The organism is Rhodospirillaceae bacterium, from assembly GCA_002728255.1.
Taxonomy (GTDB): domain Bacteria; phylum Pseudomonadota; class Alphaproteobacteria; order UBA7887; family UBA7887.
In genome coordinates this window covers 57,672-173,014 of the sequence record PBWV01000019.1, presented here as the reverse complement: position 1 = coordinate 173,014, position 115,343 = coordinate 57,672, and the positions used below count along the sequence as shown (strand labels likewise).

The following is a 115,343-nucleotide window of genomic DNA, read 5'->3' as shown; positions in this document are numbered from 1 at the left end:
ACTGTCTACCTCAGGGAACTTCTCGGAAGCGCTGATTTTGAGAATGCTGCCCACCAATTACCATTGGCCCTAGGTAAAGATATTGGAGGAACACCAATCATCGAGGACCTAACAAGGATGCCGCACGTGTTGGTCGCCGGCACCACTGGGTCCGGTAAGTCTGTCGCTATAAATAGTATGATACTGTCCCTGGTGTATCGTCTGCCGCCTGAGTCTTGTCGGTTGATAATGATTGACCCAAAAATGCTGGAGTTATCGGTCTATGATGGAATACCTCATCTTCTTCATCCAGTTGTTACAGAACCAAAGAAAGCTGTTGTAGCACTCAAATGGGCGGTGAAGGAAATGAATGAACGATATCGCCTAATGTCAAATTTAAACGTCCGAAACATCGCGGGCTACAACAAACGGGTAAAAGACGCAGATCTAAAAGGCCAACAGTTAACCCGAACAGTGCAGACAGGCTTTGACCACGAGACTGGTGTTCCAGTCTACGAGGAACAATTGCTAGACATGGAGCCATTGCCACTATTGGTAGTGGTGGTCGACGAAATGGCCGATCTTATGTTAGTGGCGGGGAAAGAGATAGAAATCGCTGTACAGTCTTTGGCACAGAAAGCCCGTGCCGCTGGTATTCACCTCATTATAGCAACACAACGCCCGTCAGTTGACGTTATAACGGGGACCATTAAAGCAAATCTACCGACAAGGATTAGTTTCCAAGTTACCTCCAAGATCGATAGCCGCACCATTCTGGGAGAACAAGGAGCAGAACAATTGTTAGGTATGGGTGATATGTTGTATATGGCGGGCGGGGCCCAACTGAAACGAGTGCACGGGCCTTTTGTCAGTGAAGACGAGGTAGAGCTTGTGGCCAATTTCCTGCGTGAACAAGGCGCCCCCGAATACCTTGCTGAGGTCACAGAGGATCCTGCAGAGGACACTGAGGCGGGACCTGGTGAAAATATCATGCGAGACGATTTGTATGATAAAGCCCTGCAGCTTGTACTATCTCAAAGGAAAGCGTCGACAAGCTTTATTCAGCGGCATTTACAAATCGGCTACAATAGGGCTGCACGCCTTATAGAACGAATGGAGTCGGAAGGAGTAGTAAGCTCCGCAAACCACGTTGGAAAAAGGGATATCCTAGTTCCCTCATCCGATGTCTAATGTTTCTCAGAATTTAACTACAGCCATGCCCAAATTGTTGACAGCAACACTCTANATCCAAAGGGATGCACATGACCAGCTTTATTGTCTTCGCTCTATTTTGTGCTCTTACCCTTAATATCCCTTCAAACACTTACGCACTTGAGTGGTCAGAAGGAGAACAGGCCGACATAGACTCTGTCGAGAATTTCTTAAATGAACTAGACACATACCAGGCCCAGTTCATCCAAGTGTCACCCGATGGACATTATTCTGAGGGCTGGATTTGGGTTCAACGTCCCAGGCATCTTCGCGTAGAATACGCATCCCCGAACAACCTGTTACTCGTGGCCGATGGAACTTATTTAATTTTCGTAGATCGCGACATAGATCAAATATCAAAATATTCCTATGAGTCAGGTCCCTTTCGTTTTCTGCTGAAAAAAGATGTGGATTTAACAGAAGACATGATAGTAAATGCCGTTGGTCGGGACTCCGATTTGCTCCACATCACTCTCGTTGATGAAGACGACTTTAAGGCAGGATCGGTTACTTTATCGTTCACAGAAAACCCTATGGAGTTATCCGGCTGGATCGTCACAGACCCGAATGGGCACCAAACGAAGGTCGCTCTTCATAACTACTCGTACGGGCTCAGCCTTCACAAAAAGCTTTTCCGATTTACTGAATTCGATAAACTTCGAAAGGACTATCGTTACGGGGTATACGATTAAGATATTAGTGAACGACCTAATCTAGTTTTAGTCGATAGCCTTGAGCGGTTTTAACCAAAATATCACCAGATCCATTTGCCTCCTGCAGTTTTTTTCGCAGCCTATAAATATGGGTTTCTAGGGTATGTGTCGGAATAGAAGCTCGATAGCCCCATCCTTGCTTTAATAAAGTTTCCCTGGGCACAGGCCGTTTACCTGCTTGATACAGCATTTCCAGTATAACTCTTTCCTTCTCGGTCAGCCTGATAGACGCCCCTGTGGACCTATTACTCAACGTACTTTTGAGAGGAGTAAAGATTACCGCATCTATCTCGTACGATACGTGGCTAGTCGCAGGGTCATGAGCCAGCAAGGCATTNACCCGGTCTAACAGGGTGCCAAGGCGAAACGGCTTAACGAGATATTCGTTGGGAAGAAAACCCACCTGAATAGTTAAAACCGGGCTGACAGCGGGGTCAATCAACACCACCACGGGAATGTTTTCTCCCAATAGAAACCCAAAATTAGCACAGGCAGAACTGCAAAGATCGGAAGTGGGAAGATCAAGCAGAGCCAGTGAGAATTGTGCCTCAGACAGGCAGCGCGCCGCCGCATCCAAAGAGCTCNATTCAACGACCTCACATTCCCTGTATCGCCCTATAGCCTCAGCAACGCTGGCAGAAAAGGAGATATCATGTCCCACTAAAAGCAACCGATCCATTTTCAGTTTTTCCGCAAAACCCTCATCTCAAAGCATGTATCGCAGACATATATCACCCACTTTGGTGCTCATTTCGAATCTCTGTGCTATTCGCGAAGGCTGACCAACCCCCAACATCGCTGGCTTAGGCCTTGGTTTTTGAGATAGTACCATGCTCCACTCAGATTCTCTGCCTTGACAACGACGACATCATAATAACCTACCACACCTTTCCAAGTGCACTCGGCGTGCGTCTCGCTACCCATAAAACTGTTTTCTGAAGGTTCCGGGANGAAATACTACATGCCTTCTACCATTTTGCAATTCTCTGACCGGACAATTACCTTGCCGACCCACCACGCTAGCAACCTCTAAATATACTCCCAACAGAGAAACCGAAAAGTAGTTATGCAACCGACAAGTGACCACGTCTAAGTGTCATCCTTACTCAGCTCTTCCCTAGGGCCAAATATAGCACTTCCCACACGTACACTCGTCGCCCCAAAAGCAAGTGCAACTTCAAAGTCCTTACTCATACCCATACTAAGTGAGGCTAACTCATGCCGTAGCGCTATGGCCCTGACCAAACCAAAATGAAGGGACGGCTCCGCATCCACAGGTGGAATGCACATTAACCCCTTAACCGGCAGGGCTAACTTAGACACACAAAATTGAATGAACTTATCAGCCTCCGCTGGATCTGTACCTCCCTTCTGCGGCTCACATCCCGTATTTACCTGGACCAGCAAAGCCGGGCAAAATCCATTTCGATCTCTAAATCTGGCCAATTCTTCCGCAAGTTTTGGTCGATCAACGGTCTCTATAACATCAAAAAGTTTCGCAGCCTCTTTAACCTTATTGGTCTGTAATTGACCAATAAGGTGAAGCTTAGCTTCCGGATATTTATCTTTTAATACAGGCCACTTGCTCAAAGCCTCTTGCACCCTATTCTCACCAAAAGATGTATGTCCCCACCTCAACAAGGTTTCAATCGGATGCTGACCGATTGTCTTGGAAACGGCAACCAGAGTAGGATGTGCGGTAGCCANGCTCGAATGTGTTATTGCTGTTCGTATGCGAGCTTTAACATTTTCCAATCTTATAGCAATATCTTCACCCTCACTCGTAGGAGCCTTTGTGCGCATGTTACTATCTAAACCCTATTTGCGATGGCCAATCGGCAGGATTGCCAAAATAAACAGCCAAGGAGCTACTACCAAAGTGATGGGACAGCGGCTACGTGTCCCCTTGCCTTCCCTCATATTTATTACCGACCGAACGCGACAACCTCATCCAGAAGTAATTGTGTCTGACCTCCCCAGAGGTTCCGCCGTGTTGTTTCGTGATTATGGACTGCTTAACCGAAAGCTACTAGGCAAAAAACTAGGGGTGTTATGTAAAAAGAAGCGGTTGACCTTTCTAGTGGCAGGCGACGGAGACTTAGCCCACAACCTTGCTGCAAATGGCATTCATCTAAGCGAAGTACACCTCCAAAAGGTACCCTACTGGCGATCTAAACATCCTAATTGGCTCATTACCGTTGCGGCCCACTCGGAGGCAGCAGTTCGCAAAGCTGCCCGGGCAGGAGCCGACGCTGCTTTGGTGTCCCCAGTTTTTAGCACTCAGAGCCACCCTGAAGCAAAGGCCCTGGGCGCCATGCGCCTACGCCGTCTCGTTGCATCCTGTCCAATTCCCGTGTATGCCCTCGGAGGCGTTAACATTACAACTCAACGGCTCCTTAAGAACATCCGTTTGTGTGGATTGGCCGGAATATCTTCGTTTGACCAAGAATAGGCAATATACTTTATTGGTTTTCAATGAAAGTGGCTGATCTACCTCTCGACAGCAATCGTTCGGGCATCTATGGTTGCCAAATTNTTGGAGGTTTTATAGCTCGGAAAAACCAAATCCGAGCCGGCCCTACTACAGAATGGATTTTTGGGCTAAAATACATGAGATACATAACTGGAACTGCGATCATTGGCATTATGCTGTCTACAACAGGATGCAGCACGCTNCCGTTTTCTGACAGTGGGAATTATACGACCAGCGAGATTCAAACTATTTCGTCAAGCTCGGCAGGTCGATCTGAAACACCACCTTCCCTTACCAAAAGTCAAACAACGGGCACAATTAGTGCTGGCCAAGGGGTAGGGGTAAATGGTTATCTTTGGAGAGCCTGCCTAGACATTCTATCCTTTATGCCATTGAGTTCAGCGGACCCGTTTGGGGGAGTGGTGATCACAGACTGGTATTCGCCCCCGAACACACCACTAACTCGCTTTAAGGCGACAGCATATATTCTCAGTAGCTCACTTCAATCAGACGCGGTAAAAATTGTCGTATTTCGACAAGTACGCGGCGAGGACGGAGACTGGATTGAGTCTGAGGTAAACAAAAATGTTGGCATCGATCTGGAAAATACTGTGTTGGCACGGGCCCGCGAGCTCAAAGTAAGGGTAAATCCGCGATAATGGCTAAGAGTGATATGACTAAACAGGATGCTAAGGCCGAAACGTGATGGCGCGCTACAATCCCGCAAAAATAGAAAAGAAGTGGCAGGATTATTGGAGCGAGAATGAGGTTTTTGTCACCTCTCGGGACAACACGAAGGAAAAATATTACGTGCTCGAGATGTTTCCCTACCCCTCGGGTCGTATCCACATGGGCCATGTGCGAGTCTATACTCTGGGAGATGTTATAGCACGCTATAAAAAATCCAGAGGCTTTGATGTTCTTCACCCCATGGGATGGGACGCATTTGGCATGCCNGCTGAGAATGCGGCTGTGGAACANGGCATACCGGCCGCCGAATGGACCTGGTCGAATATTGAGACTATGCGCCACCAACTTAAGAGCATGGGCTTCTCGTATGATTGGAAGCGGGAGATTGCAACATGCTCCCCAGACTACTACCGCCAGGAACAAGCTATGTTCATAGACCTACTCGCAAAAGATCTAGCCTATAAAAAAGAAACATGGGTGAATTGGGACCCCATTGATAAAACCGTATTGGCAAACGAGCAGGTCATAGATGGACGCGGTTGGCGCTCCGGAGCCTTGATCGAAAGACGTCTACTTTCACAGTGGATGTTTCGAATTACTGCATACGCCCAAGACCTACTAGACTCTCTTGATAAACTAGAAGAATGGCCTGAATCGGTTCGGACCATGCANGCAAACTGGATCGGGCGATCAGAGGGACTTAATATTGAATTTGAGTTAGCGAACCATGATGACACCATCTCAGTTTTTACCACTCGACCAGACACCCTTTATGGAGCAAGTTTTATAGCTATAGCGCCTAACCATCCACTCGCTTGCCAGCTCGCGGGAAACAATCCAAAAATGCTGGGTTTTATTGAAACGTGCAACCGCTTAGGCACAAGCGAAGTTGAGTTAGAGAAAGCTGAAAAGTTAGGTTTTGATACTGGGCTAACGGCCAAACACCCCTTCAGTGACCAGAAGGAACTTCCCGTCTTCATAGCCAATTTTGTATTAATGAGTTACGGAACTGGGGCGATTTTCGGGTGCCCAGCACATGATCAAAGAGACATTGAGTTTGCAACCAAATATAAACTACCTATCAAAACAGTCGTGAAGCCCCCTGCGGACTTCCCCGACCCCGCCCTACCGCCTCATACAGCCTTTACGGGGGAGGGGTTAATGATCAACTCTGGTTTCTTGGATGGGATGACTATCGACCAAGCTAAGGCAGCCGTAGCANAGAAATTAGGGGACACAAATAAGGGGAAGCGCCAGGTTACCTATCGGCTCCGTGATTGGGGCGTATCGCGACAGAGATACTGGGGTTGCCCCATACCAGTCGTCCACTGTGACCAATGCGGCATAGTTCCAATTCCAAAAGATTCCCTGCCCGTGCTGCTTCCCGATGACGTAGCCTTTGATCAGCCAGGAAATCCCCTTGACCAGCATCCAACATGGAAACACACTACATGCCCAAATTGCGGCGGAAACGCTGAACGTGAAACGGATACCTTCGACACTTTTGTCGACTCATCATGGTATTTCTGCCGATATGCCTGCCCGGAATATAACCTGCCACTCGATCCAAAGGCTATGAAATCATGGTTGCCGGTGGATCAGTATGTTGGAGGTATAGAGCATGCAATCCTTCACTTACTTTATTCTCGTTTCTTCATGAGAGCGCTGGAAGACTGTGGATATGTTAGCTTTAAGGAACCCTTCACTGGCTTGTTAGCCCAGGGCATGGTGTGTCATGCAACTTATAAAGACGATTCTGGGTGGCTTTATCCCGAAGAAGTGGAGCAAACTGGAACGGGGAGCTGGCAACGCCGCGACAATGGTCGGGCTGTCCAGAGTGGCCGCTCCGAAAGTATGAGTAAATCTAAAAAGAACGTTGTTGACCCGGGGTCCATCCTAAAAACATATGGTGCAGATACAGCCCGCCTCTTTATGTTATCGGACAGTCCACCGGAGAGGGATATAGAATGGACAGAAAGTGGGATTGAAGGTGCTTGGAAGTTTGTTCAAAAATTATGGCGTATTGTTGAAAGTTGTGAACCTATTGGAACGCNGTCATCAAAACAACATCCTGAGGACCCTTGTAGACAAGCCCTACAATTACGAAAGCAGACCCACCAAACGATAACCACAGTTACCAAAGACATCGAAAGTTTCCGCTTTAATAGAGCGGTAGCTGGCATACGACAACTTACTAATTCAATAGTGGCATTTCAAGAAAATGGCCGTGGAGCCCAACAAGCGAAATATGAGGCTGTTGAAACACTCATTAAGCTTATAGGCCCTATGCTGCCCCACTTAGCCGAGGAAATGTGGGAGCGGTTAGGCTTGAGCCCTAGCCTAGTTCAAGAAAGCTGGCCTTTGCCCGACACGAGCCTGCTATCCTCCCAAACGGTGACAATGGCAGTACAAATAAATGGGCGGCTCCGAACAACAGTAACCATAGCCACAGATGTTACCCCAGACCTGGCCCAGGAAAAGGCGCTAGCAGATCCAATCATAAAATCACACATTGGAAACCGAGAAATCAAAAGGGTCGTGGTGGTGCCTAACCGTGTGATTAATGTGGTTCTGTAGACTAACCTTCGCTTTATTAGCCCTAGCGCTATTTTCTGGCTGCGGGTTCCAACCCCTCTACGGCGGCCGCCTAGGTGGATCAGTGCTAGCTGATTTGTCTTCGATAGAACTTGGCCCCCTAGAAGGGGTTATAGGCGTCCAGCTGCAAAACACTTTGCAGGATAACTTGCAACTCAATAACCGCAAAGCAAAGGCTCATACTCTTGCCCTAACCTACGACACAGCAAGTTATCCGATGATAACGGCCCGGGACAGTCAGATAAGTCGCTATACTATGATCCTGACCGTACACTACAAGCTTTTCGAAGTCTCTTCGGGCTCCATGGTCATGGCGGGTCACACTAGCGCCCATGCCAGCTACAACGTTATTTCAGATAATGTTTACGCGACCTTTGTCGCTGAGGAAGAAGCTTCTCTCCGCGCCGCAAAACAAATAGGTAGCCAAATTGCTAGTGTCTTGTCCCTTCACTTCGCCCGGGAGAAGCAACTGTCACGGGTCGGACGATGAAAGTACCCCCGCGAAATATCGACCAATTTTTAGGACAAGCCCAAACAGACTTCGGTGCAATATTACTGCATGGACCCGACAGAGGCCTAGTAAGAGAGCGGAGCGAGACTATAATAAAAAATATACTTGGGAGCCCAGTAGACCCCTTTCAACTTGCTGAAATCCCAGCGGAAAACCTAAGGAAGAACCCTGAGAATCTTGCACAAGAAGCCGCCACGTTACCCCTAACCGGCAACAATAAGGTCATCCGCGTCACTGATGCAGGGGATAAAGATCACAAAACCTTCAGGGATTTCCTATCCCGCGGCGACCCCAATTCACTTGTGATTGTCCTAGCCGGTGAGTTAAGGGGAACCTCCAGCTTGAAACGCCTATTTGAAAACACTACAAATTTGGCTTCCATCGGATGCTACCCTGATGAGGCCCATGATATACGCCGCTTGGTGCGCGAGTTTTGCGAGCGACATAATATTCGTTTGACCTCCGAAGCCCTAGAGTATTTAGCGTTACATCTAGGTTCAGATCGTATGGTCACCCGCCAGGAACTAGAAAANCTCGTGGTGTATTTGGGACCGGCAGAAGAAATTACGGAGGCCGACGCGATGGCTGTCATTGGCGATAGCGCGGCACATTCCCTGAATGTTTTTGCCATGCTTATGGCAGATGGTGACCAGCAGCAATTAATGAGAACATGGGCAAGCCTCAGGTTAGAAGGAATAAGCCCTATTCAGATGCTGCGCGCGACTTTACGGCACTTTCAGCGGCTTCATCAAGTTGTCACCAATGTGGCAGGCGGCGGGTCCCCCTCTGCCTGTATAAAAGCTCTTCGCCCGCCAGTACATTTTTCGGTCAGGAATTCCTTTGAGCGCCAAGTGCGAGCCTGGCCTACCGACAAATTAAGCCGAGCTATGTCGATTCTAGCCGAGGCAGAAGAGTATTGTAAAAAAACAGGCGGGATCGGCGATATTTTCAGCAGCATGGCATTTTTGAGGATTCTTAGCGCGGCCCGGAAGATTGCCATTACAAAACCACCTGGTCGTTACCACTGACCTCTTACTTTGGCTTCGATCTGCCTGAGCTCAGCAGGATTTGAGTAACGAATGCGTACTTCTCCACTTTGTCCTGAACCTTTTATCGAAACCTTCATGCCAAAAACTGTTGTCAGCGCACGTTCCAGGCTCTCAGTATCTGCACTGTTATCACCACCCGTCTGGCCACTGGCTTTAACGGCCCACCCTTTAGCTAATCGTTCGGCTTGCCGGACGCTTAGCCCCTTCTTCTTTACCATCCTCGCTACCGATAGCGGGTCATCCGCCGAAAGAATGGCCCTAGCGTGGCCTGCCTGCAACTCACCCAGCTCTACCCACTCCTGAACTTCATCTGGAAGATGCAGTAACCTCAAAGTGTTAGCCAAGTGGCTCCGGCTCTTACCAATCCTTTCAGCGACCGATGCCTGTGTGCCAGCAAAGTCCTCTATGAGCTTATGATAGGCACGGGCCTCTTCCATGGGGTTCAGGTCGTGCCTTTGAAGGTTTTCGACAAGAGCTATTTCCAGTGTTTCTCTATCTGTAAGTTGCCGAATAATTACCGGAACCTCATGGTATCCAGCCAGTTGGGCCGCTCTCCACCTCCGTTCACCTGCTACGATTTGGTACCTACCAGATAGCCGGGGGTCAGGCCGTGCTAAAATTGGCTGTAGCATACCATTGGCTGATATTGAATCCGCCAACTGCCTTAACTCAGCATCATCGAACGTCGACCGCGGTTGGCCTGGATTGGGCACCAATTGGTCGAGGTTAAGCTGGTCGGTGCCTGCCCTGCCTGCTTTAGGCACTGGCTCCGAGGAGACAGCATTTCCCAAAAGCGCGTCCAAGCCTTTCCCTAGCCCGCCACCACCTTTAATACTCATGACTTCACCCCACTACGTCTCGTTTACAAATTTCATTGACTAAGCGCATGTACGCCCTGGCTCCACTTGAGCGGTGGTCGTACAGTAAAATAGGTTTACCATGTGAAGGTGCTTCCGAGACACGGACGTTTCTTGGTATTATCGTATCATACACCTTAGATCCAAAGTGGGCTCGCACATCCTCTTCCACTTCCTTCGACAGCCTGTTCCTCTGATCATACATTGTTAAAAGTAANCCCTGGATTTGCAAACCTGGGTTAAAATTCTCCCTAACCCTCTGTACTGTAGTCATTAATTGGGACAGTCCCTCTAGGGCAAAGAATTCGCACTGCATAGGTATCAGAAGATTATTCACCGCTGTCATGGCGTTAAGAGTGAGCAAACCCAGGGATGGAGGACAATCAATAAGTAGCTCCTCATAATCAGCAAATACCGTCTCAAGGGCGGCCCTAAGACGNAAGGCTCGGTCGGGTTTATCTACCANCTCTAATTCCGCGCCTGTGAGGTGAATATCTGATGGAACTACCGACAACCCCGGCACCTCGGTTTCGATGGCAACCTGCCCTATGGTAGCCTCTCCCATCAGCACATCGTACATGGTCTGGGGTCTCTGGGAGGGCGGAATACCGAGCCCTGTGCTAGCGTTTCCCTGTGGGTCCAAATCTAATACCAAGACCCGCCGCTTTATAGCAGCTAACCCAGTGGCTAAGTTGATGGTCGTCGTCGTCTTTCCAACCCCTCCTTTTTGGTTGGCTACGACAGTGCCTACACCAAAACCAGGTGTAACCATTTGATTTACTTCAGACATTTATCTCCCTTATCTGAGATATTTCCAATATAGCTCCCGTTGGATTAGTTACGCTAGGATGCCGTACGACCTCAAACTCCCAAAACCTTGAGGCTTCCGCCAGCTCTCTTTCGAACCGACTGCCCCTCTGCAGCAACGCGACTCCTCCGGGCTTTACCCACCGGCCCGCGTCCCTCAACAGCTTGTTTAGTGGCGCAACCGCTCTCGCGGTCACTACATCCGCCTGATTTGGGCGCCCTACCTTATCAAACCGAGCCCTGGTAATCTCCACCCGTGTGTTAGTAGACATTGACACGCGCTCCAAGAACAAGCACTTCTTTCCATTACTTTCTATTAATTCTACGCCAGTTTGGCCCAAAATAGCGAGCACCATTCCTGGAAAGCCAGCACCGCTACCCAAATCTACCAGCCTAGAACATTCAGGCCCACAGATTTTTCTCAATTGTGCCGAATCAAGAAAATGCCGGTGCCATATATCGTGTATGGTACCAGGACCGATCAAATTAAATCGCTGTTGCCATTCCATGAGCAGGGAAACATAGGCCTTTAATCTCTCAAGAGTTTCACGTGAAACACCTGTAGCCGCCTGAAAGTCACTTGATCCAAAATCGGTTTGCGACACAAAATCCGCCTATTTCACTGAAAAGCCAACTAGGCAGCTGCCCCACCATGCCGACGGAGATGCACCATCAGTGCCGTAATTGCTGCCGGCGTAACGCCGGGCAACCGGGCAGCACCAGCTAAATTTTCAGGGCGGGCGAGCTGCAAGCTTTCTCTAGCTTCGTTAGAAAGGCTCCCCACCTTATGGTAGTTGAGCGTTGGTGGTATGGTTAACTCTCGGTCACGTTTATATGCCTCTACCTCAGCCCGTTGCCTAGAAAGATAAATTTTGTATTTAGCCTCTATTTCTATCTGATCAGCGGCACACCCGTCCCATCGTGCAACCTCCGGCCAGAGACGTTTAATTTCCTCCCATCCTAAATCCCTATAACCCAGCAGCTCCATTCCGTTCCTTTTCCGGCCATCCGCCCGAATTTTTAAGCCCTTCTTCCGCGCGCTCTCGGGGCTCAAAGTGAGAGATTCCAGAAAGCTGATAGCCTCCGCCAGCTGTTTCTCCCTTTCAGCAAACTTGCGAGCGCGGCCACTACCAACACAACCTTTATCAATCCCGGTTCCTGTCAACCGAAGATCTGCATTATCCGGGCGCAGAGCCAGCCGGTACTCCGCTCGAGAAGTAAACATCCGATAAGGCTCCGAAGCACCCAAGGTCACCAAATCATCAATCATTACGCCCAGCAAGGCATCCGCTCGATCAATAATCAACGGGTCCAAGCCCGAAGAGGCTCTAGCGGCATTTACTCCTGCCACTAACCCTTGCCCCGCTGCCTCCTCATACCCTGTTGTGCCGTTAATTTGACCAGCGAGGAAAAGCCCCGGGATTTTTTTTGTTTCCAGTGAAGAAAATAACTCCCGAGGATCCACGTAATCGTACTCTATAGCATAACCTGGCTGAACTATTTCTGCGTTTTCAAGTCCAGGTATTGTGGAAAGCATCGCCTTCTGGATCACCTCCGGAAGAGAGGTCGAAATCCCGTTAGGATAGACCCTATTACTCTTAAACCCTTCTGGCTCAAGAAATATCTGATGCCGTGATCGGTCAGCAAAGCGGACTACTTTATCCTCTATTGACGGGCAGTACCGGGGCCCGCGGCTTTCGATTGCGCCCGAATAGATAGGGGACCGATGTAAATTAGATTGGATTAGCTCATGGGTTGCAGGGGTAGTGCCCGTAATATGACACGAAATTTGTTGAAGACGCAGTGGAGGCCCAATAAACGAAAACCGCTTAGGGGGAATATCGCCACTCTGGGCTGGCAGCTTAGAATAATTGATCGAACCTTTTAACAAACGAGGGGGCGTTCCCGTTTTGAGCCGTCCCATTCTAAACCCTTGTTCCATAAGGGTTTTTGAGAGACCCTCAGACGGTTTCTCACCTAGCCTACCCGCAGAAACCGTTTTTTCCCCAACATGCAGCACCCCCCGTAAGAATGTCCCCGTGGTAATTACTACCTTGGAAGCGCCTACCTGATTGCCGTTATCCAAGACAACCCCACCCAACACTCCTCTCGCGTCAAAATATAAATCGTGGACCCCGACACCCCGAATAGCGAGATTCTCCTCGCAACGCAGCATCTCCTGCATGGCGCTCTTATAAAGCCCACGATCCATTTGAGCCCTCGGCCCCCGAACGGCAGGCCCCTTACTAGCGTTAAGTACCCTGAATTGTATACCGGCTTGGTCAGCGACCCGCCCCATAAACCCATCTAGCGCATCAATTTCCCGGACCAAGGTCCCCTTCCCAACACCGCCTATGGCAGGATTACAAGACATCTCACCAATATTTTCTGGTTTGTGGGTAACCAAAAGAGTCTTTGCCCCAACCCGAGCCGACCCAGCGGCCGCCTCGCAACCCGCGTGGCCACCACCGATTACGATTACATCGAAAAACTCTGATATCAAAGCTGGACACCCCTTTTTCTATCCTTATTACCTAACAAACTTAGGTGCCCCATTACAAGCCTTACCCCCACACTGACCAAGGTTAACGCGAAACCTATGGGAGGCCTAAAAGCGGTGGGCAATCCAAAGTTTAGGCAATTCTATAATAAATAGTTATCGCATTGAGCGCGTTATTTCCCAATGCAAAATTCAGAAAAAATCAAATCTAAAACATCCTCAACACCCACTCTTCCGGTTATCCGGCCTAGTGCAGAGCTGGCACTCCTTAATTCTTCTGCAACTAATTCTGGGTCATCGAGCCTACTTGCCCTATCTATGCTGGCGGCACAGGAGGTCAGGGCTTCCCTGTGTCGGGCCCGAGTTAGGACTGGAGCTTCGGTGTGGTCTGTAAGCACTTTCACTCGCCGGCTTAAGAAAGTCATGAATTCTTGTATCCCCTCCCCATTAGCACATGATACGAGGTGTGCGGCATGACCTTCGATTGATGCTGGCAATCTGTCTGATTTGACGGAATCCGCTTTGTTGAACACAACACAGCTGTTGTCCTGCAGCAAGGACAAGGTTGCTTGATCGAGTGCCGGATAAGTGGTCGCGTCAAAGACCAAGATTAGTATATCGGCCTTCTCCGCCGCCAGGTTCGCCCTTCGAATGCCTTCTCTCTCTACTGGGTTTCTAGCATCTCTGATCCCCGCCGTATCAGATATAGTCACGGGCAATCCTTCAAAATATAGCTGTGCCTCTATCACGTCTCTCGTCGTGCCCAACGATGGGTATACAATCGACACCTCCCTCCTGCAAAGGCGGTTGATCAGGCTAGACTTACCGACATTGGGAGCGCCAACTATGACTAGCCTAAGCCCCCGACGAACTATTTCTCCACGGCGCCCATCATCAAGGTGGCTGCTTAATTGCCTTAACAACACACCAAGGTTTGCGCGAACCTCCACAAGTAAATTAATCGGAACATCTTCCTCAACAAAATCTAGTGATGCCTCTACCCGGGCCTGCGATTGAACGAGTTCCGTTCTCCATCGCTCATACAGCTCTCCGAGTTCCCCGGATAATTGCCTCAGAGCCTGGCGACGTTGGGCATCTGTCTCAGAAGCCACTAAATCAGCCAGGCCCTCCGCAGCCGTCAGGTCAAGCTTACCATTTATAAATGCCCTCCGAGAAAATTCCCCCGGCTCCGCCAGCCTGACCGATGAATAGTGCCTGATAGCCTTGAGCAGGGCTTCGACTACGGCGCGCCCACCATGAAGGTGGAATTCAACCACATCCTCACCCGTAAAACTGTGCGGCTGTGGAAACCAAAGAACTAGCCCCCGGTCAATCAGGTCTCCATCCAAAGGAGAAAACACCGAACGATGGCTGGCTCTTCTCGGACTGGGGAGCGAGCCCACTAACCCCTCAAGAATATGCGAAGCACTCGGCCCAGAAAGCCTTATCACGGCCACGCCTGCCACCCCACCCCCGGTCGCCTCAGCGTAGATTGTTTCTCCCAGCCCAGTCGTCGGCAAGTCAGTGCCCCAAAACTCTCAAATCTAACACTTGGTTGGACTTAACAATAGTACTAGTCATTTTCGATAAGCAGGCGACCTACACGGCCGCCTTCTACCAAGTGAACTCGTAAAATCTCTTCTATATCCTCTTTACTTTCACAGCGATACCACACTCCCTCTGGATATATCACGAGCACAGGGCCACGTTCGCACCGATCTAGGCATTGGCTTGCATTAATACGGATGTCATTTAGTCCCAACTCTTTTGCGCGGTTTTTCATATATGCCCTCAACTCGAGGGAGCCTTTTTCCGTGCAGCATCCGCGGGGATGTCCTGCCGGCCTCACATTGACACACATAAACACATGGCTAAGGTAAAAATACGGCAGGTCTTCTTCTAACCTCGGCAAATCAACCACCTCTCACGAAGTTCCTACAAAAACACACAGGCCCAAGATAGGCTATAGAATCACCAAGGGCAACGAGACACGAGAAAGCACGTAGAAGATTAAAGAAGCCCGCCCGGTGATACAGGCCTCATAAGCAGATATACACGGAACCGAAAGGCGATACCATGTCTTGTTGCTTAACCATCCCAACACGGGTCGGCCTAATAGCCATATACGGGGCCTTATCTATAACAAAAATTAGGTGGACCAACCGGCCTAGGGTCAGCGATGCCGCTGAATTGCAAAAAGCCCGTGATCAGATCACAGATTACTTTAGGGGTACCCTCCGAAACTTTGACCTATCTCTCAACCCTTCAGGCACTGAATTCCAGCTGGCAGTGTGGGAGCGAATTCTATTAATACCCTACGGCACTACTTCAACCTATGGCGAGCTAGCCGATGAACTCCGGACAAGCGCTCGAGCCGTAGGCCGCGCATGTGCCACCAACCCAATTCCTTTGCTGATCCCATGCCATCGGGTCATATCTAAAAAAGGCGCACTAACAGGCTATAGCGGTGGTGGTGGACTCCAGACAAAGCGACTTCTCCTGTCATTTGAGAAAAATCAGGCCAGAGACCCCTCCTAACTTTTCTCGAACACTTACTTAAACCTTTGGACCCAATGAATGCGATCATGTAAATATGCGCCTATGTAAGTTGATGGAGGAATAGAATGAAGTGCAATGCGGTAGTGGCTCACGAGACTGGAGGCCCCGAAGTACTAAAGTGGGAGGTAGTAGACGTGGCAACCCCTTCTTCGGGCGAGGCTCTTATTCGGCACACTGGCGTGGGTCTAAATTTTATAGACGTTTATTTTAGGACAGGCCTGTATCCTTCGCCGTCTATGCCTATTTGTCCCGGTATGGAGGGAGCCGGTATAGTTGAAGCGGTTGGGGAAAACGTTGACGAGGTTTCGGTGGGAGACCGGGTCGCGTATGCTGGTATGCCAGTAGGGGCATATTCAGAATATCGGACTATCCCTTCCCATAGACTGATGGTAATTCCAGACGAGATTAGCGACGAAACTGCCGCCGCAATGATGCTTAAAGGAATGACCGTTGAGTACCTAATGGATAGGACCTACAAGGTGTCCCCCGGCGATACAATATTGCTACATGCGGCGGCAGGTGGTGTAGGACTGATAGCCTCCCAATGGGCAAAGGCCCGGGGAGCTACGGTGATTGGAACTGTCGGTTCTCGAGAAAAAGCCACTCTTGCAAAAGCCCATGGCTGTGACCATACAATCATCTACACTGAAGAAAACTTTGTGGATCGTGTTAAAGACATTACCCAGGGGATCGGTGTACCAGTGGTATACGACTCGGTCGGAAAAGACACTCTATTAGACTCCATAGAGTGCCTTAAACCGAGAGGCATACTAGTGAATTTTGGCCAATCATCGGGCAAGCTGGAGAATTTTGACCTAGCTGCACTAGCCAAAGGATCTTTTTATGTCACCCGTCCGTCACTAATGACATACACAACTTCACGGGCAGATCTTGAAACCAGCGCCAACACATTGTTCGACTTGGTAAACAATAACAAAGTCACCATACCTATTAACAACAGATATGAGCTAAAGGATGCTGCTCAGGCGCACTCAGATCTCGAGGGACGGCGGACCACCGGAACCACAGTATTTACCGTATAACAAAGGGAGTGGGCCCGAGGGCCGTTAGGGCGAGGTTAGTGGCCTGCCTAGGCTGTATAACTATGTGTTCATCGACTCAAAAAAATCGTCGTTAGACTTAGTATCTTTCAATTTATCCAGTAAAAACTCCATGGATTCCGTAACACCCATAGGCGTCAAAATACGACGCAAAACATACATCTTTGACAGCTCTCCCTTCGATACCAAAAGCTCTTCCTTGCGAGTGCCAGACTTGCCGATATCTATGGAAGGAAACGTCCTCTTATCAGCAAGCTTTCTATCCAACACTATTTCACTATTCCCGGTACCCTTAAATTCTTCAAAAATCACCTCGTCCATTCGCGACCCCGTATCTATGAGAGCTGTGGCTATAATGGTCAACGACCCGCCCTGTTCTATATTTCGGGCTGCCCCAAAAAACCTTTTAGGCCTTTGCAGGGCATTAGCATCTACTCCCCCAGTTAGCACTTTCCCTGAAGAGGGGATAACAGTGTTATAGGCCCGACCTAGGCGTGTGATTGAATCAAGCAAAATTACTACATCTCGCCCGTGTTCTGTGAGGCGCTTTGCCTTCTCGATCACCATCTCAGCCACTTGCACGTGGCGTCCCGCGGGCTCATCAAAAGTAGAACTTACGACCTCTCCGTCCACAGACCTCTGCATGTCCGTAACTTCCTCAGGGCGCTCATCGATAAGGAGCACCAACAGATAAACCTCGGGGTGATTAGCAGTTATAGAGTGAGCAATATTCTGCAAGACAACCGTTTTACCTGTTCGAGGCTGTGCAACAATTAGCGCACGCTGCCCCTTACCTAATGGGGCCACCAGATCTATAACCCGAGCAGTCATATCCTTCTCTTCCGAGTTTTCTACCTCAAGCCGCAACCACTTATCTGGATATAGCGGGGTTAAATTATCAAAATGAACTTTGTGCCTCGCGTTTTCCGGTTTCTCAAAATTAATCTCGCTGATTTTACGCAAAGCAAAATACCGTTCCCCATCCTTCGGTTGCCGGATTTCCCCGTCAACCGTATCGCCTGTTCTGAGGGCGAATCGTCGGATTTGATTAGGCGATACGTAAATATCATCTGGCCCTGGCAGGTAATTCGACTCAGGCGATCGTAGAAAACCAAATCCGTCCTGGAGGATTTCAAGAACCCCACCAGCCGAAATAACTATATCACTTTCTGCAAGCTGCTTTAGTATAGCAAACATCAAGTCCTGTTTGCGCAGCGTGCTAGCATTCTCTACCCCACACTCCTCGGCGTACGCCAATAATTCGGTTGGGGTTTTTTCTTTCAGCTCCTGCAGGTTCATATTTAACTCTTAAATGTTAAGTTTTATGGAGGTATTACAAGCCAACCACTTGTCTAGCAAATCACTTAGATTCCGCCCGCTCGAATGTCTTTCTTGGAAATTGCCACCAATCGGCAAAGAGAAAAAGGGAAAGTATGGCCTGTGCTGGTGCCTAGAGCGGTTTAGCACTCAATGGCGACACAGCACATTGTAACTAGAGTTTGGTGCATTCGTCAAATAGGCAGATTCTCTGGTAGATCAGTCGCCAGCGTCAGACTTAAAATGGTTTAACAACGACCATCAGAATAATGACAATCAAGAGGACCGTTGGCACCTCATTCAGCATGCGGTAAAATGCTTGCCCCCGCCTGTTCTCGTTGGTCTCAAAAGCTTTTTGCCAAACGGCCATGGCTGCGTGCATGCCACTCATTGCAACAACTGCCAGCATCTTTGTGTAGAACCAGGTCTCCGCCCAAACTGCAAATGGAGAAAGTGCCGTCAAAGCTAACCCCAACACCCAACTAACTGCCATTGCAGGACCCATGATAAAATTCAATAATCGTCTTTCCATTATTCGTAACGTAAGATCTAAGTCGGAATCGGGTTCCACACCAACATGATAGACGAAAAGACGAGGCAAATATAGCAGGCCCGCCATCCACGCTATTACGGCGATTAGATGAAAAGCCTTTATCCACACATAGAGTCCGGCAGTCTCATTCATGGTTTGTTCCCAGACGACACGGATGCATGGGCACCATATTTACCGCCAAGGCTTTTACAACATAGTTGTAGCTGTGGTGGACACCAGCTCGCTTCTTGAGGTTGAGGCTGACCACTATCACGACTAGCTGATTTTACCATATTTCCCAATGCCAACACAAAATCCTCCGATACACTAAGCGCTGGAACTCTTTGATAACTCTGCACGCCTACCCGTCGCGCCAAATCAGCATATTCTATATCAAGCTCGACCAGTGTTTCAGAATGTTCGGAAACAAAAGCTATCGGGACAATAACTAAAGATTTCCCCAAAGCACCAGCTTCAGCGATTAATTCTTCGGTGGATGGACCAATCCACCGAAGGGGGCCAACCCTACTCTGGTAACAAACCTCCCAATCCAAATGTGGGCACGCCAATTGTTTAACAATCGCCTTGGCTGTACATTCCACCTGATATTGGTATGGATCTCCCTTAGCAATTATCTTTTTGGGTAATCCGTGGGCAGAAAACAAAACCTTTTGAGAATTTTTAGGCGTGGTAGGTTCTAGAAACGGCCTAATCAGCTTAACATGGGCAGAAATAAAATGGGGGTTAGTCGCATAACACCCAACGATAAAGGTTGGCTTATCCAATCCGAGCTCAGCTGCTGCCTTGTTCCAATCTCCAACAGAAGACCCTGTGGTAGTTGTCGAATATTGGGGATAGAGGGGCACTAACACTATCTTTTCGGGATCATAACTCAGAACAGCTTTAACAGCTTCATAGCTTCGTGGATGCCAGTACCGCATCGATAAAAATACACGATAGTTAGCCCCTAAACTATCCCCTAGAGCCTGCCCCTGCACTTGTGACTCTTTTAAGAGCGGTGAACTACCCCCTAGTTTATCATAGATCAAACGTGCCACCGGAGCCCTTTTCCTGGATATGAGTTTTGCTAAGAACCATCGCAAGGGTCGTGGCACAGAAATAATCGCCGGATCATTAAATAGGTTAAAAAGAAATGGTTGAACCGATTCCTGCTTATCCGGTCCACCCAAATTCATCAAAACTACAGCACATTTACCCATACCGCCTTATCCTACGCAGCCCTCACTAGCTCTACCAAATCTCCTACATTTGATGGATCTGTATCCGGTAAAATTCCGTGCCCCAAATTAAATACGAATGGTCTGTGACCCATAGCATCTTTGATTTCCTGGACCGCCCTAACCATAGCAGCGCCCCCTCGACGTAAAATATGTGGATCTAGATTTCCCTGCACGACCGTCCCCGGCTGCAATGCTTTGTCTATCCAATCCAATGGAACCGTGTAATCTACCGATACACAATCAACCCCTGTTTTCTCGGGATAGTGCTTGTAATTTAAGCCACTCCCTTTCGGAAAGCCAATAATTGGAATATCTGTATATTTATCTTTAATGCGTTTCGTGATTTCTCTGACGGGCTTTATGCACCATCTCTCAAACTCACTAGGAGATAAAACACCCGCCCAGCTATCAAACAACTGTATGACCTCTGCTCCCGCTTCGACTTGACCCATTATGTGTAGAGTGATTGCTTCGATTAAATGTTTCATTAATTCATCAAAACCTCCTGAATCATCCATGGCCCAAGCTTTCACATTATTAAAACTCTTACTTGACCCACCCTCTACCATATAAGTCGCTACAGTCCAGGGAGCTCCCGCAAATCCTATCAAAGAAACATCAGGGCTTAACCTTGCCCGTACCTGCGCTATAGCCTCATACACTGGGCTTAAAGTTTCTCCGAGATTGCAATAGTTTAATTCTATTATTTGTTTTTCTGTTCTGATTGGTTTTAGTACTGGTCCTACACCGCGACTAAACTCAACCTTCTGGCCCAAGGCATCTGGTATGACTAAGATATCTGAGAATATAATTGCTGCATCAAAGCCATACCTATTAATAGGTTGTAAAGTGACTTCAGTAGCCAAGTCCGGGTTGTAACAAAGATCAAGAAAGTCGCCTGCCAATCCTCTTGTTCTCACATATTCAGGTAAATAACGGCCTGCCTGCCGCATTAACCAGATTGGGGGCGGGTTTAAATTCTCACCTTTCAAGGTTCGAACTAACAACTTTTCGGTCTCTTTAGGTTCTTTTAGAGTATTGATGACATAAGCCCCTTAATAAATAATATATAATATAGATATAAGATGATTGTTGATGTTGTTGTGAAAAGAATATCAAGGATTTAATTTTTTCCACTTTAAGAAATTTATCATCCCGCGTAGCTAACGAAATTCTCTTAAAGGCCTTGCCTGTTAATAACTAAAATATTGTAAATAACCCAGTAATTTACACGTGGGAACCTTGTTGAAAGACTAGATAAGAAATCAGGATAGATTTGTTATACCCGTTGTTACCACAATTTGGTTATCATGGTCTATGATAGAGAAACGAGTGGATATCCAGTTAAATAATATTGGATTAACAAGCTTTGCTTAAAAAGTAGTATAATGTCCACAATTATTCCTGATGGCATCCTATGAGTTACTAAGAGTTGGCTGGTATGAGCTCATTTCATCTTCATCTAATTTCGGACTCTACCGGTGAGACGGTTAGCGCGATAGCGCGGGCCGCGTTGGCTCAGTTTGATGAGATAGAAGTAGTGGAACACAATTGGTCGCTGGTACGAACCAAGGGGCAAATTGAGAAAATTTTAAGGATTATAGAGGAATGGCGTGGGGTTGTACTATATACCTTGGTTAAGACCGATTTAGCTGAGGTGTTGCAGAGAAGGTGTCGAACCCTGTCTGTTCCATGTGTCCCGGTTATGGAAGGGGTAATGGGGGCATTTAGCGGGTTTTTGAGCAGGAGTGTACAACAAAGGCCAGGGTATCAACATGAGCTGGATGACGAATACTTTGAGCGCATTGACGCAATGCAATTTGCCCTAAGGCATGATGACGGCCAATCACTGTACGATGTAGATACGGCTGACGTGATTTTGACCGGGGTATCACGGACGTCGAAAACACCAACCTGTGTGTATTTGGCAAACCGTGGGCTTAGGGCGGCCAATATACCTTTCATCTTAGGCCAGGAACTACCTTCAGCGCTGCTGAATGCGAAGAAGTCGTTGATAGTTGGGCTCACGACCAGTCCCGAACGGTTAGTTCAAATCCGCAGAAATCGGCTTCGCCAAATGAAGGAAGAAAGATTAGAGAATTATGTCGACTTGGAAGCCGTGCGCGCAGAGTTGAATAAAGCCCGGCGATTGTTTCAGGGACGGGGCTGGCCAATAATTGATGTTACACGGCGCTCTATAGAAGAAACGGCGGCAGCTGTGTTATCCCTCTACAGGGAAACGCAGTAAATTGGGTCCTTTGGTATGAGCAGCCACCCAGGCCGTTTGCGGAAGGTTGTATTGGCGTCCAGCAGTTCCGCTAGACAAAATGTCCTCAGGAATGCCGGTTTGGCGTTCGAGGTTTTGCCAGCAGACATAGATGAAGATGCCGTGAAAAAGAAGATGAGAGCAGAGGGCTGTTCCACGAAAGACACAGCACAAAGGTTGTCAGATCTGAAGGCACAAAAAGTCTCAGAACAAACAAGGCAGGCCTTTGTTGTTGGCGCAGACCAGATGCTTGATTCAGATGGTTGTTGGTTTGATAAACCAAAAAGTGTGCAGGATGCCCGGGATCAGCTGATGAAGTTAAGGGGTGGCAAACATAGGCTTTTCAGTAGCGTAAGCGTTGCATTGAATGGAGAGGTGCTGTTCCGACACAGTGAATGTTCGTCCATGACAATGCGGTATTTTTCAGATCGGTTTATTGGTTCATACGTTGAGTCAGAAAGAGACGACATTTGCCAATCTGTTGGTGGGTACAAGCTTGAGGGACTCGGTATCCAGCTGTTTGCCAAAGTGGAGGGCGGTTACTTTGATATCCTTGGTATACCTCTATTGCCATTGCTGGCTTTTTTGAGGACGCATGGGATTGTGGGAGACTGAGCATGGTAGCTAGTACCCGACTGGCAGGGGTTATGGGGTGGCCTGTGGAGCACTCCTTGTCGCCGAAATTGCACGGCTTTTGGTTGCGGGAAATGGGTATAAAGGGGCACTACATTCCCCTATCCGTGCAGCCAACAGATTTAGCCCGGGCACTTTGGTCTCTGCCAGCGCTAGGTTTCCGTGGGGTAAATATTACAATTCCCCATAAGGAACACGCGATCAATCTAGTGGATCACGTGACGCCTATAGCTCACCAGATCGGTGCTATTAACACTATAACCGTGAGGGAAGACGGATCACTGCACGGAACGAATACAGATGCCTTTGGTTTTGTCGAAAATCTAAAGGTGCACGCTCCTGAATGGGAAGTTGGACGGCCTGTACTTGTAATAGGAGCGGGAGGAGCCGCCCGCGCTGTTTGTGTGGGGTTGTTGGAGGCGGGGAGCACCGAAATTCGAATCTGTAACAGAACCCGCTCCCGGAGTGAAAGTTTGACGCGTGAGATCCAGGGGAACTGTATTGGGGTGGACTGGTCTGATAGGATGGAGGCATGCGAGGAAATTGGGTTGCTGGTTAACACAAGCAGTTTGGGTATGCATGGAGGCGAGCCTCTCAGCCTTGATTTGGATCGGTTACCTCACGAGGCTGTGGTTTCAGATATCGTGTATGTTCCTCTGGAAACCCCGCTTCTTGCGGCGGCCAAGCTTCGTGGCAATACGGTGGTAGATGGGTTGGGTATGCTGCTCTACCAAGCACAACCGGGCTTTTATTCGTGGTTCGGACAGAATCCCGCGGTTACTAGTAGGCTTAGAGCCCACATTATGAGCGAGTAGACGCTTGATAAAAGGCCCGATAATTCTTGGTTTGACTGGCTCAATAGCGATGGGAAAGAGTGAGACTTCAAAAATCTTCAGTCGATTGGGAATTCCGATCTTTGATGCTGACGCATCTGTCCACCAAATGTTAGACGAGGGCGGAGAGGCAGTGACGGCTGTGTCCGAGATCTTTCCGGGTGTCGTGCAGGGGCATGCAGTTGATAGGCGGATGCTTGGCGACCTGGTTTTTGGTAATGCGTGCAAGCTAAGAAAGTTAGAAGCTATATTGCATCCTTTAGTGGCTAAGGCGCGCAAGCGCTTTTTGCGATTGGCTGGGGCAGCACGGGCCCGGGTCGTGGTGATGGATGTACCACTGCTGTATGAGACTGGTGGCAAGGATGCATGTCATGCTGTAGTGGTCGTATCAGCTCCGAAGTTTGTCCAGCGTAGTAGGGCCTTGAGACGACCCGGTATGAGTGAAAAAAAGTTAGAAAATATTTTGGATAACCAGACACCGGATTACCTAAAACGTAAGCAGGCTGATTTTGTAGTGCCATCAGGTCTTGGGAAGCGAGCAGCTCTAATAAGGGTATCCAGTGTACTACGGAAAGTCCACTCGGGACATATTTCTGGGAAGAAATTAGTTATGCCAGTTGGAGGAGGCCATGGTGCGTGAAGTCGTGTTGGATACGGAGACAACCGGGCTAAACCATGAGGAAGGCCATCGAATAATCGAGATTGCTTGTGCAGAGCTGACGAACCACCTGCCAAGCGGGCGCACTTTTCATAGTTTTTTCAATCCTGAGCGGGGCGTAGACCTTTCGGCGACAGAAATCCACGGCTTGAGAACGGAGGACTTGGTCGACAAGCCGGTTTTTGAGCAACGAGCCTCTGAATTTTTAGCCTTTATTGGGGAAGACCCACTAATTATTCACAACGCCCAATTCGATATTAACTTCTTGAACGCCGAACTTGCTCGACTGCAGCTACCAATGCTTGATCTCGCTCGAACAATTGACACCTTAACCTTGGCTCGCAAGAAGTTTCCTGGTGCTCCAGCGAGCCTTGATGCTTTGTGCAGAAAATTTTCAATCGACAACTCAGCTAGGGAAAAACACAATGCGCTCCTTGATGTCGAACTACTAGCCCAAGTTTATATTGAGCTTATAGGTGGTAGACAAACTGACCTCCGCTTGACCAGTGTCACTGACGAGGGGTCACAGGCACCTTCGCCAGCGAAGCCAAGAGAGCGGAATTGGCCTAAACATACACCAAGCGCCGAGGAGCGCGCAGCGCATGTGAAGTTTTTAGAAAAACTTACTAACCCGCTTTGGACGTCTTAGGCGGAGGAACCAGATATCATCGGCCGATAATTATTTCTTTGGGCTACCGGCGGATGCGCTTTGCTCGCGTTTTCTGTTCATGTACATTTGCGCGAAGTCTATGGGTTCCAGCATAAGAGGCGGATAACCACCATCCCTGCAGCAGTCCGCTATGATCCGTCTGGCGAATGGAAATAGGAGACGAGGACACTCTATCAGAAGAGCCGGCTCAATTTGTTCTGCTGGCAGGCCAGTAATGGAAAAGCGGCCACTGTAAGTTAGTTCAACCACAAACACAGGCTTATCATCTAGCGCAGCTTTTGCAGTAATGCTTAGTTCTGCTTCTTGTTGGTTCTCCGCTATGTTGCGGCCTGTTACGTTCACTGCTATGTCGATTTTTGGAGGATTTCCCGTGGTAAATTGTTCGCCTGCACCCGGATTCTCAAATGAAAGGTCTTTTATGTGTTGGCTGTGCGAAATTATTCGTCGTCTCTGTGTGGTTTGGGTGGTCGCTTGTGCTGATTGATCCGCGTCTGCAGTTGGCTGTGTTTTGTCTGACAAAATATGCCTCCCCGGGACTAGTTTATTGGCACCACCCACCACTCGCTATCATGGATTGGCGTCAGTGACAACTCATCCAATAGGATATGGCTGCGCTTCTTCTCGTCTGGGCCCTTGTTTGTCACCCTGTTTGTCCTTATGTCAATACTACGCATTGTGGCGATGTCACGTGGCGCTGGACCAAACGCATGCAAGAGACTAGAGTCCTTGTTGGGATCGACGTTAGCTATACCAAGGATAAGGGATTTAAATCTAATAAAGTTATGAACAGCGATTTACAACTTTTAGACATACTTATATTTGCCATGGTCGCGGGCTTTCTCTTTTTGCGGTTACATCGTGTCTTGGGCAAACGGACTGGAAATGAGAGACCCNCGGGTAGGCTGACCGAGGAAGAGATGCCGGGTGTGGACGTTGTGCCCCTCCATCCTAATCAAACTGAGCCTGATGAGGCGTCGAACACCGAATCCACGGAAGATCCAATTCCGGGCATGGAAGACCTTAAGACCGCGGACCCCCTTTTTCGGGCCGATGAGTTTGTGACTGGGGTTGAGATTGCTTTTGAGATGATAGTGGAGGCGTTTGGCCGTGGTGATACGGAAGTGTTAAAAGGCTTGTTAGATAAACAAACCCTTCAGGGTTTTGAGGCCGAGATAGAGCGGCGATCCAAGGCCAACGAAGAGGTCGATGTGAGCCTTATTTCCATAGATTCTTGTCAGGTTGTTGAGGTGCAGATGAAAGCCAGCATTGCTCGTGTGACGGTGAATATCGTTAGTAAACAGATACATATGGTNCGAAACGGGCAAACTGGAGAGATCGTCGAGGGAGATAATGAGAAAGTGGGCACTGTCAATGATCTTTGGACGTTTGCGCGGGATGTTCAGTCACAGGACCCTAATTGGCGGTTGGTGGAAACTCGGCTCGGCAGTTAATCGAGCTAACGGAGAAAAACGTCTTGGCTAAAGCGCCCCGCTTCAAGCGGTGGTCCGGCATTTTCAGCCTCTTGGTTATGGCGGGTCTAATTGGCCCTATTTGGACAGCTATCTATCTGGTGCCTAGGGGGGGGACAGATTTGGTAAGCCTAGTCAGGGTGGACTACGCTGACCTTGCAGGATGGAGCCTAGACAAGCACGGGGAGGCAATACCGGCACTCAGAAAATCTTGCAACCTTTTTTTGCTCAGAGATTCTGGAGAAAAGGTTGGGCCCAATGGCATCGGTGGCTACGTCAAAGACTGGCAGGAGCCGTGCTCAGATATTGGAGGGATTGATGAGCATGATCANCATCAAGCCAAAGCTTTCTTTGAGCGATGGTTTACCCCTTTTTTGGTTGGGTCAGGGGGTCGCGAAATAGGGCTTTTTACAGGCTATTATGAGCCGGAAATCCAAGGCTCTTTGGACCGAGACGATGAGTTTTCCGTGCCTATTTATGCGAAGCCACCTGGCCTCTTTTCGATAAACCTTGGCGAATTCCAAGATAGTCTTGTAGGAGAAAGAATATCCGGGCACCTGGTTGGTGGAAGGTTTAAGCCATTTGCGACCCGTGGCGAGATAGAGGCAGGGGCGCTGGACGGGAGAGACCTAGAGTTGCTCTGGGCTAAGGACCCGATAGCTGTGTTTTTTCTCCATGTACAGGGTTCGGGAAGGGTGACCTTACCAGACGGAAGGTCCGTTAGGCTAGGGTATCATGCCCAAAATGGCCATCCGTATCGGTCCATTGGACGAGAGTTGGTCTTACGTGGGCACCTGGCCCGTGAAGAAGTGACAATGCAGTCAATTCGGAGATGGTTGCAGGAGAACCCGAACCAACAATCGGATATTTTGAANCAAAATAAATCTTTTATATTTTTTAGAGTGGTAAGNGGNGATGGTCCTGTAGGTGCTCAAAATGTTTCGTTAACTCCGCGGAGGTCGTTGGCTATTGATTTAAGGCATATGCCTCTTGGGGCCCCTCTTTGGATTGATACCGACGCGCCTCTGGCGCCGGGAAGTGACACAAAATGGCAAAGACTAATGGTTGCCCAGGATACTGGAGGGGCCATTCGGGGGGTTGTTAGGGGCGATATTTTCTGGGGGGGAGGCAGCGAGGCCGCTCAAATTGCAGGCCGAATGAAACATCGTGGCCGTTATTACCTCTTGCTTCCAACCGGAAGTATATATGAGGATAGCCAATAATAAACCCGGGAGACACCCGTTTTATGGACCAAGGCATGGGAATATGGTGAAGGCAAGGGATGGGAAGTGTCGTGTCCCAGGCAAACTAACCGACGAAGATATCATGCTCTGGCAGCGAGTAACCCAGGGGGATCGAGTTTTGTCGGGAAGGAATTATTCGAAAAGGGCTAATAGAGTGCAGGCTTCCCCAGGTCCGTCTCCCAAAAAACCATATAAAGAAGCAATCCCCCCAGGCGCCCAGCCGAAATTGGTCCACGTAAGTCGGGTGCGCCAGGGGAGNGGGCTAGATAAGCGTACTAGCACNAGGTTAAAGCGGGGGCAGATCCCTATAGATTCTCGTTTGGATCTCCATGGCCTAACTCAAGGAGAGGCCAGGGCATTTTTGGCACAGGCTCTAGCAACAGCCCAGGGAAAAGGAGAAAGGTGTGTATTGGTGATTACTGGTAAGGGCCTACGTCGAGAGGGGGGAGGTATATTAAGGGCCAAGCTGCCCCAGTGGCTGGCGGACCCAAAGATCCGACCCCTTATTCTTGCTAGTGAGCGAGCACGGCCTCAACATGGTGGCGATGGCGCTACCTATGTATTGCTCCGGAGATTGCGTTAGGGGTTGCTTAAGGCGCCCGTGTTTGCGGAANATTGCACACCAAAGATTACAAAATGAATTTACTGAGATCTGCGCTACTCACGAGGTCTCCTATGTTGGCTTGGACAAAACTGTCATCAACCACTAGGTCCGTACCCGCTTTGTCGGTGGCAGTGAAACTAATATCCTCTAACAGCTTTTCCATAACAGTGTGCAATCTTCTCGCTCCAATGTTTTCCACGCCGTGATTTATTTCGTTAGCGAGAGTGGCAATGGCGTCGATGCCAGTATCAGTAAACGAGAGTGTCACATCCTCTGTTGCCATTAATGCGGTGTATTGGCGGGGCAGACTATTTTCGGGTTCGTTTAGTATTTGAATCAGGTCCTGTCTTTCTAGCGATTTTAATTCAACCCGAATAGGAAGCCTGCCCTGAAGTTCCGGCAGTAAATCCGAAGGTTTTGCAGTGTGGAAAGCACCTGATGCAACAAACAAAATATGGTCTGTGCGCACTTGTCCATGTTTGGTTGCGACAACTGTGCCTTCAATTAAGGGAAGAAGATCTCGTTGTACTCCTTCGCGACTAACGTCGGCACCCATCTTATCGGAGCGGGCACATATTTTGTCCAGTTCGTCTAGGAATACGATACCATTGTTTTCTGTTGCCTCTACAGCAGCCCGAGTTAATTTTTCATCATCCAGAAGTTTGTCGCTTTCCTCCGCTATAAGGAGCTCGTAGCTCTCCGCTACCGTCAGTTTGCGCTCTTGCATCCGACTGCCGAGAGTTTTTCCCAGGATCTCATTCAGATTAATCATGCCCATTTGGGCCCCAGGCATGCCCGGGATATCAAAAGTGGGCATTCCTGATGCATGACCTTCTTGNAATTCCAGAGTGATTTCTCGTTCATCCAGCTCACCATTTCGGAGCATTTTNCTGAATTTTGTCCGCGTGTCATTGCTAGCATTTTCACCCACTAGCGCTGCCAAGACTCGTTCCTCGGCGGCTCCGTGGGCTCGGGCCTCTACCTCTTTACGCAATTTCTCCCGGGTCATGTTTATTGAGATTTCCACTAAATCACGAATAATGGAGTCCACGTCACGACCCACATAGCCTACCTCGGTAAACTTAGTTGCTTCCACCTTTATGAAGGGCGCCTCCGACAATCGAGCAACTCGCCTCGCAATTTCAGTTTTTCCGACACCGGTTGGTCCTATCATTAGGATGTTTTTGGGCAGGACCTCCTCCTTGAGGTCATCCTCTAATTGCTGTCTTCTCCATCTGTTCCGAAGCGCAATGGCCACCGCACGCTTGGCATCATGTTGGCCTACGATGAATCGATCAAGTTCAGACACAATCTCGCGGGGGGTGAAGGACGTCATGCTGTTCTCCCCGTCGCATCTAAGGATTCAACTATGATGTTGTTATTTGTGTAAATACAGATCTCTGCCGCAATCGACATCGATCTAGTTGCTATAGTATTTGCGTCGAGGCCATCTACTGTGGAGAGTGCTCGGGCCGCTGCAAGGGCGTAAGGGCCGCCGGAACCTAGGCCTATCAAACCATCCTCCGGTTCTAGAACATCGCCGTTACCCGATAACAAGAGGGAGGTTTTGGAGTCCGCGACGGCCATCATCGCCTCTAATTTTCTGAGATATCGATCTGTTCGCCAGTCTTTTGCAAGCTCGACACACGCCCGGGTGAGTTGACCTGGATGCTGTTCTAGTTTTCCTTCTAGCCGTTCAAAAAGTGTGAAGGCATCTGCAGTGGCACCAGCGAAGCCCGCTAGTATTTTCCCATTTCCCAACCGCCGCACTTTGCTGGCATTAGATTTAATGATGGTTTGTCCAAAGGACACCTGTCCGTCCCCGGCCAGGACTACGGAATTGCCCCGTCGAACTGAAAGTATCGTGGTAGCGTGCATACTGATTTCTTGATGCTGCGACATTAAAGCAGTCCTTTTAGAAAGAGCCAGTCTGGTCGACATAGTAAGAGGTTGGGTCTCAATTGGGCAATTGCAAGGGGGCCTTGCGGGTGGTTGATTTTAGTCCTTTTACCTGAAGACCTGGTCTAGAAGGCTGGTTCTTGCTACAACTTACCAACTGTTTAGGCAAACTAGGGTTGCGAATATGAGAGAAGCCTCAGTNGAGCGTACGACCAAGGAGACGGAAATAAAGGTGAAGCTGACCCTAGAGGGTCGGGGACTTTATGACGTGAAGACCGGNATTGGTTTTTTAGATCATATGTTGGAACAGTTGTCCCGGCACAGTTTGATGGATTTGGTAGTTAGAGCTAAGGGCGATTTGCATATCGATTATCATCACACTACGGAGGATACCGGGCTTGCCATCGGGCAGGCTGTTTCCCAAGCTCTGGGTAATCGGTCAGGGATTACCCGGTTTGGGTCAGCCTTGATCCCCATGGATGAGACCTTAACCAGGGTGGCGATAGATCTGTCTGACAGGCCCTATTTAGTCTGGAAAGTTGATGTTCCTAGGCCCAAGTTGGGTGAGATGGATACCGAACTATTCAAGGAATGGTTTCAAGCCTTTGCCCAAACTGCTGGTGCCACCCTCCATGTACAGAATCTCTACGGAGAAAACACCCACCATATTGTGGAGTCCTGTTTCAAGGGGTTGGCAAGAAGTCTCGGTGCCGCTGTAGCCATAGATCCACGACAAGGGCAGACGGTTCCTTCCACCAAGGGCAAGCTGTCCGGAAAACCTTAAAGTAGTTAGAAGGCTAAATGTAGTGCAACCCTATATTGTCTACCGAAGACCCGGGCAAGCTCGAGGCCATGAAGTTTTCGTCAAGCAGACCTTTTCCTGGTGGGCTTTCTGCTTCAGTATCTGTTGGGCGTTGTATCATCGTGCATGGGGTGTGCTCCTTGTGGCTTTGATAATTTTTTCTGTGCTTTATATCGTTTGGAGTGCCAATTTTTTTTCAGCCCCTTTTTGTCTGGCAATGGCATTAGCCTTGAGTGCATTGTTGGGCTTCCATGCGAGCGATTGCAGGTGCCATGTGCTGGAGAAAAAAGGCTTTACGCTGGCTGCAATAATTATAGAGAGAAGTCATGAAGCCGCCGAGGCTGTTTTTTTCTCTCGCGAGACACCGGTTTAATAGGGTGGCGCGGTGCTAGCAGTAATTGATTACGGCTCGGGAAACCTGAAGTCCGTTTCGCAAGCCCTCTCGAAGGCCGTTAGCCAGGCTGGGCTTCGCGAAGAGGTGATTGTTACAAGAAATCCAGCGGACATATATGCTGCAGAAAGATTAGTGCTGCCAGGGGTTGGAGCTTTTGGTGACTGCATGTTGGGCCTTCGAGGAGTTCCAGGAATGATTGCCGCGATCCAGGAAGTCACCCTAAAGCTGGGGAGGCCTTTTCTCGGCATATGTGTTGGCATGCAACTGATGGCGGATCTTGGTACTGAGAATGGCACGCACGAGGGGTTGTCATGGATAGGGGGTGAGGTAAGTCCCCTTCCTAAGGGAGATTGGAAGGTTCCCCACATGGGGTGGAATAACTTAAGGATTTTGAGACACCACAATGTGTTTAAGGATATTCCACAAAACACAGACTTTTATTTTGTCCATAGCTACCATTTCAGGTGCGAGAGCGAGAGCCATTGTCTTGCGACCACCGATTACCATGTGCCCATTTGCTCCACTGTTGGGAGGGATAATGTGTTAGGTGTTCAGTTTCATCCGGAAAAAAGTCAGTCTCAAGGAATCCGGTTTTTGACAAATTTTTTATTGTGGCGGCCGTGATGTCCANACTGACTGTTGACCTAGTTGAAAAATTTCGGCGTATTGATCTCATAGATTTAGCTGAGGCTACCCATGAGGCTATTAACGACGGCATAGGCTTTAGTTGGGTGAGGCCGCCCTCCAACCAGCGCTTGGAGGCCTATTGGAAGGGTGTTTTAGTGGTGCCAGAAAGGGACCTCTTTATTGGTCGTTTGGATGGGTCGGTGGCAGGGTCCATTCAGCTTTTGCGTCCGCCCCCAAATTTTGAGGCTGGTGTGTTTTCCGCTTCAATAGACACTCATTTCGTTGCCCCCTGGGCGAGGGGGCATGGGCTAGCTAAGATGTTGCTGGAAGCGGCAGAGGAGGCCGCGCTAAAATCCGGTCTAACGGTCATGCGGTTGGAGGTCCGAGCTTCCCAAGAAAGGGCTGTAGCCTTATATCAGACCTGCGGTTACAGACGATGGGGGACACTTCAGAAATATCACCTAGTGGATGGGGGGTTTGTGCCCGGGTATTTTTATGTGAAGGATTTGGCATAAGATATCATGATTATTTATCCCGCTATTGACTTAAAGGATGGAAAGTGTGTGAGGCTTCTCAGAGGGGACATGAAAGCGGCTACAGTATTTTCAGAAGATCCAATTGCTCAAGTGTGCAATTTTTCTGAACAGGGCTTTTCATGGCTACACATTGTAGATCTCAATGGGGCCTTTGAGGGGCGTGCTTTTCACGGACATCTGATTAAAGAAATGGTGAAGGTTACAGATCTCAAAGTGCAGCTAGGCGGTGGCATTCGAAGCGCAGAAGCGCTTGAATCTTGGATAGGCGCTGGCGTTTCAAGAGTAATTCTGGGAACGGCAGCATTGCATAACCCGTACTTCGTTAAGAGTGCGTGCAAAAACTTTCCAGGCAAAATAGTCGTGGGGATAGATGGTCGGAACGGAATGGTTGCTGTCAACGGGTGGGTGGAACAGTCCGAGACCCCGGTCATAGAGTTAGGTAAAAGATTTGAAGACGAAGGGGTTTCTGCCATTATTTATACCGATATCGAACGGGATGGAGCTATGTCTGGTGTTAACTTGGAGGCAACGGCAGCTTTTGCTAATTCCTTGTCTATACCTGTGATTGCCTCAGGGGGCGTTGCCTCGATGGAAGATTTGCGGGCTCTGAAAAAGTTAGAGCGGAGAAACGTTGAAGGTGTAATTGTTGGCCGGGCCTTGTACCAGGGGGGGATTGATCCCCAGGAGGCCTTGGCGCTCATGGCTGCGAAATGCTGAAAACGAGACTGATCCCATGTTTGGATGTTGATGNCGGAAGAGTTGTAAAGGGTGTCAACTTTGTAAACTTGGTAGATGCGGGCGATCCCGTGGAACAAGCCGCTGTATACGATGCGGCAGGNGCAGATGAGCTCTGTTTTTTGGATATCACCGCCTCCAGTCACCGCAGAGATATCATGTTGGATGTTGTTGCCCGCACGGCTACTCAATGTTTTATGCCTTTAACGGTTGGTGGGGGAGTGCGGGAAACAGAAGATATTAGGAGACTTTTGATTTCTGGAGCGGATAAGGTTTCCATAAATACAGCTGCGGTGGCAAGGCCAGAGCTGGTTTCTGAGGCCTCGGAAAAATTTGGACGGCAATGCATAGTGGTAGCGGTGGATGCGAAAGCCAATACTGATAATAGTTGGGAGGTGTTCACCCATGGTGGAAGACATGGAACCGGTTTAGACGTTGTCGACTGGGCCAGGCGTCTTGAGGACTTAGGGGCCGGGGAGATACTGCTCACCTCAATGGATCGAGATGGGACTAAGGTGGGCTTTGACGTGGCGCTGACTAAAGCCGTATCTGGCGCAGTTGGCATACCTGTAATAGCTTCAGGTGGTGCTGGTGACTTGAACCACCTAGTAGAGGTTGTTCGAGATGGACATGCCAATGCTGTTTTGGCTGCTTCGATATTTCATTTTGGTGAGTGTTCTGTTGGGGGAGCTAAAGAATTTATGGCGAAAGCTGGAATTTCGGTGCGCCCGGTTATCCCTGTGGATTGGAAAGAGTCTTAGCAACGATAAAAGGGGAGGAACCCAAAATGAAGGCCGATGCCTCTGAAAGGATTCGATTCGATAAAGCTGGACTGATCCCCGTGGTGGCTCAACAATATAATACAGGAGAAGTGCTAATGGTCGCCTGGATGGATCTTGAGGCATTCAATGCAACACTTAGCACGGGGTGGATGCATTATTTTTCCCGTAGCCGTCAGCAACTTTGGCAGAAAGGGGAGCAATCAGGCCAACGGCAATCTCTCGTTGAGCTTCTCTTGGATTGCGATGGGGATACCTTGCTAGCGTTAGTCGACCAGACAGGGGTAGCTTGTCATACTGGGCGAAGGAGCTGTTTTTTTACTCGGCTGTCCGAGATGGAGCCGAGGGAAATTAGGAACGTCTTAAAAAGCCGGGAGCAGTTGTATGGCTGATAATTCAGGGATCATTTTGGCGGAGTTATTTGACGTTATCAGGGCGCGTCGTTCGGCCGATCCAAAGGTTTCGTATGTGGCTGGACAGTTTTCAGGTGGCAAAGAACGGATTGGCCAAAAAGTAGGTGAAGAGGCTGTGGAGGCCGTAATAGCTGGGGTAATGGATAATAAGGAAGGACTGGTTTCTGAAAGTGCTGACCTGTTATTTCATCTGATGATGTTTTGGGAGATTAATGAAGTAACGCCATCAGATGTTTATAGGGAATTGAAGAGGCGTCAGGGAATTTCCGGCTTAGACTCGCGCAAGGCGGGCAAACATCCTTCGTCCCGATAAAATAAGCTGAGGGTGTGGGAGCGATAATATGGTTTACAACAAAGAAAATGTGTTTGCTCAAATTTTGAGGGGGCAATTGGAGGCAAACAAGGTTTATGAGGACGAGCATGTTTTAGCTTTTCATGATATTGCCCAACTAACTCCTGTCCACGTTTTAGTGATACCCAAGGGAGAGTATGTATCTCTCGATGATTTTGTTGCCCAGGCTAGCGACGCAGAGCTGGCTTCCTACATGAGGGCCCTAGGGAAGGTTGCTAGGATGATGGGGGTGGCGGAGTCGGGTTTCCGAGTGGTTAGTAACAACGGCAACGACGCAAATCAGGAGGTAATGCATTTTCATAGCCATGTTTTCGGTGGCAAACGGCTGGGCAGTGGTGCCGAAAGACGAAATTAGGAGATCTTGTTTTATGAGGATACAATACTAGNGACTACNGCGGTTACAAATAGGCTATGTTTTTANTCGTTTCTCTATCACATCCCAAAACTGATGTGATAAGTCGACACCTGTAAATCTTTCGTACTCCTGAATGCCCGTTGGCGAAGTTACATTGATCTCTGTTAGATAGTTCCCAATAACATCTATCCCAACGAATAATAGACCCTCTCTCTGAAGTTTGGGCCCGATTAGTTGGCAAATATCATGATCTCGTGACGTAAGGTCAGTCGGTTTAGGTGTGGCGCCGACGTGCATATTTGCCCTGACTTCCCCGTCACGGGGCACGCGATTTATAGCGCCCACTGGTGCTCCATCAATCAATAATATGCGTTTGTCTCCGCGTCGGACTTCAGGCAAGTAACGTTGAATAATCAAAGGTTCACGTGACAAGCCAAGCAGTGTTTCTAAAAGCACATTGAAGTTTTCGTCTCCCCGCCGAATGTGAAAAACACTTGCTCCACCGTTGCCGAAGAGGGGCTTAACAATTACATCTTCATGTTCAGCACGGAAAGCTCTCGCAGCTNCGGGATCCGANGTGATTAGGGTGGGCGGCATTACGTCCGGGAAATGTGTCACCAAGAGTTTTTCAGGAGAGTTTCGNACCGCTTCTGGGTTATTAACTATCAGGGTTTGCGGCTGGAGATGTTCTAGAATGTGGGTTGCGGTAATATATGCCATATCGAAAGGTGGGTCTTGGCGCATCAAAATGACATCCATCATTTTGAGGGACGATAACGTCTCATCCCCTACTCTATAAAAGGGGTCTTTATTCGTATCGATTTNGAAAGATCTAGTCCGGGCTANCACCTCCGTCATGTTTAACGTTAGGGACGTGGATAGGTAATGAAATAGCTTGTGGCCGCGCTGCTGGGCTGCACGAGCGAGCGCAAGGGTGGAATCGGCCGACGGGTCAATGGTNTCCAGTGGATCCATCTGGACTCCGATAGTTAGCGTCATAAATTTATCTCCAGTTCTCCGATCTAGCCAAATATATTTATCTTGAACGCGACGGATTATCAGCAAGCCAGATATAGTTCACAAATCGTTTCACGTAACGAATGGCTCGTGCATGGGCCACAACTTTCTCAAGCTCATCCTGGCTCTGGGCAACTCCTATAATATATAGAACGTTATTATGGGCGACCATTTTATAGTTGATGTCAGAAACAATTTTATCACCCAGCAATCTGGCTTGGAGAGATGTTTTTATAAATTTGTCGCGGGCAATTTGGGTCACATTATTGGTTTCCTGAATTTCTATTTCGTTTAAGACTTCCCGCACTCCCTTTACTCCCCAAACTATTTGGTTCACCTGATCTCTTAAGGTGGTGTTCTTCACATTGCCAGTGATCAGGACCCTTCCCTCGAAGATGGTGGTGTTAAGGGACCAAAACGTTTCGCGGAAAGAACTTTCGAGAAGCTTTTTGTTGATTGTAACCTTGAGCAGGGTGTCTCCCCATATTTCTTCTACCGGGCGATCTTCAGCAAGCGCGAGACCTGTCCGGGCGCCTGCTCCCAGAACTGTGCCAGTTGGACTACACCCTTGGAGAAAATGGGCCAGGACACCCAAAATAAAGGCTGTAGTTAGGGTCTTGAGTATTGAAGGTGATAGCATACGATTTTGTCTTAGCTTTTGGTGGGAACCACTTTATTTTATGGGTTTCGTATTATGAATCTGCGTATAAATATAAGCTGTTTGCCTCTGATATGTAACCTGACCTTAGTCTTAAAATAATCTGGCCTGCCCCTACTCCTTAATTTTTTTTAGCTCCAGGGCTCTTTTATACAGCACACGTTTACTCAACCCTGTCGAGTTAGCCATGTATTGCACAGCGCTTTTTGTATTCATGTGTTCCAAGGCCAGGCGCAAGGGCTCGGTGACTTCTTCTAATTGGGCTCTCAGAAGAGATTCAAGCTGTTGCGTGGTGGGTGGGCCAATAACGATTGCGAGCTCTCCCCTCGGGTTTTCAGATTTGCTTTGATATCTTTCCGCCAATTGGGCTAGACCTCCCCGCTCTATGTGCTCATGTAGTTTTGTTAACTCGCGGGCTAGCGTAGCCTTGCGGTCGCCGAGAGCCGAATACAAGTCCTTCAGGGTGGCGCCAAGTTTTCTAGGGGATTCTAAGACGATAATCGTTACGGAAATTGTGGTCAGTTCATTCAAGGCGCGCTTCCGATTCGCGCCCCCACTGGGCAAAAAACCGCCAAAAAAATATTTGTCGGGCGGCAACCCAGAAGACATTAAAGCGGCCGTTGGCGCTGAGGGACCGGGCAAGGGCACTACAGGCACATTCTCCTCTAATGCCTCAACCACTAGTTTATACCCAGGGTCGGATATCAAAGGGGTGNCCGCATCGNAGACCAAGGCAACAGAGGCGCCTCCTGCCAAAAGGCTGAGTAGTCTTCTCCTAGCCTTGGCCCCATTGTGATCATGATATGCTACGCGTCGGGTGCGTATTCCATATCGAGACAAGAGGTTTCCGGTGTGCCTAGTATCTTCGCAAGCAATTATATCGACACTGTCTAGTGTTTTCAGTGCCCTTAAAGTGATATCCTCGGCGTTACCTATAGGGGTGGGGACTATATAGAGGCCAGTTTCAGGTGGTGCCGTATAACTTTCGCGTAGGTTGTCAACCAGTGCAGCAAAATCAGGGCTTTTACTTTTATCAATTCTGGGGCGAGCTACAGATTTTTTCAATGCGCTTATATCTCCAGCGTTTTTGTCGGCTAGCAACCTTTTTGTGTTTGTGCTTAACTAGCGCCTGTGCCCCCCCGATGGGCCATGGAATATTTTTGGAGGACCAGCNAGAGGCGGTGGTTCTAGCAGAAAAGCAAAAGCCATCAACCAGTATAGCAGTTTCCAATCCTAGTGGTCNTAACAATAATCTATCAGAAGATTCAGCGGTGCCGGGCTCAAGTGAGATGGTTGAGCCCCAAGGAGCCACTTCGACAGCCAAGATGCTGGAATTAATGGAAGAATCAAACCGCGAAGCGGCGCTAGCTGTTGTTATCCAGGCAGAAGTGCCTTCTCCAAGGCTATCGCCCACCCAATCAGGGTCCGAGGTTCATGCTACTCATCAGAGTCAGGAACCTTCTGAGATTTCGAGTAACAAGTTGATAGGGTTCTTGGTGCCATTGTCCGGGCGGGGTTCGGCGTTGGGAGAAGCAATGCTGAACGCCGCTCAGATGGCGCTGTTTGAGAGATTCGATCCANAAACGGAACTGATCATAAGAGATACAAAAGGAACTCCAGAGGGCGCGTACGCTGCTGCAATGTCTCTTATTTCTGTGGGCGCAGATGTCATTGTTGGTCCATTGTTCAACACGTCTGTGCGGTCCGTAGCTCCTTTGATCAGTTCTGCCAATATTCCGACAATTGTGTTTTCAAATGATATTACTGTTGCAGGTGAGGGAATCCATGTTTTTGGATTTACTCCAGAACAGGAAGTAGGGCGCATTCTCTCGTTTGCGACACGCGAAGGAAATCTTTGTGGGCTGGCTATAGTCCCGGATAGTGCATATGGTGAAGCGGTGTCCGAGGCCTTTGTGAGAAGCGATGGTCGGGCCGCGGTCAGCGAAAGTGTTGCGGTATTTTCTTCTGATGGTAGTGATATAACTGCCGTCGTTAAGGAGTTGGCTGCTGGGCACGCGGCGGAGGGGTCCGGCATACCTCTGGAGTGTATTTTGATCGCTGCTGGCGGCGATCAGCTCCGTGCTATCGCAACCCGCCTGCCCTATTATGATGTAGATATGGCCTCTGTGCAGTTATTGGGGACCGCACTGTGGAGGTCCCAAGGACTAGGTCAGGAGCCAGCGTTAAGAGGAGGGTGGTTTGCCGGCCCGGCCCCCGGGGACTTTGAGCAGTTTAATCAGGACTATCAAACTGCTTTCGGCTCGCCGCCGCCCTTTCGGGCAGCTTTAGCTTATGACGCTATTTCATTAGTTGGAAAATTGTTGGCCGGTACACAGAGTGGTTATGACATTAACGATTTGCTGTTAGATGACGCCGGCTTTCATGGTATCCAGGGCATATTCCGTTTTCGAAAAAGTGGTCGGACGGACCGGCCTCTTGCGGTATATGAGGTAACCAGACGGGGATCTAAAGTAATTGATCCCGCCTTGCAACGGTTTTCGTACTAGTTAGGTTGAAGGCCTTGCTATGGTAGCAGTCGCTCAATGATAGCATTCAGGAGCGGGCGGCCGCGAGTGGTAAGTTGAAGTTTTTCCGTGTTATTTATGATGAAATTATTTACGGAGAGATTCCTGAGGACACTGAAATCCAACATTTCATCTAGGAGATGACCCGTACGTTTCTCAAACCATTNTTTGCTAATGCCCTGGTGAAGGCGTAATCCCATGATTACTATTTCTCTTGTGCTCTGCAATAGGCTTAGGCTGTCCCGGCAGTTTTCCAAAAAGTTCCCCATCTTACTTTCTCTAAACCATTTTGCGGGGGACCGTAGTTGAGAAAGTGCGTAAATTCGACCATCTAAAGTTANGCGGCTGTGAGCGCCTGGTCCCACGCCGAGGTAGTCCTTGTAAAGCCAATACGCCAGGTTGTGCTGGCTCTCGCTGCCCGGGTGGGCGTGGTTGGAGATTTCGTATGCAGGTAGCCCCAAATCGCATAGTAATGACTGAGTTTGTCGATATAGCTGAACAGCCGTGTCATCATTGGGTATCAAAAGANCGCCACTTTTCTGTCTGGCATAGAATGCTGTCCCCCTTTCGATTGTTAGTTGATATACGGAAATGTGGTCGCCCACTAGCCCAATAGCCTCTCTTAGTTCCTTCTCCCACTGGTCCATGGTCTGGGCTGGACGGGAGTAAATGAGGTCAATGGAGGAATGAGTAAAGGTATCACGAGCGATCTCAGCGGCCGCCCTTGCTTCTCTCGCAGTGTGTTCACGGCCTAGAAACTTAAGATCCCTATCAACCAGAGACTGGACGCCTAAAGACAGGCGATTAACACCAGCGTTCCGAAGGTCTGCAAATTTCTCTGCTTCGGAAGAATTTGGATTAGCCTCAAGGGTAATCTCAACACTGTCCTGAAGGTGCCACTGCTGTCCGATTTGATCGATAATTTCTCCGACTATTTTTGGCTCCATTAGCGAGGGTGTACCACCCCCAAAAAATATGCTGGTTATTTTTCTAGGTCCTAGTAACTTTGCTCCCTCCTTAATTTGCTTCCTAATGGCGGCGCTCCAATCGCTAGGGGGCACACTCTGTTCAACGTGACTATTAAAGTCACAATATGGACATTTGGAGAGGCAATACGGCCAATGCACATAGATAGCGAGGTCTGCCTGCTCTTGCGATTGGCATCTTAGGGCATGATTAATGTTGGGTATCGTGGTGGGCATATCTTTGATGCAATTCCATGACTTACAGTAGCTCCTCGCGCAATTGGTTGAATGCCTGGGAGCGGTGGCTTATTGCATGTTTAGTGTTTTGGTCCATCTCGCCAAATGTTTCGGAGTAGCCGTCTGGTATAAAGATTGGATCGTAGCCGAAGCCTTTTGTTCCCCGGGACGGGAACGTTAGCCGTCCAAACACTTGCCCTATAAAGGTTTGGCATATACCAGAGGGAANTGAGACAGTGAGGGCGCATGTAAAGTGAGCATTTTTACTCAGGTTACCTAATCGTGTTTTTATTAGGTTAATGGCCTTTGTGTAATTTTTTTCAGGCCCGGCCCAGCGAGCTGAATAAATCCCCGGGCAGCCGTTGAGGGCAGGCACTACCAGGCCCGAGTCATCTGCAATGGCGGGTAATCCTGTCGATCGGCTTGCGCTGGTTGCCTTAATTTCGGCGTTGGCGGCAAAGGTGTCGCCATCTTCGACAGGCTCTTTCAGTTGCATATCCGACGCTGCTATGACCTTCAAATTAAGGGGAGCAAGAATAGCCCGCATCTCTCTGACTTTGCCAGGGTTATGGCTTGCTATGATTACTTGTTGGCCACTTAGTAATGCCAATGAATGGCTCCTTGCTATAGGTTGATGGTTGTCATGTTGGAAACCCAGGCCTATTCGAGAGAACTGCTGATTTATTCTCGACTTAAGAGGTGATCTCTCTGATGCACGAACAATTCCTGGCAGCTGATTTCTGCCAATGCTAACATTTTATTAAATTGTTCTTTTGTAAACGGCCCCCCTTCCCCGCTGGCCTGCACTTCTATAAGGCCCCCTCCTGAACAAAGAACGAAGTTCGCGTCAACCTCAGCGTTGCTGTCTTCATCATAGTCAAGATCGACAACAATTTGTCCTTTTACAACCCCGCAAGAAATTGCCGCTACCTGATCGAACAGTGGATTGACCTCAATTAGCTGCTCAAGTCGAAGACGCTCGAAAGCTTGGTTCAAGGCCACATAAGCACCGGTGATAGATGCAGTTCTCGTGCCCCCATCCGCCTGCAGCACATCGCAATCCAAGCGCACTTGTCTCTCGCCAAATTTATCAAGATTGGCAACAGACCGAAGGCTTCTNCCTATCAGGCGCTGTATTTCTAAAGTACGNCCAGATTGCTTTCCACGGGAGGCTTCACGGTCGGTTCTCGTATGGGTNGATCTGGGCAACATCCCATATTCTGCAGTAATCCATCCGGATCCAGTATTGCGCAAAAACGGCGGCACTCGGCCGTCCACACTCGCCGTGCACAGGACGTGTGTATGGCCAAATTTTATCAGANAAGAGCCCTCAGCGTGTTTGCTAACATTTGTTTCAATCGAAATCGGACGCAGGTCGGTGAGGGAACGTTTTGATGGTCGCATGCTAGACACCCNTTGATCGCACGTTATAAATTACCAAGTTAACTTGATTGGGAAACTAGGTCGAGTCTTGAAGTAACGGGCTTAGAAGCCGAAAACTTTGGATGAATGATGTGATAAGTGAGTTAAGTAGTAGGTCTAGGGAGATTTTCCGGGGCGTGGTAGAAGCTTTTTTCGAGACTGGTGAGCCAGTGGGTTCTAGAACATTGTCGAGGACCCTTCGGTTGGATTTGTCCCCCGCAACAATTCGTAATGTGATGGCCGATCTGGAAGAGGCAGGGTTGTTATATGCTCCCCATAAATCGGCTGGACGTTTACCCACTGATCGTGGAGTGCGGCTTTTTGTGGATGGCTTATTACAGGTTGGTGAGTTAACAAATGATGAGAGGGAAAACATAGAAAGTCGATGTGCGGGCAATGGGAGAAGCTTATCTGCAGTCTTGAATGAAACCACCGAGTTTTTATCGGGTTTGACCAAGACAGCGGGAATAGTGATAGCACCGAAATCGGATGCCGCGATAAATCATGTCGATTTTGTTTTACTCTCTTCGGGTAACGCNCTGGCTATCATGGTTACCAAAACCGGGTTAGTGGAGAATAGGTTAATAGAACTGCCAATGGGTTCCACACCTTCTAGTCTGGTACAGGCTGCAAATTATTTGAACGCCCAACTTGCTGGTCGGACGTTATTGGAAGCGCACAAGGTGATTTCTCAGGATCTAGATACCCACTCCACCCAGCTGGATGTGTTAGCAGAGCGCGTTGTTGAGGCGGGATTAGCCACATGGTCNACTGATGGTGAGAAACAAACCCTGATTCTGAGAGGGAAGGCAAACTTATTTGATGAAGTTGATGCAGTTGTGGACTTAGAACGTCTCAGGCAGTTGCTAGATACTTTAGAGCAGAAGAAGGGNTTCCTTAAAGTGATAGAGCAAACTGAGGCTGGTGAGGGAGTACATGTGTTTATCGGTTCCGAGAACCGTCTGTTTAATTTGGCTGGGTGTTCCATGATTGTCGCTCCCCTTGCAGGCGGGGCGAATAGTGAGGTTGGAGCAGGGCGACCGCTGGGAGCGATTGGAGTAATTGGTCCCACCCGGTTAAATTATGCTCGAATAATTCCTATGGTGGATTTTACCGCACGAGCAGTAAGTCGTTTGATGGGTTAGGAAAGGCATTTTAGTGATGAGTAATCAGAAGAAGAAGCCGGGTAAATCAGAAGAGGTGGAGGGTCAGGCAGAGAAATCTCATGTAGATGATCCCGCTCAGCCGGACAATGGCGCTCAAGACGCCAAGGCTGGGTCTCAGGCAGAGCAGCCGGCACCCCAGGAAGCCGGTCCCGAGACAGCAGAGGCGTTGAAGGATCAATTGTTGCGGGCACTAGCTGAGACAGAAAATTTAAGGAAACGGGCAGGCCGAGAGCGTGAGGACGCCGTAAAATATGGTATCACCGGTTTTGCCAGGGATATAGTTGGAATAGTTGATAATCTCCGTCGAGCAATGGATAGCGTTGAAGATCAGCCAGCGGAGGGCGGAGAGGTAATCAAGAGCCTGCAGGCGGGTATAGCAATAATCCAACAGGAGTTTGATGCTGTGTTATCCCGGCATGGCATAGAGGCTATTAGTCCCCTAGGTGAGGCTTTTGACCATAATTTTCACCAGGCCATGTATGAGGTTGAAGAAGGGGACCATCCTCCCGGTACGGTGGTTCAGGTTATGCAGCAGGGGTATAAAATCCACGACCGACTATTACGCCCGGCGATGGTGGGGGTGCAAAAGAAGCCTAATTCGGCTGTTTCTGCGCCAAAACAAGAGGCCGAACCCGAAAAATAGGGTTTTTGTGNCTTGCGGCGCTTGTACGGGGCGCCTGTGAGCCCCATATAAAACTTTACTCTAGTTGGCAGCGTGTGGTTTGACTACCCAGCCTGGGGCAGGCCAATTCAAAATTTAGAACATTCTGACAAGGGTTAATTGGAATCTTGGGGTGTTGAGTATGACGAGGAAGGTATGAGCAAGATTATAGGTATCGATTTGGGCACTACCAATTCCTGTGTGTCCGTGATGGAGGGCAAGGAGGCGCGTGTCATTGAGAATGCCGAGGGGGCACGAACTACCCCGTCCATTGTGGCATTTACGGATGATGGTGACAGGCTGGTTGGGCAGCCAGCTAAGCGGCAGATGGTGACGAATCCCGATGGCAGTCTATTTGCAATCAAACGCTTAATCGGGCGTTCATATGATGACCCATTAGTACAAAAAGATGCGGCAGTGGTTCCGTACTCGGTGGTGAAGGCCGACAATGGTGATGCCTGGATTGAGGCCAAAGACAAGAAGTATGCGCCCAGCCAATTAAGTGCTTTTGTTCTCCAAAAGATGAAAGAAACTGCTGAAAGTCACCTGGGCGCTAAAGTTGATAAGGCGGTGATAACAGTGCCGGCCTATTTTAATGACGCCCAGCGACAAGCGACAAAAGATGCCGGCCAAATAGCGGGGTTAGAGGTGCTGCGCATTATCAATGAGCCCACGGCGGCAGCGTTCGGTTATGGCTTGGATAAGAAAGAAGGCGGCGTGATTGCCGTGTATGATCTTGGCGGCGGTACGTTTGACGTCTCAGTGTTAGAAATAGGTGATGGGGTATTTGAAGTTAAGGCAACGAATGGTGATACGTTTTTGGGTGGCGAGGACTTTGACCTGCGTATAGTGAATTACCTTGCCGACGAGTTTAAGAAAGAGAATGGCATAGATCTGAGGGCTGATAAGCTGGCATTGCAGCGTCTTAAAGAGGCTGCGGAGAAAGCTAAAGTAGAGTTGTCCAGCACAACTCAAACGGAAATCAATCTTCCATTTATAAGCGCGGATCAGTCGGGCCCAAAACATCTTGCTATCAAGTTAACCCGGGCGAAATTAGAAGCTTTGGTAGGGGACTTGGTTGAGAAGACGATAGAACCGTGTAGGCAGGCTCTTAAGGATGCTGGTCTGAATGCGGGAGACATTGATGAGGTTGTTCTCGTGGGTGGTATGACCCGAATGCCTAAAGTTGTGGAGACGGTAAAGAATTTTTTTGGTAGAGAACCTCACAAAGGAGTTAACCCGGACGAAGTGGTGGCGGCTGGAGCTGCAATTCAAGGCGCTGTCTTAAGCGGCGACGTCAAAGACGTTTTGCTCTTGGATGTAACCCCCTTGTCTCTGGGGATTGAGACCCTGGGTGGTGTCTTTACGCGGTTGATCGAGAAAAACACCACCATTCCAACAAAGAAGAGCCAGACATTCTCCACGGCTGAGGATAATCAAACTGCGGTAACCATTCGCGTGTCCCAGGGTGAAAGAGAAATGGCGCATGACAACAAGTCGCTCGGTGAATTTAATTTGGAGGGCATAGCGCCAGCACCGCGGGGTATGCCCCAGATTGAAGTTAGTTTTGATATTGATGCTAATGGAATAGTAAATGTTTCTGCTAAGGACAAAGGTACAGGGAAAGAACAACAGATACGGATAGAGGCTTCCGGTGGTTTGGAACAAGAAGAAATTGACCGGATGGTGGCGGAGGCGGAGCAACACGCTGAGGAGGATAAAAAGAGGCGGGAGTTGGTAGACAAGAGGAATCAAGCTGATGGCCTGCTCCACGCCACAGAAAAATCCTTAGCTGAGTATGGTGAAAAGATAGAGAGTGCTGAAAAGGCTGTTATAGAGGAAGCTATTGTGGCGCTCCGTGAAGCAATAGGTGGTGAGGACTTGGTAGCCATAGAGGCGGCGAGTAGTAAATTGCAAGAAGTTGCCATGAAACTTGGCGAAGCCATGTACAAGGAACAGGCGGAGGCGGCAGGTACGGAGCCCGAGGCGGGAGGAAGCGGCGGAGAGGCGAAATCGGGGGATGCAGACGCGACAGTGGTTGACGCCGACTTTGAAGAAGTAAAGGAAGATGATCGACCAGGTCAGTGATGACCTNATGTAACGCTTCGCTATACTGGCAGGGAGCGCGCAAGTGTTGGCCTTAGAGGGATAGTTCCAAGAACCTTTTGATTAAGTGAAGAAGCGGAGCCGTAAGAATGGCCAAGCGAGATTACTATGAGACGCTGGGCCTGCAGAGGGATGCGGGTGAGGGTGAGATAAAAAAAGCCTATAGAAGGCTCGCAATGGAGTGTCACCCGGATCGAAATCCTGGCGATGAGGCGGCCGAACGCCGTTTTAAGGAGTTATCGGAAGCTTACAGCATTCTAAAGGACGATGAAAAACGTGCTGCCTATGATCAGTTTGGACATGCTGCTGTAGATGGCAGTGGCGGCCAGCATCNAGGTGCTGGTTTTGGTGGTTTTAGTGCCTNAGGCTTTGCAGATGTATTTGAAGATTTGTTTGGCGATTTTGTTGGTAGACGCAATGAAGGAGGGGCGCGTCAGGGAGCCGACTTGCGCTACAACATGGAGATTTCGCTGGAGGACGCATACCACGGAAAAACCACTAATATTAGAACAACTGCTGCGGCCACGTGCGACGAGTGTGGTGGCAACGGCGCTGAAAAAGGCACTACTCCCGTCGCCTGTTCTTCTTGTCAGGGTATGGGTAAAGTAAGGGCTCAACAGGGGTTTTTCACCATAGAACGGACTTGCCCAACGTGCCAGGGTGCCGGACGTGTAGTAAAGAGCGTTTGTAGAAATTGTGGGGGAGGTGGCAGAGTTTCTAAGGAAAAGAAGCTACAGGTGAATATCCCTAAGGGCGTCGAGGATGAAATGCGAATTCGATTAACGGGAGAAGGAGAAGCCGGCATCAGGGGAGGACCGCCTGGAGATCTCTATATTTTTCTGCGTTTGGCTCCACATAGTTTGTTTGAGCGTATAGGTGCGGAATTGCATTGCCAGGTGCCCTTGCCAATGACACAAGCAGTCCTTGGCGGTACTCTGGAGGTGCCTACTATTGGTGGAGGCCGGGCTAGGGTCACTATTCCTGAGGGCACCCAAAGTGGCCAACAGTTTAGGCTTCGGGGCAAGGGCATGCCTGTGATGCGAGGAAGCGGAACCGGTGATATGATTGTCCAGACCAAGGTGGAAACCCCTATTAACCTTAGCGACGAACAAAAAGAGTTAATCAAAGAGTTTGCTAATAATGAAGGCACCTCAAATAGTCCTGAGGCAGAGGGTTTTTTTGCTAAGGTGAAAGAGCTTTGGGATGATATTAAAGATTAAGCCTGACTGAGATAGCCGCTACGATTTGTCTGTGACCCGTGAATGAAGATTGAGGTGGGTCAACTGATAGGGGGGTGGCGAGGAAACTGTAAATGGCGGAAATAAAGGTTGGAATAGTTGGATCGGCTGGCCGCATGGGCAGTGCGTTGGTCAGGGAGATTACAAAGTCGGAAGGTGTCAAGTTGGTGGCTGCCATCGAAACTTCTGCTCATCCCAGTTTAGGCAAGGATGCTGGTTTGATAGCTGGCATAGGCGAACTTGGCGTTGAAATAGGCCACAGTGCAGAAGAGTTATTCTCGGCGGTTGATTGTGTAATTGAATTCTCTGGGCCGGGGCCTACGGTGGAACACGCTGCCTACGCAGCTCGACGGCAAGTAAAACACATTATTGGCACTACTGGTTTAGATGGAGACCAGGAGGCGGCCTTACTTAGGGCTGCGGGGGAAACCCAAATTTTCTGGGCCCCTAACATGAGTATGGGTGTCAATGTTCTTCTAGCTTTGGTCGAGAAGGCATCGGCTGCATTGAATGAAGATTTTGATGCTGAAGTTGTAGAGATGCACCATCGGAGAAAAGTTGATGCGCCATCTGGTACAGCACTAGCGTTGGGCCGGGCAATTGCTCAGGGCCGCGGGGTCGAACTAAAAGACGTAAGTCGGAGGGTCAGAGACGGAATTACTGGTGAACGTGTCCGTGGGGAGATTGGCTTTGCTGTTCTTCGCGGTGGTGATGTGGTTGGAGACCACAGNGTGATATATGCCAGTGATNACGAAACGGTCGAGTTAGTTCATAGCGCTTCCTCACGGCAAATCTTTGCCGCGGGAGCTGTCAGGGCAGCATTCTGGTTGCAAGACAAACCTCCGGGGTTGTATGGCATGAGGGATATGCTTGGACTGCACGACATTTCATAATGATGTTGTCGTTGGTGGCTCGGCATATTGGACGGGTAACCTAGATCCTTCTGAGAGCTTCTTGGAGTGCTGCAGCGAGCGAGATTTGGTCGTTTTTGGATAAAAACGAGCCTACCTGCACAGACTGGCCTCCTGATGAAAAAACGAGTTGTCCCTGGTTACTATTTTGGTTTCTTAAAGTAATGCGCAGCCAATACGGTTGGAAATGCCAGCTGCTTTTGGTTCCATTCGCTGTTATTCTCTCTATAGTCAAATTGTGGGGGCGTAGTGAAATTATTTCTTTGCGCTGCAGTTTTTTGGAGCATGCGCGGAAAGCAAGATATAGAACAATAAATTCTATACAGAAAAATCCCGAAATAGGCCACGCCCCTGCCAAAGAGAATATAGTGGAGCCCAAAAAGAAAATAACGCCGGCGGTACCCAGCAGAACTTTTGCAGCGGGCTTTTTTAGAGATTGGTTTGGGGTGAGAACTGCGCCAAATAACAGAGGACCCGTTTGTAAGGGTGGTTTGATGGGATCCAAAAGAAGTGTCTTTCCGGTTGGGTTAGCATGTTGTGTTGATAACACGTAGTGGCTTAGGCTGTTGTGTAGTAAAAGAGGTGAGATACCAAGAATGGGCAATATATAAGCCGAGATAGTAACTGGGAATGAAAAAAAAACAGATTGTTGAAATGTTCCAGCGTTTATCGAGTGAGCTCCCTGAGCCGAAAGGCGAGCTGTACTATACAAATCCCTTTACTTTGTTAGTTGCGGTGGTGTTGTCCGCGCAAGCAACTGATGCCGGCGTAAACAAGGCTACTGCGGCCTTATTTGATGCGGCAGATAGTCCAGCAGAGATGGTGGCCTTAGGGGAGGGACGCGTCCGGGAGCTAGTGAAAAGCATAGGCTTATATCGGAACAAGGCAAAAAACGTAGTCCTTTTGAGTCAGAAGCTAATGGATGAGTTTGATTCCGAGGTGCCTCAGACTCGGGAAGAATTGGAGAGTCTACCTGGGGTAGGGCGGAAAACGGCAAACGTGGTCTTAAACATCGCCTTCGACTTGCCAACTATAGCTGTGGATACACACTTGTTTAGAGTAGGTAACAGAACAGGGCTTGGGGTAGGAAAGACGCCTCTCGAAGTAGAGAAGGCTTTGGATAAGGCTATTCCGGACGAGTACAAGCTTCACGCCCATCATTGGTTAATTCTACATGGACGCTATATTTGTAAAGCGAGGGCCCCCGAATGTCCCAATTGTCTAATACGGGATCTTTGTGACTACCGTGAAAAACGGGTGGAGGTGTAATGATCAAATTTAATGATGATCGTTGGTATAATAACGGCAAAGAATCTGGAGATTGTATCGGTGACAAAAGTTCAAATTGATGTTGTAGGAATTGGCAATGCCATAGTAGATGTGTTTGCGAGCTGCGACGATGATTTCTTGGCGAGAAATAGTATGGCTAAGGGTGTCATGACCTTGGTTGATCAAGAGGCGGCATCGGCGCTTTACACGAGAATGGATGGAACAACGGAGAGTTCAGGGGGGTCTGCGGCAAACACTGTAGCCGGTATAGCGGCTCTTGGGGGCCAAACATCCTTTATTGGTAAGACCCGCGATGATAAGNTAGGGGAGATTTTTCGGAATGATATACAATCTCTAGGCGTTCATTTCGACACCCCTCCAACTACCGATGGTGCGGGCACGGCCAGATGTCTGGTGTTCGTGACAGATGACGCCCAAAGAACCATGGCCACTTATTTAGGGGCGTGTATCTCTCTCGTCCCGGATGATATAGCTCCTGATCTTATTTTGGGGGCTAAGGTTACCTATCTGGAGGGTTATCTTTGGGATCCACCGGAGGCCAAGCTCGCCTTTCGCAAGGCCGCCAAGCTTGCTAATGACAATGGCAGGAAAATAGCATTGTCTCTTTCTGATCCATTTTGTGTAGAGCGCTATCGCAAGGAGTTTATGGAGTTTATCAGAACTCAGGTGGATATTGTTTTTGCCAATGAGGATGAAATAACTTCCCTGTATATGGCTAAAGAGTTGCAGGAGGCTGTTACAGCCATCAAAAATGATTGTGAGCTTGCGGTTATTACTCTGGGGGCGAAAGGGTCACTCATCGTTACTAATGATGCAGAATATGAAATTGAGGCTGCGCCGGTAGAGACTGTTGTCGACACTACTGGTGCTGGTGATCTTTATGCGGCGGGATTCTTATATGGTTATACAGCAGGTCGTGATAATGCAACGTGTGGCTTGTATGGTTCCCGAGCTGCTGCAGAGGTCATTAGTCATTTTGGTGCAAGGCCTGAGAGGCCATTGAAAGAAGTTGTAGTTGGATAGCCCAGAACACACGGGGCCCCGTACTTGGCGGGACGCGCTTCTGGCCTATCGTGATCCTCGGGTNATTACGATGATACTTCTGGGGTTTTCCGCGGGCCTTCCTTTTTTGCTTGTTTTTTCTACTTTGTCGGCCTGGTTNCGGGACGCGGAGGTGAGCCGGGCGGCAATCGGTTTTTTTAGTTGGGTGGGCATAACCTACTCAATAAAGGTAATTTGGGCTCCGGTGATCGATAGGTTGCCTGTTTATTTCATCACCAGGCGTCTCGGGCGGCGACGAAGCTGGATGNTAATTGCCATGATAGGTATTGCCGTAGGCCTTTTGGGGCTTTCCAGTGTGGANCCTGCTNGCGAACTACGGGCTGTTGCAATGCTGGCNCTTCTTGTGGCGTTCTCCTCTGCTACCCAGGATGTTGCNATTGATGCTTATCGTATAGAGATAGTGGAAGAGCGTCTCCAGGGAGCGATGGCTGCTACCTATCAGTTTGGTTACCGACTGGCACTATTAGTAGCTGGCGGGGGGGCTTTACTAATGGCGGATTATACAAGTTGGTCGTCCACATATATAGCCTTATCTGGTTTGATGTTAGTTGGTGTAGTAACGGTCCTTTTTATCCCTGAACCGAAAAGCGCATATGTCATGCCGGATGAGGGTGCCAATTTTTTCGGGTGGTTTCTTTCTGCTGTGTACAAACCCTTCGCCGATTTTTTTTCGCGAAATGGGTCGCTTGCCCTATTGATATTGGCATTTGTGGGAATTTTTAGAATTAGTGACTTACTTATGGGGGTAATGGCTAATCCGTTTTATATCGACATGGGCTTTACCCTGACCGAGATTGGGGTGGTAACAAAGTTTTATGGCACCCTAGCAACTATAATCGGGGCCTTTTCTGGGGGGCTNCTGGTCGTAAAATTTGGTATTTTACGCCCTCTNCTTNTAGCAGCGGCCCTACTTGCTTTGACAAATTTNCCTTTTGCTATTCTAGCTAGTCTTGGTGCGAATTTATGGCTTCTGGCCGGAACTATAACGGCCGATAATTTTTCGGCAGGCCTCGGTGGGGCAGTATTCATCGCCTACCTGTCCAGTCTGACTAATCGGCTGTACACGGCGACCCAATATGCTTTGTTCACATCTCTAATGACTTTGCCAGGAAAGTTTTTAGGGGGTTTTAGTGGCATCTTAGTGGACGGGTATGGCTACACGAAATTTTTTATACTAGCGACATTAGCTGGCATACCCGCCATTTGTTTAGTGTTGCTTCTCATGCGAAGTCAGGCAAGACGTTTGGCGTAAAGTCGGATGCCTGGCTTCCAGGCCCAACGGACTTTAATAATATCAAATCCGTGTGAAANAAGGAGCTTGGCTAGATTTGAAGGGTTGAAATAGAGGCAGTGCGAAGGTGGGCAGAATGCATCCCACTCGTATATGTTCTTTGGTCTCCGCCAGTGCCCAATGTCGGGTGTCGTCAAATATAAAAGGGCGTTTGGCTTCATGAGTTGCGCTATAGCAGACAAAAAAGAATTTACATCAGAGACATGTTCAATTACTTCAGAACAGTACACCACATCAAACTGCATCGTTGTTTGATACTGCTGAACAGTGCCTTGAAAATAGTCGTTTCCAGGAAAATTTTTCCGTGCGTAGTCAAGAGAAGCCCCATCCAACTCAATACCATGTGCTTCAAAACCGGTTTCTCTGGCAGCTTCCATGGTAAAGCCCCCATTACAGCCTATATCCAAAAACTTGTTTCCAGACGCCTTGTTCCTTATTTTTTTCAGGAGTCTTCGGGCACGACGGAGCTTTTTATCTGCTTTTGCAAAATATCCAGTTGTGGTTCCGCAGTACGCGTCGCTATAGAGGCTTGATACGCTTTCTAATGAAAGCATCGGATCAAGGTAGACGAGTCCGCAGTTTTCACACTTGTAAAGGCACAGCCTATCTTGAGTGGCATACAGTGGGGCGTTTGGACTATTACATATTTGGCAGGGGGTCGTCGCTGTTTTAGTCGAATCCGTCATGGCGTTTTAATCATACGACAAGTCACAACAAGGCGCGACCTAGGATTATGGTGTTTCTTTGCTCAATTACTGGCTACGGAATTAGCTCAGTGGCTTTTCCAAAGCATATCCCGCTGAGCGGACTGTTCGTATCAGATCAGCTCCGTTTTCGCTGTTAAGTGCCTTTCTTAAACGCCGTATATGAACATCCACAGTGCGAGCCTCCACCACTATATCGCGGCCCCACACCGCGTCCAGCAACTGCTCGCGAGAGTAGACCCTTTTTGGGTTTTCAAGAAAGTGNCGAAGAAGCCTATATTCCGTTGGTCCGAGGGANATGTAGCGNCCAGAGCGCTTTACTCTGAAGGTGGNGAGGTCCATTTCAATATCCGCGTANATAAGGACTTCTTGNGATGTTANCGGCTTAGANCGACGCAGAACGGANGCCACTCGNGCGACNAGCTCAGCAGGTGAAAACGGCTTGGAGATGTAGTCATCAGCACCGCTTTCAAGACCCTGAACTCGATCTAGCTCTTCCCCGCGGGCTGTTAACATAATGATGCCTATATCTCGGGTATCCTTCTGACGTCTTAGGGCTCTACAAATTTCCAACCCAGAAACGGAGGGAAGCATCCAATCTAGAATGAGGACATCTGGCTTTTCCTCTTTTATCATTATCAGCCCTTCTTCTCCGTCTAGTGTGTTACGAACACGATAACCAGCGCGCGAAAGGTTATAACGAATAACTTCAGCGATATCGGGTTCATCCTCGACGATAAGTACAGATGCTTTGCTAATTTGTATGCTCATTGGTCCCTATTCTGACCTTCTGCAGGAGTATGTAGGGAAGTAGTGTCGGCCTTAGGTCTATCACCCATGGTTCTCTCGCCGGTACTGTGATAATGGATGATTTCGCAGATGTTCGTTACGTGGTCACCTATCCTTTCCATGTTTTTTGCAACGAATAGGAGGTGGGTACAGGTCGTAAGAAGTTTTGGATCCTCAAACATATAGGTTAACAATTCGCGAAACATACTGTTGTAGAGTTCGTCGACTTTTTCATCTTCGCGCCAAGTGCTCATGGCTTTCTCGCGATCGTTATCGATAAAGGCGTCCAGGGAGTTCTTCACCATTGTTTGCACTATGAGGGCCATGGCCCTTAGGCTAGAAAGTGCAGGAAATTGATCAACACTGGATAAAGCAATTGTACGTTTGGCAATATTGGCGGCGAGGTCTCCCATTCGTTCCAAATCTGATGAGATTCGCAGCGCACCAATGACAGCACGAAGGTCATCTGCCATCGGTTGCCGCAGAGCTAGCATTGAAACAACCTGCCGCTCAACTGCAACCTCCAGCTCATCAATTTCTCTGTCATTTTCGATGATCTGTTCAGCTGCCGCGCTATCCCGATTCGTGATAGCCGACACAGTGGCTGTAATTTGACTTTCAACTAAACCGCCCATTTGCAATATGGCGTTTGTCAGATTGGCTAACTCGTCATCGTAGGATTGGACTATGTGCTCTGTCGACATTTGTTAGACTCCATACTTACTCAATTAACCAAAGCGTCCCGTTATGTAATCTTGCGTTTTTTTCTCTGAAGGNTTGGTGAAAANTTTTTCAGTAGGACCAAATTCCACCAAATCCCCTAGGTGAAAGAAGGCAGTTTTTTGTGATACTCGCGCCGCCTGTTGCATGTTGTGCGTAACAATAATAATGGTGAAATCCTTACGAAGTTCATCCATTAACTCCTCGATTCTAGCTGTTGCGATGGGATCGAGGGCTGAGCATGGTTCGTCCATAAGAATAATCTCAGGGTTTATGGCAATGGCTCTCGCTATACACAACCTTTGCTGTTGCCCACCCGATATTCCTGTCCCGGGTTCATCGAGGCGATCTTTAACCTCTTCCCAGAGACCTGCCTTGGTCAGGCTGTTCTGAACTATATCATCTAGGGCAACACGGTTTTCTGCTAGACCGTGTATTCGAGGCCCATAAGCAACATTTTCATAAATCGATTTTGGAAATGGGTTGGGCTTTTGGAATACCATGCCAACACGTGTTCGGAGTTGGACCACATCTACCGAGGAGTGGTTAATATTATTACCATCGATCAGTATGTCGCCGGTGACCCTGCACCCTTCTATAGTATCATTCATGCGGTTGAGGCATCGTAAAAAGGTCGATTTACCGCATCCCGACGGGCCAATACAGGCGGTAACCTCGTTGCCAGATACCGAGATGGAAATGCTGTTAAGGGCTGGGTTCTCACCATAGAATACATTGACATCCTTTGTGATGACCTTTGGAGATCCGATGAAAGCCACTTCTTTGTTCTTGTCGGGTGATGGGGCCNCAGCCATTACCATCTCCGCTCAAATTTACGTCTTAGATACACAGCTGCTCCATTCATTGTAATTAAGAAGGCAAGTAATACCATTATGGCCGCGGAGGTTTTTTCTATAAAGGCTCGTTCAGGGTTGTCGGACCACAAATAGACTTGTACTGGCAATGCAGTGGACGCATCTAGCGGCCCACTTGGCACATCTACGATGAATGCGACCATGCCTATCATTAAAAGCGGGGCGCTTTCCCCTAANGCGCGTGCCATTCCTATGATTGTNCCAGTTAAAATNCCTGGNACGGCNAGNGGCAGGACATGGTGGAGCACTGTCTGCATTTGAGATGCNCCAATNCCCAGGGCNCCNTCNCTTATNGATGGGGGAACGGCNTTGAGNGAGGCGCGNGCNGCTATTATAACCGTTGGNANNGTCATTANNGCCAGGACCATACCTCCCACTAAGGGTGCAGATCTGGGAAGGCCAAAGAGGCTCAGGAACATGGCTAGCCCCAGCAGGCCGAATATAATGGATGGCACGGCAGCTAGATTGTTGATGTTGACTTCGATTAGATCTGTAAACTTATTAGAAGGCGCAAATTCTTCTAGGTAGATAGCTGTCATAACCCCGAAGGGAACAGAGAGAGCGATACACACCGCCATCATCCAAAATGATCCGACCATTGCACCCCAAATGCCGGCCAGTTCAGGTTCGCGGGAATCGCCGGTAGTGAGAAACATGGTATTAAAAACCGTTCGAATTTGGTCAGCCGATTCTAAGGTTTCCAACCATGATAGTTGTTGGTCACTCAACCTGCGCTGGGTCTCTGGGACGTCGCGAGGCATTTTNCCCTTTACTGCCATGTCGACGTCATCAGAGGCGGTAAACCATATCCTCTGACTAGTTCCAATTAGCGACGGGTCAGCCAAGATTATTTTCCTGAGCTCCAGTCCCATGCTTGACCCAATTAGCTTGTAGAGTGCGCGCTTTTGTTGACGGGTTTCTGCGTCCGGGAATTGCTTATAAAGCGCCGTCTTTATGAGGCCTGTATAATTAGCACGCTTTAATACAGCGCTGTCTCTATTGCCGTCGGGGTCAATCTTTAACTCATCAAAAAATATAGTTGTGGCTATCTCCGTTTGAACGAAGGCGGTATANCCTCGGCTACAAATNGCGAACAGCAGAACGACTAAAGCGCTTAAAGCAAGCAGAATTGCAANTCTTGTGTACCAAATAAAACGCCGCTCGGATGCATACCGTTTGGCCAGGTGTCTGGACGTGTTGCGACCTTTGTTCTCTAGAGCACTATGAGATTGAGTTTTTTTACTCATATTTCTCACGATATTTTTGTACTACTCGGAGCGCGATAAAATTCAAAATCAGAGTTGCGATAAATAGCGTGAGCCCAAGTGCAAAAGCAGCCAGAGTTTTTGGGCTGTCAAACTCCTGGTCCCCGACCAAAAGTGTAACGATTTGCACGGTAACTGTTGTGACCGCCTCAAAAGGATTGGCAGTGAGTTTTGCCGCGAGACCCGCCGCCATAACAACGATCATGGTTTCCCCGATTGCCCGTGATACTCCGAGGAGCACTCCACCTACAATGCCCGGCAAAGCCGCTGGAAGGACAACCCTTTTGATGGTTTCCGATTGAGTGGCACCCAGCCCGTAGGATCCATCTCTTAAAGATTGGGGCACTGCGTTGATAATATCATCAGAGAGTGATGAAACGAAGGGTATGATCATTACTCCCATGACAACCCCAGCAGCCAGGGCACTCTCTGACGCGATGTCCAGGCCAAGCACAGCGCCCAAGCTCCTCATAGCAGGAGCAAGGCTAATGGCGGCAAAAAAGCCATAAGCGACGGTGGGAACTCCAGCAAGTATTTCNAGTGTTGGTTTGACNGTTGCTCGAACTGAAGGTGGAGCGTACTCAGATAGGTAAATAGCGGAGAACAGGCCAACCGGAACTGCCATCGCCATCGCTATTAGAGTGATTAAAATTGTACCTGTAAATAGGGGGATGGCTCCGAAGGCGCCGGAGGCTCCCACTTGGTCNTCCCGGATTGCCGTTTGGGGACTCCACTCTAACCCAAACAAGAAATCTGAAACGGAAACCGCGTTAAAAAANCGCATGGCNTCAAATAACAATGACAGAATTATTCCTATGGTTGTGATGATAGCTACCGTGGAGCTNATAAAAAGGGCNGCTGACAAAACCCGCTCTACCGCTTGACGCGACCTCAGTGTGGGGACAATTTTAGAGCGCCCCCATGCCATCCCACCTACAGCGATTGTTAGGACTACGACTAACATTGAGGCGTTTCCTATACTTCTAAATTTTTGAAGTTGGTCGGCCGCTAGTGCAATAACCGGGTCTGGCTCGCTGACAACAAATATGCCTTCAGCCATATTTTTAATATCTGCCATCAACAAATTTGTTTGTGCTGGAGACAGTCTCTGAAATTCTTCCGGTAGAGAGCTCAGAAGCAATTGTTCAAAAAATACTGGTTGCACAATTAGCCAGGCGGACCCCACAAGTATGGCTGGTAACGCGCACCAGAGAGCCACATAGANTCCATATTGATGTGGGCGGGAGTGAAGTTTCTCTGAGTCTCCGGAGACTACGGTCAATGAACGGTTGCGACCATAAAAAAACCCTACCCAAGTGAGTAGCGCCAGAATAATTAGTAACAGTAGAGTTGTCATTAAGTGGCCACTCACCTTTATGGTTTAACAAGAAAGATAGTGGGCCCAAATGGGCCCACTATGTAACAGTCAGTTACCGCTCCAGTTGGGCAAGTTCTTGTCCATCCTTTTGAAACTTAGCTCTCTCTTCATCGGNCATCGAAATCANNCCCTTTTCTGAGAGGTAACCATCGGGCCCCCAAGCTTGATCACTTGTAAACTCCGCCAAATATTCCATGACGCCCGGGATAACCGTTGCGTGGGCGTGTTTAACGTAGAAATACATGGAGCGTGAAACGGGGTAGTCGGAGTTGGCAATGCTGTCAAAGTTTGGCCCCACTCCATCAATTAAATTGCCTTGGATTTTGTCTATGTTTTGATCTAGNAAACTGAAGCCAAAGATCCCAAACGCATTTGGGTTGGCAACCAGTTTCTGAATGATTAATACATCGTTTTCCCCCGCCTCAATGAAGGCTCCGTCCTCGCGGATTGCATGGCAAAAAGCCTTGTACTTTTTCTTGTCTTGTTTTTTCATTGCTTTAAGAGCAGGAAATTTTTTACAACCGCCTTCCATAGCGAGCTCGACAAAGGCATCCCGGGTTCCTGAGGTCGGGGGTGGGCCCATGACCTCAATGGGAGATTTTGGCAGAGACGGATCTATGTCACTCCAATTTTTGTAGGGATTAGGAACTAATTNTTCTCCTGANCCNTCCGTCGGAACGTCCTTGGCTAAGGCCATGAAAAGTTGCTTCAAAGTAATAGACATTTGGGCNGATGCNCGGGAGTTGGACAATACAATCCCATCATAACCAATCTTGATTTCGGTTATGTCGGTAACGCCGTTTTTTGCACACCGCTCCACTTCGTTTTGTTTAATGCGACGGGACGCATTGGTGATGTCTGGATGCTCCACACCGAGGCCCGCACAGAAAAGCTTCAGTCCACCACCAGAGCCAGTGCTCTCTACCACAGGTGTTTTGAAACTTGTGGTCTTACCAAATTGCTCAGCCACTGCCGTNGCAAATGGAAAGACCGTAGAAGATCCTACTATACGTATTTGATCGCGCGCTTCTGATTCTCCCGAGGCAGCCAAGACTAGGCCCGCAGCCAGGATAATATTTCGAAAGCTCACTTTCTTTCTCCTTTTCTTGCTAACATAAGATTCGAGACTTGAGAGCCCTCTTTGTCATCACAAAGGTCAGGTCTCTATCGCGGATCTCTTTTGCGTACAGGATCAGAGCGCACATTATATTACGTTTACGTTACAGTTTTATTTCACTGGCAACAGTAAGGTGATTTTATTGGATCTCTAGGACAGGGATAGTTATCGAGGCGGCGGTTCCTTTCCCTCCTTTACTTGTAATAGAGAGTTGGCCTCGGTGGCGATTAACAATATGTTTGACAATGGCCAGGCCTAAGCCCGTACCCCCGAGCCCTCGCGACCTGGCTTTATCCACTCTGTAAAATCGCTCCGTCAGCCTGCCAAGGTGTTTCTCTGGAATTCCCGCGCCATTGTCTAAAATACTGACAGTCACCGTCTGAGACTTTTCAGGGGACCCTGTCAGTCTAATTTTTACCGAGACTTCTGAGCCCCCATATTTGATGGCATTATCAAGAAGGTTCTGAAAGGCGCGCCTTAAGGAGTGAGGGTCGGCGGCAACTTCAATGTCTTGAGCGCGGTCTTCAAGGTTTATGGTAACCCTTGTTTGTCGGGCCCGCCACTCAATATCTTCTATGGCTCCTTTAATTATGGACATAAGGTTCGTCCGTTCCGAAGGGGAATTGTGTTCCATCATCTCAATTTGCGACAAGGATAATANGTCTTCGATAAGCCGATTAATCCGTNCAGCATGATCTTGAATGATATCCAAAAACCGTTCTTGCGCCTCTATATCATCTTTTGCAGGGCCCCGGAGTGTTTCTAGAGCCCCAGAGATAGCTGCCAAGGGTGTCCGAATTTCGTGACTNGCATTCGCGACAAAGTCTGCCCGTGTTTGATCTATGTCTTTTAAGGTTGTGATATCGTAGAACCCTATCAGNGTGGCCCGTGTTTGCTGGCNCTCGAGTTTCACGGGAAAGGCGCGGCATAAAAAAGTTCTGGCAGGCTCCGGNAGTGGAATTGTGAATTCTCGCTGGGNTGAAGAACCCTTCTCCAACACCTCCGANCAAGCGGTCAAAACTTCTGGGGCTCTAAATATAGTAGCTAAATTGCGTCCAAGTATGTCNTCGCCAAANGCACTTCTGGCCGCTTTATTAGCACGGGAAANCGCCCTGTCAGNATCTAGGATGATNANGGGNTCTGGAAGGAGTTCAATGATATTGTTNCTNGTGCGAACTGAGAGCGAGAGCTCTTCTATCTGTGCGTTCCACGCGCGCTGCAATGCCCGGAGTGCGGTGGTGGTTTCTCGCCCGAGGTTCGACCTGCCAAAGTCTGGTGGCTGCGCCCGATGTTTGGAGGCTAGACTTTCACTAAAGCCTGGCAGGAGGGTAAGCCCTGCAACGATTGGCATAGCCATTATTATAGTGGCTGCGGCCGCTAAGGTCCAAGCCGCAATCGCCTGGGGGGNGGAAAGCTGGGTGAACTGGCTTACAATAAGTAATGCCATCCCAGCAGGTAGGGACAGATAAAAAGCTATACGAAACAATCTGAAAAGACGCGAATGTCTCTTAAAGAGCAACATATATCCTCTTAGGAGGGCGCCTTAANTATTTGGGNCTCCAGGTNTAAGNGNTGCCNTGGCACATNGCAGAAGATCANGCACTTTTCCGACGCCNNTTTTTTCNGNNTGAAGNCTNTAGGNCGGGNNTCTTNTGNCGCCGCAAGGCNTCGTGNGCNGCAAANGCNGCNTGGTTAATTATAGNGGANACNGTAGATCCCATNGGCACTATCTGGGCGGGCTTGCTGAGNCCCATAAGCAGNGGNCCTATGACGGCTTTATTCCCTATTTCGTGNANTAGTTTGGCAGAGATATTGGCGCTATGNAGNGCNGGCATNATNAAGACGTTGGCCGGNCCAGANAATCGNCAGAATGGATAAAGNTTTAGTANTTCCGAGTTAAGAGCAACATCNGCNGCTANCTCTCCGTCNTATTCNAAATCAACNNNCCTTTTATCAAGNNCCCCTACNGCNTCTCTGATCCGCTCNGCCTGTTCCCANTTNGGATTGCCAAANTTNGAATTAGATAACAGNGCNACCCNNGGNTCATANCCCATNGANCTNGNTTTNGCTGCTGTTTGNCAAGCTATATCTGCNANCTCNTCTGGNGTTGGNANCTCATGNACNGTGGTNTCNGNAATAAANACNGTTCTGTCTTCNGAGATCACCATNGAAAGCCCAAACATGCGCTCGNNCTGCCTNGGATCAAGNACCAGNCTTATNTCTTCNAGAGCGACGTAGTANCCNCGGGTTAATCCAGTGACCATAGCTTCAGCATGGTCCATNGCGACCATGCANGCTCCAAAAACATTNCGNTTTTGGTTNACTAANCGNTGGCAGTCTCGGTAAAGCATNCCGTTNCTCTGCTGACGAGAGTANAGGAAATCNGTATAGANTTTGTTGTCTTTGCTTAGNGCGGCNTTNTGTATTTCCAGGCTTTCTGGNCCGCCAAGNCCCATTTTNGACATAGTTTCNAGGATNACNTTTTCCCGNCCTATTAGAACTGGNGTNCCNAAACCCAACCCACGCCANTGNAGNGCNGCACGAATTACAGGTTCTTCNTCGCCTTCTGCAAAAACCATGCGTACTGGTTTGCNACGGACTTCCTCTTGNATCATTTGGANATTGCTNGCGGCGGGATCNAGNCTGACGCCCAGANTNCGCCTATANTCGTTTTCGTCTGCAAAAGGTTTCTGCGCNACGCCGCTNGCGATNGCNGCNTGNGCNACNGCCATAGGGACNGCGCTNATTAGGCGGGGATCNAAGGGNGCTGGNATTATNTATTCNGGTCCGTAACGNAAGTTACCCGCAGAATANGCNGCNGCAACCTCGTCNGGNACNTCCTCCCGNGCGAGCGCCGCGATGGCTTCTGCTGCNGCAATCTTCATAGCGTCGTTAATTGTAGNTGCNCGNACGTCGAGGGCNCCCCTAAAAATATACGGAAANCCCAANACATTNTTAACCTGGTTGGGATAGTCAGACCTCCCNGTTGCCATAATGGCATCANCNCGGATTGCNGCCACNTCTTCNGGNGTAATNTCTGGGTCAGGGTTNGCCATTGCAAAAATNATNGGNTGNGNNGCCATGCNTTTCACCATNTCNGNCGTCATGACNCCCTTCTTTGAGAGCCCAAAAAATACGTCAGCACCNTNNACTGCCTCAGCNAANGTTCTTAGTTCAGTAGGNTTGGCGTGNGCNGACTTCCATTGGTTCATTCCGGCCTCTCGGCCTGTAAAAATNACCCCCCGAGTNTCGCATAAAANAANGTTTTTCGGAGGNACTCCCATACCTTTTAATAGCTCCGNGCAGGCNACTCCGGCGGCNCCNGCCCCATTGATGACNACACGTGNNTCNNTAATTTNNCTNCCNGTNAGNTGTAGAGCNTTGATAAAGCCNGCNGCNGCAATTATNGCNGTTCCATGCTGGTCATCGTGGAATACGGGAATATCCATTGCTTCCCTGAGNCGTTGCTCAATTATAAAGCATTCNGGNGCNCGGATATCCTCCAGNTTTATTCCCCCCCAGGTCTTTCCTAGATGGCGCACACAATTTACGAATTCGTCTACGTCTTCTGTGTCAATCTCTAGATCTATNCTGTCTATGTCGGCAAACCTCTTAAATAAGACAGCTTTACCTTCCATTACCGGTTTGGCACCCAGCGCACCTAAATTGCCCAGGCCGAGGACTGCAGTGCCGTTTGAAATCACGGCGACCATGTTTCCNTTTGAAGTGTAATCGTACGCCAAATCTGGGTTTTTATGTATTTGAAGACAGGGCTCGGCCACCCCTGGTGAATAAGCAAGGGAAAGCTCCCTGGCTGTGGTCAAGGGCTTTGTTGGCCTTACTTCTAACTTGCCTGGCTTCCCCATGGTGTGAAAGGCAAGCGCTTCGTCCCGCAGAACTTTTGACGTTTTGTTAGATGGCGGCATGACCCTTCTTTCTGGGGTTNGTATACAAATGTATTGTAGCTATATCAGTGATGAGATTCTAGTACTGTCAACCGAGATCGTAAAGGAACTCTCTTTACAAGGGTTGTGTTATTATTTTGGTGGAGAGGACGAACCCATTACAATCTTTTGGTTCATACCTAGAGGAGTATCGCTATTAGAGGTAACGCCAAACACCAACCAACCCCGATGATGGCCCAATATTGGGCCATTAAACAGGAACATGAGGACTGCCTTTTGTTTTATCGGATGGGAGATTTTTATGAATTGTTTTTTGAAGATGCCGTGTTGGCAGCGTCTGCCCTTGATATAGCTTTGACAAAACGGGGTCGGCACGAGGGTGTGGACGTCCCCATGTGTGGGGTCCCAGTCCATAGCCACGAGACCTATCTACAAAAGTTAATTAAAGGCGGTCATCGGGTTGCGATCTGCGAACAGTTGGAAAGCCCTATGGAAGCGCGAAAACGCGGTTACAAGGCTTTGGTAAAAAGGGATGTGGTGCGGATTATTACTCCGGGCACCTTGACGGAGGAAGGTCTTTTGGATGCGCGCTCAAATAATCACCTGGCGGCTGTTGCCGCTGTCGGGTCAAACATCGGATTGGCCTGGATTGATATTTCGACAGGGAGCTTTGTTTGCTCTGCTCCAGCGTTGGAAGATCTAGGCTCTGCAATAGCCCAAATAGCGCCTGGGGAATTGTTGGTCCCGGAGGATGCTAGTCAGAAGGGAGTGCTTGTTAAGGTTTTAGCAGAGTGGAAATCTATCTTGACGTTTCTGCCACAATCTCGTTTTACCAGCCACGGCGGTGAGAACCGTCTAAAGGAAGCGTTTGCTGTCCTGGCTCTCGAGGGATTTGGAATTTTTGGGCGGGCGGAGTTGGGTGCTTGTGGGGCTCTTCTTGAATATGTGCGGCTGACCCAGAAAGGTCAATTGCCTCACCTAGCTCCTCCCAGGAGGCAAAATACAGACGCCGTTATGGCAATAGACTCCGCGACCAGACGGAGCTTGGAGATCGTAGTATCCCTTGATGGTAGCCGGGAAAAGAGCTTGCTCGGGGCAATTGACTTCACCTGTAGCGCTTCTGGAGCCAGGCTACTCGCCGCTCGATTGATGGCACCTGTCACTGATCCGAACCTAATAGCCGAACGATTGGATGAAGTTGCTTGGTTGGTCGACGATGGTTCTGTCCGTTCCGAACTTCGCAAATTGCTACGGAGTTGCCCAGATTTGGAGCGAGCCTTAGCACGGCTTACCCTGGATCGGGGAGGCCCTCGCGATTTATCCGTAGTCAAGGATGCCATTGCCGTAGGTAAACAAATTCACGCGCTTCTTTCTGAGGGGGAGGCAGCTAAGACAGGGGGGTTAATGGCGCGCTATGGGAGATTTTTTGATGCGCACAAAGAGATTTTAGATGTGTTATCGGCCGCCCTTTCTTCTGACTTGCCACTCTTAGCGAGGACGGGTGGCTTTATAGAAGAAGGCTTCTCTGAACGCTTAGATAAGCTCCGCTTAGGGCGTGATGAGAGCAGACGCTTAATTAGGGATCTAGAAAATAGCTACCGTTTGGACACGGGATTTCCGGCGCTTAAAATAAAACAGAATAATATTTTAGGTTACTTTATCGAAGTGAGAGCGGCACAGGCAGATAAAGTTCCTTCAAGTTTTATACATCGGCAAACACTCGCAAATTCGGTCCGCTTTACTACTTTGGAACTGGGTGGATTGGAGAAAATGATTTCGTCGTCGGCTTCAGATGCACTGGTATTGGAGTTAGATCTATTTCAAAAACTCGTTGAAAAGGTTTGTGATGAGAGGCTTCCGCTTACTGAAACCGCTGGGGCCCTGGCAGCGTTGGATGTGTCCGTCGGTTTTGCGCAGTTGGCNGCAGAACGAAACTATGTACGTCCGGNAGTAGATAATAGTCTACAATTTAACATCGACGGCGGGAGACATCCTGTTGTTGAGGCTAAGTCGGACGTGTCTCAAGGGGATGTGGCCTTCATTCCCAATAGTTGTAATTTAGACCCAGAATGTAGGCTTTGGCTTATTACTGGGCCAAACATGGCAGGTAAGAGCACCTTTTTGCGACAAAACGCTCTTATCACGGTGTTAGCCCAGACGGGGAGTTTCATCCCGGCAAAGGCCGGACATATTGGTATCGTAGATAGATTGTTTAGTAGGGTGGGCGCTGCAGATGATCTTGCCCGCGGGCGATCTACTTTTATGGTGGAGATGATAGAGACAGCGGCTATACTAAATCAATCTAGTGAGCGGTCGTTGGTCGTGTTGGACGAAATAGGGCGGGGTACCGCCACGTATGATGGCCTGTCTATAGCCTGGGCGGCAGTTGAATACCTCCACACTCACAACAGATGTCGCGCTCTTTTTGCTACACATTTCCACGAGCTTACGGCTTTATCTTCCAGACTAAATTCCCTTGTCTGTTATTATATGCGAGTAAAGGAATGGAAGGATACAGTCGTTTTCATGTATGAGGTGGCACCTGGGTCAGCAGATCGCTCTTACGGCATACAAGTTGCCCGCTTGGCGGGACTGCCATCACGGGTATTAAAGCGCGCTCAGGAGGTGCTGGCCGTGCTCGAGCATGAAGAGCGAGGTTCAGATCTGACCCTATCCGCTGAAGACCTGCCCCTATTTTCTATTACTAATGAAGATCCAGATCTTAATTCAGTTGATTCTGTCCGGGCACAATTGCGGCAGATTGAGCCAGATAATTTAACCCCCCTAGAGGCATTGGATGCGTTGTACAACCTTCGCAGAATAATGGAAGCCGATGAGTAGACTGCCATTTAACCAAAGGGAGGTCATCGATAGGCGGCACCTAACATCGGAGCTTTCCGCCCAACTAAAAGGTTTGTCTGGATCGACAGAGTATCGAGCAGTTCTGCTGCGGCAACTAAGAGAAAGTTTGGATGCTGGCCGGANTGTTGTTAGAAAGATTTTCGTGGATAAATCTGATGGGACTGTGGCGGCGTTAGCTAATAGCTTTTTGATGGACCAAATTATTCGCGTCGCCTTTGAACGTGTTGACGGGGACATCTTTCCAGCAATAAACCCAACGATAGCTGACCGCCTATCACTCGTCGCCGTTGGCGGGTATGGGCGAGAAGAGATGGCTCCATGTTCTGACGTCGATCTATGTTTTGTGCATCCCTGGAAGTTGACGCCGAGGGGTGAGCAAGTAGTCGAGTACCTATTATATTTACTTTGGGACTTAGGTCTAACAGTAGGTCACGCGACCAGATCCTTGGATGAGAGTGTGGCGAGGGCTAGCAAAGATGTGACAATTTGCACCAGTCTCCTTGAAGCACGGCATGTATGCGGAGATCAGCCTCTGTTTACAGAATTTATGCGGCGATTCAGGAAAGAGGTGTTGACGAAAGGCGGGGATGAGTTTCTAGCTGCCAAGATGTCTGAACGGACTGATCGACACACTCAGATGGGCAAATCTCGCTACGTGCTGGAGCCTAATATAAAAGATGGTAAGGGTGGTTTGCGCGATCTTCATACTCTGCTTTGGATTGCAAGATACTTGTACCCAATACATGAAATAGAGGATCTAGTTTCTCAGGGTGTCCTTAAGCAGGATGAAAAAAAACTTTTTGATAAATCAAATAAATTTCTATGGACTGTTCGCTTCCATCTGCACTATCTNGCTTCNCGAAAGGAGGATAGGCTCACTTTCGACCAGCAGGCGCCTGTTGCNGACCTGATGCAGTTTGGGTCCCGTCGCAATGCGACTGGCGCGGAACGTTTTATGAAGTACTATTATAGGGTTGCCAAAGATGTGGGGAATCTAACCCGAACGTTCTGTTCGGCGCTAGAGGCTGAACACAGGAACTCAACTCGGAAAACAGGCTTCAAAAGCTTTCGGAAGTATAGTGGCGTCTCAGGGTTTAGGATATCCAACGGGCGGTTGGATGTGGCTAATGATTGTGAATTTGAGCGAAGCCCAATTAAGATATTGGAACTTTTCCGGGAAGCCCAAAAGAATGGGCTGGATGTCCATCCAAACGCACTGCGTCTTCTGGGACGCAGCTTAAAGAGGGTGGATGCCAAGTTGCGTGCTGATGACCGGGCCAACAAGATTTTTTTTGAAATCCTTACATCGACGTCGGAGCCCGCCATTGCCCTCCGACGGATGAACGAGAGCGGGGTTTTGGGAAAATTCATACTGGATTTTGGTAGGGTGGTGGCCCAAATGCAGCACGATATGTACCATGTGTACACGGTTGACGAACATACGATATTTGCCATTGGGATCTTGTGGAGTCTGGAGAAGGGTGAACTGTCCGAGCAGCTGCCGCTTGTAACAGACATCGCCGGCGATTTGTTGTCGAGAAATGTTTTGTATCTAGCGCTCTTCCTTCACGATATAGGAAAGGGCAGGGGCGGTAATCACTCCACAATTGGCGCCAAAATTGCCTCAAAGCTGGGGCCGAGATTTGGACTAAATCATGAAGATACGGAGACCGTTTCCTGGTTGGTAGCGAATCATTTGCTGCTTTCCAGCACGGCATTCAAGCGGGATATTGGAGATCCACGTACGGTGAGTGACTTTGTGAGAGAAGTACAATCTCTTGAAAGGCTCCGGCTCTTACTAGTGCTGACGGTGGCTGACATCCGAGCTGTCGGACCTAAGGTATGGAATGGATGGAAGGCGCAACTGATAGAAGGCCTATATAGTGAAGCAGCTGCGGAGCTTAGCGCAGGCAGAACTCGACTTGATCGTAGCGAACGGGTTGCCGCGGCACAGGAAACTTTGTGCGGAAACCTTAGCGATTGGAATCCAAATGAAGTAGCTGAGTATCTTAAGCGGGGATATCCGAGTTACTGGCTGTCGTTTGATACAGAAATCCACACACGGCACGCTAAGTTTATAAAAGAGGCGGATGGCCATGGTAAGCAGTTTGCACTCGATTCATTGGTAGACCCGTTAAGGTCTGCCACGGAGGTGACAATATATTGTCCNGACCACCATGGATTATTTTCTGGTATTGCTGGNGCGATGGCAGCTAGCGGCGCTACTATAGCGGANGCGAGGGTTTTTTCGACCACAGATGGAATGGCCCTGGATGTATTTTGGATTCANGNNGTNGATGGCCGGCCGTATGAACAGGTGTCAAAGCTTTCTCATACGATAGAGGAGACGCTTCGCAACGATTTCAAGCCGCAAGCCNTGATNGAGAGTAAANGCGNNTTGCGTGACAGGACNAGGGTATTTTCTGTGGCGCCTAGGGTTTTGGTGGACAANAATGCNAGCTCTACTTACACNGTTATTGAGGTGAANGCNCGAGATCGAGGGGGNNTATTATATGANGTTACACGAACCCTCAGGNAGCTGCGGCTTTCTATTGGATCGGCGCGNATAACAACGTACGGTGTTAGGGCTGTGGATATATTNTATGTTAAGGATATGTTNGGAATGAAGGTNGTTGGAGACGAGCATATAAAGAAAATCAGAGATACTTTGCTGGAAGTATTNNTTCCTGAGAAGGTTGGNGGAGANAAACAGGGGCGTGCGGAANAGGGTTCGCTTGCAGCGTGTTGACTATTGAAAGAGGGAGGTCGANATGAAGATAACGGGNATTGAAGANCTACACTGTGATGCNGGATGGCGAAATTTTTCCTTCCTGAAAATTATGACAGATGAAGGTGTNGTAGGNTATTCGGAGTACAATGANGGCTANGGATCTAAAGGCCTGACCGGTGTGATCAGACCGCTTGCTGAAAGTTTGATTGGAACGGACCCTCGAGCAGTAGGGAGAATTAGTGCGAGCCTTTATGGNCAGACCCGGCAGGCGCCTGGCGGGCTGATCTCCCAAGCCATTGCGGCGATAGAAAATGCGTTGGTAGATATCAAGGCAAAGGCGCTCGGTATCCCGGTTTATGAGATGTTGGGAGGGGCTGTTAGGGATGAGATCGAGTTATATTGGTCGCATTGTGGCACTTACCGACTACACCACCATGAAATTTTGGGCGTCAAACAGCTTAACTCCCTAGAGGGTTGCCGGGAGATGGGGAGAGAGGTTGCCGACGCAGGGTTTCGCGCCCTGAAGACCAACATGTTCTTGTTTGAAGAGGAGGGTGCTCAGCGCGTTCGCGGACCAGAGGTGTATATGGCAGGATTTGCAGCTGGCGGACCCTCGAATACTCTTCGGCATACCGGGTCATATGATCTCGCGTTAAATCCAAGCGATAGGGTAAAAAAAGCGGTGAGAAATCAGATCATGGCTTTGCAAGAGGGAGCAGGCCCGGACGTTAAGGTCCATTTGGACATTAATTTCAACTTTAAGACCGAAGGTTTTCTTGGGATGGTCCACGAGCTTGATGATCTTGGTCTTCAATGGTTTGAGATTGATACCTATAATCCCACAGCTCTTAGGGATATTCGAAGATCGTGCAAGACACCAATAGCGTCCTGTGAATCTTTGTACGGACGTCGCCAGTACAGGCCGTTCTTTGAACAACATTCGGTAGATGTTGCTATCATTGATGTGCCATGGAATGGCATTCTCGAGTCTGTAAAAATTGCGGCTATGGCTGAACCCTATGAGATTAATGTTGCGCCACACAATTTTTATGGACACTTATCGACACTGATGAGCGCCCATTTTTGTGCAGTTCTTCCGCACTTGCGAATAATGGAGATAGACCCGGACGACGTGCCTTGGAAGGATGACCTGGTTACAGTCCCTCCTGTGATTGAGAATGGCGTTTTGAAATTGCCAACCGGGCCCGGGTGGGGTGCGGATCCTAATGAAGATGTTATTCGGGCCCATCCGCCTAAAGAGGGGTCGCGTGGATAAAGGTTATTTTGATTTTTATTTAGGGTAAGCAATGCATGATATTGTAATACGGACCGGCACGGTAGTGGATGGGACAGGAAACCCCAGGTACGTGGCGGATCTGGGTGTCGACAACGGGCTAATTAGTGCAGTCGGGAATGAAATATCTGCTGGTAGACGGGAAATTGATGCCGATGGTCTCATGGTCCTGCCTGGTTGGGTAGATATTCATACGCATTATGACGGGCAAGCGACTTGGGATCCCTATATGACCCCCTCTTCCTGGCACGGGGTCACAACGACAGTATTCGGTAACTGTGGCGTGGGTTTTGCCCCGGTCAGGCCAGGTTCGCAGAATTACCTAATCAACCTAATGGAAGGTGTAGAAGATATCCCTGGCACCGTCTTGGCAGATGGGATCGACTTCAACTGGGAGAGTTTCCCCGAGTACTTGGATGTGCTGGGGTCGACAAAAAGGGTCATGAACGTGGGGGCGCAGGTGCCGCATGGTGCGTTGCGCTTTTATGTGATGGGAGATAGGGGGGCGGATCATGATGAAGTTCCAACGGAAGATGAAATAGCGGAAATGGCTCGCTTGCTCGAAGAGAGCCTGAGGGCAGGGGCCCTAGGTTTTTCCACATCCCGTACCGTAAAGCACAAGGCTGCGGATGGAAGTCCCACTCCCAGCTTGAGTGCTGAGGATATAGAGCTTGCTGGTCTGGCCCAAGCCATGCGGCGCGCGGGGACAGGTGTATTTGAGTGTAATTCGGATTTAGGTCCGGGAGAATTTCTGGCACTACGGAAATTTGCCGAACTATCGGGGCGCCCACTCTCTGTCTTGTTGCTCCAGGTGGACGCTCAACCAGAGCTCTGGCGTCAAACACTGAAGCAAATTCAGGAAGCTAATGCTGATGGTCTGAGTGTGAATGGCCAGGTTGGGTGTAGGCCCATAGGAATTTTGATGGGCTTGGAGACGAGCATACATCCATTTTCTAGTCACCCAAGCTGGCGGGCCTTAGCGTCTCTATCACCGAAGGAACGGGTAATTAAAATAAAGGAAGATGCCAGCTTGCGCCGTTCCTTGGTGGAGGTTCGTCCAAACGATGGGCACACTAAGTGGATGGCCGAGGCGTTAGATAAATCGTTTGAACTATCAGACCCCCCTGATTACGAACCACACCCCTCGCAGACCATAACACGTCGGGCAGAACGCATGGGCCAGGATAGGTGGGATCTCGCATTAGAAATTCTTTTGCAGGAAGATGGGAAAGGTTTTTTACTCTTTCCCTTTGAGAATTATTCGGGTGGCAGCCTAGAGGTGGTCCGGGAAATGCTGGTGGATGAAAATACGATATGTGGGTTAGGGGATGCGGGTGCTCACGTGGCTACAATATGTGATGCGAGCTATCCCACTTTTCTGCTTACCCACTGGGCACGAGATCGAAAGCGTGGAAAAGGCGTGAGTTTAGAAGCCCTGGTGGCAAAACAAACGGGAAAGACGGCCGCATCTTATGGATTATTGGATAGGGGGATCTTGGCTCCCGGATTTAGGGCCGACATCAATCTTGTTGATTTTGCATCTTTAAGCGTGACTAGGCCGGAGCTGGCTTATGACCTGCCTTCTGGTGGCAAAAGGTTTATTCAACGGGCCGTTGGTTACGAACGGACGTTTGTTAGTGGAATAGAGGTGATGTGTGCTGGCGAGCATACTGGAGAATTTCCCGGGCGGCTCGTGCGAGGTGAACAACGACGGCCTAAGCTTTAGGGAAAGCGAAGAGGTAAACCATAGCGCAGAGATTTTTGCCGTATGGTTGCTGCGTGGACTTCGCCTACGAAGACTTTTAGAAGTGCCTTACAAAATCTGAGGATACGGATGCTAATAAAATCTGCGGCAGTGGTAGGAATGTTTACCCTCGCCTCTCGCTGTCTTGGTTTTATTCGCGATATTCTGATCGCATTCTATCTGGGGGCGGGCGCAGCTGGAGATGCGTTCTTTATTGCGTTCAAGCTGCCCAATCTTTTTAGGAGGTTGTTTGCTGAGGGTGCGTTTAACCTCGCGTTTGTGCCACTTTTTTCCGCAAAACTCACTTCTGAAGGGAAAAGAGGAGCGTTTCAATTTGCTGAGGAGGCGCTTTCTATTCTGCTAGTAGTGCTCGTGATTTTTGTTGGGTTGTCCCAGTTGGCCATGCCGTGGCTAGTAATGCTGATTGCTCCTGGTTTTGCCGATGACCCCGAGCGATTTGATTTAACTGTGTATCTTTCTCGGCTTACATTTCCTTATCTTTTGTTCATTTCCTTGGTATCCCTCCTTTCTGGCTTACTAAATAGTTTTCAGCGCTTTGCAAGTGCAGCCTTCGCCCCGGTCTTATTGAATCTTTGTTTGATCGGCTCCCTACTAGCAATGGGCGGGTCAGGTGCAGGTTCTGCTATCGCTTTGGCGTGGGGAGTGGCGTTGGCAGGGGTGATCCAACTCCTGTGGATCGCTCTGAATTGCTGGCGCCTGCGGCTGTTGCCGAGTTTACGCTACCCAAAATTGACAGCCTCTGTGAGACAACTACTTAAATTAATGCTGCCAGCTGTCGCAGGGGCAGGCGTGGTGCAGTTAAATCTTGTTGTTGATATGGTAATAGCTTCCTTACTTCCTGGAGGGTCCGTTTCTCATTTGTATTATGCTGATCGAGTCGCCCAGTTACCCCTGGGTGTTATCGGCGTGGCTATGGGAACGGCTCTATTACCAACTATCTCCCGTCAAGTTGCCGAAGGCGATGAAGGCTCGGCCCTAGCAACGCAAAATCAAGCTGTTGAACTTTCTCTTACCTTTGCTATTCCAGCCGCTCTGGCTCTGCTAGTGATTTCGGAGCCTATTATTTCGGTTTTATTCGAAAGAGGCGCCTTTACTGTAGCTGATAGTTTTGTAACTGCGGCTGTTCTTTCTGCATATGCCCTAGGCTTGCCAGCCTTCATACTTATTAAAGTTTTAGCGCCTGGTTATTTTGCTCGGAAAGATACAAAAACCCCTGTTCAAATAGCTATTATCGCACTGTTGGTTAATGTCTTCCTTAATCTCATTCTCATGCAGTTCCTAGGGGTAGTAGGCATCGCTTTAGCCAGCACAATTTCATCTTGGGTAAATGTTATATTGCTTGTCTGGGGTCTCAAGCGAAGAAGGTTGTTTCGGCCCAGCCCGAGTATGTTGTGGCGAATTGGGAAACTTTTGGCAGCGGGCGTTGTGATGGCCGCGTATCTTTGGATTGTTCAGCGATATGGGTTGTTTGGTTCTTCCCTTGGCCTATGGGCGCAAGTGTTGACGGTATTGGTTCTAGTTATAACGGGTGCGGGAGTGTATTTTATGGTCTCCGTTGCATCAGGGGGGCTGTCTTTGCAGTACTTGAGAACTATTAGCAGGGGTGGCAAGCTCGACGCACCTTGATTCGTATTTGCTTTTTTATATGTAACTGTAAGGTTGAAAACTTCTCCTGACATCGTAGTGTGGTCTGACGCCTAGGCTTGGGCATATTAGTAAATATTCTGGGGGATACATGGAGCGGATTTTTTCGGGCGTCCAACCGACGGGAAATTTGCACTTGGGAAATTACCTCGGCGCAATCCGGAATTGGGTAAAGTTGCAGTCGAAGTTTGAGTGCTTGTACTGTGTTGTTGATTTGCACGCTATTACTGTTCCGCAAGATCCGGCGGAGCTCCGTGCTAATACCCGGGAGGTCACGGCCGGCCTTCTGGCAGCAGGTTTAGATCCCGCTAAAAATATTATTTTTAATCAGAGTAAAATATCGGGTCATGCGGAGCTAGCGTGGATTTTTAACTGTGTTTCCCGACTAGGTTGGCTAAACAGGATGACTCAGTTTAAGGAAAAAGCAGGGAAGCGCAGAGATAATGCAACTGTGGGTTTATATGCTTACCCAAACCTTATGGCGGCTGATATACTCCTCTATAAAGCTACCCACGTGCCTGTCGGGGCTGATCAAAAACAGCACCTGGAGCTGACCCGGGATATAGCCCAAGCTTTTAATAGCATGTTTGATGTTGATTTTTTCCCCGAGCCGGAACCCGTGATCATGGATGACGCTGCTCGTGTTATGAGTTTGAGGAGCGGTGCCAACAAGATGAGCAAGTCGGATGAGTCTGATTATTCGCGAATCAATCTGACTGATGATGAAGATACGATTGCATTAAAAATTCAGAAGGCCCGCACTGATCCAGAACCTCTCCCTGTTAGTGGGGAGCAATTTGATGGTCGGCCGGAAGCCGAAAACTTGATCGGAATATACGCAGCCCTCAGCGATACATCCGTTGAAGAAGTATGCGCAGAATTTGGAGGGAAAAATTTTTCTGAGTTTAAGCCCCGCTTGACGGAGATAGCAGTGGCTAAGCTAGTTCCTATCGGAGAAGAGATAAAGCGCCTTTCCCAAGACTTGTCGCATATAGATGCAGTGCTATCTAACGGGGCCAAGCGAGCACAAAATATCGCACGTCCGGTTCTTTCTGAAGTTCGCGAAATAATAGGCCTTATTTGAGGAGGATTTCTGGGGTGGACTTGCCGTGGGGCCGATAGACCCTGGGTCGTTTTGCCTGAGTTTATAATATAAAAAACTTGCCTTGTTGGGTTTGTAGGCGCAAAANGNTNTNGTCTGCNTTCCATTTTAGATATCGATGGAAATTTATTTACCAATTGCTGAAATATCTATGAACATAGTCCTGCTGCTAGGCTTGGGCCTTGTCGTGGGGTTTTTGTCGGGCATGTTCGGTACTGGCGGGGGCTTTCTTATGACGCCACTGCTCATTTTCATCGGTGTACCACCTCCAGTAGCTGTGGCGACGGAAGCAAACCAGATCACGGCGGCTTCCGTCTCCGGTTTTCTGGCCCATTGGCGAAGAGGCAATGTTGACCTGAGGATGGGCGCTGTTCTTGTAGTCAGCGGTATTGTTGGCTCGGGAATGGGAGTGTTACTTTTTCGAAAGCTCCGCCAGATCGGGCAAATAGACGAATTTATTTCGATTTTGTTTGTCGTATTTCTGGGTGCGGTAGGTATTTTGATGGCAGTGGAGAGCGGCAGGTCTATTATTCGAAGGTGGAAGGGCCGGTCACCTGGACGCATGCATACNCATTACTGGGTGCATGGCCTTCCATTTAAGATGCGGTTCAGAAAATCGAAACTGTATATCAGTGTTCTGGTTCCAGCAGGTATCGGGCTATTTGTCGGAGTACTGTCGGCTGTCATGGGAGTAGGGGGTGGTTTTATTATGATCCCTGCCATGATTTACATTCTCGGTATGCCTACATCTATAGTGGTAGGAACTTCACTTTTTCAGATTATTTTTGTCACGGCTAATAGCACCCTTCTCCATGCAGGTACCAACCAAACTGTAGATATCGTACTTGCCTTGGTTTTGTTGCTAGGCGCTGTGGTAGGGGCCCAATTTGGCAGTCGTTTGGGTGCTCGCCTCAGAGGGGAGGAATTAAGAATTTTGTTAGCCATTCTGGTCCTTTTGGTGTGCGCGAAGTTGGCCCATGATTTGCTTGTAGCACCCTTAGACCCTTATTCAACTTCTTTGGTGTTTGGATGACTAGCTACTGGAATAGTAAAAATCAAAAGTTAGCCATTTGTGTTTTAATCCAGCTTTTGATAGCTGGGCGGTGTTTGTCATCAGAGTTACCTGTTGATCTGAGCAAACATAATATAGCTATTCATTCTAGTTTTACGGGGTCTAATGTCGTCCTATTCGGCGTCCAAACTGCTCCTGAAGATGAAGGAAGTAATATAATTGCAGTGCTGAGTGGACCCACCCAAAATGTGGTGGTCAGGAAAAAAAGAAAAACGATTGGCATTTGGCTTAATCGCTCTGAAGCAGTATTTCAAAATATTCCTGGTTATTATGCAGTTGCGTCAACCGGACCTATAAATAAGCTTTTGGAGTTGGAGGTGCTGCTACAGCACCAAATCGGCGTGAATAATGTTGTGCTGAGTTTAGCAGGCGCCATTGAGGGAAGGGATTATGGACCCTACAAGAAGGCTCTAGTAAGACATAAGGTTCAACAAGGTCTGTACTTTGCTGAACCGGCCGCGGTTGATTTGGTGCAGGGGGGGCTATTTAGGATACACTTCACTTTTCCATCAAATGTGCCTCCTGGGACCTACAGGGCGAAGGTATACGAGGTTAAGAAGGGAAAAATTATTTCTGAAGGAGGCACGCAGCTGTCGATAAGAAAAGCAGGTTTGGAGGCGAGAATATACCAAACTGCTCAGGATAGCCCCTGGATTTATGGTATTCTCGCCGTTGTCTTGGCATTGTTATCCGGTTGGTTGGCCGGTGCTGTTTTTAGAAGAGCATAAAAGATNAAAAAGAAGCCAACACATATCCCTGGACGGATTACTTATTTAGTTTGTGTTGATGATTCGGACGAGTGCCGGGTTGCGATGCGCCTAGCTGCTCTTCGCGCTCATCACACTGGAGGGCAAATAGTCTTACTCTACGTGATTGAGCCGGCAGCGTTTCAGCACTGGGCTGTTGTTGGTGAAAGAATGGCAGAGGAAGGTCGGGCAGACGCTGAGTGCCGGCTGCAGGCTTTGGCTGCTGAGGTCCATGATTATGCGGGTGTAACTCCTGTGCTGTTTGTTAAGGAAGGGTCAAAGGCCGAGCAAATTCTTCGACTAATTGACGAGGAGCCATACATAAGCGCTATGGTTTTGGGCTGTGCCCCTGAGGGTAAGGGTGACAACGAGTTGGTCCATCAACTTAGTAGCGAATTGACAAAGAGGTTGAGCGTTCCTCTGATAATTGTGCCGGGCAACCTAAGTGATCAAGAGCTGCGGGACTTAACTTAAAGCGCTAAATGGAAGATCCTCGATTTATGGTTTAGGGAACTAAAAGTTGCATTCCGAACCAATGCCATCGGCCACCCGGGCCCGGTAGAGTGCAGTTGACTCTGCTGCGTCCTTTCTCCAGTGGCTCTAGGAATCGGACTTCTATGCGGCTTGGCCCGAGCCGCTCGATATCTAATCGACCGGATCGAGCAAGGTAACAAGCTAATTGGCCAAGGGGCCCTAGNTTTTTAGAGACTGTGAACCCAAGGAGGGGGGGGTTTTCATTGATTAAGGCATCTGGNGGGACTANATCAGTGACCGGCAGGGGTAGGCTATCTACAACTGTGCGAAATCGGTCCAGGTGCGCAAAACTTGCGACCAAGGGGTATCTTGGGAGAGCCAAGAAATTCTCTTTGGGATGCAGAACTCCCGAATGTTGCCCAAAGGCAGCAGCATGGCCGTATCTTGCAACAAGAGCCTGTAAGGCTCTGCTATGTTCGCCAAATGGATAGCCAAAGAGCTCTGGTACTCCGCCCAGCTCTTGAAGGAACCTTTGTTGTGCGTAACCAATGTCATTTGCTGCGGCTTCAGGGTCATGGTCAGTAACTAGGTGACCGTATGTTCGGCCAAGAGAGCCTATGGTAACCCCAGCAGAAGATAGCTCTCGCAGTTGATCCCAGCTCATGTAGTTGTCCCCTCCCGAATCTATAAGGTCGGTAGCCACAAAAACAGTAAAGGGNAGGGATAAGGCTTTTAATCTTGGCCAGGCTTCCTTGTATATTGAGATGTGGGCGCCATCGAATGTAACTGCGACGGTATATTCAGGTAGGGCACTATCGCTCCGAAGGGAGTTCACAACCTGAGGTAATGAAAGGACTTCATATTTTGGTGAGGCGAGGAGAGACAAATGGCTCTCAAAGTCACTCAAACTTGTTGTTGCTCCTTTGACATCCCCAAGTCCGTGATACACTACAGCGACAGCTGATTCCTGCGTGAAACTTTCATACGGAGTTAGACATAGAAGGCACACCAACAAACATATAACAGAGCGTACCAACTTTATGTTTTCGGCAACATGCATTAAAAAGTGTTCTCTGGGTTTCTACGAGTTTAGTCAATAACTGTTATCACGGCNGGTTGGGTTTTCCTGCTTCTTGACACACAGTATATATATTCGAGTATCGCATCTGAAGGTTTACTGAGATCCGTCGATCCCAGGCGAGTTAGTAATTTGATAGTACGTATCTATCAGGAGTTTTTCAACGGAGCTGTTAAAACATGTCTTCTACCATCCTTTCACTGGCCACCGTAACAGAGATGTGTTCCGTAGCTGTTTGCTGCGAGGGTCGGGTTTTGGCAAATGACCAGCGCGCACTGGGAACCAAACATGCCGAGGAGTTGCTCCCGATGATTTCTGGTGTAATGAGACTATCGGGATGCGAATTTGAGGATTTGGACGGGATAGCAGTTGCTAAAGGACCGGGGAGTTTTACAGGAATTCGTATTGGCATTGCGGCTGCGCGCGGTTTGGCGTTGGCAGCATCGACGCGTTTGCTAGGTGTAAATAGTTTGGAGGCTATAGCTCAGGGGATTTGTTCCAACGGACGGCCAATATTGGCGACGCTTGACGCCAAACGGGGGCAAGTCTATGTCCAAATTTTCACTTCCTGCGGTTTACCATTAAATGAAGCCAGCGTTATAAATCCCTCAGAAGCTGNAGACCTGTTATACGAAAATAAATATACGATTGGTGGCACCGGGCTAGGTTTAATACGACCATACCTCTTAAACTCAAACCTTAACCAGCTAGATTTGATATTTGATGAGACAGCGGGGTTGCCGTGTGCGACGGATGTTGCCCTTGCGGCGAATTGCCAACTTTCTACTTCCCGGCCTGTTGAGGAGGTAGCTCCTATTTATTTGCGTCCAACCGACGCGTCCCCATCGACCTAACCAGAGGAGGGGAGATGCAGTCTTGCGATAATCNCTACACAGCACGTTCTAGGGAGGACGCTGAGGATATTCTTTCCATTTACTCTTCCTGTTTTGACAGCTCTCTGAAGTTGGGGTCTGTGCAAGAAATGCTGAGTGTAGAGAATAACTTCGCCTTTCTGAGTGGTTGCGATGAGGCCGGATCTCCAAGGGCGTTTATTTTCTGTCGCGTTATAGGAAGCGAATCGGAGCTCTTGTGGCTTGGGGTGATGCCAAGCATACGGAGACGAGGTAGTGCCTCTGCGCTTACGGCGGCGGCTATTAAAGAAGCATGTGCCCGCGGATCTCAGGCCATGCTGTTGGAAGTTTCGGAGTCAAATGAAGCGGCCCTTTCTCTCTATAAAAAGTTGGGATTCTTAAAGGTAGGCAAACGGTACCGCTATTATAGAACAGCTTCGGGAGAGAAGGTAGATGCGTGGCTGATGCGGCTGCCTTTAGAAGTTTGATGAGGTTCTCTAAGAAATAAGAATACGAAGCCGGTATATGCCTTTTTCATTTTCGCGAACGACTGGTGTCAGCGAGAGTATTTTATGTCCGAGCTCCGCCGCAGATCGCGGAACGTTTTCGAGGGCTTCGCCNTCCCTAAGCAGTATAGAGAGAATTCTACCGGGGCTCATTTCGTCAATAGCTAATCGTGTGTGAACAAATGTTAAGGGACAAATTTTGTCTGTTACATCGATTTCTTGGTCAAAGTATTCGCGGAGCATTTGAAGGCCACAAAGATTGTTCCTAGTTAGGGTAGAGTCTACCATGGTTTTTTCTACTACGCATTGGTTGTGTTGTGGGGCGCTCCTAAAGTATGCTTGGTGAGCATATGGCGTATGTGGCCGTGATTTTTAGACAGGAGAAGGGGTCATGACTTCGCGGATTGAAATAAAGTGTAAAGAACGGGGCTTGAAGATGACGGGGCAGCGGCGCACCATAGCTGCTGTTTTGTCGGATTCGACGGATCATCCGGATGCGGCTGCTGTGTACCGCCGGGCTGTCGTATTAGACCCAAGAATTAGTATGGCTACAGTATACAGGACTATCAGGCTTTTTGAGGATTGCGATGTTCTGGAGAAGCACGATTTTGGCGATGGTAGATCCAGGTATGAGGAGGTATCCGANGAGCATCACGATCACCTGATTGATGTATCTACAGGGGCTGTTATTGAATTTCAAAATGATGATATTGAAGTGATCCAGAGAGAGGTAGCTAAGAAGCTTGGTTACGAGCTAGTTGACCATCGCCTGGAGTTATATGGAACTCCACTGCCCCAGGGGGATGAGGAGTCCGACTAAGGCCTCATTAGCGAAGGCGAGTTAGTTTTNCGACAGGGGGGCTGGGGGCGATCAAGAATTATGGCAGCTGCGGAACAATTCGATGATTTGTACGAAGGTATCCGGTCGGGAGACCTCGAAGTTCGCCTAGCATCATCGCCAAATGATATCGATGCTTTGCAGGCGCTGCGGTATCGAGTGTTCTACAATGAAATGGGTGCGGTACCAGATAACCAAATGCGTGACCTAGAGCGCGATTTTGACCAATTTGATCCCGTCTGTGATCATCTCATGGTGACAGACGGCTCGCGCGTGGGGTCGAGCGGAGCGGTGGTGGGAACGTATCGTCTAAGTAGGCGGGCAAATGCGGAAAAATCTGGTGGATTTTATACAGCGGGAGAGTACGATATATCTGCGATTTTAGAACAACGCGGTGAAGTTTTGGAGCTCGGACGTTCCTGTGTCGCGGCTGATTATCGAAATGGACACACAATGGCTCTCCTCTGGCGTGGCATCGCCGCCTACGTGTTTAATTATGATGTGGCGTGGATGTTTGGATGTGCGAGCTTAAATGGTGTGGACATAAAGAAGCTCGCTATACCATTGTCCTATCTTCATCATTATCACATGGCTCCTTTGCGCATTAGGCCGCGAGCACTAGCAGAGCGTTACAATTCGATGGACCAAGTCTCCCAATCGAAGNTTGAAAGGCGCAGTGCCCGCTCTTTGCTACCTCCTCTTGTAAAGGGTTACCTTCGCGTTGGATGTTTTGTTGGCGATGGAGCCGTGCTCGACTTTCAATTTCAAACTACAGATGTTTGCATTATTGTGAAGACAGATAGAGTGGCTGAAAAATACCGCCAACATTATGAACATGGTCGACATTCAACGTAATCCTGGATAGAGCCTATTCAAGGTGACCTTCTCGNCAAACGTTTTAGCAATCGTGCGTCTTTTAGCCTTTTTGGCCTGGACCTTTCTGTTACTGCCACTACAGGTGTGCGCTTTATTGGTGGGATCACGTCTAAGTTGGCGCATTCCCCGCCTATACCATCAGGGTAATTGTTTTCTTCTTGGCTTAAGGGTTATTGAGCATGGGGCTCCTGATAAATCACCGGCTGTTCTCTTTGTTTCTAACCATAGTTCCTACCTCGACATTATTGTTTTGGCGGCGTTAACAGAAGCTTGCTTTGTNTCAAAATCTGAGGTGGCCGGTTGGCCGTTATTTGGGGTGTTGGCTAGGCTGAATCATACAGTTTTTGTTAAGCGTAGGATGAGAGAAAGTGGTGAAAAGTTAGGAGAGATTAAAGCCAGATTAAGACAAGGCCAACGGCTGATCCTTTTTCCCGAGGGCACGAGCAGTGATGGGAACCGTGTTCTGCCATTTAACAGCACTTTCTTTGCTGCAGGAAACGCAAAGTGGGATGGCTTTCCAGTTAAAGTCCAACCTGTTGCTATCGGTTATACAAAGGTGTTGGGTCTTCCATTAGGGCGTGGGGATCGTCCTGCTCGTGCATGGTATGGCGATATGACTCTGGCCGGACACCTCTGGTCAGTATTTAAGTCGGGGCCAACTGATGTTGAAGTAGCTTTTCTGCCCTGTCTTACTTTATGTGATTTTGCTTCTCGAAAAGAGTTAGCAAAATCTTGTGAAAATAATGTTGCATTTGCGTTATCCGAGATTCTTAGAGGAACCTTTCGTGAAGGATAAACCGCCCCCGGTTGACACTCGGCGCCGCAGTGCTAGAGTTTTCATCTCAGTTAGGTGCTGAAGTCTACAGGGAAGGCCGGTGGGCCAGGGCCGGGAGTTGGTGTGAAATATTTAGCGAGTTCAAACTGGTAAGGGCTTGGGTACCTTAGGGGCTTGATGCTAAGTTAATAAGAAATGTCAATAAAACAACAAGCGCAATCCATAAAATCAAGTGCTACCAGATCGTTGTACATAAAAACATTTGGATGCCAAATGAATGTTTACGATTCTGATAGGATGTCGGAACTACTCGGAGAAGTCGGATTTGCTGAAAAATCGTCCGTGAATGACGCTGACATGGTTATTCTGAACACGTGCCATATTCGGGAAAAGGCGAGCGAAAAGTTGTTTTCTGAGTTGGGTCGGCTGCGATTAATTAAAGAAGCTAGAGGGCGTTTGGGAGAGCAGTTTATTGTGGCTGTGGCTGGTTGTGTTGCNCAAGGTATTGGTAAAGAAATAACTCGCCGTTTCCCAGAAGTGGATATTGTTGTAGGCCCCCAGAGTTACCAAGAACTTCCAGACTTGGTCACCCGAGTGTTGGAGGCTGGGCAGTCGCGCTTAGTACAGACAGAGTTTCCGGTAGAATCAAAATTTGACTCCCTGCCAGGCACTAGAAGTCATGAGGGGGTTACAGCATTTTTGTCGATCCAAGAAGGCTGTGATAAATTTTGCACATTCTGTGTGGTCCCCTATACACGGGGAGCAGAATATTCCCGCCCCGTTTCTGAGATAATTTTCGAGGCTCGCTCTTTGGTGGAGTGCGGAGTAAAAGACATCACGTTACTGGGTCAAAACGTTAACGCTTATCATGGGCTTCGTGGAGATAACCAGAAGGCTTCTTTAGCAACTTTAATCGGGGCAATGGGGGAGATCCAAGGATTGTCGAGAGTTCGGTACACGACCTCACACCCAAGAGATATGGATGCCAATTTAATATCTGCCCATAAAAGGCTGCCCTTTTTAATGCCTCACTTGCATCTTCCGGTACAGTCCGGATCCAATAAAATTTTACGCGCCATGAATAGGGGCTACTCGGCCGAGGAATATCTGGGTATAGTTGATCAATTACGTGAGGCCCGGCCTGACATTGCTCTTTCCTCTGACTTTATTGTTGGGTTTCCTGGTGAGACCCAAGAAGACTTTGAGGCTACCCTGAGCTTGGTTGAGAAGGTGAATTTCGCTCAGGCATATTCCTTTAAGTATAGTCCGCGACCAGGCACACCGGCGGCCGATTTAAGTAGTCAAGTTGATCAAGAGATTTCCGCTGAGAGATTGGCTTGTTTGCAGCGCTTGCTTGACCAGCAACAGCTGAACTTCAACCAATCTAAAGTGGGAAGTAAACTCAAGATTTTGATAGAAAAACCCGGCCGGAATTTTGGGCAGATGATCGGAAAAAGCCAATATATGCAGGCTGTCCATGTGGGAGTGGGGCCTGCGAGCCAGCCCTTGCAGGTTGGAGATCTTATCGAGGTTGATGTGGTAGCTGGTAGCAAGAATAGTCTTGCTGGAGAAAGGGCATAAAAATGANGGGAAAAAATTGGTAAAGGCTATAGTTACTCAGGAGGTGTCTCCCAAGAAGGAGCAACCGCTGTACGTCACCTTCAATAATAACTCGCTTTTGCCGGCTCTGTTCGGCAACCACGATAGGCACTTGGCGCAAATTGAAAAAGCGCTAAACGTTTGGGTCACAAGTAGGGGCAATAGGCTGGTCATAACTGGCCCACCTGACTCAGCAGCTGTAGCCGAGAGGGCATTGGTTTCTTTATATGGTCAGCTCGAGCGAGGGATCGAAATTGGTGATGGCGAGGTCTTTGCGGCCATTGGCAGTGCACGGATGGGAGAGAAAGGTGATAGCGAAAAGAGCCTTCACGTTCACGAGGGGGTCTTTATTCAAACTCCGAAAAAGAAAGTTTTTCCTCGTTCGGCGAACCAAGGTAGTTATTTGACCGCATTGCGAGAGACGGGGCTAGTTTTCGGGNTTGGTCCTGCTGGCACCGGTAAAACGTATTTAGCTGTGGCGACGGCGTTATCTTTGATGATGAGAGGAGAGGTGGAGCGATTGGTGTTATCTCGGCCGGCAGTCGAGGCTGGTGAAAGGTTGGGTTTCCTCCCTGGTGACCTTAGGGAAAAAGTAGATCCCTATTTGCGACCCCTCTACGATGCCTTATACGATATGATGCCTGCTGAGCGGGTGAATAATTGCCTAAGCCGTGGCGATATAGAGGTTGCGCCTCTCGCATTCATGCGTGGACGGACACTGTCAAATGCCTTTGTTATTTTGGATGAAGCACAGAACACTACTGCAGTTCAGATGAAGATGTTTTTGACCCGGCTCGGTGAAAACTCCAAAATGGCCGTGACAGGGGATCTTTCTCAGATAGACCTCCCCAGAGGCGTAGAAAGTGGCTTGGAGCATGCCCTGCAGGTTGTTGGAAGGGTTGAGGACATAGACATTGTTAGGTTTTCGGGACGAGATGTTGTAAGGCATCAGCTCGTAACACGGATTGTAAATGCTTATGCTGATTTTGAGAAAAGGCACCATGGCCGAACAGGGGAAGGTACAGAAGGAATTGTATCTAGTGAGGTTAATGGCTGACAGAGCAGATACACTTACAATTTGTCTTAGAGACGATGAGCCAAAATGGCATAATCTGAAGTTTGATGTAGGTATGTGTTGTGAAGCGGCCCTGCGTGCTTCCTTTGAAGCAGCCGGTCAAATAGCGGTGAGAGGTGAGGTGAGCATACTTCTATCCAGCGACAGCGTCATTGCTAGGTTAAACAGAAAATATAGGGGTGTTGAGGGGCCCACCAATGTTTTGTCTTTTCCGGCGGCCAGTATTAGTTCTCGGTTTGAGCCTGAGATACCGCCCCTTTTGGGAGATATAGTTGTGGCTTTTGAAACCCTGGTGGAGGAGGCGGAGGCTGCGCGTATTACCATACGGGCTCACTTGGCCCACATGGTAGTACATGGTGCGTTGCATCTCTTGGGGTTTGACCATCAGGTTGGGGCAGAAGCAGAGGTAATGGAGAAGCTTGAAGTTGAATCATTACAAAGTTTGGGAATTGGCAGCCCTTACTTGGAGAGCTCTTTGAGGGGTTGATTGGACTGTGACTAATTCAAGAGACGGAAGTAAAGACGGAATTAACAAAATCGGTGCAGAATTTCAGACCACGAGCTGGCAGCTGGCAGGTTTCCTGGATACCTTTAAGGGCTTCCTAGGTTTTAAGTCAGGGAGCAATAGCTTTCGCGAATCCATTGAAGAGCTGATTGAAGAGCATCATGAGGATAGTGTGCCGGGTGCTGCTGAGGAACGCACCATGTTTCGGAACCTATTGGATTTTGGACGTCTGGATGTCGCTGACGTCATGGTTCCACGTGCAGACATCGTCTCTGTGCCCGCCGATATATTGCTCGATGAGTTAATCAGGTTGATATGTGAAAGGGGCCATTCGAGGGTTCCAGTCCATGCGGGTAGCCTCGATGATGTAAGTGGTATGGTGCATATTCGCGACGTCATAACGTACTGGAAAGAAAAGGCGGACTTTCAGCTTGGTTCCATTTTACGCCCACTTTTGTATGTTCCATCCTCTATGCGGNTTCAAGACTTACTCTTGGAGATGCGAGTAACAAAAATTCATATGGCCTTGGTCGTGGACGAATTCGGTGGGACAGATGGTTTGGTAACTATCGAAGATCTGGTTGAGGAAATTGTTGGTGAGATTGAGGATGAGCACGATCGGGTAAGTGAGCCGAGCCTTGTTAGAAGGAACGACGGCTTGCTTGATGCCGATGCACGCGTGGCGGTAGCAGAGTTAGAAGAACAAATAAATATAGACTTGCTTCCAGATAATCGTGACGATGAGATAATTACNCTGGGAGGGTTGGTATGTGAGTTAGTGGGGCGGGTTCCTTCCAGGGGGGAACTTATTGCCCATCAAAGTGGCCTCACATTTGAGGTTGTTGAAGCTGACCCCCGTAAAGTGAGGCGGCTAAGGGTCTATCCGGTAACATCAACCTTAGATAGCAATCAGACTGATTTGGGGACGGAAGGCTAGAATAGGCAAGTGCTAACAGGCCAACATTCCTCCTGGTTGCAGAGGCGGTCAGTCTGGGGCACTACTTCTCTTCTAGGGGCGGCGGGGTTGATTTGTGCGGTTGCTTTTTCTCCGTGGCATTTATTTCCTGTATTGTTTGTTAGTTTTTCACTTCTGTTGTGTGCTCTTTCTATAGCAAGGGGTTTGGGGCAGGCCTTTGTTTATGGATGGGTGTTTGGCACGGGCTACTTTGTCGGTGGATTGTACTGGTTAGAATATCCATTTGTTGTTGCTCACTTGGGTTCCGGGGTTGGTGTCGTTGCAGTGGTTCTGTTGTCAGCTGCTCTAGGGCTGTCAATCGGGGCGGTCTGTCTTTTAGGTAAATTAAGTCAATTAAGTGGTGTAAAATTATGCGCCGCCCTCGCGAGCTTATGGACCTTGGCTGAGTGGGTACGAGGCACCATTCCTTTGGGGGGNTTTCCATGGAACCTCATTGGGTACACTTGGGCGTTTTCTGATGAGTTAATTCAACTGGCTTCATTAGTTGGTGTGTTTGGGTTATCGGGTTTGACTATTTTTACTGCCGCGTTGCCGGGGGGATTGATTGTGGATTCCGCCTCCAGACCTCGGGTTTCCGCCTGGGTTGGAGTAGTCATGGTGGTAGTCGGCTTGGCGTGGCTATTCGGCTCCGATCGCCTCGGGAATGATCCTCAAACAATGGTTGCTAACGTGAATCTTCGCCTTGTGCAGGCCAACATTTTGCAGGGTGAGAAACAGGATTCCAGTCTTCGCAGGCAACACTTGCTTGACCATGTCGAGTTAAGTCAGACTTACAGTGATTATCCTATTACCCATATTATTTGGCCAGAGACAGCAGTAGCGTTTCCACTGGGTAAGGCACCGGCCATTAGGGAGTTCGTAAGCCAGGTAGTTCCAGAAAATGGGCTCTTACTAACAGGGGCAATCCGTATCCAACGCGGACAAAGCGGACAGAATCTAATTTGGAATGGGCTTACCGTGGTCAACGCTCATGGGGACGTGGTTGCTTCTTACGACAAGCGAAAGCTGGTTCCGTTTGGCGAATATATGCCCTTCAGGAAATGGATATCGTTTTCCAGGCTTGTAACAGAGGGCTTGGATTTTTCCTCAGGAAGAGGACCCNAAAACCTGACGATATCTGGTCTTCCGGCCTTTAGGCCGCTTATCTGCTACGAGGCAATTTTTCCAGGCGCTATAATTGATGGTCCGGATAGGCCCAAATGGCTTCTAAATCTGACCAACGATGGTTGGTTTGGATATACGTCAGGGCCTTATCAACACTTTACGCAAGCTAGAATGCGTTCAGTTGAGGAGGGCTTGCCGCTCATACGTTCGGCCAACACGGGTATTTCGGCCGTTGTGGACCCGTACGGGCGCATAATAGCAAGCCTGAATTTGGGAGAGGAGGGTATTTTGGACTCCGGGCTACCTACTCATTTGGAAGAAGGCACTTTTTATAGTCTTTTTGGGAATACGCCCGTACTTTTATTTTCGCTACTTTTGTTGTGTGTTTTGGTGATTCGGAAGGCCAGGCCTATGCGCTAAAATGCGACACCCTATAGCCACAGGCACTCGAATAGGTTTCTGCTTGGATTGACAGGTTGGGGGGTTTTAGGGCAGTGAATGTGGAGATTTTTCTTAGCAAGTGCTATTAGAAATTGAGCTGCTGTGGCGGCACAGTTTGTTTTTCCTTTTTCCTCAAGCAGGGGTCATAATGTCTGAATCAAACTATTTATTTACTAGTGAGTCTGTGTCTGAGGGCCATCCGGACAAGGTTTGTGATTTAATCTCAGACTCTATCGTTGATCGGTACTTGAGTGAGGACCCGGAGGCTAGAGTGGCGGTTGAAACAATGGCCACTACAAATCTAGTTATGATTGCTGGAGAAACCCGTGGACCTGAGATAAGCCCCGACGAAATTGAGCGGGTTGCGAGGCAGGCCGTGAGAGATATTGGTTACGAACAAAAGGGGTTTCACTGGCGAGATTCAGACGTACAGGTTCGTCTGCACAGTCAGTCTGCCGATATCGCAGTTGGCGTGGACTCTGCTGGAAATAAGGACGAGGGTGCCGGAGACCAGGGAATGATGTTTGGCTATGCTTGTCGGGAAACAGAGGCGTTAATGCCCGCGACAATTTTTTACAGCCATAAAATTCTGCAGTTGTTGGCCGAGAGGAGGCACTCTGGAGAGCTCGAGGGGATTGGGCCAGACTCCAAGAGCCAAGTAACATTGAGATATATTGATGGCCAGCCAGTTGGAGCAACTTCTGTTGTTGTTTCCACCCAACATGATCCATCCCTAGATCAGGATCGGGTGAGGGAGATTGTACGGCCAGAGGTTGAGAAGGTGCTGCCCGCGGGATGGATGTGTCCGGAGGATGAATTTTATGTTAACCCCACAGGAAGGTTCGTTGTTGGGGGCCCTGACGGCGATTGTGGCCTGACAGGTAGAAAAATAATTGTGGACACATATGGCGGTGCAGCTCCCCACGGGGGAGGGGCTTTCTCGGGAAAAGATCCTACCAAGGTTGATCGGTCGGCAGCCTATGCTGCCCGATATCTTGCTAAAAATGTGGTTGCCGCGGGTTTAGCAGATAAATGTACTATTCAATTGGCCTACGCTATTGGTATTGCTAAACCTTTGTCAGTGTACGTTAATACTTATGGTACAGGCTCTGTGGGAGAGGCCATTTTGGCCCAGGCNATACAGGGGGCTATGGATCTTTCCCCCCGCGGTATTCGCGAGCATCTTAAGCTAAATAAGCCCATTTATGCTCGGACTGCGGCGTATGGCCATTTTGGAAGAGAGCCCGACTCTGAAGGAGGCTTTTCGTGGGAGGAATGTGATTTGGTTCACAAGCTTACCTCCCTTACTGTTTGACTTTGGCCCTAAGCGATTACCCTTCAATAGACTTAGCTTCTTGGGGTCGGAAGCGAGGACGACCTATGAGACACGGTAGGGCAGCTTTGGTCCACGACCTGCTGCCTGTTTTTTGCATTGATTTAGTTGAAGAGGCGGACGGTACGGTCCGACAGCTAAACTTGGCACAGATGTTCGGCGATGAGGTGAAAGAGATTTGGTTGGAAGTGGGGTTTGGAAGTGGAGAGAACCTGGTTGCATGTGCTAAGCATAATCCCCAAGTGGGTATTATCGGGTGCGACCCGTTTTTTGAGGGCGTTGGAAAGCTGATATCACAAATAGATACAGAAAAATTAGAAAATATTCGTATTTATCCCGGGGATGCTCGGGCCCTTCTTCGAGCTTTACCTCCGTCCTGTCTTTCCAAGTTGTTCGCATTATTCCCAGACCCTTGGCCAAAGAGACGTCACCATAAGAGGCGATTGTTTCAGACAAGCTTTCTTGATTCTGTTGCTGGGTCTCTGCAGGATGATGGGGAAGTTGTTTTTTCAACCGACCATGCTGAATACGCACGCTGGGTGCTTGGCTTATTTTTGGAAAGCCCGTATTTTGCATGGGAGGTGAGATCAGCAGACGATTGGTTACAGCATCCTATAGGTGTTGTGAGTACGCGCTATGAGTTGAAGGCGCTTCGCGAAGGGAGGCGAAGCCTATTCTTAAGGTTTCGGCGTAAAGGGTTCGCCCTCTCTTCAGGAGGAAAAAGTTGTCTGGGCTAACGGCTTGAAGGCGATGCCGGAGCTAGTGTATACTTAATTCGTTGCTTTGTGAGTGGCATTGGTGTGGGCAGTTAGCCCACGTTTTTGTTTGGTGGGAGTGTTAGAGGACTGAGTGGGGCGATTATAGAGCGGGAAGAGGCTATCAGCGCACTGCTTGCGCCTGTTTTGGATTCCAAGGGCTACTCACTTGTAAGGGTCAGGATTATGTCAGAAGGGCAGTCCACCCTGCAGGTGATGGTCGAGCGATCTGGTGGCAAGGCTATAGAGCTCGAAGACTGTGCTGATGTTAGTGCGGTTGTGTCGGCCCTACTGGACGCTAAGGACCTGATGGAAGGGCCCTACCAATTGGAGATAAGTTCCCCCGGGATTGACCGCCCTTTAATGAATGCAGAAGATTTTAAACGATACATGGGCTATGATGCGTCTATAATCTGGAACGCAATTAGGAAGCACCGTCCCAAGTTAAAAGGCCGAATAGTGGGCGTTGCTAATGAAGCAGTAAAGATCCAGGCTGAAGGAAACAAAAAGATTATTTCGGTTCGTTTCGCAGATATTTGTGATGCTAAGTTGGTGCTTACAGATTCTTTGATAAAAGCTGCGGCTGATATGGACAGATAGTGAGTGATGGGATGTTGGAAGAATTAAAGCAAGGATTGGCTAGGCCGGAGTTGCTGCAAGTCGCAGATGCTGTGGCGCGCGATAAAAGCATTGATCGGGAAGTTGTCGTTCAGGCCATGGAACAGGCTATACAGACCGCCAGCCGGCGCAAATATGGACAAGAGCTGGAGATACGAGCCGAGATAGATAGGAGTACGGGGGAGATCCGGCTGAATAGAGTGCGTCATGTGGTAGAGCAAGTAGACGACGATGCCACCCAATTGGCGCTAGAGGCCGCCTTGGGCTGGGATCCAGAAGCAAAAATTGGGACTGAAGTTACAGAGGCTCTTCCGCCGATAGACTTGGGCCGGGTTGCGGCCCAGGCTGCTAAGCAGGTCATAGCCCAACGGGTGAGGGAAGCGGAGCGGGCGCGACAATACGAGGAATACAAGGATCGGGCAGGTGAGATTGTTAATGGCCTCGTCAAGCGAACTGAATATGGCAATGTGGTCGTCGATCTGGGGCGTGGTGAAGCCATATTGCGGCGTGACGAATCTTTGCCCAGGGAAACCTTTAGAAATGGGGATCGTGTTCGGGCTTTGATCTATGAAGTTAAGGAAGAAACACGAGGGCCCCAAATCTTTCTTACCAGGACACGGCCTGAGTTAATGAGTAAATTGTTCCGGCAAGAAGTGCCTGAAATATATGATGGGATCATCGAAATTAAGTCGGTAGCGAGAGACCCTGGTAGTAGGGCAAAGATAGCGGTGCTATCCAACGATTCTAGCATTGATCCAGTGGGTGCATGTGTTGGGATGCGGGGNAGTCGAGTACAAGCGGTGGTGAATGAGCTTCAGGGTGAGAAGATAGATATCATACAATGGAATCCGGACCCTGCGACTTTCATTGTTAATGCTTTGGCGCCGGCTGAGGTGACCAAAGTTGTTTTGGATGAGGAACAAAGCAGAATAGAAGTTGTCGTACCTGATGAGCAGCTCAGTTTGGCTATAGGCCGTAGAGGACAGAATGTGAGGCTCGCCTCCAACCTTACTGGTTGGGAAATAGATATTATGACCGAAGCACAAGAGTCAGAAAGGCGAAACGAAGAAGTTGCTGCAGCAACTGAAGTGTTTATGGAACACCTCAATGTAGATGATGTGATCGCCCATCTCCTGGTAACCGAGGGATTTACAGATGTTGAGGCGGTAGCTTTCGTTCCCACAGAGGAGTTAGCCGAGATCGAAGGTTTTGATGAGACACTTGCCTCAGAATTAGGGGNGCGAGCTCAAAAATATTTGTTGGAACGTGATGCAGAGATGGCAGCGAAGGGCAGAGATTTGGGTGTTACAGACTCTGTTTCTTCCCTAAACGGGGTGAGACCAGCGATGATCGTCCCTCTAGGGGAAAGGAACATCAAAACTTTAGATGACTTAGCGGACTTAGCAAGTGATGAGTTAAGGGAGATTGTTGGCGAGGCAAATTTATCAGCCGATGAGGCGAATGATATTATCATGGCGGCCAGGGCCCACTGGTTTGACGACGATAATATATCAGCGACATCGAGCGACCCTGAAGAAAATAAATAATGCAATGACTGATAACAAACCAGAAAACGCTGAACAGCGAGACAAGAAAAAACCGTTAGGGCTTAAGCGCCCCGGTCGTCTAGAGCTCAAAAAGACCGTCGAGAGTGGCCACGTGAGGCAGAGCTTTTCGCATGGGCGGACCAAAACGGTGCAGGTAGAGAAAAAGAAGAAGCGAACATTTCAGCGGAGCCAGACAGGCAATATGACTGAGGTTCAGCCAGCCATNGAGAGTTTTGCACCACCAAGCAGCGAACTGATTTCTGCATCAACTCCCGAGGAAGAAACGGCGATCCGGCAACTCACTATAGAGGAAAAAGCGGCACGGGCGCGGGCAGTAGAAGGAGCCTTGAAAGCAGAGCATGAGGTCAAGGAAGGGGCAATTCAGGATTCAAGTCAAGATGAGGCCGCAATAGCTTCTACCGCTGATGAGTCTCGAGGAGAGGCGCCTGTTGCGGAGCCGTCGATGTCAATTGACGAAGGGTTGGGAGCAGATCAAACGGAGCAGCTCGTAGAGGATGAACAGGATTCAAAAACAAGCGGAGCATCTTTGGAAGCTGCAGAGGGTCCGCCGAGTGCTCCTAGTTCTCCGTCAGAGAAATCAAAGGGGGCTGGTGCGAACGGGGCGGCGGGCGAGGTTCGACCAGCGGGGCGTGATAAAGAAGGGGACAGCGATACCGAAGACGGGGGACGCGGTGGCAAGGGTAAACGGAAAGGCGACGGGCGTCGCCTTTCTATAGGGCGCCAAGGCGTAAGAGGAAATAGAAGAGCAAGAAAAATGACCGTGTCCCAGGCCCTGAACGAGGAGGAGCGGCAGCGTAGCTTGGCCTCCGTGCGCCGCGCCAGGGAACGTGAGAAGCGAAGCGCTGAGGAACCGGCAGCGTTAAAGAAGATAGTTCGGGAGGTTACTATTCCAGAGGTTATCACTGTTCAAGAGCTTGCAAATAGAATGGCTGTTCGTGGTGCTGAGGTTGTTAAGGTCCTTATGAAGATGGGGCTTATGGCTACTATCAATGAGGTTTTGGAGGGAGATACNGCGGAGCTGGTCGTGGATGAGCTGGGTCACAAGGTCAAGCGGGTAAGTGAAGCCGATGTGGAAGTAGGCTTAAAGGGAGACGCGGATGAGTCTGCTGAGATGATGCCTCGGCCGCCCATAGTTACAATAATGGGGCATGTTGATCACGGGAAGACTTCATTGTTAGATGTGTTGAGAAACAGTGACGTGGTGGCTGGTGAGGCGGGGGGAATAACCCAGCACATTGGGGCGTACCAGATTGTAAATGAAGATGGAAGAAAAATAACACTGATTGATACTCCGGGACACGCAGCCTTTAGTCAAATGCGCGCAAGGGGGGCAAACACCACTGATATAGTTGTTTTAGTAGTGGCCGCCGATGATGGTGTGATGCCGCAGACTATAGAAGCGATTCAGCATGCCCAGGCAGCGCAGGTGCCAATAATTGTTGCCATCAATAAAATTGATCTGCCAGACTCCAACCCTGATAAAGTCCGTAACGAGCTGCTACAACATAATGTAATCCTGGAACATGTGGGAGGCGACGTGCTGTCCATAGAGATTTCGGCAAAGAACGGCTTAAATTTAGATAAATTAATCGAAAGCATCCATTTACAAGCCGAACTGATGGAATTAAAGGCTAACCCGAGTAGGTCTGGTGAAGGTGTGGCAATTGAGGCACGGCTGGAGCGAGGTAAGGGTGTTGTTACAACTGTGCTTGTGCAGAGGGGGACGATAAGGCAAGGTGACATCCTTGTGGTGGGTGATTCCTGGGGTAGAGTTCGTGCGTTGAGCGACGATCGGGGGAGCTCTGTAGATAGTGCGGGCCCCTCGCAACCGGCAGAGGTGTTAGGGCTAAATAGTATTCCTAGCGCCGGGGACGAGGTGGTAGTTGTTTCTGATGAAGCCCGAGCACGTGAGGTAACAGAGTATCGAGGTAAGTTAACAAGAGATCAGCGTGCGCTAGCTGCAAGACGGGGGACCGTTGATCAGATGTTTTCCGATATTGATGCTGGGGAGGCGAAGCAAGTGCCGTTGGTGGTTAAGACCGATACTCATGGGTCACTTGAGGCAATTCAGAGCAGCATNGCGAATCTAGAAACTGAGGAGGTTTCGGCTCATATTCTTCTATCAGGTGTCGGAGGCATCACCGAGTCNGATGTTTCCTTAGCTTCTGCATCTGGAGCGATAGCTATTGGCTTCAATGTGCGGGCTGATTCTCCAGCTCGCAACTTGGCTCGCCGGGATGGGGTGGAGATTCGGTACTACTCTATAATATACGAGTTGCTCGAGGAGGTCGGACAGCTGATGTCAGGCTTCTTGGCACCAAAGGTGGTGGAAAATACTTTGGGTTATGCTCGGGTTAAGGAGGTGTTTGCTGTTTCAAAGGTGGGCAAAGTTGCTGGATGTGAGATTACGGAAGGCCTTGCACGAAAAGGAGCGCATTTGCGCTTGGTCAGAGATAGCGTAGTAATTCACGAGGGTAAAATGTCGACCTTGAAGCGTCATAAGGACGACGTGCGGGAAGTCAAAGAAGGCCTTGAGTGTGGTATCGGAATTGATAGGTATCAGGACATCAAGGAGGGGGACGTTATTGAGTTGTTTGAGGCTCAAGAGGTTGCCCGTTCTATTACTGACGCGTAATTTGGTTGGTGGCGGCTGTGGATCAACCAACTCCATTTAATGATAGAGAAGCAAACCACAGGCCGTTTAGGGTGGGCGAACTTCTGCGCCACGCTTTAGGAGAGGTCTTTTTGCGTGGGGACCTTCGGGATCCTGGTCTGGAAGGTGCCCACATAACAATTTCTGAAGTTAGGCTGACACCCGACCTGAGGGTTGCGACCGTATACGTATCTGTTTTTGGGGAATTCGACCCCAAAGCCTTGTTGGAAGGTCTGAGGCGCGCCACCCCGTACCTAAAGGCCCGTGTAGGCAAAACTGTCAGGTTAAGACATGTCCCTAGATTATTTTTTAAGGTTGATCCCAGCGTAGCCGAATCTGACCATATAGCTGATATTTTGCATCGGCCGAAGGTTCGTAAGGACTTAGCCGTTCAGCCTGCCTATGAAGATGAGTCTTTTAACTAGTAGCGGAGGCCCCGAGCGGTCGCCGGGCGATTTTGGACAAAGNCATGGCTGGCTTCTCTTGGACAAAGACAAAGGGTGGACATCCGCCCAGGTTGTTAGCAGGGTACGTTCAGTTCTTGGGATCCGAAAGGCTGGCCACGCCGGGACACTTGATCCTATTGCGACGGGCCTTCTCCCGGTGGCACTTNGGGAAGCTACGAAAACAATTCCGTTTTTAGTGGACGAGACCAAGACTTATGAGTTCGTGGTGCAGTGGGGGGAGGCTACGGATACCGACGACGCGGAAGGTGTAGTGATTAGACGGAGTAACGTGCGGCCCAAAGAGGTAGATATACGGACTGCTTTGGCTGGTTTTCAGGGGGAGATTCTCCAGCGCCCCCCGGATTATTCCGCTATCAAGGTGAATGGAAAACGGGCATATCAGTTGGCTCGGGCAAAGCAGCCTGTGGCTTTGCCAAAACGCCAGGTGATGGTAGAGAAACTTGAGCTGTTGGAGGTCCTAAACGGAGATTCCGCGGCATTTAGGTTGAAGTGCGGTAAGGGGGTTTATGTGCGTTCCATAGCCCGCGACCTGGGTAAAACTCTTGGTACCGAGGGATGTGTGACGGAGTTGCGAAGGTTAGGGGTGGGAGCGTTTAATTTAACGGCTGCGATTTCTCTTGCCCAATTGGAGGAGCTAAAGGATATTAAGGACCTTGCTGGACGACTTCTGCCTTTAGCGGAGGGATTGTCGGGGGTGCCGGTTTTTNGTGTTGATCCAAACCAGGCAGCCCGGCTACGACAGGGCCAAGCAGTGGTTTTGACAACTGGCCCAACTATTGGTGGGGTGCGGGTTGAATCGCCTGCCGTGATGTGCGCGGTTTTGGCAGACCGGCCGGTGGCTTTGGTTGATTTCGTAAGGGGAGAGATAAGGCCGCGACGCGTGTTCAATTATGTGGCCTGAATGAATGTTGATGAAAGAGTTGGGGTTGGAATATGTCTATTACCGCTGAGCGGAAAAATGAATTGATAGAAGAATTTGGTCAAAAATCTGAGGACACGGGTTCGCCCGAAGTCCAGGTTGCTGTTCTCACGGAGAGAATTGTTAATCTCACTACCCATTTCAAAATGCACGGAAAGGATGTGCACTCCCGAAGGGGATTGTTAATGATGGTGAGTAAGCGACGAAGGCTTTTGGATTATCTTAAGAAGAAGGANGACCAGAGATACCAAAAGCTGATCGAGAAATTGGGTCTGCGCCGGTAAGATAAAAAGACGCATTTTCATGGCGTGTAGTCCGAGGGTGTATCTGAATTTAGGATTAAAATAACTAGCCTGTAAACCTGATAGAAGCATCATTTGTTGCAGGAGTTGGCCGGATTCTGGCGTGGGGCCAGTCTGGGTTTAGGGAAGGAGTTATAAAATGTTTGATGTTCATCGTAGAGAAATATCGTGGGGGGGGAGACCTCTTGTTTTTGAGACAGGCCGTATAGCCCGCCAGGCAGATGGTGCTGTAATGACAACTTACGGCGACACCACAGTACTTTGTACGGCGGTAGCGCAGAGGGCGGCGAAGCCGGGGGTGGATTTTTTCCCCCTCACTGTCAACTATCAGGAAAAAGCCTTTGCTGCGGGAAAAATTCCTGGGGGCTTCTTCAAGCGAGAGGGGAGACCCAATGAAAAGGAAACTCTAACTTCCAGGCTTATAGATCGGCCCATCAGGCCAATGTTTGCAGAAGGTTTTCGAAATGAGACCCAAGTTATTTGTACCGTGCTTGCTCACGACTTGGATAATGATCCTGATATAGTTGCCATGGTTGGGGCCTCGGCGGCGTTAACCATTTCGGGAATACCCTTCCTTGGGCCCATAGCCGGTATTCGTGTAGCCTATGTTGAGGACGAATATCTCGTGAATCCAAATCCAGCCCAACTGGCGGACAGCAAGTTGGATTTGGTTCTGGGCGGCACAAAGGACGGTGTTCTAATGGTCGAGTCGGAGGCAGCGGAGTTGTCTGAGGAGACTATGNTGGGCGCAGTTACTTTTGGGCACAAAGAGATGCAGCCTGTAATCGATGCTATCATTGATTTAGCTGAGGCTTGTGCTAAGGACCCCTGGGATTTGCCCGAAATAGATAAAGGGGAGGGAACAATACAGGAGCTTGTGGCTCCATTCGAAAAAGACTTCCGAGCGGCATATGAAGAAACAGTTAAGCAGGCGCGCGTTGAGAAATTAGAAGAGGTTAAATCCAACTTGCTCCAGACAGCCGCGGATAAAGATATAGACGATACCAAAATTCTAGATGCTGCTAAGAAACTGGAAAAAGGTATTGTGCGAAAGCAAATCCTCACTAGTGGTCAGCGTATTGATGGCCGCGATACAAAGACCGTCCGTCCCATAAGCGCTGAAGTTGGCGTTGTGCCGATGGCCCATGGTTCGGCACTGTTTACTCGTGGGGAAACCCAAGCGCTNGTGGTGACAACTTTGGGCACTGGTCAGGACGAACAAATAATCGATGCGCTGGAGGGCGAATACCGAGAACACTTTATGCTCCATTACAATTTCCCGCCGTATTCGGTTGGGGAGGCCTCTTTTCTTCGGTCCCCAGGAAGGCGGGAGATAGGGCATGGTAAATTGGCATGGCGAGCTCTCCGGCCGCTCATGCCTGAGAAAGAAAAGTTCCCTTATACCGTGCGGGTAGTGTCCGAGATAACAGAGTCGAATGGTTCTTCGTCTATGGCGACTGTTTGTGGAAGTTCGCTATCATTGATGGATGCGGGTGTTCCTGTTGATAGGCCGATTGCTGGAATAGCCATGGGTCTAATCAAAGAAGCAGATGACTTTGTTGTTCTTAGCGATATTTTGGGCGATGAGGATCATTTAGGCGATATGGACTTCAAGGTTGCTGGAACGGATTCGGGAATTACCTCTCTTCAAATGGACATAAAGATTACTGGTATTACAGAGGAAGTGATGGAGGCGGCTCTCTCTCAGGCTCGGGATGGTCGAATGCATATTCTTGGGGAGATGTCTAAATCAATTGATAGCTCCCGAGAAACTGTGAATGAACACGCGCCACGCATTACAACAATTACGATTCCTAAGGACAAAATCCGGGAAGTGATAGGACAAGGAGGGAAGGTCATTCGGGAAATAACCGAAGAGACTGGAACGAAAATAGATATAGATGATGAGGGAACAATAAAAGTCGCAGCTACCAGTTCAGAGGCTAGTGCGGCGGCGTTAGATTGGATAAAGGACATAGTTGCAGAGCCTGAGGTCGGAGTTGTATACGACGGAAAGGTGGTTAAGATCGTGGACTTTGGAGCTTTCGTGAATTTCATTGGTAATCGAGATGGTTTGGTTCATATAAGTGAATTATCCACAGAGCGAGTGCCGTCGGTGGCGGATGTAATTAACGAGGGGGATGAGGTTAAAGTTAAAGTGCTTGCTATCGATGATCGGGGCAAGGTTCGCTTGAGTATGAAAACGGTGGATCAAGAAACAGGAGAAGAGATTACATGACCAGTGTTAGCTAAGCTTAGCTGGGTACCTTTTCTAGCAGGGCGGATTCATGTAGTATGGCGGCCCCTCCCCTGGGGTGTCGTTAGGGGTTAAGAAGTAAGTCAAAAGTGGTTAAGGTATTGTTAATGGAACGTATGGAATCTTGACGTTGGACTGGCAGAAATCTTGTTATGAGCTAACCGACCTTCTGAGATGTGCCCGCGGCGAGCTCTTCGGTCCGGGCAACGCACGGTTACCCTTGCCGCCGATGCTCATGTTTGATCGTATTTCCAATATAGCCGATGAGGGGGGGGCCCATTCTAAGGGGCGGGCAACCGCTGAGTTAAAACTGCGATCAGATTTGTGGTTTTTTGATTGCCACTTCCCCAATGACCCTGTAATGCCTGGATGTCTGGGGTTGGATGCGCTGTGGCAACTTTTAGGCTTTTACCTTGGATGGCTAGGATTGCCTGGGCGCGGCCGGGCCCTCGGTGTTGGCCAAGTTAAATTTTCTGGAGAGGTCTTGCCTGCTGAAGCGACAGTTACGTACGAGATAGACATTAGGCGTGTAATTAACCGCAAATTAGTGTTGGGCATAGCCGATGGTGCCGTTTTGTTAAACGGGAAGAAAATCTACGGAGCTGAGAACCTTCGTGTAGGTTTGTTTGGTTCTATGGATGGCGTTGGGGCAGAGGCGTAAATGGTGCGGCGCGTAGTAGTAACTGGATTGGGTGTAATTTCCAGCATAGGAAATAACAAAACCGAAGTACTAAAGGCGCTTCGTGAAGGTCGCTCTGGCATAGATTTTGCCGAAGAATACGCGGCTATGGGATTCAGAAGCCATGTGCACGGTTCCCTGGATATTGATCTAGATGCAGCAATGGATCGAAGGTTGCGCCGCTTTATGGGTGATGGGGCTGCATACAATTACTTGGCAATGGACCAGGCAATAAAAGATGCAGGTCTAGAGAGCAGGGAGGTTTCAAATCCCCGGACGGGAATGGTTATGGGGTCGGGCGGTCCATCGACAAAGAATCTAGTAGATGCCGCCGATATACTCAGGGAAAAAAAGGAATCGAAAAAGGTTGGCCCTTTCATGGTGCCCCGTACGATGTCCAGCACCAACTCAGCGACGCTTGCTACACCATTCAAAATTAAGGGACATAGCTACTCTATAAGCTCGGCCTGTGCAACCAGCGCTCATTGTATTGGGCATGCTGCTGAGCTCATACAGTTGGGCAAACAAGATCTGGTGTTTGCGGGTGGTGGCGAGGAGCTCCACTGGAGTTTGTCAGTTCTTTTTGATGCAATGCCGGCCTTGTCGTCAAAGTATAATGGTACGCCGACCAAAGCCTCCCGGCCTTACGATATAGATAGGGACGGATTCGTAATTTCGGGTGGCGGGGGAGTGGTCGTTTTAGAGGATGCAGAAAGAGCGATCGCGCGCGGAGCAAAAATTTACGGCGAACTGACTGGTTATGGAGTAACTTCGGATGGTTTTGATATGGTTCAGCCTTCGGGNGAAGGGGCAGTGCGCTGTATGAGAATGGCGTTGCCCAGCAGTGGGGCTAAGGTTGATTATTTAAATACTCATGGGACTGGAACGCCAGTGGGGGACAAAAAGGAGCTTGGTGCTATTAAGGAAGTTTTTGGCGATGGGAAATCAGTGCCGTATTTTAGTTCGACTAAATCTTTGACTGGTCATTCTCTCGGCGCGACGGGGGTTCACGAGGCGATTTACTCCCTCCTGATGATGGAGGGGGGGTTTATTACAGCTTCTGCGAATGTTGATAAGCTAGAGCCTGAGGCAGCAGATATGCCGCTAGTCGTGGAGCTAAAAGAAGGTATGAACCTTGAGACAATTATGTCTAACAGTTTTGGGTTTGGTGGGACAAATGTGTCCCTGGCCTTTTCCCGTTTTGAAACCTAACTAGGTTAGACGGCGGTTCCATAAAGTGAATGGCTCTTTAAGCCAATTGTTAAAGGGCAAAAAAGGCCTAGTTATGGGCGTGGCTAATGATCGTTCCATTGCGTGGACGGCNGCTGCTGCTGCCAGCCGTGCCGGTGCACGACTCGCTTTCACCTACCAAAATCATGCGATGGCCCGGAGGGTTGTTCCCCTTGCTGAGAGTCTTGGAGCAGAAATCACAATTCCTTGTGACGTAGCCGACGGAGATGAAATCGATTCGGCATTTGATACCATTTCGGAGCATTGGAACAGTATAGATTTTGTGGTGCATGCCATTGCTTTCTCGGATCGAAATGAACTCAAGGGCAGGTATGTCGATGCAAGTCGAGAGAACATGCTGAATAGCCTGTTGGTGTCCTGTTATTCTTTTACTCGTGTGGCGCAGAGAGCCGCATCTATGGCAAATTTTGGTGCGAGCTTGGTCACCTATACTTTTGAGGGATCTCGTCATGTGGTTCCCAGTTACAACGTAATGGGAGTGGCCAAGGCTGCTCTTGAGCAAAGCGTTTGTTACCTTGCCGCTGATTTGGGTTCGGCAGGTATACGGGTTAATGCTATTTCATCTGGGCCGATGCGCACTCTCTCAGGAGCTGCGATAGGTGCGGGACGAGCTATACATNGCTGGGCTCGCCAGAACTCGGCTCTGCGGCGGGATCTCGAGNCAAATGATGTTGCTAATACGAGCTTATACTTGTTGAGTGAACTGTCCTCTGGAGTNACAGGCGAGGTGCATCACGTTGACAACGGCAACAATATAGTGGGGGTGACTCCCCGCGGATGCTAAACTCAGAGCTAAATTAAAGCTAGGATTTAATCCAGTGACCTTGATTTTGCCCTCTTGCTGTGTTGGACCCCAACTGTCACACTGGTGTCAAAACACGTGGTATTGGAATGATTTTTTCAGACGGACGTTTTGATGCTAAGGCCCTGCTTCAGGGCTCTAATATCCGGCCGACCCGGCAAAGATTGGGTTTGGCAAGCTTGCTGTTCGGGAAGAAAAATCGGCATGTCACCGCGGAAGCTCTGCACCAAGAAGCCAACGATCGTGGGCTGCGAATGGCGCTGGCTACAGTCTACAATAGCCTCCATTCCTTTACGAACGCTGGGCTCCTGCGTGAGGTGGTTGTGGATGCTGGCTGTAGATATTTTGATACGAACGTTAGTCATCACCATCATTTGCTCAGGGAGCAAACGGGCGAGCTAGTTGATGTAGATCCGGGCCAGTTAGAAGTCCGAGGCATCCCGGACTTGCCTCGGGGGACCTCTGTTAGTCAAATTGATGTCGTGATACGAATAAAGTAGAAAGTTTGAAGCCCTATAAGTTTAGAATAATTCTAAAAATATTGACTAGGCTTTGAGGGCGTTGCATAGTGGNCTAGGATCGCTGGCAAATCTTTCGTTTTTTTGTCGTTGGTCGATATTTCTAATTTTTTGAGAAGGGAACCTTTTGTCATGAGTCTAGCNGGAACTAAAACTGAACAGAACCTTAAGGATGCCTTTGCGGGCGAATCGCAAGCTAACCGCCGGTATTTGTTTTTTGCCCAAAAGGCAGACGTGGAGGGATTTAATGATGTATCGGCTGTGTTTCGTTCCACGGCTGAAGGAGAAACGGGGCATGCCTTTGGGCATCTCGAGTTTCTAACTGAGACTGGTGACCCGGCAACTGGCCAACCAATCGGAACCACGGCAGACAATTTAAGAGCAGCGGTCGCGGGTGAGACCCATGAATACACAGATATGTACCCTAGTATGGCTAAGGCGGCTCGTGAAGAGGGCTTCGAGGAGATTGCTGATTGGTTTGAGACTCTGGCTAAGGCCGAAAAATCCCATGCCGGCAGGTTCCAGAAATCTCTTGATGGATTGGGGTAATCTGGGTTTGGCCTGGCCAAAGAGTTTTGTTTTCTGGGCTCCGTTGCCTTGAAGTGAATACATAATAGCTAGGGATCTACCTATGGAAGGTGGCCTCGGAGCCCCAGTGAGAAATCCTCATGGCCTTGATCGGCCAGATTATCTTGATGAGGCTGACTTTGAGCTGGAGGCTCGCCGGGNATTTGATATTTGTCACGGATGTAGACGCTGTTTCAACTTGTGTGGGAGTTTTCCACGACTATTTGATTTAGTTGATTCCTGTGAGACCGGGGAAGTCGATGGGGTGGTCGCCTCTGACTTCGGGAAGGTCATGGATGCTTGTACCCTTTGTGATATGTGTTTTATGGCTNCGTGCCCATACGTTCCTCCTCACGAATTTAACCTCGACTTCCCCCACTTGGTTGTACGATACAGGGCCATACAAAATTCTAAAGGGTTTGGGTCTTTCATAGATAGGGAGCTCGCAAAAACTGATCGAAATGGACGGCTTGCTAGGCCGATCTGGCGGCTTGTTAACTGGCTTACTGGTACTGGNAATAGAATTAGCAGACTGATTCTGGAATGGTTGGCTTCTATTCACCGTGAGGCAANTTTACCTAAATATTTTAGTGGAAAGTTTTCTGGTAGGAACGAGGCGGGGGTGCTTCCAACCAACACTGGGGCTCCGGCGTTTGGTCGGAAGGTGGTTATATTTTCCACGTGCTTCGTAACCTATAATAATCCAAGGATCTGTAAATTGTTTCGGCAGGTACTCGCCTTAAATGGAGTTGAGTCGGAGATTGTTTATCCGGGTTGTTGTGGAATGCCTCAGTTGGAAAGGGGCGATCTCGGAGCGGTTAGCGCCAATGCGCATCGTATTACCCGCGAACTCGCCGGTTGGATAGAAAAGGGTTACTCGGTAGTAGCCCTAGTGCCCAGTTGTGCGCTCATGCTAAAGTTTGAGTGGCCTTTGATATTGCCGGAAGATCCAACGGTTCGTTTAGTGAGTGCCAACACAGCTGACTTATCCGAATATATAGTTGATATAGCTAAAAATGAAGGATTGGGGGTGGAGTTGGAGAGCTTGAATGAGGATGTNACCCTGCAATTAGCGTGCCATTCTCGTGCTCAAAATATGGGCATCAAAGGGGCGGAAATGTTGCGCCTAATCCCTGGTCTGGATCTCACCATCGTGGAGCGGTGTTCGGGCCACGGTGGTCTTTGGGGTGTAAAACAGGCGAATTTTGATACTGCAATCAAGACTGGGAGAGCTGCCGCCCGGCAGGTAATGCAAAAGGGAAGCTTGTTTGTGGCTTCTGAGTGCCCTCTCGCTTGTGATCACCTCCGCCAGGGGATTGAAAAACTCAATCCCGGCGCGCAGCCGCAGAGCAAGTTCGGTCACCCTTTAGAACTATTTGCTAAAGCTTGTGGGATTGAGGAGGTAAGTCGAGAGCCATGACTAGAAGGGAAATTTCACTTAAAGACGTAATCCCTATGTCGGAATTTGGAAAGACAAGAGCAGAACATAGAAGAAACCTAATGCCCGTAAAACGGAGGCGACGGGTGGGCGTAGGACCATGGGCCACCTTTTATTTTGAGAGTTATGAGACTATGTGGTTCCAGGTGCATGAAATGCTGTGGATTGANGGGGGTGGGGATACGCAAATCCCGGGTGAGTTGGCGGCTTATAATCCGTTGATTCCCAAAGGTCGGGAACTAGTGGCGACCCTCATGTTTGAAATAGAGGATCCAGGTGAAAGAGTGCGCCTGCTGACAAATCTGGTGGGTGTAGAAAAAACAATTTTTCTCACCATGGCGGGGCAACGAATACTGGGCCTAGTTGAAGAGGAGGTAGGACAAGCAAGATCAGATAGGAAGGTCTCAGCTGTGCAATTCGTGCACTTTCCTTTTACAGACGATCAGGTTACATCTTTTCTAAATGGTTCTGAATCGGTTACGCTACAAATCGATCACCCTGCATATAGCCATGGATCGGAATTAGGTAAAGACGTGCGAAATGAGCTGGCACTCGATTTTGATGCGGCTTAAAAAATATTTTGGCCCGATCATCTAGTCAGCCTTTCGCCTGGATAGACTCCCCATATTTGATCACGTCTGATCCAACCACGGTAGGGTTCAAAGTGGATGCGACACCAGGTTTTTGTGCAGTCGAGAAGTTTGCCATATGCTCCTGCCTCGATTTTTGCTATTGCCGCAGATGATGCTTCCGGCTTTCGATGAAGTTTAAGCTCATCTTTCACATGCTCTTTTTGTAAAACAATAGCAAAACGCTTTCCTGACAGCATCACGCTATGAATCCAACCTTCTACGTTATCTACGTCTCTAATTAGCCTCCAGTGGTCGAACTCGTCGATTACTTCAACTGGAAAGCCTTTGCGAAGATATACCCAGTTTATTGGATATTGATCACCCGGACCAGCTCTTGCAAAAACTCGATCATCTTTAAGGCTCACGAACCGAGGGATCGGTAGTCCACTCTCTGCATCCGAGTGGCCTGGTGATACAAATACCAAGCCACTAAAGACTAAAGCTAAAGGTATATTCTTAAGTTTCTTCAGCAAAATGTCAGAGGCCATATTGGGTTTCAGCTGTTATGCTTGAATTAGAGGACTGAGTATGAAAACAATTATAGACTGGTAGCTATAATATTAACCAGCTTAGACTGAGAGTTTTTGATGGAAATGGTCGTAAATTAGATGTTGAAAGATCCAAAGGTGGTTGTAACCCGGCGGCTTCCAGAGCGGATAGAAGCGCGAATGAAGGAGTTATTTGATGCAGAGCTCCGGGATCCCGATGGCCCAATGTCTAGATCAGAGCTTTTCAATGCTGTGGCGAGAGCAGATGTATTGGTGCCCACCGTTACTGATCGAATCGATGAAGAGGTGCTCGAGTACGCTGGTAACCAATTAAAACTAATTGCAAATTTTGGGGCCGGGGTAGATAACATCGATCTCAAGGCCACTGGGAGAAAAGGCATTGTGGTCACTAATACCCCCGGGGTTTTGACGGAGGACACGGCGGATATGACTATGGCAATGATCCTTGCCGTACCTCGCCGTGTGGTGGAGGGAGAGAGACTAGTGTCCTCTAATCAGTGGGAAGGCTGGGGACCCAGCACAATGCTGGGACATCGGATTTGGGGAAAGCGCTTAGGGATCATAGGGATGGGCCAGATAGGAACCGCGGTGGCCCGGCGAGCGCAGGGCTTTGGTCTTTCCATTCATTATCATAACCGGAATAGGCTCCCCATCAGTGCCGAAGAGGAGCTAGAGGCAACCTATTGGGAGAGTCTTGATCAGATGTTGGCTCACATGGATATAGTTTCTGTTAACTGTCCCCGCACTCCAGCCACTTATCATCTGCTTTCTACTGGGCGTTTGTCTTTAATGAAGCCAGACGCCTATCTGGTTAACACATCTCGTGGAGAGGTCGTGGATGAGGCCGCACTTGCTNCCATGCTGAGGCANCGGAAATTAGCTGGGGCTGCTCTTGATGTGTTTGAGCACGAACCGGCTATAAACAAGGAACTAAAAGAGTTGAGTAATGTGCTTCTTTTGCCTCATATGGGTTCCGCTACTATCGAAGGAAGGNTCGATATGGGAGAGAAGGTGCTAATCAATATACGCACCTTTGTTGATGGGCATAGACCCCCAGACAGAGTTATTGCTAAGCTTATCGAATAAAAAGCAGGGTAACTGCCAGCTAAAACATATTACTGATGGAGCNTTGGCAAGGCCGGGATTAGATGAAGACAATATTGCCTTCCGTTTCGGTACTGTTAAGGAAAGTCACAAGGCCGCCGGGTTCAAAGTGTAGATCTTTTCGCAATTCGTCTGCCTGGATACCTTCGGCCTTTAGCCCCATTTCGCAGACAAGGAATTTAACACCCATGGAACTGCAGGCCGCAAACAATTCTTCGAATCCGGCTATCCCCCTACTTTGATTTGTTGCATCCTGGCCAACACCCTCAGTGTCTGCTTTTACATTAGTGAAGGTCCCCCAACCCGGAACTCCAGAGCTATCCATAGTCACTGCTCGAATGGCGCCCATTGTAAACATTATAGTTACGTTCATGTTAGTAGCGGAGGCGGCCGCTGCAGTTGCGAGGGCATAGTGAACTTTTCCAAAGTCGCTAGAAAAGGCGATGATTGAGAGAGATTTTGGTTTAGCCATATTATTTTACTCAGAGTGCTCTGACAGATTGATAATGCTTGGGGTTTCCCCACACAGAGGGCANTTTGGGTCTGGTTTAACCTTTACCTTGCGCCAAGTTGTATCTAGTCCGTCATAGATCAGCAGATAGCCAGAAAGGCTGTTTCCGATCCCCAGCAGCTCTTTGAGTGCTTCTAGAGACTGGGTGGAGCCCACAACTCCGCCGAGGGCTCCAAAGACTCCTCCTTCTGAGCAGGACGGGATTAAACCGGGTGGAGGTGGCGCAGGAAATATACAGNGGTAACATGGGTTGCCATTACCGAGGTAGGGTTTATAGGTAGCTATCTGTCCTTCAAAGCGAAGAATGGCGGCGGAAATTAGAGTTTTAGATGAAAAATAGCAGGCATCATTGAGTAAAAAGCGAGTTGAGAAGTTATCGCTGCCGTCAAGAACCAAGTCATAATTAGACAATAGCTGACGGACGTTTTGGACGTTAAGCCGTTCGGANTAAGGTACTATTTCAATTTCAGGATTCAGTTCTTTGACAGTGTGTTTCGCACTGTCCACTTTGGCCATCCCAAGCCTTGCTGTAGTATGAAGTATTTGCCTTTGAAGGTTGGAAACGTCAACAATGTCGTCGTCAACTAGCCCAATTTCCCCAACACCCGCGGCAGCTAGGTACATTACTGCTGGAGACCCTAGCCCNCCAGCCCCGACGACAAGCACTTTTGAGTTTATAAGTTTCGTTTGGCCAATACCTCCTACTTCGGGGAGGATAATATGCCGGGCATACCTTTCTATCTGCGGGGCAGTTAGCCGCACGGAGCCCCNTGTGGTGTTATTTTTTTGCATATCGTTTGTCTTCTGAGGTAGCTCCGGTCGACCCGAAGCCCCCGTCATTCCGGATGCTTTTCGGCAGGCTTTCAATTTCTTGCCAGAGCACGTGTGTAATCGGTGCGACGACGAGTTGGGCAATTCGCATCCCGCGCACAATTGTCTGAGCCTTCTCACCAAAATTTGCTAAAATTACATTGATTTCCCCTCTGTAGTCCGAATCTATGGTGCCGGGGCTGTTAAGCACAGTTAACCCCTCCTTGAGGGCTAGCCCTGATCTTGGTCGAACCTGAGCTTCATAACCATTTGGAAGGGCGATAGCGAAGCCAGTTGGAACTTTTACCCTGCACATCGGGTTTAGGGTTATGGGTTCTTTCGGAGCAGCTTCTAGGTCCATCCCGGCACAGCCTTCTGTCATATAGGTGGGGCAACGATTATTTAGAGCATTAGGTAAACGCTTAATGGAAATCGTTAGGCTGAATGGTTTGGTCATAAGCGTTTGTTGCTTTCCAACTGGCGGACAATTTTCTTAGCTAAACGATCAGCAACGGCAGTTTTGCTAATTTGTGGCCATTCCTCTACACCTAAATTATCGACTAAATGGACTTTGTTATCTGTTCCACCGAAAACTGTTGTTCCGTTTGAAACGTCGTTAGCTATAATCCAGTCACAGCCCTTGGCTGCCCGTTTNTTAGTGGCGTTTTCAATAACATTTTCAGTTTCGGCTGCAAACCCTACGACTAGTTCCGGGCGGTTTTCGTTCTGTGCACTGATGTGTTTGAGAATGTCAGCGTTTTCCACTAGCTTAAGAGTTTTAGTAGTGTTTCCCCNTTTAATTTTCTCTTCAGCCGTCGCTCCTACTCGCCAGTCGCCGACTGCGGCAGCACAAACAGCAACATCCACTGGAAGACAATTCAGACAGGCCTCCATCATTTCCTTGGCGGTTGTTATCCTGATGATAGTTGCGCCTGTCGGGTCGGGCTCATGAGTGGGCCCGGTTACTAGGGTTACTTTTGCGCCATACTGAACTAAGGCTTGAGCGATGGCGTGTCCTTGCTTGCCAGAGGAGTAATTGCCAATGTAGCGAACTGGGTCAATGGGCTCATATGTTGGACCAGAGGTCACGAGGGCAGTGACTGATCCTAATCTACCTTCTTCATGGTTCAGTAAACTTTCTACTCTTTCCAGAATCTGCCCAGTCTCTGCCATGCGGCCTGTTCCTATCTCACCACAGGCTAAGTCTCCGGCATTTGGGGGAAGGAATTGTGTGCCATCCCGCACTAGCTGACTTAGATTTCTCTGGGTGGCTGGGTGTTGCCACATTCGCTCGTTCATAGAGGGAACGAAGAGAACGGGTTTATCCGTAGCCAGAAGAATGGTGCTGGCTAAATCATCACCAATCCCGTTAGCTGTTTTCGCTATTAGATTTGCTGTGGCGGGAGCAACTACAACAAGGTCCGCTTCTCTCGAAAGCCGTATGTGTCCCATCTCTTGCTCATCCGTCAGAGAGAATAGATCGGTGTAGACCTTCTTTCCGCTTAGGGCGCCTAAAGATAACGGGGTTACAAATTTACTCCCAGCAGTGGTGAGTATGCATTGCACCCCAATTTGTCTCTCATCGAGCCTCCGGATAAGGTCCAGGGTTTTGTAGGCGGCGATCCCACCCGAGACAATAAGCAAAATGTTTCTGCTATCTGTCATATGTCCAGCACATTTCAGTGGCTTTCACCAATAGGCCCTATGTTGTTAGTGGCTCCATTGCATTGATATTNGGCTCCTAGGGTACGGCCCTGAGAGCATTTTAGCAACAACAGCCAGACCTTTACCCTAAGAGGGTAACTAGTACAAGAAACCAGATACCTATTGCCGTGAGCCAGAAGGGTAATTTTAGGCCACGGGTCGGTTGAGCCGTCCGTTGGGATGCTGGGCCTTTGCCGGCGGCTGTCACTGCGAGAGCCGCCTCGAATTTTGATAAAAGGTGGGGGCTGTGGCGAACCAGCTCTTGTAAAGTCTTAGCGGCTTCTCCGAGTTGAGTTTCGGGCGCAGTTCTAATTTTAACCCAATTTTCGATAAGAGGGTGGACAACTTCCCATATATCTAGGGAAGGATTCAGGTTTCTGGCTGTGCCCTCCGCCATCACGACCACTTTTTGCAGTAAAAGGAGGTGAGGTTGTGTCTCCATGCCGAATGTGTCCGTAACCTGGAACAAATGACCGAGAAGGCTCCCCACGGAAATGTCAGCCGCGGGCATATTGAGAATCGGCTCTGCTATCGAGCGCAGGGCTAGACTAAACGCAGTCATAGATGTGTCCGGCGGTACGTAACCGGCTTTTATGTGAAGTTGGGCCGCGCGGTCGTACTGGCGGGTAAAAATACAAAGCAGGGTTTCGGCGATATAGATCCGAGACTGCATATCAAGCCGTCCCATGATGCCAAAGTCGACTGCTTGTATATTCCCGTCTCTATCTACCAATAAATTTCCTGGATGAGGGTCACCATGAAAAAAACCATCGCGGAATATCTGTGTGAACATGGCACGAGAGGCGTGCTGCAATACTTTATCCATGCAAAAGTTATTTTCTAGGTATTTGATCTCGTCGATGGGTGTACCCGAAACGCGGCTAGTCGTTAGTACCCGGCGGCTAGTATATTTCCAGAAGATCTTCGGAACATTGTAAGTGGGATCGGTCTTAAAGTTTTCGTGAAGNTCTGCGGCCGCTGCCGCCTCCAGACGAAGGTCCATCTCAATTCTGGTCGTTTCGGCAAGGGTCTCCACGGCTTCCCCCAGCCGGAGACGTTTCAAAGTAGGCCGCAGGGAAGTGGCCAGCTGCGCAGTCCATCGCAATAACTCCAAGTCACGTGAGAAAGCCTTTTCTATATCAGGCCGTAGTATTTTTATGGCAACTTTTTCCCCCATCAACGTGGTAGCAAAATGAACTTGAGCGATGGACGCAGCAGCGATTGGCGTGTCTTCAAAGCTTGAAAAAAGCTGTTCAATGGGCTCCCCAAGTTCTTTTGAAATAGTGTTCTTGGCTTGTTCTGCAGGAAATGAAGGTAAACGATCCCTAAGTTTTGCCAATTCATGGGTTATCTCTGGTCCGAAAAGATCGGCTCGGGTTGAAACGGCTTGTCCCAATTTTATGAAAGTAGGCCCTGCGAGAATGGCCACTTTTGCCAACCTTTCACCTAAGCTCAGGTTATTGTTGCCGCGTGCTATGAACCTAAGTGCTCGCAACAAGTATCTAGGCACATTAGTGGGTTCCAGTACTTCCAAGGCGTCATTGCGGGCAAGGAGCCAACCAAGATATGCTAGACGAGTTGTATTTCTAATAACTTGCATGTTTCGTGCTGTTTGCTAACTCCGCCAAGCGCTGTGGAGGCTTGCTATTCCAGCTGAGAGGCTCCGGGCCTTGATGCCCGCAAAGCCTTGGGCAGTTAACAAGCTTGTAATTTGACCTGACTTGTGGAAGCGACGGATGCTCTCCACGAGATAGGTATAGGGCTCTACATCTTTTGTAACTTGTTTAGCTATGACAGGAATGATCCGTTGGGAATAAAGGTTGTAAAGAGGTTGGAGGGCTGGGACAATGTCTGGTGTAAACTCAAGTATCAGGAGCCTACCCCCTGGTTTCAATACCCGGTATATTTCTGCCAGAGCTTTTTCAGGGTGGGTCATATTGCGTAGCCCAAACGACAGTGTACAGGCGTCAAAATGCGCATTTGGGAAGGGAAGTTGTTCGCCGTTGCCGCACATCCAATTAAGCTTGTCCAGGTGGCCTCTGTCCCAGGCCCTGTCTCGACCAACCTTTAGCATTTCAAAGTTGATATCACAAACTGTTACTTGTCCCAGCCTACCTGNCTTTCTTTGCAANGCGGATATTGCTATATCGCCGGATCCGCCTGCAAGGTCCAGTAGTTCGGGTACAGGGTATTCCAGTAGTGAACTAACCAGTCTCCGTTTCCAGTGGCGATGTAAACCGCCACTCATGAGGTCGTTCATAAGGTCGTAACGACCTGCTACGCTATTGAAGACTTTGCGAACTAAGGCCTCTTTTTCATCGACAGGCACAGTTCGCTGGCCAAATGTTGCGAAGCCGTCCTTAACATTATGGGTCTGGCTGGCGGTCATATGATAGACCATAGCGCACCAAGGTGAGGAGGGCTACTATGGTTTGTCACAAATAGGGATGCATGACTATGCCTGAACTACCAGAAGTTGAAACCATCCGGCGGGGGCTCTCCAAATCAATATTGAACAAGGCTATCGAGGGCGTAGTTGTTCGACGAACCGATTTTCGCAGGCCTATCACGACTTCGTTTGCAGAGCGGGTANTAGGAAAGATGGTTACATCAATTGATCGCCGCGGAAAATATTTATTGTTGAACCTGAGTGAAGAGTCTGTGGTTATCATCCACCTCGGAATGTCGGGGCGGCTAGTTATTGGTAAGGAGGAAAAACCTGAACGGCACGATCACGTTATTCTTAGTCTCAGTGATGGAACGACGATGAAATTCAACGATCCACGTCGATTTGGGAGTGTGGATTTAACAAAACGTAGGGACCTTATGGAGCATCCTGCTATCCGGTTGTTGGGGGTAGAACCATTGACCAAAGAATTTAACGANTGCTGGCTACGCCACCGGCTCTTAGGGCGTAAGGCTCCAATAAAAAATTTACTGATGGATCAGCGGATAGTGGCTGGTTTGGGAAATATTTATGTCTGTGAGAGCCTTTTTTTGGCAGGAATCTCGCCGAGACGGGCTGGCGCCAACATTAAAGGGGTGCGCCTAGAGCGGCTTGTAGCGGCAATCCGCAAGGTATTAACGGAAGCAATAGAGGCCGGTGGATCGTCCCTTCGTGATTATGTCCAGGCCTCGGGCGAGCTGGGTTACTTCCAGCATTCTTTCAAGGTATACAATAGGGAAGGACAACCTTGCATAAATGGTCCGCTGACCCACTATATCGGGCGTGTCGTTCAATCTAATCGCAGCACTTTTTTTTGTTCGAGCTGCCAACGATAGGCCCAGTGAGATAGTGTTGCGTAATCAAGGCTTCCTATGGAAGTGTTGAGATTGGAAGTATAAATATTGGTAAGTTTGCCAAATAGGAGTGGTGTGCCAATGGGAATGAGTTTTGAAAATATAGTTGTTGAGAAGCGTGGTTCTACTGGGCTTATAAGATTGAATAGGCCGGATGCCTTAAATGCTCTCAGTAGTAGTTTGATCTCCGAGTTGAACCATGTCCTTGATATGTATGAGGCTGACGGCGGTATTGGAGCTATAGTGGTTACAGGCAGCGAGAAAGTTTTCGCTGCTGGGGCTGATATAAAAGAGATGGTTGAGAAAGACTATGCGGAGGCGTTCTCTAACGATTTTATCTCCAAATGGGAACGCATAACTCGCTGCAGAAAACCAGTAATAGCAGCCGTAGCTGGGTACGCCTTAGGGGGTGGATGCGAGTTGGCTTTAATGTGCGATTTTGTAATTGCTGCTGATAATGCAGTGTTTGGCCAACCTGAGATAAGACTGGGAACTTTTCCAGGTTCTGGTGGTACACAGCGTTTACCTAGAATTGTGGGGAAGTCTAAGGCAATGGATATGATTCTTACTGGACGCACTATGGACGCGGAAGAGGCCGAGCGGGCAGGGCTAGTAAGCAGAGTTTATCCACTGTCGGATTTGCTTAAGGAGGTATTGCAAATATCGGAAGAAATTGCAGGATTCTCGATGCCAGCAGTTGCCATGGCCAAAGAGTCCGTCAACCGATCTGCGGAGACAGGTTTGTCGGAGGGAGTTCTCTTTGAGCGAAGACTATTTTATTCGACATTCGCTTTGGAAGATAGGGGAGAAGGTATGCGGGCTTTTATGGAGAAAAGGAAGCCTGTCTTTCAGAATAGGTAGACTTCACTGTTTATGGTGCGTTGACGATTTCCATTAGCTTGTTTATAAGGCGCCCTTCAGCAGAGGTCTATGGCTGCTGCTTTTGTTAATGACAATTAAGTGGGTTTTAATGGCAAATCATAAATCAGCGGAAAAACGAATTCGTCGAAACCTTCGGCGTCGGGCCGTAAATGGCGTCTGGCGTGCCCGCTTGCGAACTTATGTTAAAGGTGTTGAGGAAGCCATTGCAAATGGCGATCGTGAGGCAGCTAAAGTCGCCTTGGCGGCGACCGAGCCCCAGTTGGCTCGAGGGGCACAACGGGGGACCGTGCACCGGAACGCTATGCGGCGGAAACTGTCGCGTTTGTCGGCCCGAATCAGGTCAATGTAATCTTTGGTTTTTGAGTTTTGGCTAAAGAGCNCACCTCTATATAAGCAAAATTTGTCTGTACTCTTTTTGGGTTCTGTCGGCCAAAACTCAGTGTAACCGCCAAGTAGGAAAAATTTTTTTCAAATTTGTGATTTCGCGGCACGATGTTCTTGCGCCTGCGGTTAGCTGTGGGTAATGTGTAACCTCGTTGAGGGAACGTGTAACGGAAGTATAGGTAAGTAATTGCATATACATATATCGTGCTGAATGCGCTATACAGTAGTGTTAAGAGTTATAAAGTGCGAATCCAGACTAGTAAAACCCCGAAGCGNGGCAGGTTTTATTGTGGAGAANCTTGCGAATACTTAACCTTATTGTATCCAGGCGGTTGGATTACTTATGTGTAATGTAAAAGTTTGTATCTATATTGNTAGCCTGGNAAATGTTGACTGTGTGATAACTGGTGCGCCATTTGTCGGGGAAGTCTGTGGTTGAGAGGTCAGATAGCGCAATGGTGGTGGGTCAAGGTATGCTCGCTAAGCAGGGTAGCTGGTTGAGAGTGCGCGACCGGCTGAAATCCGAATTTGGGGCTACTACGTTTGATAATTGGCTGAAAAACATCGACCTAGCTAGTCTTGTTGGGGATGCTCTAGTGTTGAAAGCGCCGTCCCGTTTCACCCGTGACTGGGTAGCCCCTCGTTACGGGGACCGAATTCGGGCTCTGTGGCGGCTGGAAGATCCATCGGTTAACACCGTAGATTTTATAGTGTCTGAGAGTAAGCCGGAGGAGGGGCTAGATTCTGAGCCGAGAGAGAGCAAATCCAGCCTCGGTGGGGTGACTTCGGCAAACGGGACGGCATCCGGTGATACAGAGGACTTAGCTCCACTACTTGATCCGAAACTTACTTTTGGAAACTTTGTTGTAGGAAAGCCCAATGAATTTGCTCACGCCGCTGCAAGGCGGGTAGGCGAGTCGGATGACGTGCCTTTTAATCCATTGTTCATCTATGGGGGTGTTGGCCTGGGTAAGACCCACTTGATGCAAGGAATCGCTTGGCGGTTAAGGCAAAAGCAGCCTGCGCGAAGGGTGATATACCTATCAGCTGAAAAATTTATGTATCGGTTCATTAGGGCCCTGAGGTTTAAGAATATAATGAGTTTTAAGGAGTTATTGCGTTCAGCTGATGTGCTAATGATCGATGATGTGCAATTTATGGATGGTAAAGATGCCACCCAGGAAGAGTTCTTTCACACTTTTAATGCTTTAGTTGATCAAGGGCATCAGATAGTCGTTTCTGGTGATCGATCTCCTGCCGATTTGGAGGGTATGGAAGAGCGTATGCGGTCGCGGTTGGGTTGTGGCTTAGTTGCCGAGGTTCATGCAACTTCCTACGAGCTGCGCCTGGGTATATTGCAGGCCAAGGCAGAAGGATATGCTGGTTCAAAGGTTCCTGATAAAGTTTTGGAATTTCTAGCTCATAAAATAACGTCGAATGTTCGTGAGTTGGAGGGGGCCCTAAACCGGTTGGTCGCCCACTCTACTCTCGTTGGCAGGCCACTTACTTTGGATTCGGCTCAAGATGTTCTCCATGATCTATTGCGGGCCCACAATCGCAGGGTCACCATAGAGGAGATTCAGCGCCGGGTCGCGGATTATTATAATATACGGGTTGCTGAAATGAGTTCCGCCCGTCGGGCACAAATGGTTGCCAGACCGAGACAGGTTGCGATGTTTTTGACAAAGCAGCTTACATCCCGGTCTCTCCCCGAAATAGGNAGGAAATTTGGGAATAGGGACCACACAACTGTTATGCATGCGATTAAGAAGGTTGATCAGCTGTGTAACTCTGATACTGGTTTTGCTGAGGATGTTGAGCTTTTAAGGCGAATGCTGGAATCTTAACCTGAATCAGCAGAAGTGGNGCGGATGAAAAAGCTGCTCTGTGGGCCCTATATCTGGTATAATATCCTGACTGAGGGGGGCGCGAGAGGCGGCCCCCTGTCGTGGTGGCTTTGCGCCACTAACAGCTATAGGTGATGGCAACAAATGAAACTGATCATTAAGCGCTCGGCGCTATTTAAGTCTCTCCAGCACGTCCAGAGTGTGGTGGAGCGTCGCAACACTATCCCAATATTATCCAACGTTCAGCTGACTGCGGAGGGTGACCAATTGGGCNTAACGGCCACTGATATGGATATATGGGTATATGATAAGACGTCAGCTGAGGTCAAAGCTTCAGGATCTGTCACTGCGCCTGCCCATATGCTGTTCGATATAGTTCGTAAATTACCTGACGGCAGTGAGGTGGAGCTGGAATTAGGTGGGACAGAGGGACAGCTTTCTTTGAGGTCCGGGCATACCTTCTTTTCACTTGCCAGTTTACCGGTGGAAGATTTTCCCGCTGCGAGCGAAGGTAATTGGGGTGCTGAGTTTCCTATGCCTTCAGAGGCAATC

General features: G+C 49.0%; 117 protein-coding genes and 1 pseudogene (2 of these 118 cut by a window edge). 77 read left to right on the top strand and 41 right to left on the bottom strand.

Annotated elements, in window-relative coordinates:
• Positions 1–1,170, top strand: the 3' end of a protein-coding gene (locus tag CMM32_05330; protein MBT06324.1) for a cell division protein FtsK. It extends 1,179 nt beyond the left edge of the window; 1,170 of the gene's 2,349 nt are visible here — the last part of the coding sequence; its start codon lies beyond the left edge, outside the window; its stop codon occupies positions 1,168–1,170.
• A 65-nt stretch (positions 1,171–1,235) separates the two neighbouring features.
• Positions 1,236–1,883, top strand: coding sequence for a hypothetical protein (locus CMM32_05325; GenBank protein ID MBT06323.1), 648 nt, complete (start codon positions 1,236–1,238; stop codon positions 1,881–1,883).
• A gap of 16 nt (positions 1,884–1,899) precedes the next feature.
• Here CMM32_05325 and CMM32_05320 read toward each other — a convergent pair whose 3' ends face one another.
• The 3 genes from CMM32_05320 to CMM32_05310 all read right to left on the bottom strand — a co-directional run bounded on the left by CMM32_05320 (position 1,900) and on the right by CMM32_05310 (position 3,707).
• Positions 1,900–2,583 (bottom strand): hypothetical protein, encoded by a 684-nt coding sequence (locus CMM32_05320; GenBank protein MBT06322.1) that lies wholly within the window; start codon positions 2,581–2,583, stop codon positions 1,900–1,902.
• Positions 2,584–2,669: 86 nt separating this feature from the next.
• On the bottom strand, positions 2,670–2,828 hold the full coding sequence (locus tag CMM32_05315; protein ID MBT06321.1) for a hypothetical protein: 159 nt from the start codon (positions 2,826–2,828) through the stop codon (positions 2,670–2,672).
• Positions 2,829–2,993: 165 nt separating this feature from the next.
• Positions 2,994–3,707, bottom strand: coding sequence for a YggS family pyridoxal phosphate-dependent enzyme (locus CMM32_05310; GenBank protein ID MBT06320.1), 714 nt, complete (start codon positions 3,705–3,707; stop codon positions 2,994–2,996).
• On the opposite strand from CMM32_05310, the gene CMM32_05305 reads away from it, so the two are divergent.
• From CMM32_05305 to CMM32_05285, 5 genes are all read left to right on the top strand, one after another.
• On the top strand, positions 3,706–4,356 hold the full coding sequence (locus CMM32_05305; GenBank protein MBT06319.1) for a thiamine monophosphate synthase: 651 nt from the start codon (positions 3,706–3,708) through the stop codon (positions 4,354–4,356). The two genes, CMM32_05310 and CMM32_05305, sit on opposite strands and share 2 nt — an antisense overlap.
• A gap of 158 nt (positions 4,357–4,514) precedes the next feature.
• Positions 4,515–5,036, top strand: a complete 522-nt coding sequence (locus CMM32_05300) for a hypothetical protein (protein MBT06318.1) — start codon at positions 4,515–4,517, stop codon at positions 5,034–5,036.
• A gap of 46 nt (positions 5,037–5,082) precedes the next feature.
• Positions 5,083–7,644, top strand: coding sequence for a leucine--tRNA ligase (locus tag CMM32_05295; GenBank protein MBT06317.1), 2,562 nt, complete (start codon positions 5,083–5,085; stop codon positions 7,642–7,644).
• Positions 7,631–8,152, top strand: coding sequence for a hypothetical protein (locus CMM32_05290; GenBank protein MBT06316.1), 522 nt, complete (start codon positions 7,631–7,633; stop codon positions 8,150–8,152). The genes CMM32_05295 and CMM32_05290 overlap by 14 nt, the downstream gene beginning before the upstream one ends.
• The gene (locus tag CMM32_05285; protein ID MBT06315.1) at positions 8,149–9,201 is read left to right on the top strand and encodes a DNA polymerase III subunit delta; all 1,053 of its coding nucleotides are present in this window, start codon (positions 8,149–8,151) and stop codon (positions 9,199–9,201) included. The genes CMM32_05290 and CMM32_05285 overlap by 4 nt, the downstream gene beginning before the upstream one ends.
• Here the strand turns inward: CMM32_05285 and CMM32_05280 are convergent.
• From CMM32_05280 to CMM32_05255, 6 genes are all read right to left on the bottom strand, one after another.
• A complete protein-coding gene (locus tag CMM32_05280) occupies positions 9,192–10,061 on the bottom strand; it encodes a chromosome partitioning protein ParB (protein ID MBT06314.1) in 870 nt (289 codons plus the stop codon). The genes CMM32_05285 and CMM32_05280 overlap by 10 nt on opposite strands.
• Positions 10,062–10,065: 4 nt before the next feature.
• The gene (locus CMM32_05275; GenBank protein MBT06313.1) at positions 10,066–10,869 is read right to left on the bottom strand and encodes a chromosome partitioning protein ParA; all 804 of its coding nucleotides are present in this window, start codon (positions 10,867–10,869) and stop codon (positions 10,066–10,068) included.
• Complete coding sequence (gene rsmG / locus CMM32_05270) at positions 10,862–11,491, bottom strand: 16S rRNA (guanine(527)-N(7))-methyltransferase RsmG (GenBank protein ID MBT06312.1); 630 nt, start codon at positions 11,489–11,491, stop codon at positions 10,862–10,864. Before rsmG ends, CMM32_05275 begins: the two co-directional genes overlap by 8 nt.
• Before the next feature lie 29 nt (positions 11,492–11,520).
• Positions 11,521–13,389: a tRNA uridine-5-carboxymethylaminomethyl(34) synthesis enzyme MnmG gene (locus tag CMM32_05265; GenBank protein MBT06311.1), complete on the bottom strand. Its 1,869-nt coding sequence runs from the start codon at positions 13,387–13,389 to the stop codon at positions 11,521–11,523.
• Positions 13,390–13,559: 170 nt separating this feature from the next.
• Entirely contained in the window at positions 13,560–14,891 is a 1,332-nt protein-coding gene (locus tag CMM32_05260; protein MBT06310.1) for a tRNA uridine-5-carboxymethylaminomethyl(34) synthesis GTPase MnmE, read from the bottom strand.
• A gap of 68 nt (positions 14,892–14,959) precedes the next feature.
• Entirely contained in the window at positions 14,960–15,247 is a 288-nt protein-coding gene (locus CMM32_05255; protein MBT06309.1) for a ferredoxin, read from the bottom strand.
• Between the two features lie 215 nt (positions 15,248–15,462).
• Here CMM32_05255 and CMM32_05250 point away from each other — a divergent pair, with 215 nt between their 5' ends.
• Positions 15,463–15,924 carry a cysteine methyltransferase gene (locus tag CMM32_05250; protein MBT06308.1) on the top strand — a complete coding sequence of 154 codons (462 nt, stop codon included), beginning with the start codon at positions 15,463–15,465 and terminating at the stop codon, positions 15,922–15,924.
• A gap of 86 nt (positions 15,925–16,010) precedes the next feature.
• On the top strand, positions 16,011–16,988 hold the full coding sequence (locus CMM32_05245) for a quinone oxidoreductase (GenBank protein ID MBT06307.1): 978 nt from the start codon (positions 16,011–16,013) through the stop codon (positions 16,986–16,988).
• A 60-nt stretch (positions 16,989–17,048) separates the two neighbouring features.
• Here CMM32_05245 and rho read toward each other — a convergent pair whose 3' ends face one another.
• From rho to CMM32_05225, 4 genes are all read right to left on the bottom strand, one after another.
• Positions 17,049–18,305 (bottom strand): transcription termination factor Rho, encoded by a 1,257-nt coding sequence (rho, locus tag CMM32_05240; GenBank protein ID MBT06306.1) that lies wholly within the window; start codon positions 18,303–18,305, stop codon positions 17,049–17,051.
• Between the two features lie 256 nt (positions 18,306–18,561).
• Complete coding sequence (locus CMM32_05235) at positions 18,562–19,008, bottom strand: TIGR00701 family protein (GenBank protein MBT06305.1); 447 nt, start codon at positions 19,006–19,008, stop codon at positions 18,562–18,564.
• On the bottom strand, positions 19,005–20,075 hold the full coding sequence (gene hemH / locus CMM32_05230) for a ferrochelatase (GenBank protein MBT06304.1): 1,071 nt from the start codon (positions 20,073–20,075) through the stop codon (positions 19,005–19,007). The genes CMM32_05235 and hemH overlap by 4 nt, the downstream gene beginning before the upstream one ends.
• A gap of 11 nt (positions 20,076–20,086) precedes the next feature.
• A complete protein-coding gene (locus tag CMM32_05225) occupies positions 20,087–21,139 on the bottom strand; it encodes a uroporphyrinogen decarboxylase (GenBank protein ID MBT06303.1) in 1,053 nt (350 codons plus the stop codon).
• 398 nt (positions 21,140–21,537) lie between these two features.
• Between CMM32_05225 and CMM32_05220 the strand changes: the two genes are divergently transcribed.
• Genes CMM32_05220 through CMM32_05200 form a run of 5 tightly spaced genes read left to right on the top strand, consistent with a single transcriptional unit; the run spans position 21,538 to position 25,135 of the window.
• Positions 21,538–22,344 carry a phosphoenolpyruvate synthase regulatory protein gene (locus CMM32_05220; protein MBT06302.1) on the top strand — a complete coding sequence of 269 codons (807 nt, stop codon included), beginning with the start codon at positions 21,538–21,540 and terminating at the stop codon, positions 22,342–22,344.
• A 15-nt stretch (positions 22,345–22,359) separates the two neighbouring features.
• Positions 22,360–22,977 carry a septum formation protein Maf gene (locus CMM32_05215; protein MBT06301.1) on the top strand — a complete coding sequence of 206 codons (618 nt, stop codon included), beginning with the start codon at positions 22,360–22,362 and terminating at the stop codon, positions 22,975–22,977.
• 2 nt (positions 22,978–22,979) lie between these two features.
• Positions 22,980–23,810 carry a shikimate dehydrogenase gene (locus CMM32_05210; GenBank protein ID MBT06300.1) on the top strand — a complete coding sequence of 277 codons (831 nt, stop codon included), beginning with the start codon at positions 22,980–22,982 and terminating at the stop codon, positions 23,808–23,810.
• A gap of 49 nt (positions 23,811–23,859) precedes the next feature.
• Positions 23,860–24,468, top strand: coding sequence for a dephospho-CoA kinase (coaE, locus tag CMM32_05205; GenBank protein ID MBT06299.1), 609 nt, complete (start codon positions 23,860–23,862; stop codon positions 24,466–24,468).
• The gene (locus tag CMM32_05200; protein ID MBT06298.1) at positions 24,461–25,135 is read left to right on the top strand and encodes a DNA polymerase III subunit epsilon; all 675 of its coding nucleotides are present in this window, start codon (positions 24,461–24,463) and stop codon (positions 25,133–25,135) included. The genes coaE and CMM32_05200 overlap by 8 nt, the downstream gene beginning before the upstream one ends.
• 30 nt (positions 25,136–25,165) lie before the next feature.
• Here CMM32_05200 and CMM32_05195 read toward each other — a convergent pair whose 3' ends face one another.
• Positions 25,166–25,675, bottom strand: a complete 510-nt coding sequence (locus tag CMM32_05195; protein ID MBT06297.1) for a protein-export chaperone SecB — start codon at positions 25,673–25,675, stop codon at positions 25,166–25,168.
• 86 nt (positions 25,676–25,761) lie between these two features.
• Between CMM32_05195 and CMM32_05190 the strand changes: the two genes are divergently transcribed.
• From CMM32_05190 to CMM32_05180, 3 genes are all read left to right on the top strand, one after another.
• A complete protein-coding gene (locus CMM32_05190) occupies positions 25,762–26,607 on the top strand; it encodes a translocase (GenBank protein ID MBT06296.1) in 846 nt (281 codons plus the stop codon).
• The gene (locus tag CMM32_05185; GenBank protein ID MBT06295.1) at positions 26,574–27,848 is read left to right on the top strand and encodes a murein transglycosylase; all 1,275 of its coding nucleotides are present in this window, start codon (positions 26,574–26,576) and stop codon (positions 27,846–27,848) included. Before CMM32_05190 ends, CMM32_05185 begins: the two co-directional genes overlap by 34 nt.
• Positions 27,832–28,452: a DNA mismatch repair protein MutS gene (locus tag CMM32_05180; GenBank protein ID MBT06294.1), complete on the top strand. Its 621-nt coding sequence runs from the start codon at positions 27,832–27,834 to the stop codon at positions 28,450–28,452. The genes CMM32_05185 and CMM32_05180 overlap by 17 nt, the downstream gene beginning before the upstream one ends.
• A 46-nt stretch (positions 28,453–28,498) precedes the next feature.
• On the opposite strand, the gene CMM32_05175 is transcribed toward CMM32_05180, so the two are convergent.
• Together CMM32_05175 and CMM32_05170 are read right to left on the bottom strand one after the other, a co-directional pair.
• A complete protein-coding gene (locus CMM32_05175) occupies positions 28,499–29,809 on the bottom strand; it encodes an HslU--HslV peptidase ATPase subunit (GenBank protein MBT06293.1) in 1,311 nt (436 codons plus the stop codon).
• Complete coding sequence (locus tag CMM32_05170; GenBank protein ID MBT06292.1) at positions 29,806–30,375, bottom strand: HslU--HslV peptidase proteolytic subunit; 570 nt, start codon at positions 30,373–30,375, stop codon at positions 29,806–29,808. The genes CMM32_05175 and CMM32_05170 overlap by 4 nt, the downstream gene beginning before the upstream one ends.
• A 181-nt stretch (positions 30,376–30,556) precedes the next feature.
• Between CMM32_05170 and CMM32_05165 the strand changes: the two genes are divergently transcribed.
• The 9 genes from CMM32_05165 (at position 30,557) to CMM32_05125 (ending at position 35,365) form a co-directional block, all read left to right on the top strand.
• Positions 30,557–31,156, top strand: coding sequence for an imidazoleglycerol-phosphate dehydratase (locus CMM32_05165; GenBank protein ID MBT06291.1), 600 nt, complete (start codon positions 30,557–30,559; stop codon positions 31,154–31,156).
• A complete protein-coding gene (locus CMM32_05160) occupies positions 31,098–31,547 on the top strand; it encodes a hypothetical protein (protein MBT06290.1) in 450 nt (149 codons plus the stop codon). The genes CMM32_05165 and CMM32_05160 overlap by 59 nt, the downstream gene beginning before the upstream one ends.
• 12 nt (positions 31,548–31,559) lie before the next feature.
• Positions 31,560–32,192 (top strand): imidazole glycerol phosphate synthase subunit HisH, encoded by a 633-nt coding sequence (locus tag CMM32_05155; GenBank protein ID MBT06289.1) that lies wholly within the window; start codon positions 31,560–31,562, stop codon positions 32,190–32,192.
• Positions 32,192–32,710, top strand: coding sequence for a GNAT family N-acetyltransferase (locus CMM32_05150; GenBank protein MBT06288.1), 519 nt, complete (start codon positions 32,192–32,194; stop codon positions 32,708–32,710). Before CMM32_05155 ends, CMM32_05150 begins: the two co-directional genes overlap by 1 nt.
• Before the next feature lie 6 nt (positions 32,711–32,716).
• Positions 32,717–33,448: a 1-(5-phosphoribosyl)-5-[(5-phosphoribosylamino)methylideneamino]imidazole-4-carboxamide isomerase gene (gene hisA / locus CMM32_05145; GenBank protein ID MBT06287.1), complete on the top strand. Its 732-nt coding sequence runs from the start codon at positions 32,717–32,719 to the stop codon at positions 33,446–33,448.
• Complete coding sequence (locus CMM32_05140) at positions 33,442–34,227, top strand: imidazole glycerol phosphate synthase subunit HisF (protein MBT06286.1); 786 nt, start codon at positions 33,442–33,444, stop codon at positions 34,225–34,227. Before hisA ends, CMM32_05140 begins: the two co-directional genes overlap by 7 nt.
• 26 nt (positions 34,228–34,253) lie before the next feature.
• Positions 34,254–34,637 carry a phosphoribosyl-AMP cyclohydrolase gene (locus CMM32_05135; GenBank protein MBT06285.1) on the top strand — a complete coding sequence of 128 codons (384 nt, stop codon included), beginning with the start codon at positions 34,254–34,256 and terminating at the stop codon, positions 34,635–34,637.
• Complete coding sequence (gene hisE, locus CMM32_05130) at positions 34,630–34,971, top strand: phosphoribosyl-ATP diphosphatase (protein ID MBT06284.1); 342 nt, start codon at positions 34,630–34,632, stop codon at positions 34,969–34,971. The genes CMM32_05135 and hisE overlap by 8 nt, the downstream gene beginning before the upstream one ends.
• A gap of 28 nt (positions 34,972–34,999) precedes the next feature.
• A complete protein-coding gene (locus CMM32_05125) occupies positions 35,000–35,365 on the top strand; it encodes a histidine triad nucleotide-binding protein (GenBank protein MBT06283.1) in 366 nt (121 codons plus the stop codon).
• A gap of 54 nt (positions 35,366–35,419) precedes the next feature.
• On the opposite strand, the gene CMM32_05120 is transcribed toward CMM32_05125, so the two are convergent.
• The 3 genes from CMM32_05120 to rsmI all read right to left on the bottom strand — a co-directional run bounded on the left by CMM32_05120 (position 35,420) and on the right by rsmI (position 38,078).
• The gene (locus tag CMM32_05120; protein ID MBT06282.1) at positions 35,420–36,364 is read right to left on the bottom strand and encodes a glutathione synthase; all 945 of its coding nucleotides are present in this window, start codon (positions 36,362–36,364) and stop codon (positions 35,420–35,422) included.
• A 37-nt stretch (positions 36,365–36,401) separates the two neighbouring features.
• Positions 36,402–37,022, bottom strand: a complete 621-nt coding sequence (locus CMM32_05115) for a hypothetical protein (GenBank protein ID MBT06281.1) — start codon at positions 37,020–37,022, stop codon at positions 36,402–36,404.
• Between the two features lie 132 nt (positions 37,023–37,154).
• Complete coding sequence (gene rsmI / locus CMM32_05110; GenBank protein MBT06280.1) at positions 37,155–38,078, bottom strand: 16S rRNA (cytidine(1402)-2'-O)-methyltransferase; 924 nt, start codon at positions 38,076–38,078, stop codon at positions 37,155–37,157.
• Between the two features lie 26 nt (positions 38,079–38,104).
• Between rsmI and CMM32_05105 the strand changes: the two genes are divergently transcribed.
• The gene (locus tag CMM32_05105) at positions 38,105–39,547 is read left to right on the top strand and encodes a hypothetical protein (GenBank protein ID MBT06279.1); all 1,443 of its coding nucleotides are present in this window, start codon (positions 38,105–38,107) and stop codon (positions 39,545–39,547) included.
• A gap of 17 nt (positions 39,548–39,564) precedes the next feature.
• Here the strand turns inward: CMM32_05105 and CMM32_05100 are convergent, their stop codons facing one another.
• From CMM32_05100 to CMM32_05090, 3 genes are all read right to left on the bottom strand, one after another.
• A complete protein-coding gene (locus CMM32_05100) occupies positions 39,565–40,767 on the bottom strand; it encodes a coproporphyrinogen III oxidase (protein MBT06278.1) in 1,203 nt (400 codons plus the stop codon).
• Positions 40,768–40,789: 22 nt separating this feature from the next.
• On the bottom strand, positions 40,790–41,314 hold the full coding sequence (rdgB, locus tag CMM32_05095) for a non-canonical purine NTP pyrophosphatase, RdgB/HAM1 family (protein MBT06277.1): 525 nt from the start codon (positions 41,312–41,314) through the stop codon (positions 40,790–40,792).
• 134 nt (positions 41,315–41,448) lie between these two features.
• Complete coding sequence (locus tag CMM32_05090) at positions 41,449–42,171, bottom strand: ribonuclease PH (protein MBT06276.1); 723 nt, start codon at positions 42,169–42,171, stop codon at positions 41,449–41,451.
• 101 nt (positions 42,172–42,272) lie between these two features.
• Between CMM32_05090 and hrcA the strand changes: the two genes are divergently transcribed.
• From hrcA to CMM32_05065, 5 genes are all read left to right on the top strand, one after another.
• Positions 42,273–43,334: a heat-inducible transcriptional repressor HrcA gene (gene hrcA, locus CMM32_05085; protein MBT06275.1), complete on the top strand. Its 1,062-nt coding sequence runs from the start codon at positions 42,273–42,275 to the stop codon at positions 43,332–43,334.
• Positions 43,335–43,350: 16 nt separating this feature from the next.
• Positions 43,351–43,998, top strand: coding sequence for a nucleotide exchange factor GrpE (gene grpE, locus CMM32_05080; GenBank protein ID MBT06274.1), 648 nt, complete (start codon positions 43,351–43,353; stop codon positions 43,996–43,998).
• A gap of 174 nt (positions 43,999–44,172) precedes the next feature.
• On the top strand, positions 44,173–46,104 hold the full coding sequence (locus tag CMM32_05075) for a molecular chaperone DnaK (protein ID MBT06273.1): 1,932 nt from the start codon (positions 44,173–44,175) through the stop codon (positions 46,102–46,104).
• A 107-nt stretch (positions 46,105–46,211) separates the two neighbouring features.
• Positions 46,212–47,342, top strand: coding sequence for a molecular chaperone DnaJ (gene dnaJ, locus CMM32_05070; protein ID MBT06272.1), 1,131 nt, complete (start codon positions 46,212–46,214; stop codon positions 47,340–47,342).
• A gap of 101 nt (positions 47,343–47,443) precedes the next feature.
• Positions 47,444–48,253, top strand: a complete 810-nt coding sequence (locus CMM32_05065) for a 4-hydroxy-tetrahydrodipicolinate reductase (GenBank protein MBT06271.1) — start codon at positions 47,444–47,446, stop codon at positions 48,251–48,253.
• Between the two features lie 40 nt (positions 48,254–48,293).
• On the opposite strand, the gene CMM32_05060 is transcribed toward CMM32_05065, so the two are convergent.
• On the bottom strand, positions 48,294–48,983 hold the full coding sequence (locus tag CMM32_05060) for a hypothetical protein (GenBank protein MBT06270.1): 690 nt from the start codon (positions 48,981–48,983) through the stop codon (positions 48,294–48,296).
• Here CMM32_05060 and nth point away from each other — a divergent pair.
• From nth to CMM32_05045, 3 genes are all read left to right on the top strand, one after another.
• On the top strand, positions 48,902–49,540 hold the full coding sequence (nth, locus tag CMM32_05055) for an endonuclease III (protein MBT06269.1): 639 nt from the start codon (positions 48,902–48,904) through the stop codon (positions 49,538–49,540). The genes CMM32_05060 and nth overlap by 82 nt on opposite strands.
• Before the next feature lie 15 nt (positions 49,541–49,555).
• The gene (locus tag CMM32_05050; GenBank protein MBT06268.1) at positions 49,556–50,584 is read left to right on the top strand and encodes an adenosine kinase; all 1,029 of its coding nucleotides are present in this window, start codon (positions 49,556–49,558) and stop codon (positions 50,582–50,584) included.
• 70 nt (positions 50,585–50,654) lie between these two features.
• Positions 50,655–51,875, top strand: coding sequence for an AmpG family muropeptide MFS transporter (locus CMM32_05045; GenBank protein ID MBT06267.1), 1,221 nt, complete (start codon positions 50,655–50,657; stop codon positions 51,873–51,875).
• Here the strand turns inward: CMM32_05045 and CMM32_05040 are convergent.
• The 9 genes and pseudogenes from CMM32_05040 to CMM32_05000 form a co-directional block, all read right to left on the bottom strand.
• Positions 51,854–52,600 (bottom strand): hypothetical protein, encoded by a 747-nt coding sequence (locus tag CMM32_05040; GenBank protein MBT06266.1) that lies wholly within the window; start codon positions 52,598–52,600, stop codon positions 51,854–51,856. The two genes, CMM32_05045 and CMM32_05040, sit on opposite strands and share 22 nt — an antisense overlap.
• A gap of 81 nt (positions 52,601–52,681) precedes the next feature.
• On the bottom strand, positions 52,682–53,389 hold the full coding sequence (phoB, locus tag CMM32_05035) for a phosphate regulon transcriptional regulatory protein PhoB (protein MBT06265.1): 708 nt from the start codon (positions 53,387–53,389) through the stop codon (positions 52,682–52,684).
• Positions 53,386–54,111 carry a phosphate transport system regulatory protein PhoU gene (phoU, locus tag CMM32_05030; protein ID MBT06264.1) on the bottom strand — a complete coding sequence of 242 codons (726 nt, stop codon included), beginning with the start codon at positions 54,109–54,111 and terminating at the stop codon, positions 53,386–53,388. The genes phoB and phoU overlap by 4 nt, the downstream gene beginning before the upstream one ends.
• 24 nt (positions 54,112–54,135) lie before the next feature.
• Complete coding sequence (locus CMM32_05025) at positions 54,136–54,948, bottom strand: phosphate ABC transporter ATP-binding protein (GenBank protein MBT06263.1); 813 nt, start codon at positions 54,946–54,948, stop codon at positions 54,136–54,138.
• Positions 54,942–56,249, bottom strand: a complete 1,308-nt coding sequence (gene pstA / locus CMM32_05020) for a phosphate ABC transporter, permease protein PstA (protein ID MBT06262.1) — start codon at positions 56,247–56,249, stop codon at positions 54,942–54,944. The genes CMM32_05025 and pstA overlap by 7 nt, the downstream gene beginning before the upstream one ends.
• Complete coding sequence (gene pstC, locus CMM32_05015) at positions 56,242–57,624, bottom strand: phosphate ABC transporter permease subunit PstC (protein MBT06261.1); 1,383 nt, start codon at positions 57,622–57,624, stop codon at positions 56,242–56,244. Before pstC ends, pstA begins: the two co-directional genes overlap by 8 nt.
• 73 nt (positions 57,625–57,697) lie before the next feature.
• Positions 57,698–58,735, bottom strand: coding sequence for a phosphate ABC transporter substrate-binding protein (locus tag CMM32_05010; GenBank protein ID MBT06260.1), 1,038 nt, complete (start codon positions 58,733–58,735; stop codon positions 57,698–57,700).
• 166 nt (positions 58,736–58,901) lie between these two features.
• Positions 58,902–60,284 carry a two-component sensor histidine kinase gene (locus CMM32_05005; GenBank protein ID MBT06259.1) on the bottom strand — a complete coding sequence of 461 codons (1,383 nt, stop codon included), beginning with the start codon at positions 60,282–60,284 and terminating at the stop codon, positions 58,902–58,904.
• 73 nt (positions 60,285–60,357) lie between these two features.
• Positions 60,358–62,688, bottom strand: a pseudogene (locus CMM32_05000) (NADP-dependent malic enzyme).
• On the opposite strand from CMM32_05000, the gene CMM32_04995 reads away from it, so the two are divergent.
• From CMM32_04995 to CMM32_04950, 10 genes are all read left to right on the top strand, one after another.
• Positions 62,687–62,899: a hypothetical protein gene (locus tag CMM32_04995; protein MBT06258.1), complete on the top strand. Its 213-nt coding sequence runs from the start codon at positions 62,687–62,689 to the stop codon at positions 62,897–62,899. The pseudogene CMM32_05000 and the gene CMM32_04995 sit on opposite strands and share 2 nt — an antisense overlap.
• The gene (locus CMM32_04990; protein ID MBT06257.1) at positions 62,896–65,508 is read left to right on the top strand and encodes a DNA mismatch repair protein MutS; all 2,613 of its coding nucleotides are present in this window, start codon (positions 62,896–62,898) and stop codon (positions 65,506–65,508) included. Before CMM32_04995 ends, CMM32_04990 begins: the two co-directional genes overlap by 4 nt.
• Positions 65,501–68,278: a [protein-PII] uridylyltransferase gene (locus CMM32_04985; protein MBT06256.1), complete on the top strand. Its 2,778-nt coding sequence runs from the start codon at positions 65,501–65,503 to the stop codon at positions 68,276–68,278. The genes CMM32_04990 and CMM32_04985 overlap by 8 nt, the downstream gene beginning before the upstream one ends.
• A gap of 22 nt (positions 68,279–68,300) precedes the next feature.
• Entirely contained in the window at positions 68,301–69,536 is a 1,236-nt protein-coding gene (locus CMM32_04980; GenBank protein ID MBT06255.1) for an enolase, read from the top strand.
• A gap of 31 nt (positions 69,537–69,567) precedes the next feature.
• Entirely contained in the window at positions 69,568–71,280 is a 1,713-nt protein-coding gene (locus CMM32_04975) for an amidohydrolase (protein ID MBT06254.1), read from the top strand.
• 42 nt (positions 71,281–71,322) lie between these two features.
• Entirely contained in the window at positions 71,323–72,945 is a 1,623-nt protein-coding gene (mviN, locus tag CMM32_04970; GenBank protein ID MBT06253.1) for a murein biosynthesis integral membrane protein MurJ, read from the top strand.
• Positions 72,946–73,054: 109 nt separating this feature from the next.
• Positions 73,055–74,047 (top strand): tryptophan--tRNA ligase, encoded by a 993-nt coding sequence (gene trpS, locus CMM32_04965; GenBank protein MBT06252.1) that lies wholly within the window; start codon positions 73,055–73,057, stop codon positions 74,045–74,047.
• Positions 74,048–74,183: 136 nt separating this feature from the next.
• Positions 74,184–75,098 carry a permease gene (locus CMM32_04960; GenBank protein ID MBT06251.1) on the top strand — a complete coding sequence of 305 codons (915 nt, stop codon included), beginning with the start codon at positions 74,184–74,186 and terminating at the stop codon, positions 75,096–75,098.
• Entirely contained in the window at positions 75,095–75,865 is a 771-nt protein-coding gene (locus tag CMM32_04955) for a hypothetical protein (GenBank protein ID MBT06250.1), read from the top strand. The genes CMM32_04960 and CMM32_04955 overlap by 4 nt, the downstream gene beginning before the upstream one ends.
• Positions 75,866–75,949: 84 nt before the next feature.
• Entirely contained in the window at positions 75,950–76,357 is a 408-nt protein-coding gene (locus CMM32_04950; GenBank protein MBT06249.1) for a universal stress protein, read from the top strand.
• A 31-nt stretch (positions 76,358–76,388) separates the two neighbouring features.
• Here the strand turns inward: CMM32_04950 and CMM32_04945 are convergent, their stop codons facing one another.
• Complete coding sequence (locus CMM32_04945) at positions 76,389–77,417, bottom strand: chitin deacetylase (protein ID MBT06248.1); 1,029 nt, start codon at positions 77,415–77,417, stop codon at positions 76,389–76,391.
• A 197-nt stretch (positions 77,418–77,614) separates the two neighbouring features.
• Here CMM32_04945 and tsaB point away from each other — a divergent pair, with 197 nt between their 5' ends.
• Positions 77,615–78,289: a tRNA (adenosine(37)-N6)-threonylcarbamoyltransferase complex dimerization subunit type 1 TsaB gene (tsaB, locus tag CMM32_04940; protein ID MBT06247.1), complete on the top strand. Its 675-nt coding sequence runs from the start codon at positions 77,615–77,617 to the stop codon at positions 78,287–78,289.
• A gap of 14 nt (positions 78,290–78,303) precedes the next feature.
• Positions 78,304–78,774: a hypothetical protein gene (locus CMM32_04935; GenBank protein MBT06246.1), complete on the top strand. Its 471-nt coding sequence runs from the start codon at positions 78,304–78,306 to the stop codon at positions 78,772–78,774.
• A gap of 9 nt (positions 78,775–78,783) precedes the next feature.
• Here the strand turns inward: CMM32_04935 and CMM32_04930 are convergent, their stop codons facing one another.
• Positions 78,784–79,035, bottom strand: a complete 252-nt coding sequence (locus CMM32_04930; protein MBT06245.1) for a response regulator SirA — start codon at positions 79,033–79,035, stop codon at positions 78,784–78,786.
• 148 nt (positions 79,036–79,183) lie between these two features.
• On the opposite strand from CMM32_04930, the gene CMM32_04925 reads away from it, so the two are divergent.
• From CMM32_04925 to CMM32_04810, 24 genes are all read left to right on the top strand, one after another.
• Complete coding sequence (locus CMM32_04925; GenBank protein ID MBT06244.1) at positions 79,184–79,612, top strand: transcriptional repressor; 429 nt, start codon at positions 79,184–79,186, stop codon at positions 79,610–79,612.
• A gap of 60 nt (positions 79,613–79,672) precedes the next feature.
• Positions 79,673–80,485, top strand: coding sequence for a hemolysin-like protein (locus tag CMM32_04920; GenBank protein MBT06243.1), 813 nt, complete (start codon positions 79,673–79,675; stop codon positions 80,483–80,485).
• 22 nt (positions 80,486–80,507) lie between these two features.
• Positions 80,508–81,302 carry a 1-acyl-sn-glycerol-3-phosphate acyltransferase gene (locus CMM32_04915; protein MBT06242.1) on the top strand — a complete coding sequence of 265 codons (795 nt, stop codon included), beginning with the start codon at positions 80,508–80,510 and terminating at the stop codon, positions 81,300–81,302.
• A 174-nt stretch (positions 81,303–81,476) separates the two neighbouring features.
• Positions 81,477–82,862: a tRNA (N6-isopentenyl adenosine(37)-C2)-methylthiotransferase MiaB gene (locus tag CMM32_04910; GenBank protein MBT06241.1), complete on the top strand. Its 1,386-nt coding sequence runs from the start codon at positions 81,477–81,479 to the stop codon at positions 82,860–82,862.
• Positions 82,863–82,905: 43 nt separating this feature from the next.
• Entirely contained in the window at positions 82,906–83,937 is a 1,032-nt protein-coding gene (locus CMM32_04905) for a phosphate starvation-inducible protein PhoH (GenBank protein ID MBT06240.1), read from the top strand.
• Complete coding sequence (gene ybeY, locus CMM32_04900; GenBank protein MBT06239.1) at positions 83,852–84,442, top strand: rRNA maturation RNase YbeY; 591 nt, start codon at positions 83,852–83,854, stop codon at positions 84,440–84,442. Before CMM32_04905 ends, ybeY begins: the two co-directional genes overlap by 86 nt.
• Before the next feature lie 82 nt (positions 84,443–84,524).
• Positions 84,525–85,397 carry a magnesium/cobalt efflux protein gene (locus CMM32_04895; GenBank protein ID MBT06238.1) on the top strand — a complete coding sequence of 291 codons (873 nt, stop codon included), beginning with the start codon at positions 84,525–84,527 and terminating at the stop codon, positions 85,395–85,397.
• A 9-nt stretch (positions 85,398–85,406) separates the two neighbouring features.
• The gene (gene lnt, locus CMM32_04890; protein ID MBT06237.1) at positions 85,407–86,960 is read left to right on the top strand and encodes an apolipoprotein N-acyltransferase; all 1,554 of its coding nucleotides are present in this window, start codon (positions 85,407–85,409) and stop codon (positions 86,958–86,960) included.
• A 169-nt stretch (positions 86,961–87,129) separates the two neighbouring features.
• Entirely contained in the window at positions 87,130–88,296 is a 1,167-nt protein-coding gene (locus tag CMM32_04885; protein MBT06236.1) for a methionine adenosyltransferase, read from the top strand.
• 65 nt (positions 88,297–88,361) lie between these two features.
• Complete coding sequence (locus CMM32_04880) at positions 88,362–89,051, top strand: tRNA (guanosine(46)-N7)-methyltransferase TrmB (protein ID MBT06235.1); 690 nt, start codon at positions 88,362–88,364, stop codon at positions 89,049–89,051.
• 84 nt (positions 89,052–89,135) lie between these two features.
• The gene (locus tag CMM32_04875; GenBank protein ID MBT06234.1) at positions 89,136–89,669 is read left to right on the top strand and encodes a ribosome maturation factor RimP; all 534 of its coding nucleotides are present in this window, start codon (positions 89,136–89,138) and stop codon (positions 89,667–89,669) included.
• An 11-nt stretch (positions 89,670–89,680) separates the two neighbouring features.
• The gene (locus CMM32_04870) at positions 89,681–91,234 is read left to right on the top strand and encodes a transcription termination/antitermination protein NusA (GenBank protein ID MBT06233.1); all 1,554 of its coding nucleotides are present in this window, start codon (positions 89,681–89,683) and stop codon (positions 91,232–91,234) included.
• A gap of 4 nt (positions 91,235–91,238) precedes the next feature.
• A complete protein-coding gene (locus CMM32_04865) occupies positions 91,239–93,890 on the top strand; it encodes a translation initiation factor IF-2 (protein MBT06232.1) in 2,652 nt (883 codons plus the stop codon).
• Entirely contained in the window at positions 93,890–94,333 is a 444-nt protein-coding gene (rbfA, locus tag CMM32_04860; protein MBT06231.1) for a ribosome-binding factor A, read from the top strand. The genes CMM32_04865 and rbfA overlap by 1 nt, the downstream gene beginning before the upstream one ends.
• Complete coding sequence (locus CMM32_04855; GenBank protein ID MBT06230.1) at positions 94,311–95,276, top strand: tRNA pseudouridine(55) synthase TruB; 966 nt, start codon at positions 94,311–94,313, stop codon at positions 95,274–95,276. The genes rbfA and CMM32_04855 overlap by 23 nt, the downstream gene beginning before the upstream one ends.
• A gap of 32 nt (positions 95,277–95,308) precedes the next feature.
• Positions 95,309–95,578 (top strand): 30S ribosomal protein S15, encoded by a 270-nt coding sequence (locus tag CMM32_04850; GenBank protein ID MBT06229.1) that lies wholly within the window; start codon positions 95,309–95,311, stop codon positions 95,576–95,578.
• Between the two features lie 157 nt (positions 95,579–95,735).
• Positions 95,736–97,835 carry a polyribonucleotide nucleotidyltransferase gene (gene pnp, locus CMM32_04845; GenBank protein ID MBT06228.1) on the top strand — a complete coding sequence of 700 codons (2,100 nt, stop codon included), beginning with the start codon at positions 95,736–95,738 and terminating at the stop codon, positions 97,833–97,835.
• A gap of 148 nt (positions 97,836–97,983) precedes the next feature.
• Complete coding sequence (locus tag CMM32_04840) at positions 97,984–98,514, top strand: 3-hydroxyacyl-[acyl-carrier-protein] dehydratase FabA (GenBank protein ID MBT06227.1); 531 nt, start codon at positions 97,984–97,986, stop codon at positions 98,512–98,514.
• A gap of 3 nt (positions 98,515–98,517) precedes the next feature.
• Positions 98,518–99,744 carry a beta-ketoacyl-[acyl-carrier-protein] synthase I gene (locus CMM32_04835; protein ID MBT06226.1) on the top strand — a complete coding sequence of 409 codons (1,227 nt, stop codon included), beginning with the start codon at positions 98,518–98,520 and terminating at the stop codon, positions 99,742–99,744.
• 73 nt (positions 99,745–99,817) lie between these two features.
• Positions 99,818–100,567 carry an enoyl-[acyl-carrier-protein] reductase FabI gene (locus tag CMM32_04830; GenBank protein ID MBT06225.1) on the top strand — a complete coding sequence of 250 codons (750 nt, stop codon included), beginning with the start codon at positions 99,818–99,820 and terminating at the stop codon, positions 100,565–100,567.
• Positions 100,568–100,674: 107 nt separating this feature from the next.
• Complete coding sequence (locus CMM32_04825) at positions 100,675–101,085, top strand: transcriptional repressor (GenBank protein MBT06224.1); 411 nt, start codon at positions 100,675–100,677, stop codon at positions 101,083–101,085.
• Positions 101,086–101,235: 150 nt separating this feature from the next.
• Complete coding sequence (locus tag CMM32_04820; GenBank protein ID MBT06223.1) at positions 101,236–101,652, top strand: rubrerythrin; 417 nt, start codon at positions 101,236–101,238, stop codon at positions 101,650–101,652.
• Between the two features lie 82 nt (positions 101,653–101,734).
• Entirely contained in the window at positions 101,735–103,090 is a 1,356-nt protein-coding gene (locus CMM32_04815; protein MBT06222.1) for a glycerol-3-phosphate dehydrogenase, read from the top strand.
• The gene (locus CMM32_04810; protein MBT06221.1) at positions 103,087–103,680 is read left to right on the top strand and encodes a hypothetical protein; all 594 of its coding nucleotides are present in this window, start codon (positions 103,087–103,089) and stop codon (positions 103,678–103,680) included. Before CMM32_04815 ends, CMM32_04810 begins: the two co-directional genes overlap by 4 nt.
• A gap of 17 nt (positions 103,681–103,697) precedes the next feature.
• Here the strand turns inward: CMM32_04810 and CMM32_04805 are convergent, their stop codons facing one another.
• Positions 103,698–104,228, bottom strand: a complete 531-nt coding sequence (locus tag CMM32_04805) for a hypothetical protein (protein MBT06220.1) — start codon at positions 104,226–104,228, stop codon at positions 103,698–103,700.
• 120 nt (positions 104,229–104,348) lie between these two features.
• Here CMM32_04805 and CMM32_04800 point away from each other — a divergent pair, with 120 nt between their 5' ends.
• Positions 104,349–105,335, top strand: a complete 987-nt coding sequence (locus CMM32_04800) for a D-glycerate dehydrogenase (GenBank protein ID MBT06219.1) — start codon at positions 104,349–104,351, stop codon at positions 105,333–105,335.
• A gap of 58 nt (positions 105,336–105,393) precedes the next feature.
• Here CMM32_04800 and CMM32_04795 read toward each other — a convergent pair whose 3' ends face one another.
• From CMM32_04795 to ubiE, 6 genes are all read right to left on the bottom strand, one after another.
• Complete coding sequence (locus tag CMM32_04795) at positions 105,394–105,825, bottom strand: hypothetical protein (GenBank protein MBT06218.1); 432 nt, start codon at positions 105,823–105,825, stop codon at positions 105,394–105,396.
• 6 nt (positions 105,826–105,831) lie between these two features.
• Complete coding sequence (locus tag CMM32_04790; GenBank protein ID MBT06217.1) at positions 105,832–106,656, bottom strand: adenylyltransferase; 825 nt, start codon at positions 106,654–106,656, stop codon at positions 105,832–105,834.
• Positions 106,643–107,131, bottom strand: coding sequence for a dUTP diphosphatase (locus tag CMM32_04785; protein ID MBT06216.1), 489 nt, complete (start codon positions 107,129–107,131; stop codon positions 106,643–106,645). The genes CMM32_04790 and CMM32_04785 overlap by 14 nt, the downstream gene beginning before the upstream one ends.
• Positions 107,128–108,339 (bottom strand): bifunctional phosphopantothenoylcysteine decarboxylase/phosphopantothenate--cysteine ligase CoaBC, encoded by a 1,212-nt coding sequence (coaBC, locus tag CMM32_04780; GenBank protein ID MBT06215.1) that lies wholly within the window; start codon positions 108,337–108,339, stop codon positions 107,128–107,130. Before coaBC ends, CMM32_04785 begins: the two co-directional genes overlap by 4 nt.
• A gap of 121 nt (positions 108,340–108,460) precedes the next feature.
• A complete protein-coding gene (gene ubiB, locus CMM32_04775) occupies positions 108,461–109,978 on the bottom strand; it encodes a 2-polyprenylphenol 6-hydroxylase (GenBank protein ID MBT06214.1) in 1,518 nt (505 codons plus the stop codon).
• Between the two features lie 15 nt (positions 109,979–109,993).
• Positions 109,994–110,767, bottom strand: coding sequence for a bifunctional demethylmenaquinone methyltransferase/2-methoxy-6-polyprenyl-1,4-benzoquinol methylase (gene ubiE / locus CMM32_04770; protein MBT06213.1), 774 nt, complete (start codon positions 110,765–110,767; stop codon positions 109,994–109,996).
• 68 nt (positions 110,768–110,835) lie between these two features.
• Here ubiE and CMM32_04765 point away from each other — a divergent pair, with 68 nt between their 5' ends.
• The 5 genes from CMM32_04765 to CMM32_04745 all read left to right on the top strand — a co-directional run.
• Positions 110,836–111,660, top strand: coding sequence for a DNA-formamidopyrimidine glycosylase (locus CMM32_04765; GenBank protein ID MBT06212.1), 825 nt, complete (start codon positions 110,836–110,838; stop codon positions 111,658–111,660).
• 105 nt (positions 111,661–111,765) lie between these two features.
• Positions 111,766–112,539 (top strand): enoyl-CoA hydratase, encoded by a 774-nt coding sequence (locus CMM32_04760; protein MBT06211.1) that lies wholly within the window; start codon positions 111,766–111,768, stop codon positions 112,537–112,539.
• 109 nt (positions 112,540–112,648) lie between these two features.
• Positions 112,649–112,909, top strand: coding sequence for a 30S ribosomal protein S20 (locus CMM32_04755; GenBank protein ID MBT06210.1), 261 nt, complete (start codon positions 112,649–112,651; stop codon positions 112,907–112,909).
• Between the two features lie 490 nt (positions 112,910–113,399).
• Positions 113,400–114,791, top strand: coding sequence for a chromosomal replication initiator protein DnaA (locus CMM32_04750; GenBank protein ID MBT06209.1), 1,392 nt, complete (start codon positions 113,400–113,402; stop codon positions 114,789–114,791).
• 144 nt (positions 114,792–114,935) lie between these two features.
• Positions 114,936–115,343: the 5' portion of a DNA polymerase III subunit beta gene (locus CMM32_04745; GenBank protein MBT06208.1), read on the top strand. It continues 711 nt past the right edge of the window; only the first 408 of its 1,119 coding nucleotides appear in the window; the start codon lies at positions 114,936–114,938; its stop codon lies beyond the right edge, outside the window.

Bases quoted from the DNA above. Each gene is read 5' to 3' on its own strand.
- CMM32_05325 (MBT06323.1), top strand. From the start codon at position 1,236: ATGCACATGACCAGCTTTATTGTCTTCGCTCTATTTTGTGCTCTTACC.
- CMM32_05315 (MBT06321.1), bottom strand. From the start codon at position 2,828: ATGGGTAGCGAGACGCACGCCGAGTGCACTTGGAAAGGTGTGGTAGGT.
- CMM32_05305 (MBT06319.1), top strand. From the start codon at position 3,706: ATGTTACTATCTAAACCCTATTTGCGATGGCCAATCGGCAGGATTGCC.
- CMM32_05290 (MBT06316.1), top strand. From the start codon at position 7,631: ATGTGGTTCTGTAGACTAACCTTCGCTTTATTAGCCCTAGCGCTATTT.
- CMM32_05280 (MBT06314.1), bottom strand. From the start codon at position 10,061: ATGAGTATTAAAGGTGGTGGCGGGCTAGGGAAAGGCTTGGACGCGCTT.
- CMM32_05255 (MBT06309.1), bottom strand. From the start codon at position 15,247: ATGTGTGTCAATGTGAGGCCGGCAGGACATCCCCGCGGATGCTGCACG.
- CMM32_05250 (MBT06308.1), top strand. From the start codon at position 15,463: ATGTCTTGTTGCTTAACCATCCCAACACGGGTCGGCCTAATAGCCATA.
- CMM32_05245 (MBT06307.1), top strand. From the start codon at position 16,011: ATGAAGTGCAATGCGGTAGTGGCTCACGAGACTGGAGGCCCCGAAGTA.
- rho (MBT06306.1), bottom strand. From the start codon at position 18,305: ATGAACCTGCAGGAGCTGAAAGAAAAAACCCCAACCGAATTATTGGCG.
- CMM32_05235 (MBT06305.1), bottom strand. From the start codon at position 19,008: ATGAATGAGACTGCCGGACTCTATGTGTGGATAAAGGCTTTTCATCTA.
- hemH (MBT06304.1), bottom strand. From the start codon at position 20,075: ATGGGTAAATGTGCTGTAGTTTTGATGAATTTGGGTGGACCGGATAAG.
- CMM32_05220 (MBT06302.1), top strand. From the start codon at position 21,538: ATGAGCTCATTTCATCTTCATCTAATTTCGGACTCTACCGGTGAGACG.
- CMM32_05215 (MBT06301.1), top strand. From the start codon at position 22,360: ATGAGCAGCCACCCAGGCCGTTTGCGGAAGGTTGTATTGGCGTCCAGC.
- CMM32_05210 (MBT06300.1), top strand. From the start codon at position 22,980: ATGGTAGCTAGTACCCGACTGGCAGGGGTTATGGGGTGGCCTGTGGAG.
- coaE (MBT06299.1), top strand. From the start codon at position 23,860: ATGGGAAAGAGTGAGACTTCAAAAATCTTCAGTCGATTGGGAATTCCG.
- CMM32_05170 (MBT06292.1), bottom strand. From the start codon at position 30,375: ATGTCGCAGCATCAAGAAATCAGTATGCACGCTACCACGATACTTTCA.
- hisA (MBT06287.1), top strand. From the start codon at position 32,717: ATGATTATTTATCCCGCTATTGACTTAAAGGATGGAAAGTGTGTGAGG.
- CMM32_05135 (MBT06285.1), top strand. From the start codon at position 34,254: ATGAAGGCCGATGCCTCTGAAAGGATTCGATTCGATAAAGCTGGACTG.
- hisE (MBT06284.1), top strand. From the start codon at position 34,630: ATGGCTGATAATTCAGGGATCATTTTGGCGGAGTTATTTGACGTTATC.
- CMM32_05125 (MBT06283.1), top strand. From the start codon at position 35,000: ATGGTTTACAACAAAGAAAATGTGTTTGCTCAAATTTTGAGGGGGCAA.
- CMM32_05115 (MBT06281.1), bottom strand. From the start codon at position 37,022: ATGCTATCACCTTCAATACTCAAGACCCTAACTACAGCCTTTATTTTG.
- grpE (MBT06274.1), top strand. From the start codon at position 43,351: ATGAGTAATCAGAAGAAGAAGCCGGGTAAATCAGAAGAGGTGGAGGGT.
- CMM32_05075 (MBT06273.1), top strand. From the start codon at position 44,173: ATGAGCAAGATTATAGGTATCGATTTGGGCACTACCAATTCCTGTGTG.
- nth (MBT06269.1), top strand. From the start codon at position 48,902: ATGAAAAAAAAACAGATTGTTGAAATGTTCCAGCGTTTATCGAGTGAG.
- phoU (MBT06264.1), bottom strand. From the start codon at position 54,111: ATGTCGACAGAGCACATAGTCCAATCCTACGATGACGAGTTAGCCAAT.
- CMM32_04975 (MBT06254.1), top strand. From the start codon at position 69,568: ATGCATGATATTGTAATACGGACCGGCACGGTAGTGGATGGGACAGGA.
- mviN (MBT06253.1), top strand. From the start codon at position 71,323: ATGGTTGCTGCGTGGACTTCGCCTACGAAGACTTTTAGAAGTGCCTTA.
- trpS (MBT06252.1), top strand. From the start codon at position 73,055: ATGGAGCGGATTTTTTCGGGCGTCCAACCGACGGGAAATTTGCACTTG.
- CMM32_04955 (MBT06250.1), top strand. From the start codon at position 75,095: ATGACTAGCTACTGGAATAGTAAAAATCAAAAGTTAGCCATTTGTGTT.
- CMM32_04950 (MBT06249.1), top strand. From the start codon at position 75,950: ATGCGCCTAGCTGCTCTTCGCGCTCATCACACTGGAGGGCAAATAGTC.
- ybeY (MBT06239.1), top strand. From the start codon at position 83,852: ATGCTTATGCTGATTTTGAGAAAAGGCACCATGGCCGAACAGGGGAAG.
- CMM32_04880 (MBT06235.1), top strand. From the start codon at position 88,362: ATGAGACACGGTAGGGCAGCTTTGGTCCACGACCTGCTGCCTGTTTTT.
- CMM32_04825 (MBT06224.1), top strand. From the start codon at position 100,675: ATGATTTTTTCAGACGGACGTTTTGATGCTAAGGCCCTGCTTCAGGGC.
- CMM32_04805 (MBT06220.1), bottom strand. From the start codon at position 104,228: ATGGCCTCTGACATTTTGCTGAAGAAACTTAAGAATATACCTTTAGCT.
- CMM32_04795 (MBT06218.1), bottom strand. From the start codon at position 105,825: ATGGCTAAACCAAAATCTCTCTCAATCATCGCCTTTTCTAGCGACTTT.
- CMM32_04785 (MBT06216.1), bottom strand. From the start codon at position 107,131: ATGACCAAACCATTCAGCCTAACGATTTCCATTAAGCGTTTACCTAAT.
- CMM32_04760 (MBT06211.1), top strand. From the start codon at position 111,766: ATGAGTTTTGAAAATATAGTTGTTGAGAAGCGTGGTTCTACTGGGCTT.
- CMM32_04755 (MBT06210.1), top strand. From the start codon at position 112,649: ATGGCAAATCATAAATCAGCGGAAAAACGAATTCGTCGAAACCTTCGG.